This is a genomic window from Cytobacillus sp. BC1816 (genome assembly GCF_051353635.1).
GTDB classification, from domain to species: Bacteria; Bacillota; Bacilli; order Bacillales; family Cytobacillaceae; genus Cytobacillus; species Cytobacillus oceanisediminis_C.
The window spans coordinates 2841850-2957192 of sequence record NZ_CP195611.1 but is presented as its reverse complement, the minus strand read 5'-3'; the positions used below and the strand labels follow the sequence as shown (position 1 = coordinate 2957192).

General features: G+C 41.4%; 111 protein-coding genes, 1 pseudogene and 1 riboswitch (2 of these 113 only partly in view). Of the genes and pseudogenes, 88 read left to right on the top strand and 24 right to left on the bottom strand.

Going from position 1 to position 115343, the window contains the following annotated elements; translation table 11 throughout:
- The 5 genes from ald to ACR42H_RS15100 form a co-directional block, all read right to left on the bottom strand.
- Positions 1–671, bottom strand: partial view of an alanine dehydrogenase gene (gene ald, locus ACR42H_RS15120; protein WP_436371537.1) — the 5' portion only. The gene continues 463 nt to the left of window position 1, outside the view; 671 of the gene's 1134 nt are visible here — the first part of the coding sequence; the start codon lies at positions 669–671; its stop codon lies beyond the left edge, outside the window.
- 14 nt (positions 672–685) lie between these two features.
- A complete protein-coding gene (locus tag ACR42H_RS15115) occupies positions 686–2119 on the bottom strand; it encodes an aldehyde dehydrogenase family protein (RefSeq protein WP_436371535.1) in 1434 nt (477 codons plus the stop codon).
- Between the two features lie 62 nt (positions 2120–2181).
- On the bottom strand, positions 2182–3495 hold the full coding sequence (locus ACR42H_RS15110) for an aminotransferase family protein (protein WP_436371533.1): 1314 nt from the start codon (positions 3493–3495) through the stop codon (positions 2182–2184).
- 230 nt (positions 3496–3725) lie between these two features.
- Positions 3726–4823 carry an agmatine deiminase gene (gene aguA / locus ACR42H_RS15105; protein ID WP_436371531.1) on the bottom strand — a complete coding sequence of 366 codons (1098 nt, stop codon included), beginning with the start codon at positions 4821–4823 and terminating at the stop codon, positions 3726–3728.
- Between the two features lie 256 nt (positions 4824–5079).
- Complete coding sequence (locus ACR42H_RS15100) at positions 5080–6471, bottom strand: sigma-54 interaction domain-containing protein (protein ID WP_113884735.1); 1392 nt, start codon at positions 6469–6471, stop codon at positions 5080–5082.
- Between the two features lie 184 nt (positions 6472–6655).
- On the opposite strand from ACR42H_RS15100, the gene ACR42H_RS15095 reads away from it, so the two are divergent.
- The 24 genes from ACR42H_RS15095 (at position 6656) to ACR42H_RS14980 (ending at position 32541) form a co-directional block, all read left to right on the top strand.
- Positions 6656–7894 carry a M20 family metallo-hydrolase gene (locus tag ACR42H_RS15095; RefSeq protein ID WP_436371529.1) on the top strand — a complete coding sequence of 413 codons (1239 nt, stop codon included), beginning with the start codon at positions 6656–6658 and terminating at the stop codon, positions 7892–7894.
- Between the two features lie 56 nt (positions 7895–7950).
- Positions 7951–9351: an aminotransferase family protein gene (locus tag ACR42H_RS15090; protein WP_436371527.1), complete on the top strand. Its 1401-nt coding sequence runs from the start codon at positions 7951–7953 to the stop codon at positions 9349–9351.
- A gap of 28 nt (positions 9352–9379) precedes the next feature.
- The gene (locus ACR42H_RS15085) at positions 9380–10861 is read left to right on the top strand and encodes an aldehyde dehydrogenase family protein (protein ID WP_436371525.1); all 1482 of its coding nucleotides are present in this window, start codon (positions 9380–9382) and stop codon (positions 10859–10861) included.
- Between the two features lie 137 nt (positions 10862–10998).
- Positions 10999–12336 (top strand): APC family permease, encoded by a 1338-nt coding sequence (locus tag ACR42H_RS15080; protein ID WP_113884739.1) that lies wholly within the window; start codon positions 10999–11001, stop codon positions 12334–12336.
- Between the two features lie 69 nt (positions 12337–12405).
- A complete protein-coding gene (locus tag ACR42H_RS15075; protein ID WP_436371522.1) occupies positions 12406–14217 on the top strand; it encodes an amidohydrolase in 1812 nt (603 codons plus the stop codon).
- Positions 14218–14546: 329 nt separating this feature from the next.
- Positions 14547–14725, top strand: a riboswitch (cobalamin riboswitch).
- Between the two features lie 232 nt (positions 14726–14957).
- The gene (gene cobJ / locus ACR42H_RS15070; RefSeq protein ID WP_436371520.1) at positions 14958–16580 is read left to right on the top strand and encodes a precorrin-3B C(17)-methyltransferase; all 1623 of its coding nucleotides are present in this window, start codon (positions 14958–14960) and stop codon (positions 16578–16580) included.
- Positions 16581–16589: 9 nt separating this feature from the next.
- Complete coding sequence (gene cobK, locus ACR42H_RS15065; protein ID WP_113884742.1) at positions 16590–17360, top strand: precorrin-6A reductase; 771 nt, start codon at positions 16590–16592, stop codon at positions 17358–17360.
- Complete coding sequence (locus tag ACR42H_RS15060; RefSeq protein WP_113884743.1) at positions 17348–18022, top strand: precorrin-8X methylmutase; 675 nt, start codon at positions 17348–17350, stop codon at positions 18020–18022. The genes cobK and ACR42H_RS15060 overlap by 13 nt, the downstream gene beginning before the upstream one ends.
- On the top strand, positions 17997–19133 hold the full coding sequence (locus tag ACR42H_RS15055) for a cobalt-precorrin-5B (C(1))-methyltransferase (RefSeq protein ID WP_436376953.1): 1137 nt from the start codon (positions 17997–17999) through the stop codon (positions 19131–19133). The genes ACR42H_RS15060 and ACR42H_RS15055 overlap by 26 nt, the downstream gene beginning before the upstream one ends.
- Positions 19108–20301, top strand: coding sequence for a precorrin-6y C5,15-methyltransferase (decarboxylating) subunit CbiE (gene cbiE, locus ACR42H_RS15050; RefSeq protein WP_436376951.1), 1194 nt, complete (start codon positions 19108–19110; stop codon positions 20299–20301). Before ACR42H_RS15055 ends, cbiE begins: the two co-directional genes overlap by 26 nt.
- On the top strand, positions 20302–21006 hold the full coding sequence (gene cobI / locus ACR42H_RS15045) for a precorrin-2 C(20)-methyltransferase (protein WP_436371518.1): 705 nt from the start codon (positions 20302–20304) through the stop codon (positions 21004–21006).
- A complete protein-coding gene (cobM, locus tag ACR42H_RS15040; RefSeq protein ID WP_436371516.1) occupies positions 21003–21785 on the top strand; it encodes a precorrin-4 C(11)-methyltransferase in 783 nt (260 codons plus the stop codon). The genes cobI and cobM overlap by 4 nt, the downstream gene beginning before the upstream one ends.
- Positions 21778–22914, top strand: coding sequence for a cobalt-precorrin 5A hydrolase (locus tag ACR42H_RS15035; RefSeq protein WP_436371514.1), 1137 nt, complete (start codon positions 21778–21780; stop codon positions 22912–22914). The genes cobM and ACR42H_RS15035 overlap by 8 nt, the downstream gene beginning before the upstream one ends.
- Positions 22911–24296, top strand: a complete 1386-nt coding sequence (locus ACR42H_RS15030; protein WP_436371512.1) for a cobyrinate a,c-diamide synthase — start codon at positions 22911–22913, stop codon at positions 24294–24296. The genes ACR42H_RS15035 and ACR42H_RS15030 overlap by 4 nt, the downstream gene beginning before the upstream one ends.
- Positions 24265–24894: a precorrin-2 dehydrogenase/sirohydrochlorin ferrochelatase family protein gene (locus ACR42H_RS15025; protein ID WP_436371510.1), complete on the top strand. Its 630-nt coding sequence runs from the start codon at positions 24265–24267 to the stop codon at positions 24892–24894. The genes ACR42H_RS15030 and ACR42H_RS15025 overlap by 32 nt, the downstream gene beginning before the upstream one ends.
- A complete protein-coding gene (cobA, locus tag ACR42H_RS15020; RefSeq protein WP_113884750.1) occupies positions 24891–25652 on the top strand; it encodes a uroporphyrinogen-III C-methyltransferase in 762 nt (253 codons plus the stop codon). Before ACR42H_RS15025 ends, cobA begins: the two co-directional genes overlap by 4 nt.
- A complete protein-coding gene (locus ACR42H_RS15015; protein ID WP_436371508.1) occupies positions 25646–26200 on the top strand; it encodes a nitroreductase family protein in 555 nt (184 codons plus the stop codon). Before cobA ends, ACR42H_RS15015 begins: the two co-directional genes overlap by 7 nt.
- Positions 26201–26213: 13 nt before the next feature.
- Complete coding sequence (locus ACR42H_RS15010) at positions 26214–26753, top strand: cob(I)yrinic acid a,c-diamide adenosyltransferase (protein ID WP_436371506.1); 540 nt, start codon at positions 26214–26216, stop codon at positions 26751–26753.
- A 62-nt stretch (positions 26754–26815) separates the two neighbouring features.
- Positions 26816–27652, top strand: a complete 837-nt coding sequence (locus ACR42H_RS15005) for a class I SAM-dependent methyltransferase (RefSeq protein ID WP_436371504.1) — start codon at positions 26816–26818, stop codon at positions 27650–27652.
- On the top strand, positions 27649–28689 hold the full coding sequence (locus tag ACR42H_RS15000; protein ID WP_113884754.1) for a FecCD family ABC transporter permease: 1041 nt from the start codon (positions 27649–27651) through the stop codon (positions 28687–28689). The genes ACR42H_RS15005 and ACR42H_RS15000 overlap by 4 nt, the downstream gene beginning before the upstream one ends.
- 2 nt (positions 28690–28691) lie before the next feature.
- The gene (locus ACR42H_RS14995) at positions 28692–29456 is read left to right on the top strand and encodes an ABC transporter ATP-binding protein (RefSeq protein WP_436371502.1); all 765 of its coding nucleotides are present in this window, start codon (positions 28692–28694) and stop codon (positions 29454–29456) included.
- A 25-nt stretch (positions 29457–29481) separates the two neighbouring features.
- Positions 29482–30468 carry an ABC transporter substrate-binding protein gene (locus tag ACR42H_RS14990; RefSeq protein ID WP_436371500.1) on the top strand — a complete coding sequence of 329 codons (987 nt, stop codon included), beginning with the start codon at positions 29482–29484 and terminating at the stop codon, positions 30466–30468.
- A gap of 214 nt (positions 30469–30682) precedes the next feature.
- The gene (locus tag ACR42H_RS14985; protein WP_436371498.1) at positions 30683–31888 is read left to right on the top strand and encodes a CbiX/SirB N-terminal domain-containing protein; all 1206 of its coding nucleotides are present in this window, start codon (positions 30683–30685) and stop codon (positions 31886–31888) included.
- A gap of 158 nt (positions 31889–32046) precedes the next feature.
- Entirely contained in the window at positions 32047–32541 is a 495-nt protein-coding gene (locus tag ACR42H_RS14980; protein ID WP_436371496.1) for a CBO0543 family protein, read from the top strand.
- Between the two features lie 186 nt (positions 32542–32727).
- On the opposite strand, the gene ACR42H_RS14975 is transcribed toward ACR42H_RS14980, so the two are convergent.
- Positions 32728–33312: a hypothetical protein gene (locus ACR42H_RS14975; RefSeq protein WP_436371494.1), complete on the bottom strand. Its 585-nt coding sequence runs from the start codon at positions 33310–33312 to the stop codon at positions 32728–32730.
- Between the two features lie 393 nt (positions 33313–33705).
- Between ACR42H_RS14975 and ACR42H_RS14970 the strand changes: the two genes are divergently transcribed.
- Both ACR42H_RS14970 and ACR42H_RS14965 read left to right on the top strand, forming a co-directional pair.
- On the top strand, positions 33706–34104 hold the full coding sequence (locus tag ACR42H_RS14970) for an MOSC domain-containing protein (protein WP_436371492.1): 399 nt from the start codon (positions 33706–33708) through the stop codon (positions 34102–34104).
- 64 nt (positions 34105–34168) lie between these two features.
- A complete protein-coding gene (locus tag ACR42H_RS14965) occupies positions 34169–34849 on the top strand; it encodes a lysoplasmalogenase (protein WP_436371490.1) in 681 nt (226 codons plus the stop codon).
- Between the two features lie 95 nt (positions 34850–34944).
- On the opposite strand, the gene ACR42H_RS14960 is transcribed toward ACR42H_RS14965, so the two are convergent.
- Positions 34945–35514 carry a CBO0543 family protein gene (locus ACR42H_RS14960; RefSeq protein WP_436371488.1) on the bottom strand — a complete coding sequence of 190 codons (570 nt, stop codon included), beginning with the start codon at positions 35512–35514 and terminating at the stop codon, positions 34945–34947.
- Positions 35515–35632: 118 nt separating this feature from the next.
- Here ACR42H_RS14960 and ACR42H_RS14955 point away from each other — a divergent pair, with 118 nt between their 5' ends.
- From ACR42H_RS14955 to ACR42H_RS14925, 7 genes are all read left to right on the top strand, one after another.
- Positions 35633–36187 carry a DUF3231 family protein gene (locus tag ACR42H_RS14955; protein ID WP_436371486.1) on the top strand — a complete coding sequence of 185 codons (555 nt, stop codon included), beginning with the start codon at positions 35633–35635 and terminating at the stop codon, positions 36185–36187.
- A gap of 491 nt (positions 36188–36678) precedes the next feature.
- Positions 36679–38298 carry a GGDEF domain-containing response regulator gene (locus ACR42H_RS14950; RefSeq protein WP_436371484.1) on the top strand — a complete coding sequence of 540 codons (1620 nt, stop codon included), beginning with the start codon at positions 36679–36681 and terminating at the stop codon, positions 38296–38298.
- Positions 38299–39342 carry a HEAT repeat domain-containing protein gene (locus ACR42H_RS14945; protein ID WP_436371482.1) on the top strand — a complete coding sequence of 348 codons (1044 nt, stop codon included), beginning with the start codon at positions 38299–38301 and terminating at the stop codon, positions 39340–39342. It begins immediately after the preceding gene.
- Between the two features lie 2 nt (positions 39343–39344).
- Positions 39345–40754, top strand: a complete 1410-nt coding sequence (locus ACR42H_RS14940; RefSeq protein ID WP_113884764.1) for a glycosyltransferase family 2 protein — start codon at positions 39345–39347, stop codon at positions 40752–40754.
- Entirely contained in the window at positions 40751–44002 is a 3252-nt protein-coding gene (locus ACR42H_RS14935; protein ID WP_436371480.1) for a hypothetical protein, read from the top strand. Before ACR42H_RS14940 ends, ACR42H_RS14935 begins: the two co-directional genes overlap by 4 nt.
- The gene (locus tag ACR42H_RS14930) at positions 44003–44374 is read left to right on the top strand and encodes a response regulator transcription factor (RefSeq protein WP_113884766.1); all 372 of its coding nucleotides are present in this window, start codon (positions 44003–44005) and stop codon (positions 44372–44374) included. It begins immediately after the preceding gene.
- A complete protein-coding gene (locus tag ACR42H_RS14925) occupies positions 44364–47237 on the top strand; it encodes an ATP-binding protein (RefSeq protein ID WP_436371478.1) in 2874 nt (957 codons plus the stop codon). Before ACR42H_RS14930 ends, ACR42H_RS14925 begins: the two co-directional genes overlap by 11 nt.
- A 449-nt stretch (positions 47238–47686) precedes the next feature.
- Here the strand turns inward: ACR42H_RS14925 and ACR42H_RS14920 are convergent, their stop codons facing one another.
- Positions 47687–48532: a DUF7164 domain-containing protein gene (locus ACR42H_RS14920; RefSeq protein ID WP_436371476.1), complete on the bottom strand. Its 846-nt coding sequence runs from the start codon at positions 48530–48532 to the stop codon at positions 47687–47689.
- A 9-nt stretch (positions 48533–48541) separates the two neighbouring features.
- Positions 48542–49423, bottom strand: a complete 882-nt coding sequence (locus tag ACR42H_RS14915) for a glycosyltransferase (RefSeq protein ID WP_436371474.1) — start codon at positions 49421–49423, stop codon at positions 48542–48544.
- Between the two features lie 128 nt (positions 49424–49551).
- Between ACR42H_RS14915 and ACR42H_RS14910 the strand changes: the two genes are divergently transcribed.
- The 6 genes from ACR42H_RS14910 to ACR42H_RS14885 all read left to right on the top strand — a co-directional run bounded on the left by ACR42H_RS14910 (position 49552) and on the right by ACR42H_RS14885 (position 54724).
- A complete protein-coding gene (locus ACR42H_RS14910; RefSeq protein ID WP_436371472.1) occupies positions 49552–50397 on the top strand; it encodes a hypothetical protein in 846 nt (281 codons plus the stop codon).
- A gap of 65 nt (positions 50398–50462) precedes the next feature.
- A complete protein-coding gene (locus tag ACR42H_RS14905; protein ID WP_436376949.1) occupies positions 50463–51977 on the top strand; it encodes a glycosyltransferase family 2 protein in 1515 nt (504 codons plus the stop codon).
- Positions 51978–52013: 36 nt separating this feature from the next.
- Positions 52014–52889: a GT-D fold domain-containing protein gene (locus tag ACR42H_RS14900; RefSeq protein ID WP_134177288.1), complete on the top strand. Its 876-nt coding sequence runs from the start codon at positions 52014–52016 to the stop codon at positions 52887–52889.
- 277 nt (positions 52890–53166) lie between these two features.
- Complete coding sequence (locus tag ACR42H_RS14895; protein ID WP_436371470.1) at positions 53167–53649, top strand: DUF2975 domain-containing protein; 483 nt, start codon at positions 53167–53169, stop codon at positions 53647–53649.
- A 9-nt stretch (positions 53650–53658) separates the two neighbouring features.
- Positions 53659–53874, top strand: coding sequence for a helix-turn-helix domain-containing protein (locus ACR42H_RS14890; protein WP_436371468.1), 216 nt, complete (start codon positions 53659–53661; stop codon positions 53872–53874).
- 58 nt (positions 53875–53932) lie between these two features.
- The gene (locus tag ACR42H_RS14885) at positions 53933–54724 is read left to right on the top strand and encodes a DUF817 domain-containing protein (protein WP_436376947.1); all 792 of its coding nucleotides are present in this window, start codon (positions 53933–53935) and stop codon (positions 54722–54724) included.
- A 27-nt stretch (positions 54725–54751) separates the two neighbouring features.
- Here ACR42H_RS14885 and ACR42H_RS14880 read toward each other — a convergent pair whose 3' ends face one another.
- Positions 54752–55243 carry a CBO0543 family protein gene (locus tag ACR42H_RS14880; RefSeq protein WP_436371466.1) on the bottom strand — a complete coding sequence of 164 codons (492 nt, stop codon included), beginning with the start codon at positions 55241–55243 and terminating at the stop codon, positions 54752–54754.
- Between the two features lie 277 nt (positions 55244–55520).
- Here ACR42H_RS14880 and ACR42H_RS14875 point away from each other — a divergent pair, with 277 nt between their 5' ends.
- A complete protein-coding gene (locus ACR42H_RS14875; protein WP_436371464.1) occupies positions 55521–56540 on the top strand; it encodes a DUF3231 family protein in 1020 nt (339 codons plus the stop codon).
- Positions 56541–56610: 70 nt separating this feature from the next.
- Here ACR42H_RS14875 and ACR42H_RS14870 read toward each other — a convergent pair whose 3' ends face one another.
- The 3 genes from ACR42H_RS14870 to ACR42H_RS14860 form a co-directional block, all read right to left on the bottom strand.
- Positions 56611–57387 (bottom strand): YibE/F family protein, encoded by a 777-nt coding sequence (locus ACR42H_RS14870; RefSeq protein WP_436371462.1) that lies wholly within the window; start codon positions 57385–57387, stop codon positions 56611–56613.
- Entirely contained in the window at positions 57384–58502 is a 1119-nt protein-coding gene (locus ACR42H_RS14865; protein WP_436371460.1) for a YibE/F family protein, read from the bottom strand. Before ACR42H_RS14865 ends, ACR42H_RS14870 begins: the two co-directional genes overlap by 4 nt.
- Before the next feature lie 621 nt (positions 58503–59123).
- Positions 59124–59246, bottom strand: coding sequence for a hypothetical protein (locus ACR42H_RS14860; RefSeq protein ID WP_258549834.1), 123 nt, complete (start codon positions 59244–59246; stop codon positions 59124–59126).
- A gap of 158 nt (positions 59247–59404) precedes the next feature.
- Between ACR42H_RS14860 and ACR42H_RS14855 the strand changes: the two genes are divergently transcribed.
- The 8 genes from ACR42H_RS14855 (at position 59405) to rpmG (ending at position 65200) form a co-directional block, all read left to right on the top strand.
- The gene (locus tag ACR42H_RS14855) at positions 59405–60007 is read left to right on the top strand and encodes a TetR/AcrR family transcriptional regulator (protein ID WP_436371459.1); all 603 of its coding nucleotides are present in this window, start codon (positions 59405–59407) and stop codon (positions 60005–60007) included.
- A 2-nt stretch (positions 60008–60009) separates the two neighbouring features.
- Positions 60010–60912 carry an ABC transporter ATP-binding protein gene (locus ACR42H_RS14850; protein WP_436371457.1) on the top strand — a complete coding sequence of 301 codons (903 nt, stop codon included), beginning with the start codon at positions 60010–60012 and terminating at the stop codon, positions 60910–60912.
- Positions 60912–62513, top strand: a complete 1602-nt coding sequence (locus ACR42H_RS14845) for an ABC transporter permease (protein ID WP_436371455.1) — start codon at positions 60912–60914, stop codon at positions 62511–62513. Before ACR42H_RS14850 ends, ACR42H_RS14845 begins: the two co-directional genes overlap by 1 nt.
- Positions 62514–62686: 173 nt before the next feature.
- On the top strand, positions 62687–62956 hold the full coding sequence (gene rpsN / locus ACR42H_RS14840) for a 30S ribosomal protein S14 (RefSeq protein WP_113884782.1): 270 nt from the start codon (positions 62687–62689) through the stop codon (positions 62954–62956).
- A gap of 193 nt (positions 62957–63149) precedes the next feature.
- A complete protein-coding gene (locus tag ACR42H_RS14835) occupies positions 63150–63401 on the top strand; it encodes a type B 50S ribosomal protein L31 (RefSeq protein WP_113884783.1) in 252 nt (83 codons plus the stop codon).
- Positions 63402–63434: 33 nt separating this feature from the next.
- A complete protein-coding gene (locus ACR42H_RS14830; protein ID WP_436371453.1) occupies positions 63435–63800 on the top strand; it encodes a hypothetical protein in 366 nt (121 codons plus the stop codon).
- A 59-nt stretch (positions 63801–63859) separates the two neighbouring features.
- Positions 63860–65026 (top strand): FAD/NAD(P)-binding protein, encoded by a 1167-nt coding sequence (locus tag ACR42H_RS14825; RefSeq protein ID WP_436371452.1) that lies wholly within the window; start codon positions 63860–63862, stop codon positions 65024–65026.
- 24 nt (positions 65027–65050) lie between these two features.
- On the top strand, positions 65051–65200 hold the full coding sequence (gene rpmG, locus ACR42H_RS14820; RefSeq protein ID WP_095312352.1) for a 50S ribosomal protein L33: 150 nt from the start codon (positions 65051–65053) through the stop codon (positions 65198–65200).
- Between the two features lie 48 nt (positions 65201–65248).
- Here rpmG and ACR42H_RS14815 read toward each other — a convergent pair whose 3' ends face one another.
- Positions 65249–67261: a sigma 54-interacting transcriptional regulator gene (locus ACR42H_RS14815; RefSeq protein WP_436371449.1), complete on the bottom strand. Its 2013-nt coding sequence runs from the start codon at positions 67259–67261 to the stop codon at positions 65249–65251.
- A 159-nt stretch (positions 67262–67420) separates the two neighbouring features.
- On the opposite strand from ACR42H_RS14815, the gene yfcC reads away from it, so the two are divergent.
- The 4 genes from yfcC to ACR42H_RS14795 all read left to right on the top strand — a co-directional run bounded on the left by yfcC (position 67421) and on the right by ACR42H_RS14795 (position 71480).
- The gene (yfcC, locus tag ACR42H_RS14810) at positions 67421–68923 is read left to right on the top strand and encodes a putative basic amino acid antiporter YfcC (RefSeq protein ID WP_436371447.1); all 1503 of its coding nucleotides are present in this window, start codon (positions 67421–67423) and stop codon (positions 68921–68923) included.
- A 36-nt stretch (positions 68924–68959) separates the two neighbouring features.
- Positions 68960–70135 carry a beta-aspartyl-peptidase gene (gene iadA / locus ACR42H_RS14805; RefSeq protein ID WP_113884788.1) on the top strand — a complete coding sequence of 392 codons (1176 nt, stop codon included), beginning with the start codon at positions 68960–68962 and terminating at the stop codon, positions 70133–70135.
- A gap of 247 nt (positions 70136–70382) precedes the next feature.
- On the top strand, positions 70383–71147 hold the full coding sequence (locus ACR42H_RS14800; RefSeq protein ID WP_436371445.1) for an SDR family NAD(P)-dependent oxidoreductase: 765 nt from the start codon (positions 70383–70385) through the stop codon (positions 71145–71147).
- A 27-nt stretch (positions 71148–71174) separates the two neighbouring features.
- On the top strand, positions 71175–71480 hold the full coding sequence (locus ACR42H_RS14795) for an ArsR/SmtB family transcription factor (RefSeq protein ID WP_113884790.1): 306 nt from the start codon (positions 71175–71177) through the stop codon (positions 71478–71480).
- Positions 71481–71574: 94 nt separating this feature from the next.
- Here ACR42H_RS14795 and ACR42H_RS14790 read toward each other — a convergent pair whose 3' ends face one another.
- Positions 71575–71808 (bottom strand): metal ABC transporter solute-binding protein, Zn/Mn family, encoded by a 234-nt coding sequence (locus ACR42H_RS14790; protein ID WP_436376946.1) that lies wholly within the window; start codon positions 71806–71808, stop codon positions 71575–71577.
- Between the two features lie 277 nt (positions 71809–72085).
- On the opposite strand from ACR42H_RS14790, the gene ACR42H_RS14785 reads away from it, so the two are divergent.
- The 8 genes from ACR42H_RS14785 (at position 72086) to ACR42H_RS14750 (ending at position 81083) form a co-directional block, all read left to right on the top strand.
- A complete protein-coding gene (locus ACR42H_RS14785; protein WP_436371442.1) occupies positions 72086–73612 on the top strand; it encodes a spore germination protein in 1527 nt (508 codons plus the stop codon).
- A 36-nt stretch (positions 73613–73648) separates the two neighbouring features.
- Positions 73649–74737, top strand: a complete 1089-nt coding sequence (locus tag ACR42H_RS14780; protein WP_436371440.1) for a GerAB/ArcD/ProY family transporter — start codon at positions 73649–73651, stop codon at positions 74735–74737.
- A complete protein-coding gene (locus ACR42H_RS14775; RefSeq protein WP_436371438.1) occupies positions 74734–75813 on the top strand; it encodes a Ger(x)C family spore germination protein in 1080 nt (359 codons plus the stop codon). The genes ACR42H_RS14780 and ACR42H_RS14775 overlap by 4 nt, the downstream gene beginning before the upstream one ends.
- A 175-nt stretch (positions 75814–75988) precedes the next feature.
- Positions 75989–76852, top strand: coding sequence for a MurR/RpiR family transcriptional regulator (locus tag ACR42H_RS14770; protein WP_436371436.1), 864 nt, complete (start codon positions 75989–75991; stop codon positions 76850–76852).
- Positions 76849–77976 carry a M20 peptidase aminoacylase family protein gene (locus tag ACR42H_RS14765; RefSeq protein ID WP_436371434.1) on the top strand — a complete coding sequence of 376 codons (1128 nt, stop codon included), beginning with the start codon at positions 76849–76851 and terminating at the stop codon, positions 77974–77976. Before ACR42H_RS14770 ends, ACR42H_RS14765 begins: the two co-directional genes overlap by 4 nt.
- 2 nt (positions 77977–77978) lie before the next feature.
- Positions 77979–78797: a GNAT family N-acetyltransferase gene (locus ACR42H_RS14760; protein WP_436371432.1), complete on the top strand. Its 819-nt coding sequence runs from the start codon at positions 77979–77981 to the stop codon at positions 78795–78797.
- 21 nt (positions 78798–78818) lie between these two features.
- A complete protein-coding gene (gene menC / locus ACR42H_RS14755; protein ID WP_113884797.1) occupies positions 78819–79925 on the top strand; it encodes an o-succinylbenzoate synthase in 1107 nt (368 codons plus the stop codon).
- Between the two features lie 72 nt (positions 79926–79997).
- Positions 79998–81083 carry a YkvI family membrane protein gene (locus ACR42H_RS14750; protein ID WP_113884798.1) on the top strand — a complete coding sequence of 362 codons (1086 nt, stop codon included), beginning with the start codon at positions 79998–80000 and terminating at the stop codon, positions 81081–81083.
- Between the two features lie 91 nt (positions 81084–81174).
- On the opposite strand, the gene ACR42H_RS14745 is transcribed toward ACR42H_RS14750, so the two are convergent.
- Both ACR42H_RS14745 and ACR42H_RS14740 read right to left on the bottom strand, forming a co-directional pair.
- Positions 81175–81675, bottom strand: a complete 501-nt coding sequence (locus ACR42H_RS14745) for a hypothetical protein (RefSeq protein WP_436371430.1) — start codon at positions 81673–81675, stop codon at positions 81175–81177.
- Between the two features lie 102 nt (positions 81676–81777).
- Complete coding sequence (locus ACR42H_RS14740; RefSeq protein WP_436371428.1) at positions 81778–83124, bottom strand: PLP-dependent aminotransferase family protein; 1347 nt, start codon at positions 83122–83124, stop codon at positions 81778–81780.
- Between the two features lie 184 nt (positions 83125–83308).
- Here ACR42H_RS14740 and blaOXA point away from each other — a divergent pair, with 184 nt between their 5' ends.
- Positions 83309–84067 carry a class D beta-lactamase gene (gene blaOXA, locus ACR42H_RS14735; RefSeq protein ID WP_436376945.1) on the top strand — a complete coding sequence of 253 codons (759 nt, stop codon included), beginning with the start codon at positions 83309–83311 and terminating at the stop codon, positions 84065–84067.
- Positions 84068–84109: 42 nt separating this feature from the next.
- Here blaOXA and ACR42H_RS14730 read toward each other — a convergent pair whose 3' ends face one another.
- Positions 84110–84469, bottom strand: coding sequence for a hypothetical protein (locus ACR42H_RS14730; protein WP_436371426.1), 360 nt, complete (start codon positions 84467–84469; stop codon positions 84110–84112).
- 216 nt (positions 84470–84685) lie between these two features.
- Here ACR42H_RS14730 and ACR42H_RS14725 point away from each other — a divergent pair, with 216 nt between their 5' ends.
- On the top strand, positions 84686–85093 hold the full coding sequence (locus ACR42H_RS14725) for a RidA family protein (protein ID WP_436371424.1): 408 nt from the start codon (positions 84686–84688) through the stop codon (positions 85091–85093).
- Positions 85094–85353: 260 nt separating this feature from the next.
- On the opposite strand, the gene ACR42H_RS14720 is transcribed toward ACR42H_RS14725, so the two are convergent.
- Positions 85354–86223 carry a putative RNA methyltransferase gene (locus tag ACR42H_RS14720; protein WP_436371422.1) on the bottom strand — a complete coding sequence of 290 codons (870 nt, stop codon included), beginning with the start codon at positions 86221–86223 and terminating at the stop codon, positions 85354–85356.
- A gap of 311 nt (positions 86224–86534) precedes the next feature.
- Positions 86535–86579: an erythromycin resistance leader peptide gene (locus ACR42H_RS14715; RefSeq protein WP_113884847.1), complete on the bottom strand. Its 45-nt coding sequence runs from the start codon at positions 86577–86579 to the stop codon at positions 86535–86537.
- A gap of 158 nt (positions 86580–86737) precedes the next feature.
- Between ACR42H_RS14715 and ACR42H_RS14710 the strand changes: the two genes are divergently transcribed.
- Together ACR42H_RS14710 and ACR42H_RS14705 are read left to right on the top strand one after the other, a co-directional pair.
- Positions 86738–87199 (top strand): hypothetical protein, encoded by a 462-nt coding sequence (locus tag ACR42H_RS14710; RefSeq protein WP_436376943.1) that lies wholly within the window; start codon positions 86738–86740, stop codon positions 87197–87199.
- A gap of 72 nt (positions 87200–87271) precedes the next feature.
- Positions 87272–88123: a GNAT family N-acetyltransferase gene (locus ACR42H_RS14705; protein WP_436371420.1), complete on the top strand. Its 852-nt coding sequence runs from the start codon at positions 87272–87274 to the stop codon at positions 88121–88123.
- Positions 88124–88376: 253 nt separating this feature from the next.
- Here the strand turns inward: ACR42H_RS14705 and ACR42H_RS14700 are convergent, their stop codons facing one another.
- Positions 88377–89246 (bottom strand): EamA family transporter, encoded by an 870-nt coding sequence (locus ACR42H_RS14700; protein WP_436371418.1) that lies wholly within the window; start codon positions 89244–89246, stop codon positions 88377–88379.
- Positions 89247–89400: 154 nt separating this feature from the next.
- Here ACR42H_RS14700 and ACR42H_RS14695 point away from each other — a divergent pair, with 154 nt between their 5' ends.
- Positions 89401–89628, top strand: a complete 228-nt coding sequence (locus tag ACR42H_RS14695) for a hypothetical protein (RefSeq protein WP_113884808.1) — start codon at positions 89401–89403, stop codon at positions 89626–89628.
- Positions 89629–89688: 60 nt separating this feature from the next.
- On the opposite strand, the gene ACR42H_RS14690 is transcribed toward ACR42H_RS14695, so the two are convergent.
- Complete coding sequence (locus ACR42H_RS14690) at positions 89689–90060, bottom strand: VOC family protein (RefSeq protein ID WP_436371415.1); 372 nt, start codon at positions 90058–90060, stop codon at positions 89689–89691.
- A 113-nt stretch (positions 90061–90173) separates the two neighbouring features.
- Positions 90174–90467: a phospholipase gene (locus tag ACR42H_RS14685; RefSeq protein WP_113884810.1), complete on the bottom strand. Its 294-nt coding sequence runs from the start codon at positions 90465–90467 to the stop codon at positions 90174–90176.
- Between the two features lie 173 nt (positions 90468–90640).
- Between ACR42H_RS14685 and ACR42H_RS14680 the strand changes: the two genes are divergently transcribed.
- From ACR42H_RS14680 to ACR42H_RS14665, 4 genes and pseudogenes are all read left to right on the top strand, one after another.
- Positions 90641–90931, top strand: coding sequence for a hypothetical protein (locus ACR42H_RS14680; protein WP_436371413.1), 291 nt, complete (start codon positions 90641–90643; stop codon positions 90929–90931).
- Between the two features lie 94 nt (positions 90932–91025).
- On the top strand, positions 91026–91406 hold the full coding sequence (locus tag ACR42H_RS14675; RefSeq protein ID WP_436371411.1) for a VOC family protein: 381 nt from the start codon (positions 91026–91028) through the stop codon (positions 91404–91406).
- Positions 91407–91440: 34 nt separating this feature from the next.
- Positions 91441–92122: pseudogene (locus tag ACR42H_RS14670) on the top strand (Type 1 glutamine amidotransferase-like domain-containing protein).
- Between the two features lie 259 nt (positions 92123–92381).
- Positions 92382–93497, top strand: coding sequence for a cysteine desulfurase family protein (locus ACR42H_RS14665; RefSeq protein ID WP_436371409.1), 1116 nt, complete (start codon positions 92382–92384; stop codon positions 93495–93497).
- 8 nt (positions 93498–93505) lie between these two features.
- Here ACR42H_RS14665 and ACR42H_RS14660 read toward each other — a convergent pair whose 3' ends face one another.
- The gene (locus tag ACR42H_RS14660) at positions 93506–94048 is read right to left on the bottom strand and encodes a hypothetical protein (protein WP_395858198.1); all 543 of its coding nucleotides are present in this window, start codon (positions 94046–94048) and stop codon (positions 93506–93508) included.
- A 131-nt stretch (positions 94049–94179) separates the two neighbouring features.
- On the opposite strand from ACR42H_RS14660, the gene ACR42H_RS14655 reads away from it, so the two are divergent.
- The 19 genes from ACR42H_RS14655 to ACR42H_RS14565 form a co-directional block, all read left to right on the top strand.
- Complete coding sequence (locus tag ACR42H_RS14655) at positions 94180–95187, top strand: DUF3231 family protein (RefSeq protein WP_113884815.1); 1008 nt, start codon at positions 94180–94182, stop codon at positions 95185–95187.
- A 1598-nt stretch (positions 95188–96785) separates the two neighbouring features.
- Positions 96786–97439 (top strand): DsbA family oxidoreductase, encoded by a 654-nt coding sequence (locus ACR42H_RS14650; protein ID WP_436376942.1) that lies wholly within the window; start codon positions 96786–96788, stop codon positions 97437–97439.
- Between the two features lie 239 nt (positions 97440–97678).
- Positions 97679–98515, top strand: coding sequence for a cupin domain-containing protein (locus ACR42H_RS14645; RefSeq protein WP_436371406.1), 837 nt, complete (start codon positions 97679–97681; stop codon positions 98513–98515).
- A gap of 127 nt (positions 98516–98642) precedes the next feature.
- A complete protein-coding gene (locus ACR42H_RS14640; protein ID WP_436371404.1) occupies positions 98643–99776 on the top strand; it encodes a GerAB/ArcD/ProY family transporter in 1134 nt (377 codons plus the stop codon).
- The gene (locus ACR42H_RS14635) at positions 99736–101187 is read left to right on the top strand and encodes a spore germination protein (protein ID WP_436371402.1); all 1452 of its coding nucleotides are present in this window, start codon (positions 99736–99738) and stop codon (positions 101185–101187) included. Before ACR42H_RS14640 ends, ACR42H_RS14635 begins: the two co-directional genes overlap by 41 nt.
- Complete coding sequence (locus ACR42H_RS14630) at positions 101187–102329, top strand: Ger(x)C family spore germination protein (protein WP_436371400.1); 1143 nt, start codon at positions 101187–101189, stop codon at positions 102327–102329. Before ACR42H_RS14635 ends, ACR42H_RS14630 begins: the two co-directional genes overlap by 1 nt.
- Before the next feature lie 114 nt (positions 102330–102443).
- Positions 102444–102887: a DUF2243 domain-containing protein gene (locus ACR42H_RS14625; protein ID WP_166672545.1), complete on the top strand. Its 444-nt coding sequence runs from the start codon at positions 102444–102446 to the stop codon at positions 102885–102887.
- Positions 102884–103339 carry a hypothetical protein gene (locus ACR42H_RS14620; RefSeq protein WP_436371398.1) on the top strand — a complete coding sequence of 152 codons (456 nt, stop codon included), beginning with the start codon at positions 102884–102886 and terminating at the stop codon, positions 103337–103339. The genes ACR42H_RS14625 and ACR42H_RS14620 overlap by 4 nt, the downstream gene beginning before the upstream one ends.
- 158 nt (positions 103340–103497) lie before the next feature.
- The gene (locus ACR42H_RS14615) at positions 103498–105411 is read left to right on the top strand and encodes a PTS mannitol transporter subunit IICBA (RefSeq protein WP_436371396.1); all 1914 of its coding nucleotides are present in this window, start codon (positions 103498–103500) and stop codon (positions 105409–105411) included.
- Between the two features lie 88 nt (positions 105412–105499).
- On the top strand, positions 105500–107590 hold the full coding sequence (locus tag ACR42H_RS14610) for a BglG family transcription antiterminator (RefSeq protein ID WP_436371394.1): 2091 nt from the start codon (positions 105500–105502) through the stop codon (positions 107588–107590).
- 12 nt (positions 107591–107602) lie between these two features.
- Positions 107603–108739: a mannitol-1-phosphate 5-dehydrogenase gene (locus tag ACR42H_RS14605; RefSeq protein ID WP_436371392.1), complete on the top strand. Its 1137-nt coding sequence runs from the start codon at positions 107603–107605 to the stop codon at positions 108737–108739.
- 190 nt (positions 108740–108929) lie between these two features.
- Positions 108930–109067 carry a hypothetical protein gene (locus tag ACR42H_RS14600; protein WP_436371390.1) on the top strand — a complete coding sequence of 46 codons (138 nt, stop codon included), beginning with the start codon at positions 108930–108932 and terminating at the stop codon, positions 109065–109067.
- Between the two features lie 195 nt (positions 109068–109262).
- Entirely contained in the window at positions 109263–109415 is a 153-nt protein-coding gene (locus ACR42H_RS14595) for a hypothetical protein (protein ID WP_436371388.1), read from the top strand.
- Between the two features lie 911 nt (positions 109416–110326).
- Entirely contained in the window at positions 110327–111046 is a 720-nt protein-coding gene (locus tag ACR42H_RS14590) for a GntR family transcriptional regulator (protein WP_113884826.1), read from the top strand.
- Positions 111047–111248: 202 nt separating this feature from the next.
- Positions 111249–112334 carry an ABC transporter substrate-binding protein gene (locus tag ACR42H_RS14585; RefSeq protein WP_436371386.1) on the top strand — a complete coding sequence of 362 codons (1086 nt, stop codon included), beginning with the start codon at positions 111249–111251 and terminating at the stop codon, positions 112332–112334.
- Positions 112335–112350: 16 nt separating this feature from the next.
- On the top strand, positions 112351–113427 hold the full coding sequence (locus tag ACR42H_RS14580) for an ABC transporter ATP-binding protein (protein WP_113884828.1): 1077 nt from the start codon (positions 112351–112353) through the stop codon (positions 113425–113427).
- A 5-nt stretch (positions 113428–113432) separates the two neighbouring features.
- Positions 113433–114350, top strand: coding sequence for an ABC transporter permease (locus ACR42H_RS14575; protein ID WP_113884829.1), 918 nt, complete (start codon positions 113433–113435; stop codon positions 114348–114350).
- Positions 114347–115147 (top strand): ABC transporter permease, encoded by an 801-nt coding sequence (locus ACR42H_RS14570; RefSeq protein WP_113884830.1) that lies wholly within the window; start codon positions 114347–114349, stop codon positions 115145–115147. The genes ACR42H_RS14575 and ACR42H_RS14570 overlap by 4 nt, the downstream gene beginning before the upstream one ends.
- Before the next feature lie 15 nt (positions 115148–115162).
- Positions 115163–115343: the 5' portion of a (2Fe-2S)-binding protein gene (locus tag ACR42H_RS14565; protein ID WP_113884831.1), read on the top strand. The gene runs 143 nt beyond the window's last position; 181 of the gene's 324 nt are visible here — the first part of the coding sequence; its start codon is at positions 115163–115165; its stop codon lies beyond the right edge, outside the window.

The following is a 115343-nucleotide window of genomic DNA, read 5'->3' as shown; positions in this document are numbered from 1 at the left end:
ATGTTAAAAGGATTAGACATAAGTGTTTGGATTTGGTTGCCGAAAATATCATCGATTTGGCGCAATCGCTCTGGGCTTAAATCGATGATTGTTACTTCAGCACCCAGACCCATTGCAATTTTCGCAGCATTTGTTCCTGCAACTCCACCGCCTATGACAGTAACCTTTCCTCTCTTAACGCCTGGTACACCTGCAAGAAGAATTCCTTTCCCGCCTTTTGTTTTCTCCAGAAGCTGTGCACCAATTTGGGCGGACATTCTTCCAGCTACTTCACTCATTGGAGTAAGCAGGGGCAGCGTATTTCCAGCTTGAACTGTTTCATATGCAATAGCTGTTACTTCATTTTCCACCAGTGCTCTTGTCAGTTCAGGTTCTGCTGCTAAATGCAGGTAAGTAAATAAAATAAGGCCTTTTCGGAAATACATGTATTCACATGAAATGGGCTCCTTGACCTTCATAATCATATCTGCATTTGCCCAAACATTCTCTGCGGCAGATTCAATAGTGGCTCCAACCTCTTGATAGGACTCGTCCCTAAATCCACTCCCAAGTCCCGCTCCAGTCTCGATAACTACCAAATGACCAGCATTAATAAGGCTCATAGCACCGGCTGGGGTTAGAGCTACCCGATTCTCATTATTTTTAATTTCCTTCGGTACTCCAATAATCATTTATAAAACCTCCATTAATCATTATTATTAAAGATTACTAGCTTTAGCTCAGTCATTTCCTGGATGGCATATTTAATCCCTTCACGTCCTATGCCGCTTTCTTTTACACCGCCATACGGCATGTGGTCAACACGGAAGGTGGGTATATCATTAATAAGGACCCCGCCAACATGCATTCTCTTTGATGCCTGTAATGCAGTGTGAATATTATCTGTATAAATGCCAGCCTGCAGCCCATAACGGGAATCATTAACAAAATCAATCGCTTCCTCAATAGAGTTGACTTTGTTTATTAAAACAATTGGAGCGAAAACCTCCTGACATGACACCTTAGATGCTGGATCCACTCCTAATAAAACAGTAGGAAGGAGGATATTGCCTTCACTGGCTCCTCCTGCAGCAACGATTGCTCCATTTTGTTTTGCCTCTGAAATCCATTCAAGAGTTCGTTCCACGTCCTTAGGATTAATTAAAGCAGAAACATCTGTGTCAGGATTTAAAGGATCGCCAGCTTTCAGTTGTTGTGTTGCTTTAACAAATTTTTCAACGAAGTTGGTGTAGCTATCCTTATGGACATAAATTCTCTGAAGGGAAATGCAAACCTGCCCCTGATAACTAAAGGCACCTTCAACACAGCGCTTAATGATTTTGTCGATATCAATATTTTTATCAACAATGAGTGCAGCGTTAGATCCCAGCTCAAGGGTGACATGTTTTAATCCAGCTTTATTCCGGATGCCAATTCCAACCTCTGGGCTGCCGGTAAATGTAATTTTCTTCACTCGCTCATCTGATATCAGTTTTTCACCAATGACCGCACCACTTCCCGTTACCACATTAAAAGCACCTGGCGGCAGCCCGGCTTTTTGCATAAGCTCAGCAAGAAAATAGGCCGAAATGGGCGTCTGCCCTGCTGGCTTTAATACAACTGTATTTCCTGCAGCAATGGCAGGTCCAACCTTATGGGCAACTAGATTCATCGGAAAGTTAAAAGGGGTAATGGCTCCGATAACCCCAAGTGGTTCTTTCACAGTGTATGCTAATCTTCCTTCACCGCCTGGAGCTGCATCCAGCGGGATTGTTTCTCCGCTAATTCTTTTCGCTTCCTCAGCAGCAAATTTGTAAGTTTGAATAGTTCTTGCCACTTCTCCTTTAGCGGTATTTAGCGGCTTCGCCGCCTCTAAAGAAAGAATTTCAGCAGCTTGATCAAAGTTCGCTTCGAATAGGCCAGCGAGGTTTTCAAGGATTGCTGAACGTTGATGGCTTGGCATTTCAGACATAATCGTTCTCGCCTTGTATGCAGATTCTATAGCTGAATTGACTTCTTCCACTGTTGCACTTGGGATTTCTGCGATCTTTTCTCTGCTATAAGGAGAGAATAGGGGAATATACTGTTTTGCTACTGTCCACTCTCCATTGATAAACAAGTGATATTTTTTCATTAGCATATAACCTCCAAATTGAACCAGTTTAAATTCTTTTTAAAAAAAGTCTTGGTTGAAATAAAAGTCTACAATTTTTGCTCTATTTTATAGATGGCATCATGGATAATTTCTATTAAACAATCAATCTCCTGCTTATTAATTGAAAGGGGAGGGGCAAATACAAGTATATCCATCCCATCGAATACAACCGATCGGCAAATGAGTCCCTGTTTGGCTGCCTCATTTACAATCAGAGGGGCGAGAGGTCCTGCTGCTGGTTGTTGGCTATTTATTTCAATAGCTCCCATAAGACCTAAGGCCCTAACATTTGTAACAATCTCTCTCTCTCCCTGGATCCATCTAAAGCCCTTGAGCATTTCTGCACCCATATGTTTGGCGTTCTCAACTAAGTTTTCATTTTCAATGATTTCAATATTCTTCAGGGCTACAGCACATGCCATTGGATGACCGCTATAAGTATAGCCATGCAGGAGTGTGCCAGTTGATAATCGTTTAAAATCTTCATATATCTTTTCCGAGAGGACAACACCGCCAAGCTGTGCATATCCACTAGTGACTCCTTTGGCAAAACACATTAGATCGGGGGCAACACCGTAATGCTCAATTCCAAAGTATTTTCCTGTCCGGCCAAATCCGGTAATGACTTCATCAGTGATAAATAGAATATTGTATTTATCACAAATATCTCTCACATTTATAAAATACTCCCTAGGAGCAATATGAACTCCTCCAGCTCCTTGTATAGGCTCTGCAATAAAGGCAGCAATTGTATCAGGTCCTTCAGATATAATTGCATCTTCAAACGCTTTTGCCGAAAAATTATCCGTATGATAAAAATCCGGTGCTAAGGAATTTGTGAAATCCCTGAAAGGCTTTAGTCCTGTTGCGCTAGTTGCTCCCATTGCAACTCCATGGTAGGACTTTATTCGGGAGATTATTTTCTTCTTCTGAGGCTGCCCTTTTAAAATCCAATAATGCCTTGCTAACTTATAGGCCGTATCATTGGCCTCTGACCCCCCGGAAGTAAAAAAGGTCGTATTTAAATCCCCAGGAGTAATTTCCGCTATTTTAGCAGCTAATCGAATAGCTGGTTCATTGCTAAATGTGGCGAAGCAGGAGCTAAAAGCCAGCTTATTCATTTGTTCCATTGCAGCAAGACCCGGCTCTTTTCGCCCATGGCCAATATTTACATTCCAAAGAGAGGACATTCCGTCAATAACCTTTTTCCCATGAACATCTTCGAGATATACACCGTCTCCTTTTGCAAAAATATAGGCAGGACCATGTTCCTGCTGTTGTTGAATAGGGGATGTCGGATGCATGAAATGCTTTTTGTCCAATTCCGCCAATTCTTGATAAGTAAGTTCATTTGCGTTCATTATCATTCTCACCTCATACTTTAAATTTAAGTTTCAGAAACCTATTTTTAAAAAATACTTTTCATTAATTACAATGCAAGGATTGTGCCAAATATTATATGTAAGCCATTTTTTCGGGGGAACACACAAAAAAAGAGCTGAATAATAATCAGCTCGAGTTTTTTATAATTAAGAGTATAAGTTTTCATGAGTTTTAAAAAATGAGTAGCTCTGGGACGGTTTCGCATTTCTTATGGCCACGGCTGCTGCTGAGTGATACAATGGATATTTCCTCCGCCAACCGACACCTCGCGAGTGTTAACCGTAACAATTTGGCGGTCTGGGAACATTCTTTGAAAAGCGGCAACAGCATGCTCATCCTGGGGATCATTGAACGTTGGCAAGATAACTCCTCCGTTACATAAATAACAATTAATATAAGTAGAAATAAAGGTCACGTGTGTTGATCGTTCGTAACTATGTCTGGAGTAATCAATTTCAAAACTTTCAGCTTCGCTTAATGTTATTTGTTTCGGCATTTGTATTTTGTGTATTTTTAGTTTTCTGCCTTTTGCATCTGTTGTATCCTTTAGCCGTTCGTATGCATTCTGAAGCACTTTAAACTGCGGATGAATGGGGTCATCTGTCCAGCTCATGGCAATTTCACCAGGCTTAACAAAAAATAATATCTCGTCCACATGCCCATCTGTTTCATCTCCGACCAGACCATCCTTTAACCAGATGATCTTTTCTACATTCAGGAATTCAGAAAGTCTTTCTTCTACCTCTTCTTTTGTTAAATTTTTATTTCGGTTTTTATTTAAAACACATTGTTCGGTAGTAATAAGGGTGCCTTCACCATCCACGGTTATGGCACCGCCTTCTAAAACAAATTCTGTTGCATCGTACCGGCTTATATGCTCGATTTCTAATACTTTTCTTTTTACCTGAAGATCTAAATCCCAAGGGAAATATAAACCCTCTTCAATTCCTCCCCAGGCATTAAACCCCCAGTCAATCCCGCGCACCTCACCTTGATCATTTTTCACAAAGGTTGGACCAATATCTCTCATCCAGGCATCATTAGAGGAAATTTCAATTACGCGGATATGTTCAGGTAAAAGGGCACGGGCATTTTCGAATTGTTCCGGTCTTACACACATGGTAACAGGTTCAAATTGTGCAATCGCTTTTGCAACCTCAACATATACCCTTTGAGCCGGCTTGGCACCAGCTCTCCAGGTATCCGTTCTAACTGGCCAAAGCATCCAGGTCCCCTTATGTTTTTCAAATTCGCCCGGCATTCTAAAACCGTCTTTTTTTGGTGTGCCATTCATTGTTAATACCATGTTTTATCCCCCTAAACTCAGTAATTCACTGTAATTATTGACAGAGCTTTTAAATGAAGAAAGCAGCGGTGCTTTAAAAAAACTCCCTCCTTAAACTGTATTTACTAAGTTTCTGTTGCAAGTTCCATGCCAAGAAAAAGAAGAGATTAGTAAATACATATATACAATTTTTTGCGTTTTCTAATCCTTTAGTAAAGCTGCCTTTCAAATAAATGAACCGATATCGAATCAATTCATGTTTCAGCTTCATTAAAACTTATAAATTGTATTTTTGCAGTCTTCTTATCAAGGAGGATTGTGTTATTCCAAGTGCTTTGGCCGCTTTCCTTGTAGAGTTATGTTCTTTTTGGGCATCAATAATTAGCTTCTTTTCAATTTCCTCTATATAACCAGGAAGACTTTGGCCATTTAGTTTGGGAGGAAACTCACTTTCGTTCTTCTGCACCTCTCTTAACACTTTTTCCGATAAGTCACTTTTATCAATTATGTCTGACTTTGCAGTGACAACTAAACGTTCAATCATGTTCTCTAATTCACGAATATTTCCCGGCCAGCTATAATGTTGCAGATAATCAACCAGCTCTTTTCCTAAGACAGTGGACTTTCGATATTTTGTTTTGAATAGTTCAAGGTAATGAAAAACAAGGGGAATAATATCATCCTTTCTTTCTCTTAGCGCCGGGATTTGAATTGAAACAACGTTCAATCTATAATATAAATCCTCCCTAAACCGCTTTTCCTGGACCATTTCCAGAAGACTTTGATGAGTAGCAGTAATAATCCGTACATCTACCTGTTTTAATTCGGTGGAACCAATAGGAAAAAATGACTTTTCCTGAACTAATTGAAGAAGCTTGGGCTGCAGCGTTAAAGGCAGTTCTCCGATTTCGTCAAGAAAAAGGGTACCTCCATTTGCCTTCTCAACTAATCCAATTTTCCCGCTGCTGTTTGCTCCAGTGAATGCTCCTTTTTTGTATCCAAATAATTCTGATTCCAGCAGAGTTTCAGGAATTGCTCCACAATTTATTTGGATAAATGGTTTATCAGTTCGATTGCTCCTTCGATGAATCATTGATGCAATCATGCTTTTCCCGACCCCAGTCTCTCCTGTTAAGAGGATGGTTACATCTAATGATGCAATTCTCCCGATTAAATCCAAAATTTCCTCATGTTTTTTGCTATTGCCAATAATGATTTGATTGTTTTTCTTTTCTGATTCCTTGACCTTCATTTCCTGGAGCTCATCCCAATATTTTTGGAGTAATATTTCAGCTTTTTCTAATTGAAGGGAGGACCTGACAGTATCGGTTATATCCTTTACATTAACCAGGACATACTGGGTCTTATCTTCTTTAATTTCAACAAAATAACCAGTTGCTAAGTATTGTCGCCCTTTAGAGGTTTGAACCTTTGTCACAGTCTCTCTTTTTTCTAACACAATATTTGTAATGGATGGGGTGAATAAGCCATCTTTTTCAAGATCAGATACACTTCTTCCGATAACTTTAGAGCGCGGTGCTCCCATTTGCTTTGAACTTGTGTCATTAATCCATAGGGCAATGCCATTATGGTCGGCAATAAATATCCCATCTTTTAAATAATTGAACATATGATGAAAATGTTTATCTTCAAAAAACTTTTTGCTCATATTATGCCCCCAAAGTATTATTGATTCAGTTTGATTCATTTTCGATTCAAAACGAACCGGAATTGGTTCGAAATAATAACTATATTATAAATTTTCAGATTAATAGTCAAATATATATTGATATTTAGGGTCATTTGCAAGTTGGCATAAAAATTGCATTGAATATAGTTGAGGAGGTAAGTAAATGGAAACTACGAAACTCATGGTTAATAGAAAACGCCTGCTTGATACGATTAATGTAAGTTCTTCCATTGGATCCTTAGAGAATGGAGGATTAAATCGACTAGCTTTAACAGAAGAAGATAAAAAGATGAGAAATATATTTGTTAAATGGCTGCGAGAAGAGAAGCTAGAGGTGCGAGTTGACGACCTTGGAAATATTTACGGAAGGAGAAAAGGAACGTTTAATGATAGTCCAGCTGTTGCAATCGGATCTCATTTAGATACACAGCCCTGCGGCGGACGGTTTGACGGAATCCTGGGTGTTTTAACGGCCTTGGAGGTCGTCCGTACATTAAATGAAAATAATATTGAAACTGATTATCCAATTGAAATTGTTAACTTTACTAATGAAGAAGGTGCCCGTTTTGAGCCTCCGATGCTTGGGTCAGGCGGTGTTGCAGGTGAATTTACAAAAGATTTTATCTATAACACAAAGGATAATGAGAACATTTCATTCCAGGAGGCATTAATAAATATTCAATACATGGGGGACGAAAAGCACAGATTAAGAGATATAAAATACTTTATCGAGCTCCATGTGGAACAAGGTCCCATTCTTGAAAATAATAACAAGTTAATTGGAATTGTCGAAGGAATTCAAGGAATAAGCTGGCTGAATGTAAAGGTAGTAGGAGAGACCAATCACGCCGGGCCTACTCCAATGGAAAACCGAAAAGATGCCTTAGCACCTACCGCCAAAATGGTTACCAAAGTATATGAAATAACAAATGAAATTGAAGGTTTGAAAACGACAGTAGGCAAACTTAATGTCAAACCGAATATTACGAACGTTATACCTGGTGAAGTAGAGTTTATGATTGACGTTCGGCACAAGGATGATGAGATTAGAGCTGTTACAATTGATAGACTAAGAGAGCAGTTAGGTACAATTGCGGTAATGAATAATGTTGAAGTTACGATTTCAACAGATTGGAATTCGGATGCTGTGCTATTTTCCTCCAAAGTTATGGATGCAATTAGTGAAGCTGCAGGCGTATTGGGATATTCAACCTTAAGATTATTTAGCGGTCCAGGACATGATGCTAAATATATTAGTAAAATGGCCGACACCGGGATGATTTTTTTACCCAGTATTAACGGGATAAGCCATAATGAAAAAGAATTGACTTTAGAGGCCGACATTGAGAAGGGCGCAAATGTCCTTCTGAACACTATTCTAAAACTTGCAAGGGCTCAATAACTTCTATTTATTTAATTGGCTTTTCAAAATTATTTTAACTGGAGGCATGTTTGAAAATGAACCAAAATCAAACAATTATGAATGGAAAAAACGAATCGTTGGCAATTGAACTTTCCGCGTTAGATCGCAGGCATCTCCTTCACCCATCCACGAATCCAAAATTACAGGCGGAAACAGGCCCAAAGCTTATTTTTACAGGTGCAGAGGGAATATATCTCCATGACATGAGCGGCCAGAAATATATTGATGGAGTTTCCATGCTTTGGAATGTAAATTTAGGGCATGGAAATAAGGAATTGGCTAAAGCTGCCTATGATCAGATGGTAAATGTTGCGTATGCTTCGTCATTTTATGGCTATGCAAATGAGCCAACTGTTCGCCTGGCCGAAAAAATTGCTTCATTAACACCGGGAGATTTAAATACAGTTTTCTTCACTTCCGGAGGATCGGAGTCAAATGATACTGCATTTAAATTATCCAGGTTTTATTGGCAATTGCAGGGATACACCGAAAAAAGGACGATTATTTCATTAAAGAGAGGGTATCACGGTGTAACAGTTTCTGCACAAAGGGCAACTGGCATAGAGGTTTACCGTGAATTCTCGGGATCTACTGACCCGGATATCGTGAATGCGAAAGCTCATTTAACAGAGTGTGAACTTGGTGACAGAAGCCATCCAGAATATGAGGGATGTATTAGAAGCATCATTGAAAAACTTGGAAAGGATAAGATTGCAGCTGTTATTGTAGAGCCAATCCAAGGAGCTGGCGGTGTTCATATTCCTCCTGAAGGCTATCTTCAGGCTGTTAGAAAATTATGTGATGAGTTTAATATCCACCTTATAGCAGACGAGGTTATCTGTGGTTTTGGACGGACAGGAAAAATGTTCGGGGTAGATCATTGGGATGTTGTTCCGGACTTTATGTCTATCGCAAAGGGGATAACCAGCGGGTATATTCAACTTGGCGGTGTGGTAATGAGAGAAAAAATCAGAGATGCTTTTACATCATATGATGGCATGCTTGCGCATGGATTCACTTATAGCGGGCATCCAGCAGCGTGTGCAGTAGGATTAAAAAATATTGAAATTTTAGAACGGGATGGTCTTATTGAGAAAGCCAGGAAATTGGGAGAACAATTAGAAAAGGGGCTTCTTTATTTAGAAGACAAATATGAATTTGTATCAGGGTCAAGAGTGAAGGGTTTATTGGCTGGTTTTGATTTAATGAAGGATTCGGATAAAAATATTCCTTTTGATGAATCTGTAAAAGCATCAGTTAGTGTTGTAGATGAAGCTTATCAAAGGGGCTTATTGATTAGGCCATTTGATTTTGAACCAGGCATGAACATTGTTGCAATTGCTCCTCCTTTTATCACTGCTGATAATGAGTTGGAACGAATTATTAATATTGTAGATGATTCTTTAGCTGCCTTTTCAAAAAAGGTTATGAATTAAATGTTCGTAAGAAAGGAGGAAGATCTAGATGGTTGGCAATACGGTGGAATTGCACCCGAAAGTGATAGAATTTTTAAAAGAACCCAAAAAATTATTTATAAATGGAGAATGGGTAGAATCCATTGAGGAAGACACAATTCACACGATAAATCCTGCTACAGGAGAAGAGTTAGCTATTGTATATGCTGCATCAGAAAAGGATGTTCATTTAGCTGCCGAAGCTGCTTCAAGGGCATTTGAAGAGGGACCCTGGCCGAATATTTCCTCTGCAGAAAGATCTAAACTCATGCATAAACTGGCTGATTTAATGGAGCGGGACATGCAGGTGCTTGCCGAGCTTGATACATTAGACAATGGCAAGCCTATTAAAGAAATGTTAACAGGCGATCTCCCTAATGCAATCGAACAGCTTAGATATTTTGCAGGCTGGACGACAAAAATGACTGGACAGACCATTCCTATTTCAACAACTCATTTAAACTATACCCACCACGAGCCAGTCGGTGTGGTTGGACAGATTATTCCGTGGAATTTTCCAATTATGATGGCCTTATGGAAAATAGCTCCGGCTCTTGCAACAGGCTGTACGATTATATTAAAACCTGCAGAACAAACACCTTTATCAGCTTTATATTTAGCTAAGCTAATAGAGGAAGCAGGATTCCCCAAAGGGGTTGTCAACATTCTTAATGGCTATGGAAAAATAGCCGGAAATGCGCTTGTTAAACATCCAAAAGTAAATAAAATTGCTTTCACTGGTTCAACACCTGTTGGCCGAGCCATTATGAAAGAAGCTGCAAACACAATGAAACGAGTAACGTTGGAGCTTGGAGGCAAATCACCAAATATTATTTTGCCTGATGCGGATCTGGATAAAGCGATACCAGGTGTATTTTCCGGGATTATGGCAAATCAAGGCCAAGTATGCTGCGCGGGCTCAAGGGTGTTTATACCAGATCATCTTTATAACCAGGTAATTGATAGACTGGTAGATTATGCAGGAAAGGTAAAACTAGGGAATGGTTTGGATGAATCAACAGAAATGGGTCCACTCGTCTCTAAAAGACAGCAGGAAATTGTAGCAGCCTATATAGAAAAGGGGATAAAAGAAGGAGCAAATCTATTAATAGGCGGAAAAAGCTCAGACAAAGGTTATTTTGTTAAACCAGCCGTATTTGCTGATGTAGAAGATGAAATGTCTATAGCCAGAGAAGAGATTTTCGGTCCAGTTGCAGCTGCGATGCCTTATAAGAGTATTGATGAAGTTGTAAAACGTGCCAACTGCAGCCCATACGGATTGGCAGCAGGTTTGTGGACAGAAAATTTAAAAAATGCCCATACTATTTCAAGAAAATTAAAGGCAGGGACTGTGTGGGTTAATTGCTATAATATCACCAACGCAGCTGCTCCTTTTGGAGGATATAAAGAATCCGGATTTGGCCGCGAGATGGGGTCTTATGCATTAAATAGCTACACGGAAGTGAAAAGTGTATGGGTTAACTTAGAGTAATTAGCCTTACTTAATAGCCTTCAATAAATAGAATGGGAAACGAAGGCTGTTAGGTAAAATTCATTTCGAAATGAAAGCGGATTCAATAAGAGAATAATCATTCTCTATATTAATGACTAGAGGAAAAGGGTGTTTATATGGATGATACGAATCAACTTCAGCGAAGGTTGAAATTAAAGCATGTTGTCGCAATTGGAATTGCTTATATGTCTCCTTTTGCTGTATTTGATACTTTTGGAATTGCTTCGGATGTATCCTCAGGGCATGTGCCGGCAGCATATATTATCGTTTTTACAGCAATCCTTTTTACTGCTTTGAGTTATGGAAAGTTAGTTAAGAAGTATCCCGCGGCAGGTTCAGTTTATACTTATACAAAAAATATTTTGAATCCATATTTGGGAATAATCGCTGGCTGGATCACTTTTCTTGCTTATTTAGCTTTGCCAATGATCAATGCCTTATTGGCCAAAATCTATTTATCTGCAGCCTTACCAGAGGTTCCTGATTGGATTTGGATTGTAGGGTTAATTCTTGTCATTAGTATTTTAAATATTTTTGGGGTCAAACTAGCAGCTTCATTAAACATGTTACTGGTTGCTTTCCAATTTATTGTCGGGGTTATCTTTATTTACCTTAATGTACGTTCAATTATAAAAGGCCCTGAATCTTTTATTTCTCTTAGCGAATTATTTCCGTCTGGTATGGGATTTTCCGGTCTTTTTGCGGGTGCTGCACTTTTAGCTTTATCCTTCATCGGATTTGATGCCATTACTACACTTTCGGAGGAGACAATTGAACCGAAAAAGACAATCCCTAGGGCAATCATTTTAGTAGCTTCAATAGGGGGAATCTTTTTCTTTATGGTCACTTTCTTCATGCAGTCCCTTTTTCCTGATGTATCTGTGTTTAATGATATCGAAGGAGCTTCTCCAGAGATCGCCTATACGATTGGAGGAAACCTTTTCTTATCTATTTTCACAGCTGGGGCTCTATTTTCAGTATTTGCTTCCGGCTTAGCAGCTCAAGTAAGTGCATCAAGGCTGTTATATGCTATGGGCAGAGATAACGTATTGCCTAAAGGGTTCTTTGGATATCTTCATCCTAGATTAAATACACCAGTTCCAAATATTCTATTTATTGGGCTTCTGGCGCTTTCCTCCCTTTTTCTGGATTTAACAATGGCAACATCACTTATAAATGTAGGTGCATTTACTGCATTTAGTTTTGTTAATATTTGTGTAATCGCAAATTACCTTAAAACCAAAACAAAACGTACTATTGGATTCACCTTTGGAAATTTGATCTTTCCGCTGGTTGGACTTGGTTTCATTATATACCTATGGAGCAGCCTTGATTTTATGTCCATTATTGCTGGATTAATATGGGCTTTACTAGGTGTCGTTTATTTACTTATATCAACCGGATTCTTTAGTAAAGAGCCCCCAAAGATCGACTTTGAGGAGTTAGAGATGTAGTACGAAAGTTTCTATTTTTAAATATTAGCGTGTCTGGAGCATCCCTAAACAATAAGGAGTGAAATGTCGATGAATAATATATTGCGTAACAAGTTGAGTTTTTTGATTTTCATCCTTATTCCATTCGTACTTATACTAAGTGCCTGTACAGAAAAATCAGATGTAACCGCTAAAAAGGATACAAATTCTACTGATAAAAAGGACGTGGAGGTATCCCATGATCAAGCCACACTTGTACTTAAAAATGGAAAGGTTTACACCATGGAGGAAGATCAGCCGCTTGCTGAAGCAGTTGTTATAAAAGATGGAGAAATCCAGTTTGTAGGAAGCAGTTCTGACGTGGAAAACTATGTGGGGGAGGATACCGAGGTAATTGATCTGGAAGGAAAAATGGTATCTCCTGGTTTTATGGATGGTCATACTCACCCGCCAGGTTTATGGACCTCCAAACTTTTTGAAGTATATCTTGCAGAGCTTGAGAGCCACGAAGAATATGTACAGGCGGTCGCTAATTTTAGGGAGAAAAACCCCAATGCTAAAGTCATTACTGGGGATGGATGGGTGAACGGTCCCTATGAACAGGCGGATGGTACGAACCCAGGCCCTAAGAAAGAGGATTTGGATGCCGTCGTTTCAGATATACCTGTTATGCTTTACTCTATCGATGGACACTCGGTTTGGGTCAATTCAAAAGCGCTGGAGATTGCCGGAATTACCAAGGATACAGCGGTTCCTAAAGGTGGTATGATCGAGCGTAATCCTGACGGTTCTCCCCGTGGTGTATTGCGAGAAGGAGCAATGGATCTGCTCGCAGATGTCCAAGCGCTGTCTAACTTAACGGATGAACAATATAAAGAGGCAATTCTGGAATTTCAAAAAGAAATGCATAGCTTTGGTATGACGGGTGTCATGAATATGTCAGGCGGTGATAGAAGTTTAAAAGTATTGAATGAATTAGAAAAAGAGGGTAAGTTGACCATGCGGGTTGCCAATGCAATTGTATTTGGACCAGAAACTCAACCGGAAGAAGCGGTTGCGAAAATAGAAGAGGCTGGTAAAAAGTATAATTCAGATTGGCTTTCAGTGAACACCGTAAAATTATTTGCTGATGGTGTAACTGAAGGGAAAACAGCTCTCTTTGTTGAACCATATACCAAGAATGCCGGAATGGGATCCCACCACCACGGTGATGCGAATTGGAAAGAGGATACTTTCAATAGGATGGTCTCAAAACTAGATAAGGAAGATATACAAGTACACATTCACGCAATCGGCGATGGAGCAGTTAAAATGGGCCTTGATGCCCTGGAATTGGCAAAGAAAGAAAATGAAGAGCACAATTCCCGCCACACTATTACTCATATCAGTGCTATTCAGGATAGTGACATCTCCCGTATGGCGAATTTAGGTGTTATTGCGAGCCTGCAGCCCTTTTGGTTTTACAAAGATCAGTATTATGACTTAGAGAAGGCAATGATAGGAGAGGAACGTGCATTAGCCATGTATCCAGCAAGAGAAATGTGGGAAGCTGGAGTAACGATTGCCAGCAGCAGCGATTATCCGCCCACCCCTGATTATCGACCATTGAACGCGGTAGAAACTGGAGTTACAAGAAACAGTCCTTATCCAGAAGAGCAGGATTCTGATTTGGTTCGAAATATTGATCAAGCACTTACTTTAAAGGAAATGATACAGTCATACACAAAGAATGTTGCTTATCAAATATATCGTGAAAATGACTTAGGTTCACTTAAAGCCGGGAAGAAAGCGGATATGGTTGTTCTTGGAGAGGATCTTACCAATATTGAACCAAAAAATATATCTGAAACCTCTATTGTTTACACGATTGTTGATGGGAAGATAGTTTTTAAAGGAGAATAAAATCGAGGTTCAAATTTTAATATAGCTGCCAAACCAGGTGGCTTTTTTCTTTTTACTCTTATAACTTATTGAGGTGGTTTGTTGTTATTGTTTTTACAAACCAAAGAAGAGTTGCATCACTGATCTAATCATTATAAATTTATTTTAACTTTATGAAAGACTAATGCACATTTTGTTATATCGCAGCGAAATTAACTCCTGAACAGCAGAAGTAAGCTTTTTACCAAATCCTATATCAAAAGAGCAAAGGCATTATCATAGCATTAGAAAAATTATGAAAAAAATAATATGTCAAATTTGGTCATTATATGTTATATTAGTAAAAAATTAATATATCAATTTGAATAAGTGCTCACTTTTGGTGAGGTAAAAGGGAATCCAGTGAAAATCTGGTACAGCCCCCGCTACTGTAATAGCTGATGAAATTACAATGCCACTGAGAAATCGGGAAGGTGTAAGAGTAAAAAGAAGCTTAAGTCAGGAAACCTGCTTATTTAAACGACACTTGCTTTTCGGAGGGAGAAGTATAGGCGGGACAATTATGATCAATTGTTTTTGAGTTTCAGTATGCTTATTCTTATACTGTCATTTCATATGCCTGTATTCCTTTGAAAAGGAGTGCAGGCATTTTTTATTTGGCAAGAAGCATTGTACTTTGAGAATGGTCTTGCGCAGGGGCCTGCTCGAGCAGCATGGGAGCAGGCAAGGCGCATGTGCTTTTCTTAATTGGAGGTTAGTCTATGAAGAAGGGAAAAATCTTTGTTGTCGGCTTTGGTCCGGGTGATCGTGAGCATATAACCAAACGGGCTGTGGATGCGCTGCAGCAGAGTGATTGCATTATTGGCTACAAAACATACGTAGAGCTGATCATGCCATTCGTAACAGCAAGTTCCATTGTCAGCACAGGGATGACTGAGGAGGTATCCCGTGCGCAGGATGCAGTGAAAAGAGCGGAAGCTGGTCATATTGTTTCCGTAATATCGAGCGGTGACTCGGGCGTATACGGCATGGCCGGCTTAGTGTATGAAGTGCTGATTGAAATGGGATGGACGGAAGAAGAAGGAATCGAAGTGGAAATTGTTCCTGGCATCTCGGCAATAAATTCATGTGCGAGTTTACTGGGTGCACCTGTCATGCATGACTCCTGCACCATCAGTCTGAGTGATCATTTAACACCCTGGACTGTGATCGAGAAGCGCATTGAAGCAGCCGGAATGGCGGATTTTGTCATTGCGTTATATAACCCGAAAAGCGGCAGGAGGACACGGCAGATTGTCGAGGCACAAAGGATTCTATTAAAATATCGTTCTCCTGATACACCAGTGGGGCTTGTGAAAAGTGCTTACCGCGAAAATCAAAATGTCATTCTGACTACACTGGCGGAAATGCTTGAACACGATATAGGTATGCTGACAACAGTTGTGATCGGGAATTCCTCCACTTTCTTTTATGACAACAAGATCATTACGCCTCGCGGATATCAGAGAAAGTATACGCTTGGCGAAGAGAAGCAAAGCTTAAAGCCGCATCAGCGTTTAAAAAAGGAAGCGGAGCCATGGGCATTAAATCAGGAAACCGGGGAAGCGCAAGCCGGCTACGAGCAGATTGAAAGCAAAAAACAAGAAGCCAGCTCACTGGATATGGCTTTTAAGGCTTTATCGATGGTGACGAAATCGGAGGTTGACCAAACACATTTGGTGCAGCAGCCAATCGAGGATATTTTTGAATTTGCGGTTTCGCCTGGTGTTGCCAATAAATTTATTACGCCGGACCAAATGCGCGTATTGGCAGAAGCTGTTGGCGAGAAGGGCACCATGGAATATACACCGGATCACCGATTTTTAATCAAGATTCCAACCGGACGGCCTCAGTCAATTGTGGAAAAACTCGAACAAAACCATCTGACAGTCATGCCAGCAGGCGATGTTCTAAATCTAAAAGCCTGCGATTTTTGCTACGGGGAGAAAGCAGAATCCATTCCATATGCAGAGGAAATTGCAGATGAACTGGGGGGCTTAAAGCTTCCAAAGGAATTACATATTGGCTTTAATGGCTGCGGCATGGCCTGTTATCGGGCCGTATTTGATGATATCGGCATTGTTTACCGCAAGAAGAAGTTTGATTTATTTATCGGGGCAAAGCCGGTTGGCCGTACAGCCCATGCTGCCCAGCCGGTGGCAGAGGGGATTGAGCCCGATCAGCTGGTGCCGTTATTAAAGGAGATTATAGAAGAATACAAAGAAAATGCGCATCCAAATGAACGGCTTTTTAAATATTTTAAGCGCGTGAAAAAAATTCAGTATTTTACCTATCAGGATATGAGCTCTAAGATCGAAGTCGAGCCGGCACCATGCGGGGATTAGGAGGATTTCATGATTTTATTTTTAGCAGGCACAAGTGATGCGAGAGCATTAGCCATTCAATTGAAAAATCAAGGTTATCCCTTATTGGCAACCGTTGTCACAGAATCGGCAGCTGATAGTTTGAAAGCTGAAGGCATTTCTTATAAAGTGGGGCGTCTGTCAGAAAATGACATGATCGAACTAATTCAGATGCAAGAGATGACCACTGTGATTGATGCCAGTCATCCCTATGCGGAAGAAGCTTCAAAAACAGCAATGGCAGCAGCCAAAGCATGCAGCATTCCTTACATACGTTACGAAAGGCCAAATGAACAGTTTACCTCACCGCTCATAACAGAAACAGAAAGTTATGAGGAAGCTGCAAAATTGGCTCAATCGCATAAAGGAACGATCATGCTGACAACCGGCAGCAAAACGCTGGAAATCTTCACAAAATATTTAATGCGAGATGATATCCGGCTTGTATGCAGGATGCTTCCCAACATGGGAAACATGGAAAAATGTCATAAGCTCGGTGTTAAACAAAAGGACATTATTGCGATCCAGGGACCATTTTCTGAATCATTAAATAAAGCTCTTTGTGAGCAATATGAAGTGACTCTGATGATTACTAAAGAAAGCGGCAAAGTGGGATCGGTGGATGAAAAAATGACCGCTGCTCTGGATTTGGGGATTCCTGTTATTTTAATCAAGCGGCCGCCGCTCGTATATGAAAACTTCTGCACTTCTTTCGAAGAAGTGACTCAAAGATTGGGAGGTCTTTACACATGGCAAACATGAACTTTAACACCACATTTGTACCGGTAACGGTAGATCCGGATAAAATTTACGATCACAGCTTCGCGATTATTAAAGAGGAGATGGGTGAACATCCATTTACAGATGAGCAGTGGCTGGTGGTTCGGCGTGTCATCCATGCCTCGGCAGATTTCGAGCTGGGCAGAAGCATGATTTTTACACCTGATGCCATTGAAGCAGGGGTTCAATCCATTCTAGCGGGCCGTCATGTCGTGGCAGATGTACAGATGATTGAAAGCGGGTCAGGGCGCAGGCGATTCCAAAAGCATGGCGGGGACCTGCATTGTTATATTGCGGATGAAGATGTTGCAAAGGAAGCGAAGGCCCAGGGAACGACACGTGCCATTATTTCCATGCAAAAAGCTACGAGTCTGCATGAAGGAGGAATCTACGCCATCGGCAATGCGCCAACCGCGCTGCTGGAATTGATTCGTTTAGTGAAAGATGGGCTCGCAAAACCCGATTTGATTATTGGCATGCCAGTCGGCTTTGTATCAGCGGCAGAGTCTAAAGCCGAGCTGGCCGTGCTTGAAGGAATCCCATTTATTACGAATGCAGGGAGAAAGGGTGGCAGTACAGTGACGGTCGCTGCGCTGAATGCCATTTCCATTATGGCGGATGAACGGGCAAAAGCAGCGAAATAAAAAAGATCCATCCCAAATGCGGCACGGCTATACGACAGGTGCCTGTGCCGCAGCCATGACAAAGGCAGCACTGCAGGCACTTGTGACCGGAGAGGTGCCAAATGAAGTTACAATTTATCTGCCGGTTGGCCAGTATGCCACTTTTAAAGTGACAGCTTTTGATATGTCAGATGGCCGGGTCATGTGCGAAACGATCAAAGATGCAGGGGACGACCCGGATGCCACACATCAGGCACGAATTCAAAGTACGGTTACATATGCCAAAAAAGAAGGCATCCATTTAGATGGCGGGATCGGTGTAGGACGAGTCACGAAAGCAGGGCTTCCAGTAGCGGTAGGGCAAGCAGCGATCAACCCTGTGCCGCGTAAAATGATCCATGGTGTCGTCCAGGAAGCAATGGACAAATATAAAGTAAATCGCGGCATTGAAGTGGTCATTTCGGTTCCGGACGGTGTAGAAATAGCTGAAAAAACATTGAATGGCCGATTAGGCATTATCGGAGGAATCTCGATTTTAGGTACACGGGGAACGGTGGTGCCATTTTCCAGTTCCGCCTATATGGCGAGTATCGCTCAGGCAATCAATGTCGCAAAAGAAGCAGGATGTGAGCATTTAGTCATTACAACAGGCGGACGAAGTGAAAAATTTGCCATGAAGCAGTATCCGCATTTGCCGGAAGAAGCCTTCATCGAAATGGGCGACTTTGTCGGTTTTACTTTAAAGAATATAGCAAGGAAGAAGATTCCCAAAGTTTCTCTTGTTGGGATGATGGGGAAATTCTCAAAGGTTGCACAGGGCGTTATGATGGTGCACTCGAAAAGTGCACCAGTCAGTTTCGAGTTTTTAGCAGGCATGGCCAATAAAGTGGGAGTCAGTGAGGAAATCCAGCAGGACATTTTACAGGCAAATACGGCTTCACAGGTTGGTGAAATCCTTCATGGAAACCAGGAATTCTTTGAAGCCCTTTGCCGAAATTGCTGCTATTATGCACTGAATCATATGAACGCAAACGTCAAAGTATCGACGACTCTGTACGCCATGAAGGGAAGCTGTCTAGGAAAGGCTGAGAATATTGACAAATTGGATGAAGATGATTGGTATCGGGGATAATGGCGCAGATGGATTGCTCTCCCCCTACATAGACTGGATTCATGAATGTGATGTCCTGGTCGGCGGGGAGCGTCATTTGCAATTTTTCCCGGAATTTACTGGAGAGAAAAAAGTAATCAAAGGCGGCTTGTCGGCCTTAACGGCTGACCTGCAGCAGGAAACACGAAATACAGTTATTTTGGTATCAGGTGATCCGCTGTTTTACGGGCTTGGCAGTGTATTGGCGAAAAAACTTCCATTGGAGATTTATCCTTATACAAGCTCTGTTCAGCTCGCTTTTTCGAAAATGCAGGATAGCTGGCAGGATGCGTATATTGTCAGCCTGCACGGCCGTTCTATTAAAGGCTTTGCCCAAAGAATCGACGGGCGGAAAAAGATTGCTATTTTAACAGACCAAATAAATTCTCCGCAGGTCATTGCGACGTATTTAAAGAAGTTTGGCATGACGGAGTATGATGCCTTTGTTGCTGAAAATCTGCAGGGGGAAGATGAGCGATGCCGCTTCTTCAACTTGGACGAAATGGAGCAATCGTCTTTTTTTCCATTGAATGTGGTGATTTTAAGGCAGCGTGTGGCAGTGGAGCGTGCCTCACTGGGAATTCCGGATGACAGGTTCATTCAGAGAAAGCCGGATAAAGGCTTGATAACGAAAAAGGAGATCAGAACTCTTTGTATCCAGGAGCTGGAGCTAAAGGAAAACAGCATTGTCTGGGATATTGGAACCTGCACAGGCTCAGTGGCGATTGAAGCAGCGAAAATAGCCCGGGAAGGTGCTGTGTATGCGATTGAAAAGAATGAGGGCGATCTGGAAAACTGCCTGGAAAATCAATTAAAACATCGGACAGATTTCACGGCAGTCCTTGGAAAGGCGCCTGAAGGGCTGGATGAATTTCCTGATCCGCATGCGATTTTTATTGGTGGCAATGGCGGCAATATGGAGCTTTTATTGCAGTCATGCCTTTCACGGCTGCAGCCAAATGGCCGGCTCGTGATGAATATTGCCACGATCGAAAATCTCGCAGAAGCGATGCAGCATTTGAAAAATTTGGGCTGCGAAGTGTCCGTATTGCAGGCACAAATTTCAAAAAGCAAGCCAATCCTGCATTTAACACGCTTCGAGCCGCTAAATCCTATTTTTATTGTGACTGCAAAGAAAGGAAAGAACTAAATGAGAATCGGTACTTTATATGGATTAGGAGTCGGGCCGGGAGATCCGGAATTAATCACGGTAAAAGCATTCCGCAAATTGCAGGAAAGCCCGGTCATTGCTTATCCCAAAAAATTAAGAGGCAGTAAATCCTACGCCCATCGCATTGTAGACATGTATATAAATCCCGATGAAAAAGAGATGCTTGGTTTGGTTTTTCCTATGACAAAAGATGAAGATACACTAAGGGCTGAGTGGACAAAATCCGCAAAAGCTATTTATGGCTTTCTGTCTCAGGGAAAAGATGTGGCATTCGTGACGGAAGGGGATCCGATGCTGTTCAGCACATTTATCCATTTAATGAAGCTGATGCAGACCATGCATCCAGATGTTCCGATTGAAACGGTAGCTGGCATCTCGTCCTTTAATGGATCTGTTAATCGCTTAGGGATTGCCCTGGCTGATGGCGATGACCATGTCGCGATGATTCCGGCAACCGAGGATATGAAGGAAATGCGGCGGGTGATTGAAACTCATGATGCAATTGTCTTCATTAAAGTAGCGAAAGTAATGGACGATATGCTGAATCTATTGGAGGAAATGGATTTATTGGACAAAACACATGTTGTAACAAAGGTTACATCTGACGAAGAGGTCATATGGAATGTCCATGAGCTCCGGGGAGCTGAATTAAATTACTTGTCATGTATGGTGGTGCGCAAATGAAAAAAATTTGGATTATCGGAGCAGGACCTGGAGATCCCGATTTAATTACGGTAAAAGGCTTAAAGCTATTAAATAAGGCTGATGTTGTCATGTATACCGACTCCCTTGTCAGCGAGACATTAGTGGCGGAAGCAAAAGAGTCGGCAGAGATTATCCGCACAGCCGGGATGCATCTCGAAGAAATGGTGGATTGCATTGCTGATCGAGTTCATGCTGGCAAAACGGTTGTACGTTTACATACAGGCGACCCGGCCATGTACGGGGCAACGATGGAGCAAGTGGCACTATTAAAACAGCACGATATCAGCTGTGAAGTTGTACCAGGCGTCAGTTCTGTTTTTGCTTCCGCAGCCGCAGTAGGGGCAGAGCTGACGATTCCGGATTTAACGCAAACGCTTATATTAACAAGGGCTGAGGGGCGGACACCAGTGCCGGAGCGTGAAAAATTACAGGCATTGGCGAGCCATCACTGTACCATTGCGATGTTTCTAAGTGCAACGTTAACAAAGAAAATCACAAAAGAACTGCAGGCAGCCGGATGGGCAGACAATACACCTGTTGCGGTTGTGCAGCGTGCTTCATGGCCGGACCAGAAAATTGTCCGCACTACACTGACTGAGCTGGACGAGGCAATGCGTGTTAACGGCATCCGCAAGCATGCGATGATTCTGGCAGGCTGGGCATTGGACCCGCATATACATGAAAAAGAATACCGCTCGAAGCTATATGACAAAACGTTCACACATGGCTTCCGCAAAGGCGTGACGGCAAATGATTAGCTTACGCGAAGGTGAAATGCCATTCATTAAAAAGCGCAAACCCTATGCCCTTGTGGCCATTACAAAGCATGGGGTGGCCCATGCAAGAAGCTATGCGGAAAAATTCCCATATGCAGACCTGTATTATATGAAAAAATTCGAGCAGGGCGATGAAGAAGCGCGCCAGATCCAATTATTTGATGGCACGGTCCGCCTATTATTGCCTGCATTGTTCCAGCAGTATAAAGGAATTATCTGCATTATTTCTCTCGGTGCTGTCGTTCGCATGATTGCCCCGCTTTTAATCGATAAAAAGAAAGACCCTGCAGTGTTAGTGGTTGATGACAAAGGCCAGTATGTGATCAGTGTATTATCCGGTCATATTGGCGGTGCTAACGCCTTAACCCATGAATTTGCCCATGCGATTGGGGCGGTGCCCATTGTGACCACCGCATCAGATGTTCAAAAAACAATTCCCGTCGATTTATTTGGAGCCCAATTTGGCTGGATGTGGGATAGCGAAGAAAAATTAACACCTGTCAGTGCATCGGTTGTCAATGAAGAGCTTGTGGCGATCGTGCAGGAAACCGGGGAAAAGAACTGGTGGACGTACGATCGGGAATTGCCGGAAAATCTAAAGATTTATCCATCAATAGAGGAAGCCATCAAGGCAAAGCCGCAAGCTGCACTGCTTATTACAGATCGCATTATGGAACCGCATGAAGAGGCGCTGCTTGAAAACGGGGTCTTGTACCGTCCAAAATCCATTGTACTAGGGATTGGCTGTAATCGCGGAACCTCAATGGCAGAGATTGAGCAGGTCATCGATGAAACATTAGAGGAGCTGCAATTGAGCAAAAAAAGTGTCAAGGGTGTAGCATCTATTAATTTGAAGAAAGACGAGGCAGGCCTGCTGGAGTTAACGTCTAAGTATAACTGGCCGTTTGTTACATACACACCTGAAGAGCTGAATGAGATTCCGATGCAGAATCCGTCGGACACCGTCTTTAAATATACAGGGGCGTATGGGGTCAGTGAACCGGCGGCCATGAGGTATGCAAATGCAAAAGAATTGCTGCTGGAGAAAAAGAAAAGCGGGAATGTGACTATCAGCATTGCACGAGTCCACTTTGAGGAGGGAAGAGGATGAATCGATTTGTTCTGGCCGGAACAGGAAGCGGTGTCGGAAAAACAACCTTCACAATCGGCATTATGCGTGCGCTGATGAAGCGCGGGTTAACCGTACAGGGCTTTAAATGCGGCCCTGATTACATTGACCCAGCGTATCATACAGCTGTCACCACACGCGCTTCCCGAAATATTGATAGCTTCATGATGTCCCATGATACCGTGAAGGCAATTGTCGCAAGGGCGAGCCGCGATACAGACGTATCAGTAATTGAGGGAGTGATGGGCTTTTATGACGGCAAATCACCACTATCCAATGAAGGATCTGCTGCTCATATTAGCGGGATTACAAAAAGTCCTGTCATTTTAATTGTCAATGCGGCAAGTATGGCAAGAAGTGCAGCTGCGATTGTTAAAGGTTTTCAAATGCTTGATGACAGCTCCCATATCGTTGGTGTCCTTGCTAATCAATTAGGAAGCAAAAGCCACTTTGACATTGTCAAATCAGCGATTGAACAAGAATGCGGAATTCCTGTCATTGGATATCTCCCAAAAGGAGCTGTAGCCAGCATGCCAAGCCGTCATTTGGGGCTGGTGCCGGCCATAGAACGCGGTGATTTAGATTCCTATTTTGAAAGTTTGGCAGAAGCGATTGAAAAAACAGTAGATATTGATCAGCTTCTGGAACTAACGAAAGCCCAAGTCCTGGAGGTCACCTCTTCGATTTTTGATGAACAGCCAGAAAGACAGGAAGTACATATTGCGGTTGCCAGAGATGCGGCCTTTAATTTTTACTATGAAGAAAACTTGGAATTGCTGCGTGCCCATGGAGCCATATTGCATTTCTTCTCTCCATTGCAAAATGAAGAGGTTCCCGAAAAAGTGCAAGGGCTCTATATAGGCGGCGGTTTTCCTGAAGAGTTTGCTGAAGCTTTGGCAAAAAATGAAGCAGCGAAGCTTTCCATCACGGCCGCGCTGGAGCGGGGTCTGCCGACATTGGCAGAATGCGGCGGATTTATGTATTTAACAGAAGAAATCGTGGATCGAAAGGGACAGGCTTTCCCGATGATCGGTGTGATTCCGGGCCGGGTGAGGATGCAGGATAAATTGGCTGCGCTCGGGTATCGGGAAATTACAGGTGTTCCGGGCAACTTTCTAATGAATGAAGGAGAGCTGGCAAAAGGGCATGAATTCCATTACTCGGCATATGAAGGGGGTCATCCTTCACCCGCCTATTTCAGCAAGGGCCGTTTCCGCTCTCAGAAGGAAGGCTATTTAACTGATAATCTTGTAGCCGGCTATACACACTTTCATTTTGCATCGAATCCACAGCTCGTGAAAAATTGGCTGGCAGCTTGTTTGGAGGCAGAACATGAATTATTTCCCGTTATTAATGAATCTTGACTATAAAAAGGTGGTCATTGTTGGCGGTGGCCATGTGGCACGCCAGAAGGCAGAAGCACTCCTGCCAACGAAAGCGCAAGTTACTGTGATCAGCCCGGAGGTTACTGGAAAATTACAGCAGTATATCCATGGAGGACTTGTGACTTGGAAAGAAAAATCCTTTGAACCGGCTGATTTAGATGACGCGGCCCTGATTTTTGCCGTAACAAATGACGAAGAAGTAAACAATGCAGTGGAAGAAGCCGCACAGCATTGGCAATTGCTCAGCCGTGCAGATGCAAAGGGCCGTGTTGATTTCATTAATCCCGCAGTTGTCCGCCGCGGTGAATTCGTCTTGACCGTATCTACATCTGGCGCCAGCCCGGGCCTGACACGCAGCGTAAAGTCAGAATTAGCAGAGCAATATGGAGAGCATTACGCGCAGTATGTATCTTTTTTAAAGGAAGCCCGTCAGCGAATCTTAGTGAAGTTCACGGGGAATGAGAAAAAGCAGCTATTGGCAGACCTTTTGGATCCTCAAGTTTTGGAGTGGATGCAGCAAGGCGATAAGCAAAAATGTGAAGCCTGGCTGCTTAAGTGTTTAGGAGAAAACCAATGAGCGGATTTGTCTATATTGTTGGAGCTGGACCAGGTGACCCTAAACTGCTGACGATTCGCGGATTGGAGTGCATTCAGCAGGCTGATGTGATTTTATATGACCGTCTTGTGAATGCGGAAATTTTAACACATGCAAAAGCAGATGCAGAGCTGATATATTGCGGAAAAGAGCCGGGCAGACATGGACTGATTCAGGATGAAATTCATCGGGTGCTGGTGGAACAGGCAAAGCTTGGCTGGAAGGTACTGCGTTTAAAGGGCGGCGATCCTTTTGTCTTTGGACGGGGAGCTGAAGAAGCGGCAATTTTGCGGGAAGCGGGTATTCCCTTTGAAATCGTACCTGGTATAACCGCCGGTATTGCTGCGCCTGCATATGCAGGGATTCCTGTGACACACCGTGATCATGCGGCAAGCTTTGCCATTGTGACAGGCCATGGCCGCGCTGAAAAGGAGCAGGACTTTTTAAAGTGGTCTGCGCTTGCTCAAATTGACACGGTCGCCTTTTATATGAGCATTGGCAATATTGCTCACATTACGAAAAGCTTAATAGCCAATGGCAAAAGCGGAAAAACCCCTGCCGCTGTAATTGAATGGGGCACAACTGCCAATCAGCGGACGATTACAGGGACACTTGAAACGATTGCAGAGGATATCCAGAACCATGGCATCTCAAATCCATCGATGATCTTGGTTGGAGATGTGGTAGGAGTGCGGGATCAAATTGCCTGGTTTATAGAAAAGGAGCATGAATTATGTTAGAAGCCTTGAAAAAACGCCGTGCGATTCGAAACTTTGAATCCCGCGAAGTAGAACGAGACAAAATCGAGACATTATTAGCAGCAGCCACATATGCACCAAATGACCGCATGCGTGAGCCATGGCATTTCTATGTATTGCAGGGAGAAAGCTTAAAACGCTACGAACAGGTGGCACTTGATTACTTGCAAAAACGTTTTCCCACAAAGCCGAATTTAGTGGAGAGTTCCATGAAAGCTATTACGAACACACCCCTGATCATAGTCGTAACATCTGCCATTGTGGAAGGAGATGAAGGGGCGACAAAAGATAATGTCTTTGCCGTAAGCAGTGCCATCATGTCGATGTGGCTGATGGCGGAACAGCTGGGGTTAGGCATGGTATGGCGTACAAGAGGCGTTGGCCTTGTGCATGATACCGCACTGCATGATTTTATCGGTGCATCTGAGCAGGAGCAATTAGTGGGAACACTATGCATCGGCTACCCGGCAGAAGAAATTGCTTCCGAGAAAAAGCGTACACACTTTGCTGAAAAGACAACCTGGCTTTAAGGAGGAATGTTCTATGGCACAAGAAGGGATGCTGTTAGTTTATACAGGCGATGGCAAAGGAAAAACAACCGCTTCGCTTGGTGTCGCATTAAGAGCAATTGGCCGCGGCATGAAGGTGAAATACTTTCAGTTTATTAAATCACCGGAACGTACATATGGTGAACAGCTGGCACTAAGGAAACTTGGTGTTGAAACTGTTCAATTAGGAATCGGGTTTACATGGACAAAAACACCGGAGGAGCATCGCGAAGCACTTGCAATCGCCTGGCAGACGGTAAAAGAAGAATTAAAAGATGAAACAACAGATGTATTAGTGCTGGACGAACTGAATAATGCCCTGGCCATTACACGGTTTTCAATTGACGATGTGCTGCCGTTATCTGAGGTGTTAGAAGCCATTCAAAACCGTCCAAAAAGAATGCATCTGGTTATAACAGGGCGTTCTGCACATCCTGCCATTCTCGATTTAGCCGATTTAGTGTCAACCATCGATGCTACCAAGCATTATTATGCCGAGCAGGATGTTAAAGCCATGAAGGGGCTGGAGTTTTAAGCAGCCGGACAGTATATTTAGGACCTTGTCCAGTTAGGTTTTGGGAATTGAGGAGAAATTCAATGATAAAAGAATCCCCTATGCAATACGACTTTGAGAAGCTCTGGAAGGAAGGCATGCTGGATTGGCATGGCAGGATGCCGGAGCGAATGGTTGATGATGAGCTCGAAGAAGCTTTTTGGATGCAGTCCATGAAGAAAAAAAAATACAAGCAAACAGATGAGTATGCCAAAGCCATCTACGAAAAAATGAAGCCTCATATCCCGGAAGACTCAAGCTGTATTGAATTCGGTCCGGGATGGGGCAACTATACCTTTCCGCTCAGCCAGGATGTCAGAAGTTTAACGCTGGTTGATGGTTCAAAGAGTGTGCTCGCTTATTTAAAGCAGTACTTTGAAGAGGATGCCCCTGTCCAGTTTGTCCACAGCAAATGGGAAGAAGCACACTTGGAGCCGCATGATGTCGTGGTGGGGGTGAACTGCTTTTATCGGATGTATGAAATGAATGAAGCGCTGAAGAAAATGAACAGGCTGGCAGCAAAGCGTGCCATAATCGGCTTAACGACTGGCCCTATTCAGCCGCATTACGTTCTATTGGATGAGCAGTTTGGCTATGACATTAAATACCCGCGCAGGGATTATATCATGATCGTCAATATGCTGTACCAGTTAGGCATTTATGCAGATTGTGAAATGATTAAGCTTGAGCGTGAGCATCGTTTTGATTCATGGCAGCAGTTAGTTGAAGCCCAAAGCAAGAAAATTTTATCTCCCCAATTTGATCAAGCACATGTGGAAGCCGCACTTGAACAATATATTTCCAAAGAGAATGGCCAATATGTATACCGGTATCCTTTCCATGCGGCAATCATCAGCTGGGAGCCTGTGAAGCTTATATGACCAGGCCGCGGTTTGCATTGCTGATGGCTGTTCTGGCCGCGGGGCTGCTTGCATCCATGACTTTTGCGGTGATGGTAGGATCTGTGGACATTACCCCGCGCCTTATTTGGGAAGTGATCTTCTCCAAGCTGGGGATATTCATAGCAACAGATGCTTCTAAGGCACAGACGGTTATTATTTGGGATATACGATTCCCACGTATTCTGCTTGCGGCCATAGCAGGTGCTGCACTGGCCATATGCGGGGCGGCCATTCAAGCATTAGTGAAAAACTCGATAGCAGATCCTTACATTCTCGGAGTATCTTCCGGAGCATCCGTTGGAGCTGCATCTGTCATTTTACTCGGAGCATTCAGCGTTTTAGGGGTCTATGCCATTTCCCTTGCCGCATTCTTAGGGGCCATCTTTGCGGTGATGATCGTGTTTATTTTAGCACGTGTCAATGGCCGCTTATCGGTCATCCGTCTGCTTTTGGCAGGGATTGCAGTTTCGATGGTGTTATCCGCCATTACCAATTTTATGCTGATGATGTCCAAGCAGCAGGGCGGCATTCAAGCGGTCATGCATTGGATGCTCGGCAGTCTCGCAGGCGCGAAATGGTCCAATCTTGGCATCCCATTTTTTTCGCTTCTGCTGGTTTTTATTTTGCTGATCATGAATTATCGGCAGCTTAATGCTTTATTGATTGGAGAGGAAACGGCCGCGACACTTGGCGTTAATCTGGACCTGTTTCGCATTTTTATCATTCTCTTTGTATCCCTTCTGACCGGTGTGGTCGTCGCCGTCAGCGGAAGCATTGGCTTTGTGGGACTGATTATTCCTCACATCGTGCGAATGATGGTGGGGTCTAATTACAAAGTGGTTCTCCCGATAAGCGCCCTGATGGGTGCCATTTTCTTAGTTTGGGCTGATATGGCTGCACGTATAGTAATGGCGCCTGAAGAAATGCCAATCGGGATCATTACCGCTATTTGCGGAAGCCCATTCTTTATCTGGATGCTTAGGCGAAAGCGATATTCTTTTGGGGACGGTGAATAAGGATGATCCAGGTCAAAAATATGTCCTTTTCAGTGTCGGACAAGCAAATCTTAAATAATATCACTTTTTCGGTGGAACAGGGGAAATTCGTTGGCATCATTGGACCGAATGGCAGCGGAAAATCTACGATGCTAAAAATCATTTATCGTCATTTAAAACAAACGAGCGGTTTAGTGACGTTATATGAAAAAGATATTCTCGATATTTCTCAGAAAAAGCTTGCTCAGGAGTTAGCTGTTGTAAGTCAGGAAACACCGGTGCTCTTTGATTTTACGGTAAAAGATTTAGTCATGATGGGGCGAACGCCATACAAAAAATGGCTTGCCGCAGATAACCAGGAGGACTTTGCCATTGTGGAAGAAAGCATGATGCTCGCAAATGTGCTCCACTTGAAAAACCGCACGTTTAGCCAATTATCCGGAGGCGAGAAAAAGAGGGTGATGCTCGCACGCGCCCTTGCACAGCAGGCAAACATATTAATTCTGGATGAACCAACCAATCACCTGGATATTGAACATCAATATCAGTTAATGGATTTAGTGAAGGAGCTGCCGATCACGATTGTGGCAGCCCTCCATGATTTAAACCTGGCAGCCGGGTATTGCGATGAACTCCTTGTCATGAACCATGGAGCTCTATATACGGCGGGGACACCGGAGCAAGTCCTGACAGAAGAGACATTAAGAGAAGTATTCCGTATGCTGGCAGGTGTTTCGAAAAACCCATTTACAAAAAAGCTTCATTTGTTTTTTTACACAAACGATTAAAATCGAATCGAGGGACCAATGGAACATGAAAAATAGCAGAATTTGGGCATTTCTGGTCTTAGCGGCCGCATTAATATTGGCCGCATGCTCAGCAGAAGAGGTAAACACAGCAAAGGTGAAAAGTGAACAAGCGGAGCAAACGGAGAAAGTGGTTATTGAAAATGAAGGGTTTGTGAATGAATACGAAGAAGCGCCAAAGCGTGCTGTATCATTAAATCAGCATGTGACTGAAATCATGCTGGCACTTGGTTTAGAAGATTCAATGGCCGGTACTGCATTTCTGGATAACGAGATTTATGAGCCATTACAGGAGGCATACGACAAAGTGCCAGTATTAGCTGAGCAGTACCCTTCAAAAGAGCAAGTCATATCAGAAGAAGCAGACTTTCTATATGGGGGATGGGAAAGTGCCTTCAATGAGAAAAACATTGGAACACGTGAAGAACTGAAAGAATTAGGCATTAACAGCTACTTACAATCATCATCTGTGAAAGCAGCTCCAACCATAGAAGATATTTATTCAGACATTCGTAATATCGCAAAAATTTTCAGGGTAGAAGAACGCGGTGAAGAACTAATTGGTCAAATGAATCAAGAGATTGAAGCCATTACATCCGAATTACCTGAAGTAAAAGAGCAGCTGGATGTCCTGGTTTACGACAGCGGTGAAACAGATGTATTCACAGCGACACAAAACTTCATGAATACACTTGTAACTATGGCAGGCGGACACAACGTCTTCGGGGATGTAAAAGGAAATTGGGCCACCGTCTCAAAAGAAGATGCAGTAGAACGCCAGCCTGATGTCATTGTAGTGATTGATTATGGTTCAACAACTGCAGAACAAAAAATAGATTTCCTTAAAAAGGATCCGGCTTTAAGCCAGACACCTGCTGTACAAAACGAACGCTTTGTCATCCTGCCTTTATCAGCAGCATCTGAAGGAGTTCGTGTTGGGGAAGCCCTTGAGGTTTTGGCAAAAGGTTTTTATCCGGAGGCTTTTAAAAACTAGGTTGATTTTTTACATTTTGTTGGAGTAGAACCTAAGTTTAACCGCTGAGTTGATTGGAGCGGAGGGCACTTGACTCCTGTGGGAGCAGCGGGACAGGTGAGAGACCCCGCAGGGGAAGCCGAGGAGGCTCACCGCACGCCCCACGGAAAGCAAGTGCCCCGTGCTGAAATCGGGCATCATTTTTAAGCAAAAAATTATTGAAGGAGGGCACCTAATGACAACCTGGAACCTAACCCAAATGCAGCGTCACTTGCTCATCTGCAACGGCGCAACCTGTATGGGTGCAGGCGCAGAAAAAGTCACACAGCAAATTCGGGATGAAATCCGGAAAAACCGTTTAGACGAGCATATTCATACATCCCGTACACGCTGCAACGGCCGCTGCAAAGATAAATGCGTCGTCATTGATTACCCGAAAGGAACCTGGTATTCGGTCCAGCAGGAAGAAACAGCCCGGGACATTGTTCATGAAGCAGTGAAAGATGATTCAATCATTTACTCCATGGAACACGGCGAACGCAAACGCAATGAAAACCGCATTAAAGGAATCGATAAATACAAGAAAGGAAAAGGAACAATGAAAAAAGCTGTCTTATTTGTCGGACATGGCAGCAGGATGGAAGCTGGGAATGAAGAAGTCCGTCAATTCGTCGATCAAATGAGAGACTCCATAGACCCAGCCCTGTTGGTTGAGACCTGTTTCCTGGAATTTGCATCTCCAAATATTGAAGATGGAATTCAGCTTTGTGTTGAAAAAGGTGCAGATGAAATCCATGTCATTCCCATCATCCTATTGCATGCCGGCCACTCCAAACTGCACATTCCAGCAGAAATTGAACATGCCAAAGAGCATTTCCCGGATATTCAGTTTACATACGGCCAGACAATAGGGGTCCATGAGGAGGTCCTTGAAATATTAAAAACAAGACTAGCTGAAACCGGCTTAGATGTGAAAAAACGGCATGATGATACGGCCATTTTATTAATCGGTCGCGGCGGCAGCGATCCATATGCAAATGCTGATTTTTATAAGATCAGCAGATTACTGTGGGAAAAGGTGAATGTATCAGCCGTTGAATGTGCCTTCATGGGTGTCACGACGCCGACTGTGCAGGATGGGATAGAGCGCTGCATCAAACTGGGCGCAAAAAGAATCATCATGCTGCCATATTTCTTGTTTACCGGCATTTTAATGGAGAGAATGAACAAAATGGCCGAACAGTTTAATGAAAACTATCCTCATATCTCCATAGATATTGCTGAATATTTTGGGTATCATCCAAAGTTAAGAACAGTCCTGCTCGAGCGTATGAACCAAGCACTGGACGGCACTTCGACAGGAATGCAGGACTTGGAAAATTTCCGTAAGTATGCGGAAGAACACGGGTATGAACACCATCACCATCACCATCATCATTAATTGTATATTTGGGTCAAGCTGCCAGAGGGCAGCTTTATTTTTTATCATGGATGAGTGAAGAAAACCTTGAGTGAGATTGAAGATGAACAGGTTCAGAGAATAAATATGATCTAAAAGGGTGAATTTAGTATTATCTGCAATAGGAAAGGCTGATCTTAATGGAGAAAAAATTATTGAACCTGCTTCTCGGATTGTGCATTTTTTCGGTTCCATTTTTGTTTAAGGGTAAAAAAATGAGGGAGACATTAGTTATTTTTTTCTCGAAAGGCGTCCTTGCCACTCTGGTTGACGCTTATGTTGTGGGAACGAAAAGAGTTGAATACCCGGTACGCCCCTTTTCAAGAATTTTTAAAACCAACCTGATTTATGATATTTTGTTTTTCCCGCTTTTAAGTGTGATTTGGGTTAAAATGTCTTACCATGACAAATTAAGAAATATATTCCTCAAAAGTTTGATATTCAGTGTCCCAATGAGCATCGCCCAATGGTACTTTGAGAAAAACACCAGACTATTCAAGTGGAGGAAATGGTCCATTTTCCATACCTTTAGCAGTGTTAATTTTACCTTATTCACTATTAGAGGTTTTGTTGGGTTTATCAAAATATTGGATCGACTAAAGAATAATCGGAACTTAAATGAGTTGGAAGGTTAATCAAGTTTTGCAAACTTGCCTTGCTATCTCGCACAATAAAGTCATGCTGCCATTACGGCGGCATGACTTTATTTTTATTGTTGATGTAAATCTGACTCTGTGCCAGTCTCAAAAAGGCAGCGGATATTAGTACACAACTGGAATGTTTTATAAATAAAAGAACACCATGAAATAAATCATCCACATTTAATTTGAATGATTATGGTTATTAAATTTACTCTCTGTCCATAAAAAAACGTTCGTAATCACCTTAGCTAATATAATTACGATTAGGTAACATACAAAAAGAAAAAAATTATTCGTGCGCCCGTATAGCCTGAATAGACCGAGACCTATAAGAAGGGGCTTAAAAACAAATGCTAACACGCCAGCAGTCAGAACAGTATAGACATAGTAATTTTTTTTATGATTTAAAGTCCATTGATAAACAAGCATAAATGTGACAGGAACGAAACTGGAGTCAAGAGATAAACCTGGAACCATTGGAATCATAGGAAAAGGGTAATTCAGCAGCCCGGAATTTTTATTGTACAAGTCGATATAGCCAAATAGCATATGAATGCTATAACCATAAAATCCCATGAAAAATATTTTTCTTTTATCAATTTTGAAAAATAACACAATTAAAGGAATAATAAATAGCATAACCATAAACCAATATTCAAAGGAAGTGTAAATGCTGTATTCCACCCAGTAATGATTTAAAGCTTTTTGTCCCTCTTTACCCATTTTGACAATATGATCGAATTCTTTTATCCGGTTTTCCTCCACGGCAAATGTACCCCTTTTAACTGCGTGTTAGTTATGTCTATGTTTCCTAATTACTTATTTTTATATGTGTGATTTTATAAGTTTTCAGGAAGCATTAATCATTATTTTTAACTTATCGTTTATAAACAATGGTGAACATAATGGACTGGAGTGAAGGACTAATTAATTTTTTATGGAATAAATAAGTAAAAGGAGTCTAAAGAATAGGAAGGCTGTGTGGAATAAATGCAGGATGGAATAGAGAAATATTCACTTGTGGGTACAGTCATAGCGGTAAGCATAAGCAAAAGGCACACTTTCAGTAAAAAAAATCAAAATATCATAAAACTGGTGAAGGGTTTGGGGATTGAAGGGGATGCCCATTTTGGTTGAACGATTAAACACCGGTCAAGGGTGGCACAAAACCCTGACCAGCCGAATCTAAGGCAGGTTCATCTAATCCACAGTGAGTTATTTGAGGAGTTAGCAGAAAGGTTCCATATTGAACCTGGCCAAATGGGTGAAAATATTACAACCGCGGGAATCAATCTTCTTGAACTGCCTGCTGACAGTATTTTATTTATTGGGATATCTGCCGCTATTAAGGTAACTGGATTACGCAATCCTTGTGCTCAGATTGATCATTTTCAGCCTGGTCTTTTAAAGGCTGTTATTGACCAGGATAGAGACGGAAACCTAATAAGGAAAGCTGGAATAATGGGTGTTGTTTTGGAGAGCGGAGAAGTAAAACCAGATGATGAAATACGTGTTCAATTACCGCCAAAACCCCATAGAAAGCTGAAACGGGTTTAGGTGTTTGTAATGACTCCTAATAAAATAAAGTGTTATCTTTGAGAGATAGGGATGTGGATTTATTTTGAAAAATTGGCAGATTTCTATTTTAATAGGACTAATGTCTATTTTGTATATTTTCATTATTCCGCATGAGCCCCTGGAATTGAAGATTGTCTTCAAGCTGATTCCAATGGCACTAATTATTATTTATGCATTCCGTAAGCTCCCTGCCAGCCCTTCGCCGGCATTGCGTTTAGTCATTATGGGCTTATTTTTCTGCATGCTCGGGGATGGATTCATTGCGGTGTCATTTGTTGCCGGACTTGGGGCTTTCCTGGTTGGCCATCTTTTCTATTTGACTGGATTCCTGAAAATGGCGCAAATCACTAAGCTGCGGCTGGCTGCCATAATCCCGATTGGTTTATATTCCTGGCTTGTTGGCCGCCAGCTGATTTCATCCTTGGCTGCTGAGGGAAATGATACGCTGGTGATGCCTGTTATTGCCTACATGCTGGTCATTTCAATAATGGCGTTATCAGCCATCCTGACCGGAAGTAAATGGGCCATTGCCGGGAGCCTTTTGTTTGTTATCTCGGACTCCATTCTGTCTTGGAATATGTTTGTTTCAAGCGTTGTTCATTCAGATGTTTTCATCATGACAACTTACTACGCTGCCCAATTCCTGATTGCCTTCAGCCTTTCTTCAATTGGGAAAAGAGAAGGGATGATCACAGCAAAATCGGAAGTGATACGGCAATTGTAGATTGATTTTACTATAGGCTGTTAAAGGTACACTTTAGATGTAAAAAAGACTTTCCGAAATTAAGAAAGTCTTTTATTTTTTCCATTTTACTCGCCTTACGATTTTATCTTATCCAGTCCCTGTAAACTTTCCATTTTCGTTATCCAATATCCGGCATAGTAAAGTGTGAGGAAAATGACGAAATCATATAAAGTAGACCAGCTTTTTGGATTATAAAAATCGATGGCATTAAAGAAATTCATCCCTCCAAAAGCTGCAATGGCAGAGAAAAGGATTCCTTTTAACAAGCTATTCATTTGAGGCTTTATCTGGAGAGCAAACATTATTCCGACTGGTGCTAAGGAAAAGTGATATGGCAAAAATAGAAATGGTGCCAGAGGAATAATGATCATAGGATAGGACCATAACCCCAAAGATAATGCTGCCAGATCTATTGTAAGGGATAAAATTATACTTAATAAGCCAGCTAAGAGAAGACGCCCAGTGCTGTCCTTTTTCCTGTACTTAAACCATACCATCCAGGGAATGATAAACAAAGCCAGTCCAAACCACCATTGCCATGTTGTAATAAAATCGTTCTTAACGATATCCGCGAATGCAGCGCTTATCTCTGTAAACTGTTCATATGCTTTTTCAGACTTTGCCAGTCCCTCTTCAAACGCCATATAATTCACCCTATCTTTTTCTAATTATTTTCAAATGGAAATTAATATAACCAGTGCATCTAAATCTTTGTATTTTCTTTCTGCCTCTACACAACATATATAATGAGGAGGTAAGAAGATGTCTAACGCGTTGGAAGCAATTTTTAATATGCTCAGAATTTCATTTGATAATACAAATGAACCTAAATCTCTCTTACATGTGATAGAAGTTGGAGACCTATGGAAGTATGTAACTTTAATCGAAGAATTTATCAGGTACGAAGAAATGGGATTGAACACAACAGCGGATGATGAAGTGCGGGAAATGCTGACAGATGTAGTAAAGGTATGTGAGACACAGGTAAAAAGGGTAAGCAATTTTATGAAAAACGAAGGAATTCCTTTGCCTGACGTAACTTCTTCAAAGCCTAATTCAAGCCCGAAAGATGTTCCTTTAGGTGTCAAGTTAACAGATGATGAAATTGCAAATGGGGTCGCATTTAAATTAGTAACCTGTTCACAAGCATGTGCTAAAGGACAGGTAGACTCTATCCGCAGTGATTTAGGCCTCATGTGGACTCAATTTTTTTTAGAATGGACTGCTATAGGAGCAACTGTAAAAACATTGATGAGGAAAAGAGGATGGCTAAAAGTGCCGCCATATTACTATACCCCCGGTTCTCCACAAAGATAAAGAATCCAGCTCAAATGGTTTTAGTTGGATTCTTTATCTTTTATCATGAAGTGTTTTTTTGAGGAGGCAATAGTTAACCTGGGTAAAAGATTTTGACAAAGCATTGTGAGAGGAAAAATGAAGAAAAGAAGGGCCTATTCTGTCCTTGTATTTAGGCTTAAAATCTCTAATCTTATTTACATTCAATAGCTTTATCATCTATAGTAATTGAATCCACTAATGCATTATTTCAGCAGAAATTATATATTTCAACTCCATTTCTGGATGAGGGCTATTCCCTTAGTCTTCTGCAGAAATAGGCAAATATTTTTCAGTACATCCAGGTTTGTATGGATACTATTAATGATTTAGACTAAAATTATGGAAGATATTTGTTATAGAAACATATTTTTTCATTCAATACTAATTAGCAGGTATGGTTTAGGCTCTAAATTGAAAAATATAGATTCACTTTAACCAGAGAACTGCTTTTAAAAAACGAGGTGTAGATAATGGAGCTGGAAAAGTATAAAGTTCTATTATTTGAAAAAATAAAAAGGCAGATTGCATCCTGGTTTGATGGCAATCTATGTGAATCTATCAGTAATGAAGAAGTATACAGGTTCCTCCATTCCATAAAAGGTACTGCTGGTACTATACAGCTTACTGGTCTTCATCAGCTGGCAGACAGATTAATGGCGGATATTGAAAGAAAGGAAATGAAAGAATGGGATAAAAAAGACCTGAGAAATTATTTATTCGATTTAATCGAAAAAATGAGCTATGAATATGAACATTTCCAAACGGTCAAGCAGCAGAACCCCATACGGGTTGAAAACGCCCCTCTAATTCAGCTGATTGATGATGATATCTCCATGCTGATCCTCCTCAAAGATGCTTTGGAAAGAAAGGGCTGGATGGTCATTGCCAGTACCGAGCTGGATGTTGCTAAAGAACAATATTATGACCATCGTCCAGATTGTTTAATAATAGATATAAATCTGGATGGAGAGAGTGGTTTTCAGTTATTAGAAGATATACAAAATCATACTCGAAACAAGTATATTCCGAAGATCATGATCAGTGTAAAAGCAGATCGTGAAACCAGGATAAAGTCATATAAAATGGGTGCGGATGATTTCATATCCAAGCCGATTGACCTTGAGGAATTTCTTGTAAAAATTGAACGGCATATGGACAATAAAAAATTATTTGATCAGTCATCTATGATTGATGAATTAACACGGGTATATAATAGAAGGTTTTTTCATGATAGTTTACTAATATTTATGAATGAGTTATCAAGGAATCAACGCCTGTTCTCTCTGGCTATGCTGGATATTGACTTTTTTAAAAAAGTTAATGATGCATATGGCCATCAAACAGGAGATAAGGTCCTTGTTGAATTTGCAAAGTATTTAAAGGAAAATGTACGCCAAACAGATTATGTATTCCGTTATGGCGGCGAGGAATTTATCATTTTATTCTCTGGTGCCAACGGGAACGAAAGCAAAATAGCCCTTGAAAAGATATTAAAAGGGTTTTCGGAAAAACGATTTGCAGAGGGAGAGAATGCATTCAGCGTTACTTTTTCTGCTGGGGTATTTATGGTTGATGAGCCAGAAATGGAGAGAGACATCATTATTAGAGCAGCAGACCAGGCCCTTTATGAAGCCAAGCAAAAGGGAAGAGCCCGGGTGGAATGCTGTAAACTCGATTCTTTTGCGCAAAATAAGAAAAAGCTTCATGTATCTGTTATTGACGATGATCCGATTATAAGAATGATGTTAACAAAGGTTCTAAGCAATATGGAGCTTAATCATGCAGAACTTGATATAAAGGTTTTTGAAGACGGCCGGAAATTTCTTAATTCCAATCGAATAGAGGAGAAAGGCCCTCATTTTCTTATTCTTGATGGGATTATGCCTGTCATGGATGGTCTTGAGGTGATGCAGGAAGTGAAAAAGTCAAAAAGAGCAAAGGATGTTCATGTCCTTATGCTGACCGGACGAAAAAGTGAGCATGATATCGCCCGTGCATTGAAACTGGGTGCTGAGGATTATGTGACAAAGCCATTTAGCCTGACAGAACTGGAAGCAAGAATTCAGCGCTTAATAAAGAGGTTAACTTAGATGCTGAAGAATGAAATATATCTTCTTGGCGTATCAGCTGCTGTAATTTTAGGATTATTAATGCTTATTCTCCTGTACCTGGTCATAAGAAAATGGATGGAGCATAGAATTCGAAGGAAAATTAATGAGAGCATTCAAATGCTGAGTCCGCAGATATTTGAATATATTTCAGAAGGAAAAATAAGCCGGCATCTCCATTTGGATAGTGATATAAAAAAGAAGGCTGCTGAAGAGCTCCTCTCAAAGTTCGCAGCTTATTTAACAGGAGAAAATGAAACGGAGAAACTTCGGGAGTTTGCTGATAGCCATCTGCGAAATTACTTTCAACGGCAATTAAAAAGCAGAAGATGGAGCATTAGAATGAATGCACTATTCCATATCGAGGATCTCCATCTAACAGAATTGCAGTCTCATGTTCTGGAGACAGCTATGAAAGAGAGAATATCGCACGATGAAAGAGTGCAATCCTTGAGAATACTTGCGGTATTTCAGTATGAAGGGATCTTTGATCTTCTCCTTTCTAATAGTGATAATCTTTCGGATGGTGAATTAAGAAATATTATTCTGCGGCTGAATGATCATAAGTTCTGCGAGTTTATTTTAGGTTTTCATCAGGCAGGAAAACAATTGAAATATGCTGTTGTCGATGCTGCTGGAATCAGAAAAGATTTAAAATATGTAAATTTTATTGAATCGGTTTATGCAAGCTATCATGGAGAGGCACGATTGCGAGCTGTGAAGGCCCTCTCCTCTTTAGGTGTGGTTAAGGACCTATCCCCCTATCTGAAACTGCGTCATTCCGGCGATTGGAAAGAGAGAATGATGGCCGCGAAGCTGTTTGGATCCCTAAAAGAGCCGGAACTGCTGCCATATTTATTGGAACTTCTCCATGATGCATCCTGGTGGGTGCGATCTCAGGCTGGACAGTCCATTATGCTTTTTCCGAACGGAAGGGAAAAACTGCAGCTTGTGCTGGAAACCTCAAATGATGCTTATGCAAAGGATATGGCTTGGGAATGGATGAATAAAGGAGATTTCGTTTAATCATGGCTTTGATTTGGGGAAATATAATAGTAGGGTTCGCAATGTTTATAGCAGCCTATATGGTGCTTGTCATCAGCTTCTATTCAATCATTTTATTAATCTCTGTATTTCAGTTAAGAAAAGAATATATGCTGGACCGGAATCAGACACTTGACGAATATATGAATGAAACCTTCGCAAAGCCGGTTTCCATCATTGTTCCAGCATATAATGAAGAAGCCGGCATTGTTGCCAGTGTCCGTTCCCTTCTGAGTATTGACTATCCTTCATTTGAGATTATTGTGGTTAATGACGGTTCTAAAGATGCTACCATGGACAAGCTGATTGAGAATTATGATATGAGAGAAATTAATCCAGCAGTCAGAAAGATGGTTGAGACAGAAACTGTAAAAAAAATATATCAGTCCGCTTCCCTTCCGCATCTATATTTGATAGATAAAGAGAATGGCGGAAAAGCAGATGCGTTGAATGCGGGGATTAATTTTTCCCATTATCCTTATTTTTGTTCATTGGATGGCGATTCTGTACTGGAAAGAGATGCCTTCTTAAAGGTAATGAAGCCTATCATGGATTCAAATGGGGAAGTCATTGCTTCAAGCGGAAGCATTCGGATTGCAAATGGGTGTGAAATACAGGACGGAAATATCTTAAAGGTCGGCTTAGCCAGTGAGCCTTTGGTGGTTATGCAGATAATTGAATATTTAAGGGCCTTTTTAATGGGAAGGATCGGGTTAAGCCGCCATAATCTACTGCTGATCGTTTCCGGAGCTTTCGGTGTTTTTTCCAAGCAATGGGTCATTGAAGCAGGCGGCTATAAAACCAATACGGTTGGTGAGGATATGGAACTTGTCGTAAGGCTTCACAGGCTTATCAGGGATAAAAAGCAAAAAAAGAAAATTGTCTATGTGCCTGACCCTGTTTGCTGGACAGAAGTTCCTGAAAGCATGACTTATCTTAGAAGGCAAAGGCGCCGATGGCATCGCGGTTTATTTGAAAGTTTGTGGACACACAGAAAGATGACGTTCAACGCAAGATATGGTCTGATAGGCTTTGTTTCATTCCCTTACTTTTGGATTGTAGAATTTATAGGACCGATTGTAGAATTATTGGGGTATTTATATGTTATTGTATCCTTATTCTTAGGAGGCATCTATCTGGAGTTCGCCATCCTGATTTTCCTGCTTTCTTGTTTATACGGCTCACTTTTCTCAATGGCTGCTGTGCTGCTTGAAGAATGGAGCTTACGAAAATTCCCGAAAATCTCCGACTTAATGAAACTGTTTTTCTATTCAATGACGGAAACCTTGTGGTATCGGCCATTAACGGTTTTTTGGAGATGTGAAGGGATTTGGCAGCTGATCAAAGGTGATACAAGCTGGGGAGAAATGAAAAGAAAAGGTGTTTCCGGATGAGAATATTTACCAAAGGGCAAGCTATCGTTTTTTTGATTGTTTTTGGAGTTTTGGCTGTTATTGCAAGTCCTTTCTGGACATGGTGGCTGAAGCAGGATCAAGAGCTCAATGTGTTCATCTTAAATAAGACCGTGCCGGATGACTCATACCGGGAGCATAAGGGGCTCGTATGGATTTTAAATAATGAAAAATATATTAAAGCAAATGGGGACCGATATAGTATTGAAGATGATTACAGCGGCTTTAAGCCAGGCAGGAAAAGTGAGTATTCCATTAAGCCATTCCCTGATAATCTCGAAAAATATCAAGTGCTTTACCTCGCCGATACGTATGGGGTTTATGAGGAAGAGTTTAATGGAAGCAATCCCCTGGGAGAACGGTCTTCAAGTCTTTATGGCGGTCTTCAGGAAGAGGAAGTCATTCAGCTGGAAGATACACTGCTATCATCCAAAGGGAAAACACTGATTGCTGAATTCAATACCTTTGCGAGTCCATCCTCAAATGAGGCACGGCACCGGCTGACGAATTTATTGAACATCAGCTGGAGCGGATGGATAGGCAGATATTTCCCGGATTTATCAAGCAGCGAGGTTCCGGTTTGGATTAAGGATAACTATGATGAGGGCAGCTGGGGTTTTAAAGGCCCCGGCCTGGTGTTTGTGAACTCGCAGGATTATGTGGTGGTGGTTGATGAAAGTGAACTGAATGGTGAAGGGGTTGATTTCACGTTCACTGAAAAGGGAGAGGGTTACTTCGGGAAGAAAGCGCACGCTCCTTATCTGTATTGGTTTGATGTGATCGAGGCAAGAAATCAGGATGAAATATTAGCAGACTATTCATTGCCTCTTACAAAAGCAGGAAAAAGCAAACTGCAGAACGCTGGAATTCCTGACACCTTCCCAGCTGTGATACAGCACAAAAACACAGCTTATTCTTCCTTTTATTTTGCAGGTGATTATGCAGACGAAGCAGAAGTTCCTGGTATTTATCAGACCAGGGGATTGTCGAAGTGGAAGGAATACTTTAGTGCGAACGATTCATTTTACTGGGAAGCTTACGTTCCAATGATGAAAAAAATGCTGCAGGACAAGCCGGGAAGCGCGGATAGTCAGAATGCGCCCGAAACAGCCAGCAACACTGGAATACAAGCGAACAGCAAGACTGGTGAAGAATATATACAAATTCTAAAAGATGGCACCTGGGAGGATCTATTGGTAAAAGGGGTGAATATGGGGATTGCTAAGCCTGGCTCCTTTCCTGGTGAAACAGGAATAACAGAAGCAGAATATTTCCGGTGGTTCAAAACGATTGGAGATATGAATGCCAATGCCATCAGAATATATACATTGCACCCGCCTGCGTTTTATGAGGCCTTTTATAAATACAACCAGATTGCGGAAAAGCCATTATTTTTATTCCATGGTGTCTGGGTTAATGAAGAAACACTGGTTAAAGAGCAAGACGCTTATTCAGATGCTGTTACAGCAGATTTCAAAAATGAAATGAAGCAAATGGTCGATATCATTCATGGTAGTGCTGTTATTGACGAGAAGCCAGGTCATGCTTCAGGTAAATATACTTATGATATCTCGCCTTATGTGCTGGGCTTTATGATTGGAATAGAATGGGATCCAGAGGCGGTCGCAGGCACAAACGAGAAACATAATGGCCTGCAGCAATTTTCAGGAACCTATTTCCAAACGGAAAATGCAAATCCTTTTGAAATCTGGCTTGCTGAAATGATGGAATATGCCGTGAAATATGAAACGGATCACTACCAATGGCAGCACACCATGAGCTTTACAAATTGGGTAACAACAGATCTGCTGACCCATCCATCAGAGCCTTCGATTAAGGAGGATATGGTCTCAGTGAACCCTAATCATATTAAGAAGACGGATAAGCTGCATGCCGGACTGTTCGCATCCTACCATGTGTACCCTTATTATCCTGACTTCCTCAACTATGAAGAAAAGTATGTGAATTTTATCGATTCCGAAGGGGACAAGAATAATTATGCCGGCTATCTTCATGATTTAATAGCTGTCCATGAGATGCCTGTTCTAGTGGCGGAATTCGGCGTTCCTTCTTCAAGGGGCAAGACGCATGAAAACGCTGGAGGAATGAATCAGGGCTTTCATTCCGAAGAAGAGCAAGGAAGAATAAACAGCCGGCTGTTTGAATCGATCGTTTCGGAAGGGTATGCAGGCGGACTGGTGTTTTCCTGGCAGGATGAATGGTTCAAACGCACCTGGAATACGATGGATTATGATAATCCTGACCGGCGGCCATATTGGTCAAACAGGCAAACAAATGAACAGCATTTTGGCCTTTTAAGCTTTGAAACTGGGAAAGATGAAGCCGGTATTTATGCGGATGGCAATACAGGTGATTGGAAAAGGCTGAATGCGAAACCTGTTTACAGCTCTGATGATGAGAATTCTTACTTGAAGGATATGTATGTTGCTTCTGATGAGGAGCATTTGTATATACGAATAGATTATAACCATCCCATTGACTCAAAGAATGAGAAGACTTATTTACTGATCGATACAATTGCAGGACAAGGCCAGACCTCCATTCCCATTAGTCAAACGGACAAGGTCAAAACGGACTTCGGAGTTGACTTTTTGGCGGAAATAGGCGGACAGGATCATTCCAGGCTTTTAATCGACAGCTACTATGATTCTTTTTATTATCATTATGGCCATATGCTGAACATGATACCGAATGAAAGCTATGCAAACAAAAAGGATAATGGAGTTTTTCATCCTATCAGATTAGCACTGAATAAGGAATTAACGATTCCTTCAACTGGGGAAACGAAACCATTCAAGTCTTATGAGACCGGCAAACTACTGTTTGGGAATGCAAACCCCGGATCTGAAAACTTCAATTCTTTAACCGATATTAGTATCAGCAGGAATAAAAAAGTAATGGAGATCAGACTCCCATGGGCATTGCTTAATATGAAGGACCCCAGTCAAAAGGAGATAATGGGGGATTTATGGAGAGCAGGCCTTACCGGCAGCCTGAATATTGAAGGATTATGGATTAGTGCAGTGTCGGCTGACAGCTATGGCATCAAGGATTCTTTTCCAAAGATGCAAAAAGGCGCGATACATGAAAAAGAATCAGCCTTTTATTCCTGGGATGTGTGGGAGCAGCCAGATTACCATGAAAGACTTAAAAAATCTTATTTTATTTTGAAAAAATCATTTGACTCCATACAACCGGGAGAGAAGTAAATGAAAAAGATATTGATAGCTGAAGATGAAGAAATTCTGCGCATGCTTATTTCTGATACTCTGGAAGATGGGGATTTTTCTGTAGATGAAGCTGAAGATGGAGAAGAAGCTTTGCAGCTTATGGAAAAAAAGCAATATGATTTGGTCATCCTGGATTATATGATGCCAGTCCTTACCGGTCTGGATGTCATAAGGAAAGTACGAAGCGGAATGAATCAAAACAAAGATGTGAAAATATTAATGTTATCTGCCAAAAGCCAGCAAAATGAACAGGAAGAGGTTTTAAACGCAGGTGCAGATTATTTCATGGTTAAACCGTTCAGCCCTCTTCAATTATTGGAGAAGGTCGGAGAAATAGCAGATGAAGTTTAATCATTTTATAAAAAAGAGCCTTACCAGACAGATTATCGCCCTTATGGGAGTGTTCACTCTTCTCTTCCTGGCGGGGACTATTATTCTGACTTTGCTGCAGGAGCATGTGAACAGCTCTTATTACAAGGAACGTGAAAAGCTTGTCAAAAAAGAAGAAATTGTTCAGCAAATCGATCATGACTTTAATCTGGTCTTTTTCAATGTCAGAGGCTATTTTGCCTATAACAATTCTGAATTGAAAAACCAGGCTGCTTCCTTAAGGCCCGGGATCAGAAAACTTATAAGTGAATACAACCGTATCGCTGCAACGCCTGAGGACAAGGCATTTGGAAAGGAAATGGATGAATTTGCAGATTTTTATTTCATTGAAAGGCTTCCCGCATCAATAGAATATTTTGAAGCAGGCCGTATGGATGAAGTTATCAAATTGGCAGATTCCGGCGCAACTGCAAGGATAAATTCCTTTCAGGATGATACACACGACTATCTGCAAAACCTCCATAAGGAGCTTAATGACAGAGTTCAGAACCTAATCATCAAACAATCCTACATACAAACAGGGTTTTTTCTCTTTCTTGTTGTCATTCTGGTTATCTTGTTCAGAATGATCCGGATTATGTTCAAGAAAATTGGGCAGCCGCTCACTCAGTTTGCCAATGCCGCTGAGGAAATTGCAAGGGGAGGAAAGGCGGAATTGCATGTAGGACAGGAGCGAATGGATGAATTGGCTGTTTTGTCTACTGCTTTTAGTAAAATGGTGAGAACGCTGCAGGAAAAAGAGCAGGATTTGCTTGCTCAAAATGAGGAACTGCTTGCGCAGCAGGACGAGCTCCAAGCACAGAGAGAAGAATTGGAGGAAGTATTGGGAACTATGCGTTCAAATGAGAGAAAGCTTGAACGCCGGAACGAGTTGATCAATGGAATCTCCAATTCGCTGCAGAAACAGGAAGTGCTGGAGAGTATCGTAAACAATATGTGCTATGTCATTGAGGCAGATTGCGGATTAATTGTCATGCTGCAAAATGGCGAGTCTGCTTCGTTTGGCATTTCAGCTTTGGGTGTTGAGCAGTTTAATAATCATTTGGCAAGTGGCTTTATTGACAGGCTGAAGCAGACAAAGGAAGGATTTACAGTTAAGAGGCAATTGCTTCAGGAAGAAAAAGGATACCATGAAAGAACAGTTTTCGGCTATGACTTGTACCTGCCGATTATCTCTTCAAATCAAGAGGTGACCGCTGTCATGGTCTTCACCAGATTTGGTTTTCCTTTTATACAGACACATATGGATGAATACTCAGCATTATCCAAACAGATTGGATTGTCGCTTGATAAGATCAGCTCATATGAAAACTCTGAAGCTGACCGAAAATTAAACCAGGATATCCTGAACACGGTAAAGGAAGGCATGCAGTATGTCGACAGGGACGGCTGCATATTGCAGGTCAACAAACAGCTTTGCGAAATGTTCCACTGCCAGGATGGCTTTGCAGGGATTGTTGGTCAGACCTGGGATAAGTGGAGTGTTCTTTTAAAGAAGCAGGTAGTGGATGAAGATGGCTTTACCGAATTCATCTGGCGCGCTTTTAATGGTGAAACATCCAGCGGGGAAACGTTTGTATATAAAACCAAGGATAGAGGACATGTATGCCAGATGTACTGTGAAGGTCTTTATCAGAATAATGAGCGAGTAGGAACTGTATTTGTCCACAGGGATATTACAAAGGAATTTAAAGTGGATGAAATGAAATCGGAGTTTGTCAGCACCGTCAGTCATGAATTGAGAACACCGCTTGCCAGCATTTTAGGTTTCTCAGAGCTGCTTTTAAACCGTGAACTCAAGCCGGAGAAGCAGAAGAAGTATTTGATGACAATATTAAATGAGGCCAAGAGGCTTACCTCCCTGATCAATGATTTTCTTGATGTCCAGCGGATGGAATCCGGTAAACAAACGTACGAAAAAAAATATATTGAGCTTCTCCCTATTATTGAGAAGGTAATAGATAACCAGCAGGTGCAGACGGATGTTCACAGGATTATTTTGGAATCATTTGATGGAAATGATCTTATTCTCGGAGATTCCAGCAAGATTGAACAGGTATGTACCAATTTGATTAGCAACGCCATTAAGTATTCTCCATCTGGAGGCCCAGTCTATTTAAGGTTATACGAGGAAAACAGCCTGCTTCATATAGAAGTGGAAGACCATGGACTGGGAATTCCGGAAAATGCAGCTGCGGATATTTTTAACAAGTTTTACAGAGTGGATAATTCAGATCGGCGTCGAATTGGCGGAACTGGGCTTGGGCTGTCCATTGTTCAGGAAATCGTAAGGGCTCATGATGGGTATGTAAGCTTCAAATCAAAATACGGGGAAGGAAGTACCTTCATTGTTTCCATTCCAGGTGTCTATAAGCCTTCCCATGGACTGGATGAGAACATTCATCAAAGCGGCACACGCTATGAAGTGCTGGTCATTGAAGATGATCAAAGCCTGGCAGAACTGATTATTCAGGAGCTTACTGAAAACAATTTGCATGCGAAGCACTTCAATACCGGAAGGGATGCCCTGGCGTACTTGGAAAATCACCTTCCTGATGCGATTGTTTTGGACATCATGCTTGATGAAGGGCTTGATGGATGGAGCATTATGAAGATATTAAAGCGAAATGAAGTTCTAAGTCATATTCCAATTATTATATCAACTGCATTGGATGAAAAAGAGAAAGGCCTGTCATTGGGAGCTCATGATTACTTCATAAAGCCATATCAGACAGGCAGCTTATCTTTGGCCATTTTGCAGACATTGCTTAAAGTTGGAAAGGCAGGCCAAATATTAATTCCAGAGAATTCACCCGGTGATTGATTTGTACATGCACTATATTAGATTTTCCTGGGGAAAGCTTTCTGCATTGAATACAGACCTGGCAGCAGCACCTTGAGCTATAGAGATTCTAAGTTCAGATAAAAGATTCATTTATAACAGGCACACGGTTCTAAAGTCATTAAAATGACTTTAGAACCGTTGCCTCTTTTTGTATATTTAAGCTATTTCCAGTGGGTTTCAAGAAATAATAGGCATTAAAAATAAATACAGTTCTTTTTTATGAATAAGATATGGCTGGTAGCCCTTTAGGAGGGATTCTATGGATTACGGTAGATACCAGGCATATGGCAAGGGACACTGAGATCAATTATGGTTCCTGGCGAGGAACTCTGGATGTCCATTCGGGAAGCTGGCTTCACATTAGGCAGGGAATGAAAAGCGATAGCTGCCAAGGAGACAATGAAAATGATCTTTAATCTCCATATTTATTAGAAAACTCTTTTCATTACGTCCAATTCGATCAATGCCTTAAGGGAAATAAACATACAATAATCTTTGATAATTGAGGGATCTAAATTTTCAAGACTAAGATGATTATAGTTACCATCTGCAAACTGGAATTTTGAAAAAGCCTCATCTGTATGCCAGCAGTGAATATGGGGGTGGCTTTCAATTCGATCATCAGAGGTGCTGTCAAAATCCAGCTTATCTGGTTCAATCAGCAAGTGGTCAATTAAATGGTTTATGGCAATTTCACTGCTGTACATCGAAGTCACGCCTCTATACCATCCTGGCCAGCTTCCTTCAGATTCATAAAATTCTGCAGCAAGTATATACTCTGATATTAGCAGTGAAAGTTCGCAGACCTTTTTTATTTGCTTTGTTTTTCCGTAATGGGAGGTTCCGATATTATGGATACCGCGATGGTTAAGTCCGAAAAGGCGGGAAAGCTCCATGAGTTTGCTTTGGACCTCGGAATCAAAAGCATATTTTCCTATGCCTGCTGTAAAATGTTCTGGGTAAAATGAATTCCAGGCCGGTGTCAAAAAAGTATCTGCATCGGTCCGCAGGATATATTCATAATCTTTCAAAATGGAATCAGACTCACTGCTGGCAATACAGCTAATGGAATTTAGATATGGATAGTCATGGTATGGCGAATCGTACTCTATTTTAATGCAGTCGTCCGGCAATAATTCAAGCGTCTGTTTTGGACCGAAAATAACCAAATCTGTATCCTTGCTTTGAATAGAGCGGTAAGAAGTGTATAAGCAGCCAAACTGTAAAAGTAACTCTCTTTTTCCTTCCAAGTAAACAACAATTGCTCTCTTCATTTTGCACCTCTAAAAATTGATGCCAAAAAGATTCATAAACCAATCGTCGTCATGAACTCTTTTTTGGAAGTAGCGTTCTCGCTGCAACATAACATCACTTTTCAATACTCTGTCGATAACGAAATCTGGGTCAGTAAACTTAATTAGTTTCTTACACTTTTCCACTCTTTTCTCATTAAAATGGCTGTAAGCCATACGCAACAGGTTATAATTAACGTCCTCCCACGTAATAAGAAATGGAGGAGATTCCGTACGGAAGACATGGAAAACAGTGCATTTTGGTTCTGCAAAGCATCTATAACCCATCAGCCATAATTTTAGTGAAATCTCTTCATCTTCTCTTCCCCAAACTTTAAAGCCATTTTCAAATCCATTGATATACTGAAAAACCTCTTTAGATATGGCAAGACATCCCCCAGCTAAAAGAGGAACTTTTGATAATTTCTTTATATCTGTTTTCCACTTAGGCTCCAATTGTTCATTCCAGGTATATCCGTATCCTTTTTTCTCAGGGTTCATAAAATCAGCAATTCCGGGATTCACAGCATCTGCAATGCCATTTTCAATAGGGGCGACTAAGGAATCTATAAAGTAGTCTTTGAAAAACATATGTGCATCACAAAATATGAAATATTTCCCCGAAGCATGCTCTGCTCCTATATTTCTAGCCTTTGCAGCACCTGCACTGTTCGTTTTTATGAGTTTTATTTTTTCTTGTGCCTCTTCTAAAAAATGACAGCATTGGTCCTCAGATCCGTCATCAACCACGATAATTTCATAAGAATGGTTCGTTTTGGTTTTAAGTATGGAGAGAATGGTGTTTTTTATGTGTATTCCTTCATTTTTGACAGGCAGAATAAGGGACGTTTTTACTAATTTTTCAGGTCTCACCTTTCCCCCTCCATGATGAAAAAGTTGAAAAGTCACAAATTAATTCTTTCATCCAGCACACTCTTATAAGACAAGCATATTGTAGCATTATGCTTTGGATGTTTTTTAGAAATGAAAGGATGAAGAAAATGGGCATTCAAACCCAGTTATTAGGAATAGGCAATAATGATGAAATCGTAACTTTGATTGGTCACATTGACATATCCGAAGATGGTAAAATGGCACTTCTCACCTTTGAAAATAAAAGCCCTTTACCTCCTTCCGGCCCGGAATCAAAATTAATTAGTTTAACATTAAACAAGGATTCATTAAAAGAAGGGGAAGCCAGAATTCTCGATGTAGAGCCAGCTGCTTGGAAATTTGCTCCATACGAAACGGCAAAAAGTAAAATGCAAGTGGTTTTACATCCTGAACAGCCAAATTTAGGACTTGCCCAAAATGAGAAATTGGTTATAACACTCCTGAATATGAAGACAAATGGTAAGTTTAAAGAGGAAGACTTCCTTGGGTATGGGTCAGAGAATCAGCTGCAGGTCATCGCTTCCTTTAACAGACAGGATTCAAGTGAACTTGTTACGATTGAAGGATACTTTTTTAAAGCCCCGGATCTAAAACCACAGCATCCTGGTGAAGTGAATAATTTTCACCCAAGTGTAACAACAACATCACTAGCACCTTACGTAACGACAACACCGCCGCCAAATGTAACAACAACTCCACCGTCACCCGAAAGTATGGAACCCTGCAATAATAAACAAGCCAATCCTTATGAAGAGGCACTTTCAATTTTAAGGCTGACTTCGAAAGCAATAATAAAATCGATTCTTAAAAGTCATCCAAATGATCCAGGCTTCAATTTCAAATTTAGTTTGTTTGGGATTGCCAATATAGAAGTATCAAGCAATTTTTCGTTTCAAATCCCAATAATAAACAAGTTATGTGTTGAATTGATAAAAGGTGTCAGCAAGGTATAACGAATGAAAATACTATATAAAGCAAAACTTTCTTTTACCATGCAAAGGAAGGTGCTGTGAGTACCATGCGAAAGGTTTCTGTTATTATCCCCATAAAGAATGAAGAAGAGAAATTAGAAATGATTTTAAACGAAGTTAAGAAGTTGAATCCGCTTGAAATCATTACTGTCATAAACGGATCGATTGATAAATCAGAAGAAATCGCTCAAGCAATGGAATGTAAAGTTATTGTTTATGAGGATGCTTTAGGACATGACATTGGAAGGGCAATTGGGGCTTTTTATGCAAAGGGGGACATCTTACTTTTTTTAGATGGTGATATTCTTATTTCAAATAAAAATCTATATCCGTTTATTGATGCGATAGAGCAAGGCCATGATATTGCCCTAAATAACCTGGAGTTAATTATGAACACCAAGGAGCGGCCGCATTCTGTATCGGTTGTCAAAAAGGCGCTGAACGAACTGTTTGGTTATGATGAATTAACGATTAACTCCATGGTTGCTGTGCCGCATGCAATCAGCAGGCATGCATTGCAGGAAGTTAACTGGCGAAGTCTTGCCAATCCGCCTTTAGCCCAGGCAATAGCCATGAGCAAGAAGCTGTCGATTGTTGCGCCTGAATATGTTGATGTAATAAGCAGAAATAAAATCAGGCCGGATATTCATATTGAAAAATCCAGTGAATCCCCCTATAACTGGATCGAGGATGTAATCTTTGGAGATCATTTGTCAGCAGTACATTACCTTATTACAGAAAAAGGAAAGAGAGGAGGCCACCCTGATAAAAGATACCGAACTATGCTGCAAAATATTAAACGGTTAAATGCTGGCAAAACAGTACTGCGAAGTGCTGTCATCTGTGACGAAGGTAAACTGAGCCTTGAGCAGTTGACTGAAGTGATCAGGACTTTAAAAGAATCGCAAATTGATGAAATCCTGTTTATCTCAAGCAGACAGGAAAAGATAAAAATGGATAGATTACGGGATTTAAATGTAATGGTAATTCCTTTGTTTATTAAAGGCGATATATTTTTAAATAGAGCTATTGGAGCAGTTTTCGCTTCAGGGGAGAGCGTACTTTTCCTCGACGAAAGGAGTATTTTGCCAGCCGAAGATTGGGAAAAGCTGTTCAAAGAAGCAGAAAATGGGGCAGATTTGGTTCTTTTAAATGAAGTCAATTATTTAGATGAAAGTCATCCCCTTGAACTAATAAATAGCATGAAGTATTTTCTTAATTTAGCAGCAAAGAGACCTGATCTCTGGAATAATGGCTTGGCCTTTCAGCCCCATGTTATCAGCAGGAAAGCACTGCAGCTAGTTGGTAATTCATCTATTATGATTCCTCCAGTGGCCTATCTTAAGATAATGGAACATAGTCTGCCTGTTTCAGTTGTCCAGGTCAGCACAAAGCTCCCTTACATGGATGACGCCATAAAGAAAGAGGAACTGATTGGAGATTGCATTGAAGGGCTATCTTATTTTTTTTCGAAAACGAATGAAAGAGGCGGCTTTTCTGATGGAAACAGGAAAAGAAGGATTCTAGATGAATTAAACGAAAACGGCAGAGAAATTTTTTAAGAGATTCAATTTTTTTTAAAATGAATGGAGGACAAAATGATGTCTATGTATTCAGAGAAGGATTGGGATAGATTAAAAAACTTCGGATACTTAGAAGACCTCACATATGAAGCGTACTTCCGCGGCGGAGAACAGCATGTGGAAGAGCTGGTTGGAGCTGACTATATTCTCCCATATTCTGTGGAAGAAATATTGGAAGCAGGGATAGCCAGCTTATCAAATAAATTAATCAAGCTTAAAACACCTCATGAGGTTCAACAGGAAATAAAGCAGGCTATGGGTAATAATAAAGGATACTCCCTGATCAGAATTGGGGATGGGGAGCTTTTGACTCTTGGACATGACATTCTTTTTTCAGCGGAAGAGATAGAAAGCATCCCAAGACTAAATTTCTTATCATATGCCGGTGTAAATTTGCCCGATCACAGCATCAGGGACTTATTAGCAAGAAATATGATGGAAGCCGATATGGTTGGCATTCCATTCCTGAGGAGACCTACCTTTCAGCAATTGTTTAACAAGCTGGCAAAGGTTCACAAATGGCCTATGAAAAGCATGAATTTAACCAGATCCGTAATAAATTATGAACTCCATCTGCAGACAACGCTATTTCAGGACCTTCTGAACAATAAAAGAGTATTATTAATAGGAAATCGGATGATGGAGGGAGAAACCGTTCTGCGTAATGCCGGGTTTAATAACATTGCGGGTTCGATTCCTGTTGAGAATATTAACTCGGTTCCGCATGTGCTTTCCGAGGCGCAAAAATATGACTTCGATGTGGCCCTCGTGTCTGCAGGCATTCCAGCAAATTTAATTTGTGTCGAATTGGCCAAACGCAATAAAATTGCCATTGATTTTGGTCATTTAATTGATGAACTGATTAACAATACGAAGGTGATTGTTAAATAAAAGCTATCATTCAGCAAAACTGTATTCCTGCAAACATTGTTAAGGCACTAGTTATATCAACTATGCATATGACATATTTTACTAAGCAATTAATAATTTAATAGCTTTAAGTTAAATAGAGCATTTCACTGCCATGAGAAATGCTCTATTTCTTTGTTAAAGTATCAAGAATGGGTTTTGATTCAATAAAAATATAATATAAAACGCTAATTATTTATTGCAAAACGATAAATTCTGTATTAAAATCAAACTGAAAATAAGAAGTGAGGTGTTTTTTTTGGAAAAAGTAACAACATTGTTTTTAAAAATAGCTGTTTTTCTTTTGGGTGTCCCTATTTTGGTTCTGTGCATTTTTTTGGTGCCTGAGCTGGGGAAAGCTGCAGGAGAAATGCTGCCGAAGTTTGCTTTCCTTAAATATTTGGTTTACATCGTGTTTTATGCTTCGACGATTCCTTTTTACTTTGCGCTGTATCAGGCTTTCAAGCTTTTGCGCTATATTGACAAAAATAAAGCTTTCTCAGATTTATCGGTCATAGCTTTAAAGAAAATTAAATATTGTGCCATCACTATCGCAGGATTGCATGTGCTGGTACTGCCGGTCTTCTATATTTTTGCAGAAATAGACGATGCCCCTGGTGTCATTTTCGTTGGCTTGCTGGTTCCTTTTGCATCAATGGTTATCGCAGTCTTTGCGGCAGTTCTGCAGAAGCTTTTACAAGAGGCAATTGATATAAAATCAGAAAACGATTTAACGGTCTGAGGTGAGAACATGGCAATTATTATAAATGTTGATGTGATGCTGGCAAAAAGGAAAATGAGTGTAACAGAGCTCTCAGAGAAGGTAGGAATCACAATGGCAAACCTCTCTATTTTGAAAAATGGCAAGGCGAAGGCGATAAGGTTTTCAACCCTGGAGGCCATTTGTAAAGCATTAGACTGCCAGCCTGGGGATATCCTGGAATACCGAAATGATGAGGAAGATTAATGATACAGGTGGGGGATAAAAGATGCATTTGACTATTCGAAAAGAGGAACCGCGATCGATAAGGTCAATTAAGCAGCTCTTTCGTTTTGGCTGGGAGCAGGCTTTGTCCTGTTTGTTTCCTGTTGTTATTTTTGCTTCTTTAGCTTTAACCAAATTCCTGCCGATGCCCATTCTGCCGCGGTATGACTGGATGCTGATCATTTGTCTCCTGATGCAGTGGGTCATGGTGCGCTCGGGGCTTGAAACGAAGGATGAATTGAAGGTTATCACATTATTCCACCTTATTGGCCTTGCACTTGAACTATTCAAGGTCCATATGGGCTCATGGGCTTATCCCGAGGATGGTTATTCCAAAGTGTTTGGGGTTCCTTTGTACAGCGGTTTCATGTATGCCAGTGTAGCAAGTTACCTGTGCCAGGCATGGAGGAGGCTGAAGGTTGACCTGGTTAAGTGGCCGCCATTCCTGGCGGTAGTTCCTCTTGCAGCTGCGATTTATTTGAATTTTTTCACCCACCATTATTGGATTGACGTCCGATGGTGGTTATCTGGAATGGTTATGGTTGTTTTCTGGCAATCATGGGTCACCTACGAGGTTGGCGGGATCCGTTACCGTATGCCGATTGCATTTTCTTTTGTGCTGATTGGATTCTTTATATGGATAGCAGAAAATATCGCAACGTTCTTTGGGGCTTGGGAATATCCCAATCAGGCTGATGCCTGGAGCCTGGTTCATTTAGGGAAGGTGAGTTCCTGGCTCTTATTAGTCATTGTCAGCTTTCTTATAGTGGCTACGCTAAAGCGGGTGAAAGGAAACAGTTCCGCTGGTTCAGCTTCTGGTCAAACTTTATAACTGTAAGGATTAAGTTCAATTGGCTGATTAAAGGTAATCAAACACAAATAAATAAAGGGCTGCAATTGGAACTGATAGAATTAATGCCCGCAGTTTATGGACATAGTGTAAACGGATCATAGGAAACATAATGACGACAAATAAAAAAGACCACCAAATATTCCATCCATTATGATAGCTTATGAAACTAAAACGGGATGCCAGCCATTCAGCTGCCCAAAATAAGACACTCCATTTTGCATAATAGTACATTTGCTTTTTAAATTTGCCGGGAAAATGGGATAAGAACACGAATCCCATTAAAGGATTGATAATGATATTGTGCAGCAGATGAACTCCCATCAGATTCAAAAGGCCTTTTTCAAGTTCCCATAAATGAAAATGGCTGTGTGAAATAAATTCATAAATAAAAGATGCCACGGAGATATAGAGCATGGTAGGATAATAACTTTCCCAATTCTTCCAGTCTCCTCTAAAATAAGCAAAGATAATGACCAGTATAACAAGGATGCAATGCATATATTCACCTCATTTTTCTGGTAATTAGTATTGACGACATCTAAAATTAAATACCAATAAATGTAAAAATGGATAAATTATCCTAATAGTATTAACTGCAAATTAGATTAAGATGCTGATTTCAGGGACTCTTACCTTATTGCCTATTTGACTGTTGTTATAGATGCTTTTTGGGAGTTTAAAGGACGGTAATGAAGAATATTTACTTTATAAAATATAGGTATTTTTTAAACTTTTAGAGATAATAAACCTACAAATACATTGTGGGGGAGTCATTGTGGAATCCAGGAAAAAGAAAGTAAATATTGAACTGTCTTGCACAGAAATTGGAGGCCTTTGGGGTGTTTATTTACAAGAAAGCATGAGTTCCTGTTTTCTCAAGTATTTTTTACACCATCTTCAAGATGAGGAAATCATTCCATTAGCAAAAGAGTCATTGCAAATTTCGCAAGGAAGGTTAGAAAAGATCAAAAAAATTTTCCTCTCAGAAAATTTTCCGGTGCCTGCTGCCTTTTCCGAAGGGGATGTCAATTTGTCAGCCCCTCCATTATTCAATGATGTGTTCACTTTAAGCTATATTTATATGATGAATCGATTGGGCATGATTAACTTCAGCTATACTGCATCAAATAATGTTCGGCTGGATGTCCTGGATTTTTTTACAGAATGTATACATACCTCTACAGAAATGTTTGGTAAAGCAGTAAAGCTGATGCTGGCTAAGGGCATTTATGATCGGCCGCCAAAAATGAACTATCCAAAAGAAATTGAATTTGTCCAGAAAGAATCTTTTCTTTCTGGAATTATAGGCACTAAACGTCCCTTGAATGCAATTGAACTATCGGAAATATTTTTCAACATCGAGCGAAATTACTTTTCAGTTCTCATCATGCTTGCGTTTGCTCAAGTGGTAAAAGACAAAAACCTAAAGAAACATATCTTGAAAGGAAAGACGATCAGCGAAAAACAGATATCTTTTTTCAATAATTTATTAATGGAAGAAGAACTTCTTGGAACCGTTACCGTCGGAATGGAAGTAACAGAAACCATTGTATCACCTTTCTCAGACAAACTTATTTTTTCTATGATCAATGTTTTGAATTCCGTAGACATTAGCTTAATTTCACATGCCATGTCAGTGTCCATGAGAACCGACCTAACAACTCAATACAGTAAAATTATTGCAGAAGTCATGCTTTATGCAAAGGATACCTTTGATATAGTGGTAAAGGAAAAATGGCTTGAACAGCCTCCGCTTGTGACTAATAGGAAGTTGCTGATACATAAAAAGCAATAAGATACAGGCAATAGAAATAAGGATGAATCATTTAGTTGACTGCAGCCTCTCAAAAGGGCTGTAGTCAAAGCTATTCAGTCGTATCGGATGTATTTCCTCTTTTCACTAAATACATGGCGGTAATCCACGACGTGATGGGGATCACCATTGTTACCCCAATTCCTGCACAGAAAATCGTGATCATCTCGCCGCTGAAAATCTTTGAATTGATAATTTCACCTGGTGAATAGGACAGGTCTTTAAACCATATCAGCAGTGCTAAATATCCGCCAAAGAAGGCGAAAAATAATGTGTTGGTGCTTGTTCCGAGAATATCCTTACCGATGCTGATGCCAGCTTGGAACAAGTCTTTTCTGCTAATGTCCGGGTGATGATAATGAATTTCCCTCATTGGGGAAGAAATGGCCATGGCAGCATCGGTTATGGCGCCGATTGTACTCATAATGATGACAGACGCAGCCACTTTAACAAAATCAACCCCAATATAAAGGGAAAATATGCTCAATTCTTCTATTTCCTCTTCACCAAATCCCTGAATCATTGACTTTTCTGCAATAATGACAATGAACACAATGAGAACGACCGTAGTAATGATAGAAGCCAGAAATGCGGTTTTCGTCTTAATGTTCACTTCATTTATAAAAAATAGATTGATACAGCCAATGAATGCACAGGCGAATAATGTAACGATAATTGGATTGATATTAGGATCGTTCATAAAGAAAAGGACGAAAATAATCACTCCGAAGTTGAGGAAGATCGCAAAAAATGATCTGGCTCCTTTTTTTCCGCCTATAAGGGTCATCAGAATAAATAAAATGACTGCCAGCAATAGGATTGCGTTCATCTTTGTGCCCTCTTTCTATTAATGAAGTATATCGTGGTATACAGCCCAATCGGAATCGTGATCACAATCCCAATTCCTCCGGCAAGTGCCCGGGCTAACTCCAGCGAAAGGTTCATGGATAGGCTGAATCCGAGCGGTGAGTCATTTTTTATATACAGAATAAGCATCGGAATCGAACCGCTGATATAGGCGAAAAACAAGATATTCGTCATGGTGCCCATAATGTCTTTGCCCACTTCCATACCAGAGCGTTTAAGAGCCTGCACGGGAATGCTGTTATTTTTTTCATATAAGCTAAACAATGAGGATGACATGGTAATGGCCACATCCATAACCGCACCTAAAGAGCCGATAAATAAACCGGCTAAGAATACCATCTGATAGGGCCTGGTTATAAACTGGAGCTCTTCATATCTTAAGCCCTTCCCGCCAGTTAACCGAATGACTAGATAAGTGATTAATAATGATAAAAAAGTCGCCGCAAGAGTAGCAATAATCGCTGCATATGTTTTTTCATTAAAGCCGTTTACGAGCAGAAGGGAGGTAACGGTAAATAAGATGACTGCCGCACTGCATATCAGCAGCAGGCTTATTTCCGGATTCTTCAGATATACATCCAATGCATAAGAAAGCAGCACGGCATTAACTGCCAGGCTGATGATGGAAAAGAGACCTTGCTTTTTCCCGACAAAAAGCAGTATCAGGATAAAGATCCATCCTGTCAATAGTATGTAATGGTCGCGCTTTAGATCAAGGATATCTCCGCTTAATTCTCCAGCACCTTCTTTTTTCTCCTCTATGGATACGAATAACTTTTGTCCTGTTTGAATTTCATAATCGTATGCTTTGGATTTAGAATACTGATTGGATAACTGGATTTGCTGCCCTTTTTCTTCGCCATTCGTTATTTCTGCCACGATACGCTGTTCATATAGGCGATCTTCATTATCATAAATATCCTTTACTTCTTCAGAATGATGAGTTTGAACCTCTTTAACTTCAGCAATTGTTCGTTCATAGAATGAGTCATTGTTTTGAACAAATAGAGCAGAGGAAGCAATGCAAGATGCCAATATGATATATAAATAGAATTTTTTTAAAGGGATGTTTTTCAAAATGAACCTCCAGAGAATATAAAGACAGTTTTTAGTATAAATAAGCGGTTTTTCCGCTGAAGCCCATAATGATGCCATGCAGCTGCCCGCTTCAACGCAATAAGAATAACAGTAATTTTTTCAGATAGTCAAGCGTATCAAAGTGTGTGTGCAATGTCCAATTGTTTTGGCCTCTAAGCATCATGGGCTGCAGATAAGGTCAAAGAGAAATGCCTGCAAGGTTTAACACCTGGCAGGCATTTGTAATGGCAAAAGTATAAGGAATATCAAGGGATCATTGGTCAGGGAGATCCCTAGATCGAACAATATAACTTGTATGAGAACTGCAAAGGAAGTGATTTTAACATGCTGAAAGGTAAAGAACCGCGGACAGTTGAGGAGTTAGCCGCAAGACACAAAAATTGTCATCTCCAACCTGTATCGTGCTTATTGAATTATCAGATTTTAAATAAACCACATGCTCACTTTGCTTATTTAATATTTGATGAACAGGATTCATGCTTCTCATCCAGCTTGTCCCGTACTATACTCTCATATTTGCCCGCATTCATTTATGGATTCAAATTACTCAAAAAAAAATCATCCAGAAGGATGAAAGAGAATGACTGCTGAGCCATGCTGTTATTTTTTTTTCTGCAAAATGGAGCTTTCAGTTTGCTGTTTCTCTTGTTTCTGTCTTTCTGCGTCCTTCTTGAATGCCTCCATTGCTTTATAGAAAAGCAAAGTCACCTCTATCACCTCCATATAAAATGTATCCCCCCTGAATCATTAGATAAAACTTAGAATACGAATTTTTATAAAAAAACATTGACCAAAGTGGTCATTTTTTGTTATGTTGAAAATGACCATATTGGTCATTTTAGTGAAAGGAGTGCAATATAATTAATACTACTTTTTACAGCTTGAAACCCGAAAAACAGGAACGAATTATCAATGCAGCCATGAAAGAATTTGTGAAGAGCGGTTATGAAAAGGCATCAACAAATGAAATGGTAAAGGATGCACAAATAAGCAAAGGCTCATTGTTCAACTATTTCAGCAATAAAAAGGATTTGTATTTCTTTTTGATTCAGAATGCAGTAAACATCATAGAACAAATCTATGTTGAAATAGACATGAATGAAAGGGACATTTTTGAAAGAATCAGCCAGGTAGGGTTCATTAAATTAAACATTCAAAAGAAGTATCCCCTTGTATTTGATTTCTTAAAATCACTGCTTGAAGAAGATGCTCAGGATGTAAAATCGGATATAAATCTACTGCTGGCAAACATTCAAAAAGATGGCTTCAAAAGAATCTACGAAAACATCGACTGGTCAAAGCTTCGGGAGGATATAGAGCCTGAAAAGGCGATGAATATCCTTAATTGGACCATGACTGGTTTCGCGGAACTGCAAATAGCGAAAATCACGTCATTTGAGGATATCGGTATCGAGCTGTTTAACGAATGGGACAGTTATAAGGAAATTTTAAAGCGCTGTTTTTATAAAAATGGGGAGGAATGAGCATGAGCCTTTTAAAAGTAACCAACCTAACAAAGAAATTCGGCAAGTTTACAGCACTGAATGGGGTAAATCTCGAGTTAAATGCAGGTGAAGTACTGGGGTTCATCGGCCCAAATGGGGCAGGAAAGTCCACCACCATTCGGGTGTTATTGGGGATATTAAAGGCAACAGGCGGAGAAGTAAAGCTTTTTAACAAGGACGCCTGGCAGGATGCTGTCGACATTCATAAGAGGGTGGCATATGTGCCAGGTGACGTGAATCTCTGGCCAAACTTAACAGGGGGGGAGGTTATTGATTTATTTATAAAATTAAATGGCACTGCGAATAAGGCAAAACGTGAGGAGTTAATAGAGAAATTTGATTTGGATCCATCCAAGAAGTGCAGAACCTACTCTAAAGGCAACAGGCAAAAGGTTGCTCTGGTTGCGGCCTTTTCCTCTGATGCTGACTTGTTCATTCTGGATGAGCCGACATCAGGCCTGGATCCATTGATGGAAAAGGTTTTTCAGGAATGTGTGATGGAAGTTAAAAGACAAGGAAAGAGTGTTCTCTTGTCCAGCCATATTTTATCAGAGGTAGAAAAGCTGTGCGACCGGGTAAGCATTATCCGTCAAGGCAAAATTATTGAGTCGGGAACCTTAAATGAGCTGCGCCACCTTACACGGACACAAATGCTCGTTGGCACCAGCATGCCGATTACAGGATTACTTGATATGCCAGGCATTCATGAGGTTCAGGAAAGTGAACATGGGATGTCGTTTCAGGTTGATACGATGCAAATGGATGCAGTCATCAGGCATATAAGTCAATTTGGCATCATCAGGCTGGAAAGTGCCCCGCCAACATTAGAGGATTTATTTATGCGTCATTATGAAGGGGCAAAGGATACTGGAGGTGTCCGCTGATGGCAGGCAACCATTTAGCAAAAACTGCTTTCCTTTCAAAATTTATATTCCGGCTGGACCGTTTGCGGATCCCAATATGGGTGCTGGCACTTACCTTTTTCACGATAATCGTTCCAACAGCCTTTAAGGGATTATATAATTCTCAGCAGGAAAGAGATGCAATGGCACAAACGATGGCAAACCCGGCGATGACTGCCATGACTGGTCCCGCGGATTTAAGCAACTATACGATTGGTGTCATGACGGCCCATCAAATGCTTTTAATGACTGCTGCTGTGACTGGTTTAATGAGCATCCTGCTGGTTACGCGGCATACCAGGGCTGATGAAGAGGATGGACGACTGGAATTGCTCCGTTCGCTGCCTGTAGGGCGTCTATCCTATTTAAATGCATCACTGCTTGTAGTATCGGCAGCATGCATTGTATTGGCCTTAATTAATGGATTCGGCCTTTATGCCCTTGGAATTGAAAGCATGGATCTGGAAGGGTCATTGCTATATGGTGCTGCATTAGGGGCGACGGGTCTATTTTTCGCAGGTGTAACAGCTGTATTTGCTCAAGCTTCAGATAGTTCACGCGGAACAATCGGTTATTCGATAGCCATTCTTCTTATTTCTTACCTTTTTAGAGCAATTACAGACATCAGCAATGAATCATTATCCTGGCTTTCGCCGCTCGCATGGGTAACCAAAGCAGAAGTCTATGATTCTAATAATTGGTGGCCTATTGTCTTAATGATTGCTGCAGCCATGGTTCTTTTTGCCGTCGCGAATTATTTGAATGCAATTCGAGATCTGGATCGCGGATTTTTACCATCCAGACCCGGAAAAAAATATGCATCACGCTTTTTGCAGAGTCCAACCGGCCTTGCGTTAAGATTGCAGCGTACCGGAATCATTTCATGGGCAATAGGCATGTTTGTGCTGGGGGCTTCTTACGGTTCAGTTTTAGGTGATCTGGAATCATTTTTCTCTGATAATGAGGCCATGAAGCAGCTCCTTAAACCAACAGAAGGGGTAACATTGGTGGAACAATTCATTCCCATGCTGATGATTGTCATTTCACTGATGGCAACCATTCCTCCGGTTATGGCCATGAATAAGCTCCGCGGCGAGGAGAAAAAGGAACGAATTGTTCACCTGTTAAGCAGGGCCGTTTCACGGACAAAACTGTTAGGCAGCTATTATGTCATTTCCGTCATTAATGGATTTGTCATGATCTCACTTGCAGCACTCGGCCTTTGGTCTGCCGGAACTGCTGTGGTTGAAGGCGGGTTATCCTTTGGAATGATCTTTGGAGCTGCATTGTCCTATTATCCAGCCATGCTGGTCATGATCAGCCTGGCCGTATTTCTAATTGGCTTCCTGCCAAAATTATCCGGTTTTATTTGGTTCTATGTTTTATATTCTTTTATTGTGCTGTATTTAGGAGGTTTATTCCAATTTTCTGACTGGATCGGCAGTATTTCTCCTTTTGGCCATGTTCCGCAGGCACCGATTGAGGAATTTTCAATTATCCCGCTGCTTCTATTGTGTTTAATTGCTGGGGGACTGGCGTTAGCAGGGTTTATAGGGTTTAATAAGCGGGATATCGAGCAATGAAAATAGAAATTAAGAAACGCAATCTATATGGGGATTGCGTTTTTTATTCATACTAATAACAGTCAAAAGGAAATTCTGAAGTTACATGTGTTGCAATATCAAAGTCTTTGTGATTAAATAACATTATTCAAATCGTAATAATTACGATTTTCACCAGGAAGGAGTGACTTACCTTGGCAAAAAAATCAAAGGTAGCAAAGGAAATCAAACGCCAGGAGCTTGTATTAAAGTATGCAGAAATACGTAAGGAACTAAAAGAAAAAGGGGATTATGAGGCTTTAAGGAAACTGCCAAGAGACTCATCACCAACACGGCTGAAAAACCGCTGCCAGGTGACGGGCAGACCAAGGGGATATCTCCGCAAATTTAAAATGTCCCGAATCGCTTTTCGGGAATATGCGCACAAAGGGCAAGTTCCGGGAGTAAAGAAATCCAGCTGGTAAAAACAAAAGCATCAAGCGCCTTGCTCACCCCCCGACAAGCACAAGTCGAGCCGATCGGAAAGGTGCTCTTTACGTTTCTGGGCGGATTGGCTTGTGACCTCGAGGGGGTAGGCGCTGGAGCTGGACGTGGATAACTTTTTCATAAAATTATAAACAAATGGCGATTTAAAAATAAAATGTGGAGGTAATGAAAATGAAGGAAAGTATTCATCCGGAATATCATAAAGTAGTATTCATGGATATGAACAGCGGCTTTAAATTTTTGACAGGATCAACAAAGACTGCAAATGAAACAATCGAGTGGGAAGATGGAAACACATACCCATTGATTAAAGTTGAAGTAAGCTCAGATACACATCCGTTTTATACTGGAGTTCAGAAGTTCACGGATCGCGGCGGACGTGCTGAACGATTTATGAAGAGATATAACATGAAGAACAAGTAAGGTTTCTTCACTTGGCAAGGTGAGGTGAAAGATATGAATTCACATCTTATGGAAATTTTCTCAAGAGAGATTGTAAAGTCTCTCCCTCCTAAGCAAAAGGAGATTTATGAATATGTCGTTGATCTGGAAGAAGAATTGGCTCAAAAGGCTTCGACTTCAGAAGAATTTATGGCTCTACTTGTGAAGCACTCACCTCATAGGCAGGCGGCAGAACATTTTAACCTTTCATTTGGACAGCTGATGATGATCATGCATGAAATTGAAGACATTATTAGCAGGGAGCTTGAGAATAAATTGAACCAAGTAACATGGGTCGAAATAACAGATAGTGTCCGGGCAAGAAAGAAAGGGAATAAAGTTAAATATTTTTATTTCTCCTTAAATGAAAGTAAACCGTAGAAAAATCCGTTGTTTAAATCGTAATGATTTCGTATTAAACTCTGCACCAGGAGGGTCATATGGTTTATGATTGGATCGTTGTAGGAGGCGGCATTCAGGGCAGTACCATTGCAGCCTTCTTAGTAAAGAATAATAAGGTATCAACTGATAAGCTGCGCATTATTGATCCACATGTAAGGCCATTATTTAAGTGGACTGCAAGTACGGATCGGATTGGCATGAAGTTTCTGCGCTCACCTTTTGTACATCACCTTGATGTCGATCCATTCAGCCTAAGAAGCTACGCAGCAAGGCACCAATGGAAGAAAAGTGAGTTTTATGGGGTCTATAAGAGGCCATCCCTGGAAATGTTTAATGAGCACAGTCAGACTCTTCTCCATGATCTTGGGTTAGGGACCAGCTGGCATCAGGGATATGTAAATGGTCTCGATAGGGAAGACAATTATTGGATTGTAAGCACAGCCCGAGGAGAAAGTCTAAAATCCAAAAAAGTCGTACTGGCATTAAGCATAAACGATCAGCTTCATGTACCGGAATGGGCAGATTCTATTAAGCAAGGCAGTCATCAGCTGTATCACATCTTTGATGAAACTGCAGATTTTTCAAAATTGAGGCCGCCAGTTGCCGTAATTGGAGGAGGCATTACAGCCGCCCATACAGCTATCAAGCTTTCGACATTATATCCAGGTCAAGTCAATTTAATAAAAAGGCATCCCTTTAAAGTTTGTGATTTTGACAGTGATCCGGGATGGCTTGGACCAAAATATCAAAAACACTACCAGCGAATCACGGATTATTCCGAACGCAGAGAAATAATTAAAAAGGCGAGAAACCGGGGATCGCTGCCCTCAGAATTATTCCATAAGCTTAGGAAGCTTGAAAATGATCGAACGATAAAGGTGGAAGACGGAGAGGTTACTTCCGTGAAGGAAGGAGAAAACAAGGAACTGCTTCTTTTCGTGGACACACAGGAAGTCAAGGTACATTCGATTGTTTTTGCAACCGGGTTCAGGCCATCCAGGCCTGGCGGAAGCTGGCTCGAGAAAGCCATTGAAACGTTTGGCCTTCCATGTGCAAAGTGCGGATACCCGATTGTCAGTCAATCTCTTGAATGGTGCCCGCAACTATATGTAACAGGGCCCCTGGCAGAACTGGAAATTGGGCCGATAGCCCGAAATATTTCAGGGGCGCGCCAGGCTGCAGAAAGAATTGTTCAAAGCATTTAAGAAGTTAATAAGGAGGAAATCATTATGAGAGTAAAGATTACATTAGCTTGTACAGAGACAGGGGACAGGAATTATATTACAACCAAAAATAAGCGGAACAATCCTGACCGGATCGAATTAATGAAATATTCTCCTCGTTTAAAGAAGCATACGTTGCACCGTGAAACGAAGTAAGACCTGAAAATTCAGCACGGTATTTGAAAATCGTGCTGAATTTTCATTTTAATTATTCGACAATGCAAACTCCAGTCCCTTTTCTGTCACATTGGTGCCTGATCTCCCCTGGCGGATGATGACAAATCCCAGCTGTTCTAATTCCTTGAGTCTGAGTCTTGCCTGCTGTTCCGTGAGGGGGAAGTTTGTATTCTGGGTAAGAGCTGACAATTTCTTTCGGCTTGCTGGTATTCCTTTCTCATTTAACTCGGCAATAAATGTAAGCAGAATCTTGTGTTCAGCTTTTAAGTTTGTTAGAGTCTTTGGCGTTAATTGGACCCTTGCCGGGGCTAGGTCTGCCGGCAAATCAGAAACTTTCAGAACATTATCATCCGAAACGGCAAGCATGTACTGTACTACATTCTTCAATTCTCTTATATTTCCCTTCCATTCCATCTGGGACAATAATTCTAAAGTATCCTCTGTTATGTCAGCAGCAGGTTTCTGGCTCTGTCTTATGAAGGACTTAATTAAAATTGGAATATCTGTTCTTCTCTGCCTTAGGGAAGGAATGGACAAGGACAGAACCTTTAAACGATGATATAGATCTTCACGGAACCTTCCTTCTTCGATCATGTGCTTTAAGTTCCGATTAGTCGCCGCAATGATCCTGACATTAATAGGAATAATCTTGTTTCCTCCTATTCTGCGGATTTCCCATTCTTCGAGAACGCGTAATAGCCTGGCCTGCAGTTTCATACTGATATCCCCAATCTCATCCAAAAACAAAGTCCCTTGGTCAGCCTGTTCAAAAAGTCCTTTTTTTCCGCCTTTTCTTGCCCCGGTGAATGCCCCATCTTCATATCCGAATAATTCACTTTCAAGCAATTCTTCTGGAAGGGCGTTACAATTTATTCCTAAAAAAGGTGCATTTTTTCTGCTCGATTCCGAATGGATGGCTCCGGTGAACAGTTCTTTTCCAGTGCCGCTTTCCCCCTGAACCAAGATAGGTAGGTCGGATAATGAAAGTTTCTTGGCAATCCGAATGGTTTCCTGAAGGGTCTGACTCTCACCCAAAATGCTTTGGAATGTATATTTAGATACAAAACCCTTTTTCTGAAGCTCCAGTTTTACTCTTCTTTCCATTTCGATCGTTTCATCCATATTTTTAAATGTGGCAACAATCGTGTTATCATTTTTCATTGGAAATCGGTGCACCAACAAGTTTGTTTGTCTTACCGTAAAGGCTTCCTGATCACCAGCTTCATCATTTAACAAGAAATCCAGCAGTTCGTTGTTTCTGAATACCTGGCCGATTTTCTTCTTAAGCGCATACTCAGGTGATATTCCTATCATTCTCTCAAGCTCTTTGTTAAAGACTGAAATCGAACCGGAACTGTCAAATGCCAAAATCCCATCATTTACTCCATCTACGACCCTTTTTAAATATTGATTGAGTTTATCGGCTTCCTGTTTCAAGGATGATAGTTTCTTGCTCAGTTCAATTATTTTTCCGGTGTACTTATCGGTGATGTTTATTCTGAGGGCTTCCGGCAGTTCAAAGTAATCAATAATAGCCATAATCGTGTGAATATCAATAAGCCGGACACCGAGATTAAGTTTTGTTGGGATAGAAGAAGGGATTAATTCCATTTCTCCTGGAGTAACGGCAACCTCAATCGAATCTGGAACTTCTCTGCCAGGTGAATAGGGAATATATCGGAGATGTCTGATTCCGAGTCTGTCCAGAGTTTCAATAGAGTCTATGGTGCTCTGTGGAAAGTCATTTACAAAAAGGACATTTGTGTCATTTGGTATTTCAAATAGGTAATCGATATATTGATAATTTACGGTTCTGTGAGCTGTGATCACTTCACAGGAAGGAGCAATAACATGCTTTACTTCATCATGAATCAGGTAAGAAGAATACACAATTAAGGCATCCTCTATTAAGGGGGGCAGATATTCTTCTGAAGCAAAGCTCTTTATTCGTATATACTGTCCGAGAATTCCTTTTAGCTGTTCTGTGAGTTCTTTACAGGTTTCCCTGGTTCCGGCAAGCAGCACTAATTCATTTTTCATGGTAAACTCCTTTATTGGTTGATTAATGGTTATTATTATACCAGTTAAATAACCCATTAATAAACCAGTTTTCAATCTTTTATCCATTTATTCTGAATTTTCAACTTGGCACACAAATTGCATTAAATATTTACATCTAGAGATAAAGGGGGAAATAGAATGAAAGAAAAAAACAAAGCCTGGAAAGTGCCGCACACGTTTGTCATCGTTTTCTTTGTAGTCCTTCTGGCTGCCATTGTTACGTATTTGGTTCCCGTTGGACAATTCCAGACGGAAGAAGTAACTTATACGCAAAACGGGGAAGAGTCAACCAAGACCGTATTGATTCCCGACAGCTTCGAAATAGTGAAGGATGAAGAAGGAAATCCTGTCCGCCAGGGTACAAGCCTTTTTGAATCTGGGGGAGAAGCTGGGTTTTTAAATTATGTTTTTGAAGGACTCGTATCAGGAGATAAATGGGGATCCGCAGTTGGCGTAGTAGCATTCATATTGATCATTGGCGGAGCATTTGGAATTATAATGAAAACTCGTGCTATTGAAGAAGGCATTTTAAGTGTGATTGACAAGACAAAAGGCAGAGAAATCTTAATCATACCGATTATGTTTTTCCTGTTTTCGCTTGGAGGAGCTGTTTTTGGCATGGGAGAGGAGGCCATTGCGTTTGCGATGATTCTTGTTCCTCTTATGGTTGCACTTGGCTATGATGCGATAACAGGTGTGATGATCACCTATGTTGCAACACAAATTGGGTTTGCCACCTCCTGGATGAACCCTTTCAGTGTGGCCATTGCACAGGGTGTATCGGGAGTTCCCGTTATGTCTGGCGCACCTTTTCGAATAGGCATGTGGGCTGTTTTCACATTAATAGGCATTATCTATACATGGAGATATGCAGCTGGAATTAAAAAGGATCCTTTAAAATCAGTAAGCTATGAATCAGACAGTTATTTCAGGAAAGAAATGAAAACGGGGGAGCTAAAGGTCCGATTTACTCTTGGACACGGCCTTGTTCTGTTAACCATAGCAGCCGGAATTGCCTGGATTGTATGGGGTGTTGTGGAACATGCATACTATATCCCGGAAATAGCTTCGCAATTTTTTACGATCGGATTGGCATCGGGGCTTATTGCCGTCTTCTTTAAGCTTAATAGTATGAAGATAGATGATATTGCTGAAGGATTCATTGAAGGGGCAAAAGATCTTTTGCCGGCAGCATTGGTTGTAGGCATGGCAAAAGGCATTGTCATCATCTTAGGCGGAGACAGTCCGGATGCACCATCTGTATTAAATACAATGCTCTTCGGTGCCGGACAGGTAATTGGGGATTTCCCTGCAGCCCTGTCTGCGTGGTTTATGTATCTTTTTCAATCCGGATTCAATTTCTTTGTTGTTTCAGGATCAGGCCAGGCAGCCCTTACGATGCCGCTGATGGCGCCGCTGGCTGATATTGCCGGAGTATCCAGGCAGGTTGCCGTGCTTGCTTTCCAGCTCGGCGATGGTTTGACAAATATTTTTGTTCCTACTTCTGCAGCCCTTCTGGGAGCTCTTGGAGCAGCAAGACTTGACTGGGGAACATGGGCAAAATTTATCATCAAATTTTTGCTGCTCCTTATGGGGATTTCTTCATTATTTGTGATTGGCGCAGTACTAATCGGTCTTTAACTAGACATCATAAGTTAGACAGAAAGGGGTTTATCCTTGTTAAATCTTATAAAGAACGCAGAAATCTATTCTCCGCAGTATCTTGGGAAAAAGGATTTATTACTTGTTCATAATAAAATAGGCTATATCCGCGATTCGATTGAAATACCTGATCTTTCATTTGCGGATATTGAAGTCATTGATGCCGAAGGGAAAATTGCCGTTCCAGGTTTTATCGATTCGCACGTTCATATTATCGGCGGCGGCGGTGAGGGAAGCTATAAAACGCGGACACCGGAAATCCAGCTGACAGATGCTACACTGTCTGGCATTACTACCCTGGTAGGTGTCATTGGCACAGACGGAACAACACGGACCATGGCTAGTCTTATTGCTAAAGCCCGGGGGCTTGAGGAAGAAGGAATTACCTGTTTTGTCCAGACGGGTTCATATCAAGTGCCAGTAAAAACACTGACTGGAAAAATTGAAGATGATCTCATTCTGATTGACAAGATTATCGGTGTCGGAGAAATTGCGATCGCCGACCACCGCTCTTCTCAGCCGACAGTTGAGGAGATGGCTAAAATCGCTTCAGCCGCACGTGTAGGTGGCATGCTTTCGGGTAAAGCGGGAATTGTAAATGTCCATGTGGGTGATAGTTATGATCATTTAAAACTCTTGGAAGACGTTGTGGAGAAAACGGATATACCAATTAAACAATTTTACCCGACACATATTAATCGTAATCCTCATTTATTTGAAGCTGGCATACGTTATGCCAAAAAAGGCGGCTATGTCGATTTCACGACAAGCTCCATACCAAAGTTTCTCGAAGAAGGGGAAGTAAAGTGCAGCAAGGCTCTGAGATTCATGCTGGACGAAGGGATTCCTGCTGGACAAATTACGTTTACTTCAGACGGCCAGGCCAGCCTGCCTGATTTCAATGAGCAGGGAGAACTGATTGGCCTGCAAATTGGCAAAGTTTCCACACTCTTTTCCGAAGTGCGGGATGCGATCCTTCAAGAAGGGGTCTCTATAGAAAAGGCACTTTCTGTCATTACAGAAAATCCAGCTTCTATCCTCAAGCTTTACCAAAAAGGAAGGATAGAGGAAGGTAAAGATGCAGACCTTGTGCTTTTGAAAAAAGAAACACTGGCAATCGAAACCGTTTTTTCCCTTGGCAGAAAAATGGTTGAAGACGGTAAGGCTGTTGTGAAAGGAACCTTTGAATAATAAATGAGAATGAAACCAGGCAGCTCTTAAAAAATAGGGGCTGCTCTTTTGTTGCCAATCATACCCGAAAATTAAATATACGAACATCCTTAGCATGTTACGGGTAAATCCATGCAGATTTTATTAATAAAAAGGAATTACTTAACTATTGACTGAAATGGACTCTTTAAATTACGATATGTTTAAACGCTTAAACACTTAAACATTAAACTAATTTACTTTGAATGGTATAAGAGGAGGAAATATTATGAGAAAAACGGCACTGATCACAGGGGCAACTAGCGGATTGGGTTATGAATTTGTAAAGCTGTTTGCTGCTGATGGCTATAATTTAGTTCTGGTTGCAAGAAATAAAGAGAAGCTGGAAGAAATAAAAATGGCTTTTGCTGAAACAGAGGTAACGATCATTGCCAAGGATTTAAGTATCCAGGGGGCTCCAAAGGAAGTTTTTGAAGAAACTGCAAAACTTAATATTAATATTGATGTTTTGGTAAACAATGCGGGTTTCGGTTTAATGGGAAAATTTGATGGATTGGATTTGCAAAAACAAAGAAATATGATTCAATTAAATATAACTGCTTTGACAGAGCTAACTTATTATTTTCTTCCTTTTATGAAGGAAAGAAATAATGGGAAGATCTTAAATGTTGCAAGTACGGCTGCTTTTCAGCCTGGTCCGCTTATGGCTGTCTATTATGCATCAAAAGCGTATGTCCTGTCTTTTTCAGAAGCTTTGGCAGAAGAACTGCAGGAGTATTCCATTTCAATCACCACCCTTTGCCCAGGTGCAACGAAAACGAACTTTGGCTCCGCTGCAAGCGTAGAAGGAACCAAAATGTTCAGCCGGGCCATGCTGCCTGATGATGTAGCAAAGAAAGGATATGAAGGGTTGATGAATGGGAAACGCGTCCTCATAACAGGTGGACTTAATAAATTCGGTGCGATTAGTGCAAAATTCTTGCCAAGAAGTTTAGCAGCTAAGATCGCCAAGTATGCAGCTGGAGAAAAATAACAACCCTATGTGGTAAGGGGGAGTCTTATGTCACAGAAAGCCATAGATGTGTTTAGAGCGTGTATTCCATTATTTCATGCATTAAGTGACCCTGCGAGGCAGGATATAATCATTTTGCTGGCAGAAAATGACGCATTAAGTGTAAATGAAATAGCCCAGCAGTCTAATCTTTCCCGGCCTGCTATATCCCATCACTTAAAAGTCATGCGTGACAATGATCTGGTTTTAATTGAACAAAAAGGGACTCAGCGTTTCTATACTCTTTCTATAGAACAGGGAGTAGAACAATTAAAAAAGCTGATTCAAATAGTCGAAAGTGAATGTATTTTATAACTTGGTTAGAATGAAAGGAAAAGAGCGCAGGGATTGCGCTTTTTCTTTTTAGCTGTTTAAGGCTTTATTTATTGTCTCGATATCTTCTTAATAATTAATCGTTTTCCTCAGCATGCTTGGGTTCCTCATCACCATGATCATGATCATGTGTGCCCTCCAGAAGGTTTATCCCTTCATCAGCTTCTTTAATCATTATATTCTCATTATTAAAGGTTTTAACTGGTTTATCAGCGAACCCTCCCACACTGCTCCTAATTAAAATGAACAAATCAGCATCACCTATTTTTGTCAGGGATTTTTTAGTCGGTTCATAAGTTTCTAGGTCAATATTTACCGATTAGATACTTTTTACTCCTGCTTTGATACTCGAGAATTTTTCATTAGAGAATATATCTGTACTCGGTTTTTAATTAGATGAATCATGATTTGAACCAAGTTGATAATAGACTCCTGATATTTGTAGCATGTGAATGATGAAATGCTTATCCATTGATAGCTGCATTTCATAGTTTTCACCAATTGCAAGCATGCATAATAAAAGAATAATTATGATCGCACGGCAGCATACTAAAACTATGATTTGTTAAGTTTTGGAGGAGTGCCCGGTGGGTTTTTTTAAATCGAAATTAAAAAGGTTTAATAGGGACAATAAACAAAAGAAGAATGAAAATAGTGAGCATGAATTGCGGATTGATGAACTCCTTCATCGCTGTAAAGAATCTACAGATTTTGTTTCCTATAGATATTCAGAATCCAGCCCATTTTATATTCATTATTACCAGACAATTGTAGAAATAAATATTTTGCATCAATATGTCCTGCCTTATATCAATGAAAATGAGAGCAATACCCTTTTTGATCTTCAGCAGGCTATTCCTATTGATAATACTGAAATTATAGATAATGTTCATGAAATAAGGGATAAATTGCTGACAGGCTGTATTGTTATTGAAGTAAAAGGTTCTATTCAAGAGGCTTTGGTCATATCTGCTGTTTCGCTTGAGAAGAGACCCGTCAGTATGCCGGAAGTAGAGTACAGTGTTGTGGGGCCAAAGGAAGCTTTTGTCGAATCAATTGATGCTAATATCAATCTGGTCAGGAAGAGACTGCCTATACCTGATCTCATCGTGGAAGAAGTAAAGATTGGAAGCCTGACAAAAACAAGGGTGGCTGTTCTTTATATAAAAGGAGTTACGGACAAAGAAAATGTGAATACGATTCTGCAGCGTCTGAAAGAGATTCATTTTGATCAAATTGTGGACAGCTCCTTTATTAACCAAATCATTTCCGATAACCATAATTCTCCCTTTCCTCATTTAATTGATACGGAAAGGCCTGATAGGGTGGCGAGTGTGCTCTCGGAAGGGAAAATAACGATTATTGTAGATGGCTCACCGCATGCTCTAACTGGTCCTACAACTCTCGTAGAGTTTTTTTCAGCTTTTGAAGATTATTTTCTATCTTGGCATATTGCCTCCATTTTTCGGCTTGTCCGGTTGTTTGCTGTATTCTTTTCCGTTTTGTCGACTTCTCTTTATGTCGCAGTGCTAACCTATCATTACGAAATGATTCCTGAGAACCTGCTTAATCCGCTTATTGCTTCAAGGAGCGGGATCCCGTTCCCGCCGATTCTGGAAGCGATTATTCTGGAATTGACCATTGAGCTATTGCGTGAGGCTGGAGCAAGGCTGCCGACAAAAATCGGACAGACGATTGGTATCGTAGGCGGTATTGTCATCGGGACTGCGGCTGTACAGGCTGGGCTGACCAGTAATGTGCTGCTGATCATCGTGGCGCTTGCTGCCCTGGCGTCCTTTACAACGCCTGTCTATCAAATGGGCAATACGATCCGCTTAATCCGCTTTCCTTTTTTATTCTTTGCCCAGTTATGGGGACTTCTGGGAGTAACCTTTTGTTTCTCATACATTTTGTGCCATTTGCTAAAAATGACTTCTCTGGGACGCCCATATCTGGCACCAGTCTATCCATTAAGGCTGGATGATTTAAGGGACTCCCTTTTCCGACTTCCGTTTTTCATGCAAACGAAGCGGCCGATGCAGGTCAGATCTCCTGTACGGACTCGTTTTAAGCCCAAAAAGCACGAGAAACCGAAAAGAGATATAGAAGATTAATGGGAATAAATCTGTTCTGATAAAGGAGGCTAGTTGATGTTTCCATTGCCTAAAGAAGATAAAATGGTATCTCCCTTTTTTGTATTTTACTTAATACATGCTATGCAAGTAGGTGTAGGAATTCTAGGCTTCGAAAGAGTTATTGTCCAGTCGGCCGGCTATAGCGCCTGGATCGCAATCTTAGCATCCGGCGCCTCCATTATCGGATTGATATGGATTTCCTATCGCATTTTAAACAAGGGAAACAACGACATCGTAGCCATACACGCTAATATTATGGGAAAGTGGATCGGCGGTTTTTTCAGCTTTCTATTTTCGTTATATTTCTTATCTTTTGCTTTGGTGGTTCTCAGGTCTTATGTAGAGGTCATACAGGTTTGGGTATTTCCCGAAGTCTCACAATGGATATTCGTACTCATTATTATTTTTTTAGCCTATTCCTATGTCACAGGAGGTTTTCGGGTTGTCACAGGGGTAAGTTATTTAGGGATTTTATACGGCTTGCCATTATTATTGGTGAAGTTTTATCCTTTGCAGTATGCCGATTATGGCAATCTTCTGCCAATCTTTAATGCCTCTCCTGCAGATTTATTTAAAGCATCAAAAGAAATGACTCTTAATTTTCTAGGGTTTGAGACCTTATTTATGTTTTATCCTTTTATAAAAGATGGGCCGAAATCTGAAAAATGGGCCTATTTCGGTGTGCTGTTCAGCATATTTATTTACCTCCTGACTGCTTTTGTTACGTTTGTCTACTTCAACCAGGAACAGTTGAAAGGCACCATTTGGGCTACACTCACACTATGGAAAATCGTGGACTTAATCATTGTAGAGAGGTTCGAATATATAGGAATTTCCGTATGGTTCTTTACTATTCTGCCGAATATTTGCATCGGCCTCTGGTGTGCAAGCCGGGGAATGAACCGGCTGTTTCCTGTTTCTCAAAGAAATGCATTAAAGATGTTTTGTCTATTGCTGTTTATGATTAGCGTCTTATTGACAGATAGACAGCAAATCGATGTCCTTCAGAAAGTTATTTCCCAAATAGGACTTTATACAATTTACTTTTATTTACCATTCTTGCTGGTTTTACAATATATCATCATGAAGGTGAAAAAAGGATGAAATCAAAAAACTTTTTGTGGTGTATAACACTTCCGTTAATCCTGACAGGGTGTATTCCAAGTCCAAAAGTATTGGAGGATATCCAATTAGTGCAGACAATAGGCTATGATTATGTCAATGATGAGGAATTCGAAGGAACGGCAGGCTCTTCTAATATACCTCCAGGTGAACAGTCAATACCGGTAAATGAGGTTTTTTCTGCAACAGCCAAGACAAGTAAACGGATCAGGCAAAAGATTCAGGCAGAAGCTGCAAGGCCCATAGTTGTTGGCAGGGTAGGATTAGTCATTTTCAACAAGGAACTCGCAGAGCATGGCATTGAAAAACAAATAGACAGTCTGCAGAGAAACCCCAGTATTGGCAGGAAATTGCTGCTTGTTGTATCGAAAGAGAAGGCGAAAGACATCATTGATTCTAATTACTCGCAAAGTGATTCTGTATCACAATATTTAATCGATGTGGTGGAACAGAATCTGGAGCAGACTATTCCTAAGATTAATTTACACCGTTTTCTTGTTCACTATTACAGCAAAGATGCCGACCCTTTTTTACCTTTAATCGAGAAACAGGGTAAGCATTTGAAGGTAAGCGGACTGGGGATTTTTAAAGAAGATAAGCTAGTTGATACAATCAGCTTTGGTGACGCCTATATCTTTAAAATACTTTATGAAAAATTCCGGCGGGGACAATTTGAAGTAGAACTTAGCGGTGGAGAAGATGTTAGTCTCGAAAACCTGTCATCAAAACCTAAAATAGTGGTGGATAAGAGAAATGGGAAATATATAGCCACTTTTAAGGTGAAAGTAAACGGCAGAGCCATGGAAGGGGTTAATTTAGATCTAACAGACAAGAAAACGATTGAGAGAATTGAAAAAGCAGTGGAAAAAGAAATAACTGGGAGAGCAGAGAAAATGATCAAGAGATTTCAGGAACTGGAAACAGACCCTCTTCGGATTGGGGAAAAGGCCAGGCAGCGCTCCGATTTTAATCGAAAGGAATGGAGGGAGCAGTATAGTCAAATGGAAATTAAGATTGAGGCAAAAGTGAATGCTGTTCAATCAGGGATTATAGAATAAATATGTGTATGATAAGAGAAATTGGCATCCGATATGGATGTCATTTTTAATTATAAAATTTTCAGAATTATTATTGTTTTCCAAAGAAATATATGATAGTTTAGTTAAAACGAAGTTAAGACTTCAAAAAAATTAAAAATACAGCTTAAACTTCATAATTTTAAGGTGAGTCTAAATGATATTAAAAGAAGCGATCGAAAAAGAGTTTAAAAACCTCTCCAAAGGGCAGCGGAAGGCCGCTAAATATTTACTGGATCACCCTAAGGAGTTTGCCGTGAAATCAGCGGGTGAGATTGGCAAGAGAATTGGGGTAAGCGAAACGACAGTCATCCGATTCTGCTATTCGATTCAGCTTTCCGGCTATTCGGAACTGCAGAAGATGGTAAGGGAACAGCTATTGAAGGCGAATAGCACGTTGGGGCAGTATTTTTCGAGCAAGGTGGAACTGGCCGAAAAACCGGAGTTCCTGGCAAGTGTGATGGAGAAGGATTGTCACCATATCAGGGAAACGATTCAGAATATAAGTCAGGATGATTTTGATGTTTTAGTGAAACGTTTGATAAAAACAAAAAAAGTCTATGTTACAGGATTGCGGTCTTCCTTTGCGGCAGCAAGCTGGCTTTCTTTTACCCTTGGGGTTGTAAGGGGGAATGCGAAGCTGATCCGGCCGGATACGGATGATCTGCTGCTGACGATCACTGAAATGGATGAAGAAGCGACATTCATTGCCATTTCATTCGACCGATACATGAAAGATACGATTAAAATGGCGGAACTGGCGAAAAAGCAGGGAGCATTTGTAATCGGCATTACGGATTCAGCAATCGCACCGATTAAAGAGCATGCTGACTTGCTCTTTCGAATCCATTCATCGGAAAAATCGACAATTGATGCGGCGCCAGCACTCTTTTCCTTTCTGAATGCGGTGATTGCGGGTGTGTCGATTCAAGATTGTGACCGATTTCAAACAAGGAAAGAGCAATATGAAAAGCTGGAAAGTGAACATTTTTTTATTCAGCCGGGAGGGAAGATGGTTTGAAGGTAATTATTGAAGAGATTAAACCTGTAATGGATACGGTTTTTAATCATTTGCACGAAAACCCGGAAGTGAGCTGGAGGGAATATAAAACCACTGAGTACTTGCAAGAATTCCTGGAATGCCGGGGATTCCAGGTTCAGCTGTTTGGGGATTGCACTGGTTTAGTTGTTGAAGTGGGTGAAGGGAGTCCATGCGTCGCGCTGAGAGCGGATATGGACGCACTTTGGCAGGAAGTGGACGGCAAGTTTCAGGCTAATCATTCGTGCGGACATGATGCCCACATGACAATGGGGGTTGGGGCCATGCTGCTGCTTCAAAAGGCAGGCCACCCTAAAAAAGGAAAACTGAAATTCATCTTCCAGCCGGCTGAAGAAAAGGGCACTGGTGCCTTGAAAATGATTGAGCATGGCGTGCTGGATGATGTGGATTATCTGTACGGTGTACATCTGAGGCCAATCCAGGAAATAAGGGATGGAGAAGCGTCTGCAGCCATATATCATGGAGCAGCAAGATTTGTGACCGGAGAAATTATCGGGGAAGATGCCCATGGCGCCCGCCCGCACCTTGGGCAGAATGCCATCGAGATCGGTGCTTCTTTCATCCATGAAATCAAAAATATTCATTTGGATCCGATGGTCCCGCACACGGCTAAGATGACCAAATTCCATGCCGGCAGTGACTCAGGCAATATCATTCCGGGAAAAGCTTCCTTTAGCCTGGATCTGAGGGCACAAACAAATGAAGTCATAAATGCACTGGGAGAAAAGATTGAAACGATCACAGAGTATTTATCCAAGCTGTATGGAGTCAAGATCAGCCTTGAGACGAAAGCGAATGTGGCAGCAGCTGAAGTGGATGATGAAGCTCAGCACTTTCTGGAGAAGGCTATAGTTGATGTCCTGGGTGCTGGCCGATTAAAGGAGCCAATCGTGACTTCGGGCGGGGAGGACTTCCATTTTTATACTCTCAAGAAGCCGAATATAAAGGCCACAATGCTCGGATTAGGCTGTGATTTAAAGCCTGGACTGCATCATCCGGACATGACGTTCAATCGGGAAGCAATTTACTCGGGAATGGAAATACTGGCCAAAGCCGTCATGGCCACTTTGGAAAAGGAGGAGTGAATATGGCTGCTGTGACAATGGATTTACGCATATTAAAGACAGCATCCGATATGGATCTTATTCAAAAGCTGGAGAAGACAATCTGGAATATGGCTCCCCTGCCGGTTCATCAAACCATCACAGCTGCCCAGAACGGAGGGCTGCTGCTCGGTGCATTTATAGAAGATAATCTTGTGGGATTCAGCTACGGATTTCCCGGTTTTCACAAGGGAAAAGGCTATTTATGCTCCCATATGCTGGGTATTCACCCTGACCACCAGGATAAGGGGATGGGGGCATTATTGAAGCAGAAGCAAAAAGAACTGGCTTCCGGTATGGGCTATGACCTGATCACCTGGACTTTTGATCCGCTTGAAAGCCGGAATGCTTACTTGAATCTTTCCAAGCTGAATGCGATTTGCTCCACTTATGTGGAGAATTGCTACGGAGATATGGATGACAGCCTGAATCATGGGCTGCCTACAGACCGTTTAAAGGCAGAATGGTGGATTACTAGTTCACATGTGGAGGAGCCATTGGGCATTGAAACAGCGACCGCACAGAATCCCTACGATTGGGGAATATCAGAGGACGACTTTCCTGTTTTATTAAATACTGAATGGGATGCTGCTGAAGGTCCAGTGTTTGTTCCGATTCCGGCAAACTTCCAGATGATTAAGAATAAGAATTTCGAGCTTGCGATCGATTGGCGCTTTAAAACAAGAAGGATTTTTCAGGAGTTATTTTCTAAAGGGTACGCTATGGCAGGATTTCAAAAAGGGCTGGATGGCCCTGTGCACTACTATGTATTAGTCCAGAGGAATCAGCTTAAACTCAACTAACAGGAAAAGGCGGGAATGAACATGAAAGTAACAGAAGTCGTATTGCGGCACATGAAGATGAGAATGAAAGCTCCATTTACAACAAGCTTCGGCACGTTTCAGGATAAAGAGTTTCTCTTGCTGGAAGCCAAGGACGAAAATGGTGTGAGCGGCTGGGGAGAATCTGTTGCCTTTCATTCACCATGGTATAACGAAGAAACGCTGAAAACGAACTGGCATATGCTTGAGGATTTCATCATTCCGAATCTATTAAACAAAGAAATGCAGCATCCTGATGAAGTTTCGGAAACTCTTTCCTACATACGGAAAAACAATATGGCGAAATCAGCATTTGAAGGGGCGGTTTGGGAGTTATATGCCAAGCGGAAGGGAATCCCGCTTGCAAAGGCCCTCGGCGGAACAGCGAATGAGATTGAGGTTGGCATCAGCATCGGGATTCAGGATAGTGTTAATGATCTGGTGAACCTTATTAGTGAATATGTAGAGGAAGGCTATAAGCGCATCAAAGTGAAAATCAAGCCAGGCTGGGATGTTGAGGTCATGAGGGAAGTGAGAAATCATTTCCCGAGCATAGCACTTATGGCTGATGCAAATTCAGCATACACCCTTGAAGATATCGAACTATTAAAACAGCTGGATGAATTCGGGTTAATGATGATCGAGCAGCCGCTTGCATCTGATGATATTATCGATCATGCAGTACTTCAGAGAGAACTCAGAACGCCTGTCTGCCTCGATGAAAGCATTCATTCCTATGAAGATGCCCGCAAGGCGATTGAGCTGGGAAGCTGCAAAATTATTAATATCAAAATCGGCCGGGTCGGCGGGCTGACAGAATCCAGGAAAATTCATGATCTCTGCCAGGAACGGGGCATCCCGGTATGGTGCGGAGGCATGCTGGAATCGGGAATCGGAAGGGCACACAATATTGCCTTAACTACACTATCAAACTTCATTATGCCAGGGGACACAGCCGCATCATCCCGATACTGGGAGAAGGATCTGATAGACCCTGAAGTAACTGTTGAAGATGGAATGATCAAGGTTCCTGGAAAACCAGGTCTGGGATATGGACCAAATTATGAAACCCTTAAACAGTTTACTGTTTTTGAAAAAAGCTTTTCTTAAGGGAGAAAGAATTCTCTCTTTCCCTTTTAAGAAAAGTTGTCAAAAAATTCAAATATCTAAAGGGGGATCATAATGAAAAAGAGTATTCAGATTGCTGGTGCTTTTATCGGGGTCATAGTCGGAGCGGGCTTTGCTTCGGGCCAGGAAATTTTGCAGTTTTTTACCGGCTTTGGCTGGATGGGGATAGGCGGTGCCATTCTGGCGACCATTTTCTTTGCTTTTCTGGGGATGAACTTAACACAGCTTGGAAGCCGTCTGCAGACAGATTCCCATAAAGATGTCATTTACCATATTTGCGGCAGATATCTTGGCATGGCGGTTGACTTCATCATTACCTTCTTCCTTTTTGGAGTGGCCGCTGTCATGCTTGCCGGATCGGGATCCATTTTTGAAGAGCAATTCGGGATTCCAAGCATGGCCGGCAATGTCATTATGGCTATATTAACGATCCTGACCGTTTGCCTGAATATCCAGAAAGTGATTTCGATTATCAGCCTGGTCACTCCATTTCTTTTAGTAATGGTAATTATCATTGGCGGTTATGCCCTAAGCACGATGGGGGTGGATTTATCAGAGGTACAGAAACTGGCGGAAAGCCAGACCCCTGCTGCTTCCAACTGGTTCATGGGCGGACTATTATATGTTTCCTACAATATTGCGGCTGGTGCTGCGATGCTGGCTGTCATGGGCGGAACCACTACAGATGAAAAGCAGGCAGGAATGGGAGGCATCCTTGGCGGTGCCGGTTTGGGAATTCTTATCTTAATTATCAATGCAGCTATGCTTGTAAAAATGGATATTGTGGGTGGCTCTGAGATGCCGATTCTTGCACTTGCCAATGAAATTTCACCGGTGTTTGGGTTATTGATGTTCGTTGTACTTCTTGGTATGATCTATAACACCGCTGTTGGTATGCTGTATGCCTTCACGGCCAGGATCGTGAAAAGGGAAAATCCTAAATTCAATCTATTTGCTGTATTATTTGGTGCAGCAGCGTTTGGAGCCAGTTTCGCAGGCTTCATTACGCTGGTAGGAACGGTTTATCCTTTGATGGGCTATTTAGGATTTACGCTTATTGCGGCGATTGTGCTTGCATGGCTGAGGGGGAAGCGGAAGGCTGCTGGGAGTATGGGTAATAGAGTTGCTTTTAAACAGTAGAAACTTTACTGATTCTTTAGAAAGCTCAGTTCTCCTGAGCTTTCTATACATTCTCACCTCATGGTTGTCTTACTGGATGGCATCCTATTCCTTAATAAAGATTGTATTCTCCACTCTCCGGTCCGCTTCCAGCTGAAGGAAAAGATACCCCCATCCCACGCAAAGCTTCTTTAGCTTGTGTCAGGTAATTTTCTGCCTGGTCCTGCCATCTGATGATCAAGCTCATAAACGCCTTATACTCAGGACCTGCATTTTCCTCCATGGTTTTTAGTCCTTCACGCACCTTTTTATCCTGATTTTCCGCATTCACGATGCAAGCTGCCAGTGTAGCGATAATCGTTTGCCTCTGCTCACCGTTCACAAGTCTATGGGCACATCCGACAGTGGTTACGCGGTGATACGAAGCCGGAACGAGGTGATTGTGCATTTCTGCATTTCCTTTTAAATCTTTGGTCTCAGGAATATGAAAAAGCTCAGAACTCATGGAACAAACCATTTCTTCAGCATATAAACTTTGCTGCAGCAGCGTTAAAATATCTCCCCAGCCAGTTGCCCGATAATATGGATAATAATAAGGATTCAATCGAACCATCTCCTTTTATGGATATTGGAACCCCATCATTATAGATATGTTTGTTAAGCGGTTGTCATGTCATCCTGGGAGGTGGCGGCCAGTCCAAATTAAGTTTATCTTTTAGAGATAAGAAGGGGCTAACGCACGAATCCCGTCCCCGATCTTCTTCACTCCAACTGCAATTTTCCGGTCCTCCACCTGAGAGACACTTAATCGAATTCTATTTTCCTTTAGATATTCTGGAAGATACATGGGTGCAGCATCCTGAACGAATACATTTTTCTTTTGGAGATGCTTCACAAGATGCTTTGCTTTCATTCTGCCCGGGAGGACAACTGTCGAATAGAATCCCGAATCCCCGCCAGTAAATGAAGTATTGGGAGGCAAATGCTCCAGGTATGCCTTTTTGAGGATGGTACCTTTCTTTTTGTATTGCCGCCGGAGTTTTTCAATATGGGCTTTAAACATACCGCTGCTCAAGTAAATCTCAAGTGCCCCCTGTGTGAGGACAGGTGTGTGGACATCCGCTGCAAATTTGGCCTGTGTAAAGCTTTTCATTAAGGCTTCTGGAAGAACTGCCAATCCTAATCGCAGGCCTGGCAGCAAAACTTTCGAAAAGCTTTTTGTGTAAATGACTCTTCCGGAAGAATCATAGGCAAACATTGGATGTGCCTTTTTTCTTGTATCAAGATCTCCCATATAGTCATCCTCCACTATGTAGACATCATATTTCTGAGCAAGATCGACCATATCCTTTTTTTCCTGGTTGGAGTAGCTGCAGCCTGTAGGATTTTGAAATCTGGAAACAGTGTAGAAAAACTTGATGTTTCTCACTCTGAATACCTTTTCTAAGTAATTGAGATCAATGCCTTTTTGGGTCACCTCGATGCCAATAGGCTTCAAGCCCCGGGATGTAATGGAATCTATGAAACTGAAGTGGGTTGGCTGTTCAACACAGATCCCGTTTTTATTATTGGGAAAAGGCAGTGAGACCAGGAGATCCAGAGCCTGCTGGGAACCTGATACAACAGCAATTCTTTCAGCTGGAGCAAAAACCTGCAGATCCTGAAGCTGAGCTGAAAGCTGTTGCCGAAGGCTGGGTAAACCAAGGGGATGGGAATACTGAAACATTTCCTCTTTATAAAGCTCAATTGCCTGATTCATACAATGCTGGTAATCACGGTATGGCATTTTGCTTTTATCCGGTCCTGCTGAGACAAAGTCAATGATCATAGGTTTTTGTTTTTTGGGCATATAAGTACCTACCGCAAAATAGCCGCTTTTTGGCACAGAGTAAATGAGGTGTGCCTTTTCCAATTCACTGTAAGCTTTCATTACTGTGTTAATGCTGCAGTTGAACTCTTTGGCAAACCTGCGGATGGAAGGGAGCTTTCCTCCGGCTTTCAAGCGTTTATCATCTAATCTGGATTGGATTTCTACTATGATTTCATTATATTTATTGCCCATGAATACACTCCTCTCGTGGATTTGTATGGGTACAGATGGACAAAACTGTTCTTTTCTGTATCCATCATGCTGTTTATAGTATAAGGGACAAATACAAGAGCTGACATCATGACTGAAATCCTATTTTATGAAGGGGGAAAAGAAGATGAAGTGGATGAGAAGAGCGGGTATTGCGGCCATTTCCATGTTATTGCTGCTGACGGGTACTGGTGCTGAGGCATTAGGCGGAAAGGAAAACACAAGGCATCTGCCCATTGAAGAAGCTTTTGCGGGAACAGAGGGCACTATGGTTCTCAAAAATCTTAAGAATGACAAGGTTTATGTCTACAACAAGGAGAGGAGCAAAGAGAGGATGACGCCTGAATCAACCTTTAAAGTCGCCAATGCCCTAATCGGACTGGAGACTGCCGCTGTAAGAGATGAATATGAAGTGAAAAGATGGGATGGAGTCGAGCGGGAATTCGACAGCTGGAACCGGGACCATTCGCTGGCTTCTGCCATGAGGGAATCAGCTATATGGTTTTACCAGGACCTGGCGAGAACGATTGGTGAAAAGAATATGCAGGAATACGTTTCAAAAATTCAGTACGGAAACCAGGACATATCAGGAGGAATTGATGCCTTTTGGCTGGACAGCAGCCTGAAAATTTCCGCAGAAGAGCAAGCTGATTTTATCGAAAAACTGGTTGAAGAAGACTTGCCTTTTTCACAAAAGAACCAAAAGACAGTCAAACGTATGATGATTCAGGATGAACAGGATCAGTTCATCCTGCATGGCAAAACAGGGACAAGGCTGTCTGACATGGGACTGGGCTGGTACGTTGGCTTTATTGAAACAGAGAAAGGCTCATGGGTGTTTTCGGTTAATATTGATGGAACAGGTACCGAGGCAAAAAATATTGCTGTGGAAGTGCTGAAGGAGAAAAAAATCATGAAAGACTGATGTTAGCGGATCCAGTGAAGGAAGGCATGTTCATTGTTTCCCTCACTGGACTTCAGCTGCAAATGTAAAAGAGGCTTTCCCATTTGGCCATTCTGCTAAGACTTCATAAATATAATTGCCTTTACTTGAAGGTACAGTGATTTGATGATCCTCCAGCTTGATTTCTTTTTCTTTCCCTGTTTCATTCCATAAGTACACTTTAATAACCGGTTCATCTTCAATCTTAATCCTAACTTTTTGGCCTGGTTTTATCATAATAGGTGTTATATGATCTGCCATCTGATTCGGTGATGCGTGATCTGTTGTCACAGTTTCCGTTTCCAGCCCTTTTTTTCTGACCCACTGTTCATTTCCTTTTTCCATTTGATAATCTGTTCCGTCCACTTCGGCAACCGCATTCATCGATGGAGGGAATTCAGCTTCTTCCCCAGCGTTAGTTGAGCATCCAATCATTATTATAAAAAGGGAATAAGTTAAACTCGCTTTTAACAATCGTTTTAAGCCCAAATTGCCACCCGCCTTTTTAGAGAACCTTATTAAAAACAGTTTAACCGAAAGAGGAAAAATTGCATATATGCGGAATTAATATAGGTACTGTCAATAGAAAGGAATCCTGAAATGACCCAAAATATATCCTTAATCCGTTCATCGAAATTACCGTCAGTTGATTATGCTTATGCATCCTATGTTCCTTCCGAAATGGACCTGTTTTTTATGGCGGGAGCATGCCCCCTTGATGCAACTGGCAGAGTGCCTGAGCAAAGCGGATATGAAGAACAGGCCAAGCTTTGTGTCGATAACTTGAAGTCAGCATTAAAGGAATGCGGTGCAGAATTAAAGGATGTGGCTTATACAAGAGTCCTCGTTGCATCCTCAGACCAGTCAGATTTGGTGACAGCCTGGCAGGCAGTTAGAGAAGAATTCGGCTCACATGATGTTCCAAGTACATTGTCCGGTGTAACCGTTTTGGGATATAGCGGTCAAGTAGTTGAGATAGAAGCGGTTGCGGCTTTATCCAAAGAATAAAAAAACTCTATTATGCCGAAAAAAATGCTCTAAGAGCTGTTCTTAGAGCATTTTTTTGGTATAAGTTCTGGAATTGAACATTCTTTAATTATTAGGGTTGTTTCTATTCACAGATTGCGGCTGTTGTTCAAGCCATCTATGCTTAACCTAAATTTTATAGCAAAGGGCACCTGCTTGGAATATTTAGTACCAATCTATCTAAATAAGAAACTTCTATATTTTAATTCAAGCCATCTTTTTCCATTATAAAACCTCACTTCCTATTTGTTTATACCGATCAGAATATCTGCATCTAACGTTACATGACTGCTGTTCCTGCTAATAAAAGAGTGAATGGCAGCCTGATTGGAATCCCAGGAAAGGGGAGACATCCGGGCTAAATACGGAAGTTTGCTTTCGTCCATTTTTCTTTCATCCGTCACATGAATCGTGTCGGTTAGGGTAAAATGCTTTCTAAAAAGGGAAACGATCTCATCATTTTTATATAAATTTTTTTCATTGCTTCCATAAAGGGAATTCCGCATTTCCTTTAAATGCCCTGTGCGCGGAACCGCCTTTATGATGAGCCCTTTTGAGGACAAAATTCTCTTAAATTCCTTGTAATTTGAAGGAGAGAAGAGATTCAGAATCATATTGAAGGACTGATCTGCTAAAGGAGATCTCGCCAGATCCCCTACAAGCCATATTTCATCTTTGTAATTTTTCGCAGCCTGTTCAATCCCGGCTTTCGAAATATCCACACCGACACCTGTCATCGTTCCAACCCTGGAATTCTCTAATATCTTTTTCAGATGCGAACCTTCACCGCATCCTGCATCAAGCATTAAGGATGGGGTGCTGGAATTTGCGAAATAGTCATGAATCACGGTTGAAATTTTATCATGAAGGGGATCAAAAAGTTCACTTTCCATGATAATTTTCTCTCTGGCTTTATATAAGGTTTTGCTGTAGCGGCTCTTGGCAGAATGATTAAGCATGTTCACATATCCATGCTTTGAAATATCATAGGTATGCCTGTTCGAACATAGGAGGCTTTTATATTGAACAAGCTTCAATGATTCTTTACAGAGAGGGCATCTTAGAGAATTACTGAACGTCCTAAACTTTGCAGCGATTGTTTGATTTACCATGTTTTCTCTTCCTTTCAACAAAAAAATCACAGGCATCTGCCTGTGATTCAGAGTAAAGGGAAGAAGCCCCATCCTAATTCGGCTGGGCTAATCAGAGCCGTCAGCTAATAAACCTTCCTGTTTCATGGAAGAGTTTAAGAGATATAAAAAAAGAAAGGCAAAAACCATGCCTTTCTCAATTTGCCAATTTCATTTGGCAGAATATGAAATAACATATTGACGCTATTCCATATAAATTGAAGATTATTAAAAAAGGACAGACTAATCCCATTTACTCTGCATACACAAACAGAGCCTTTGAACGTATTAAATTATTGGTTCAAAGCTGGGAATCGAAGTCTTATTGCGTATGTCATTTTTTAATAATCCTCCTTAAAGATAAAATACAGTTGTATTATAGTTGCTATTCTAAGATAAGTAAAGGTCCTATACAGAATTTTATAAAAGAGGGGAGGGAAGACTTAGCTTGAAATGGAGGAAAACCTATGAAAAAAAACTTTTACTGACGATTTTCATGGCACTTTCTATATCTCAGAGTAATGCATATGCACAATCCCTCTCATATCCCTGCAGCATTGTACTGAAGCCTGTAAATAAAATTCCCAATATTAGCGGCACAGCTTTAATAACAAAGGTAAAGAAACCGTATACGGAACAGCCTGGCAGCCCTGTAAGAGAACGAACCGGTGTTGGTATATACGCTGATTGGATGCCTCAGCCTTCTAACTTTGGAGATTATGATCAATATGAAGGGTTTGCCCAAATCCCAGGTGAAATAAGCTGGAGATTTAAAATGTATCCCGTTAAGGAAGATCAGCCCAGCTGGTTTGGCGGTTCGCCATGGGTGGGGAAATTTGATGAAATCTCAGCAGAACTATCTCCTGAAACGATCGTAAGCTTGAGGCTGTCCAATTCAAGGACCAATCGTCTGGGGCCGGCCGTTTTACAATTCACATTAAAGAGATGTGCAGAGTAAGAAGGATATTGTATAAAGAGTATTTAATACTTAGTGGGGGTGAAAAAACAAAAGACTATGAGGGAGAAGCGAATGATAGCAGAATTAGCAGAATTAAATCAATATGATATTCCCGGTCTAATAGATTTATCGGCATCGGTTGGATGGGATTATGATGAAAATGAAGTTAGAACACTTTTGGAATCGGGGAGAGTTTTCGGTCATAAGAATTCTGCAGGGAGAATTGTTTCTAGTTCAGCAATAATCCCCTATGACACTAAACTGGCGTCGATTGGCATGGTTATTGTCCATGAAGAATTCAGAGGATTAGGGCTGGCAATGGAAGCAGTCCGGAAATGTGCTGGAAGTATTACTGCGGATATGGCGGTAATGCTAATTGCAACGAAGGAAGGAAAGCCCCTTTATGAAAAAATGGGCTTCACAGCAGTGGATTATATAAGCAAATTTCTTTGTGATAAATTCGTCCCTGAAAATTTACAGGATCATGATGGTGTTTACATAGAAGACTTCAAGCAGTCTGATTTAGCCAAACTTGTTGATTTGGACGGGACTGCCGTTGGAGATAAGCGAAGCGTTTTTCTCCGCAATCGAATCAGCCAGTCCAAACAATGTCTTGTTGTTAAAAATAATAATGGAGAAATCATAGGATATGGATTATCCATACAAGGGCCAGTAAATTTAATACTCGGACCCATTGCAGCTCCAGATTCAGAAACAGCTGCTTTAATCGTAGAAAATTTGGCTTTACATCATAAAGGGAAGCTGCGTATTGATGTTCCAAAGGGAAGAACCGATTTTATGTCTTATTTGGATCGGTGCGGTTTTGTTAAAGCAAATACTCCCCCAGTCATGGTGAAAAATTCAGCAGCTATGCCGCAGAGGAACAATTCCTTATATGCTATTGCTTCGCAGGCTTTTGGATAGAGAAATGACGAAATTGGCTATGCGCAAATAAATATTTTTATCCGCAGATAAAATTGGGCTATGTGCAAGTAAAATATTTTATCCGCATGTAAATTTGGTCTATCCGCACGTCAATGTCAATAGCAGGTCAATAATGCTTATATAGTTTCTGAAAAGCGGCTGGGGAAAGCACAGTCTCCATGCAAAATCATAAAAAAACGGCTTAATCTCAGGATTAAAGCCGGTTTTTTATGTATTTATCTTTAATTATCGCCTAGATTATCAGCAGAGCCGTCCCTATAGTAATCAAAATGGCGCCTGCAATTGTATTCATCGCCGGTTTTTCTTTTAATATGATAAAGCTTAAAATCATTGTAAGCACAACACTGAACTTATCAATGGGATTGACAACACTAACCTTGCCGATGGCGAGAGCGCCGAAATAGCACAGCCAGGATAATCCGGTTGCGGCTCCGGAGAGGAAAAGAAATAGATAAGCCTTTTTGGATATTTTTTTTAGTTCCTTAAAGGTCCCTTGAAAAAACACAATTCCCCAGGCGAAAATAATGATGACCACAGTCCGGATGAAAGTAGCCACATTGGAGTCGACGTCTTCAATTCCTAACTTTGCTAAAATATTGGTGGCTGCAGCAAATACTGCAGACAATACCGCCAGGAAAATATACGATTTTGTATTGAATACTTTCCTTTTTGAAGTCTTCTTTCTGTCTTTGCCGATTAACACAAAGGTTCCAATGGAGATAATGACTCCCCCTGAAACAACTAAAGCTGTAGCGGGTTCTCTTAGAATAATAAATGATAACAGGATGGTTAAGACAACGCTCGACTTATCAATGGGCACTACTTTTGACACGTCGCCGATTTGAATGGCTTTAAAGAAACAAATCCATGATAAGCCGGTTGTCAGGCCTGAAAGAATGAGAAATATGTACGATTTAACAGAAATAGTCAAGATGCTTTCCGTTTCTCCCGTAATAACAACCATAAGATAGGCCATGATGACCACCACAATCGTCCGGACTGCAGTAGCTAAGTTGGAATCAACCTTTTCAATGCCAATTTTTGCGAGGATGGCTGTGAAGGATGCAAATACCGCGGCAAGCAGAGCTAAAATGATGCTCATAGACATGATCTCCATTTCTTCAATGGGTTTATTATATTTTATTTTGCTGAAGTGAATATAGAATATTCTCTGATTCCTTTAGTATACATTTAAAAAATTCTGTTTTTTTGCTGAGTATTCTATATTATAGTTTGATTAAGCAAGGAGGCAGGAAATGGATCAAATTGATAAAAGGAATCGCTTGAACGATGAACCATTTAGTTTTCGGCTAAATAAGAATAACACAGTATTTCTTGATTATAATGGAAAACAGGTGAAAATTCTAAAAGGGAAAGAGGCAGAGAAATTTCTAAAAAAAATGAATGATGCTGAAGAAGAAAAGAGCAGGCAATTAATCATGGCGAAGATAACGGGGAACTTTAAACGGGGAAATGAACGGTAATTGTTATGAGCTAAAACAGCAGTGTCAATTGGCACTGCTGTTTCTATTATTACGTAAACTCTACCTATGCTGGTCGAAAAGTATGGCGTTGCCATCCGGATCTTCGAGTGTAAAACTTGCAGGACCAGCGCCTGACTCATCTGCTTCGTTAATGATATGAACCCCTTGTTCCTTCAGCTGCTTTTGAAGATTCCGAATGTCAGTGAATCCCTCTAAATTTTCTGCATTTTGGTTCCAGCCAGGGTTAAATGTAAGAATGTTTTTCTCGAACATCCCTTGGAATAGACCTATTACACAGCTTGCATTCTTTAAGATCAGCCAATTTTGAGAGATATCCCCGCCTAATGCTTCAAAACCAAGTTTTTCGTAAAATTCTTTTGACTTCTTAATGTCTTTAACAGTTAAACTTACTGAAAATGCTCCTAGTTTCATAGTTCCTCCAAGGGTTTAATTTTTATATAATTCAGACAATACAATTTGAGTTTAATCGAAGCCATTTTATAAAGCAATAGAGTTGCCATTAAAAAAGCGGCTGGGACCGCTTTTTAATAAAGTCTTCTTCTCCGAAACCGGCTGCAGGTAAAATCGGTTTGGATTTTCATATAAATATAAATAATCGCCGCAATTGTTCCTTCTTCGCCGTGCCTGTTTGTCTTTGGCTTCAGACATCTCAGGAATTCCCGGTCACAGCTGCATTTCGATCTACCGTTTGCCCAGCATTTATCATGTGCCATGCAGCAGGCATCCACGCCGTTAATAGGGGCATCTGGTCCGCTGCATCCGGGACCGCACCATCTGTAGCCGGGGAACAGGCAAGGAATCTGTTTTTTTCTCCTCAATAGTATCCCCCTTTTTATATCAATTTAATTATAGATATGGCAGAACCCTGCTAGAGGTGTGGTTACTTATCTACTAAATGAAGATTGTTTTCTGATTAAGGGCAGGGGCCCATACCCCATAGGCACCTGACGCATATCCTTAACTGTAGACAAATACAGAGGAGGAGTTCCGTTTGGATTATCAATATCAGCACATGCCAGTGGCACAGGAGTATGTTCCTCACAATGGCATGTATTTCACTGACCAACGAGTTCGGCCCCGATTTGGATTCGGGAGACCAGGATTTGGGTTTGGCCGGCCGGGATTCGGATTTGGAGGACCTGGATTTGGACTGGGGCTTGGATTTTTAGGGGGCCTGGCGACAGGAGCCTTGCTGGCACCTGGGCCAGGATTTGGATATCCTTACTATCCTTACTATCCTTACCCGCCATACCCGTATCCGCCATACCCTTACTATTACTAAAGGAAGAGAGCTTTGTCCTGGGGCAGGGCTCTCTTTTTAATTGATTTAATTTTCAGAATTGTATAATATGAAATAACGATAGGAGTGTGAAAGTATGATTAAACAAGTTGGACAAATAATGCTATACGTAAACAATCAGGATGAAGCAGTGAAATTTTGGACTGAAAAAGCCGGATTTCACGTAAAAGACGAAGAAGATAATGGCCAGGGAATGAGATGGATCGAAGTGGCACCATCGAAGGAGGCGGAAACTAGCATCATACTGCACAACAAGGAATGGGTAGAGAAGATGTCGCCGGGATTAAATCTGGGCACCCCTTCATTGATGTTCTTCACGGAAAATATTGAGCAGCTGTATAGCGACTTTTCAAACAAGAATATTACCGTTGGAGAAATGGTAGACATGCCTTCCGGCCGGGTTTTTAACTTTGCGGATGGAGAAGAAAATTACTATGCTGTGATGGAGAAAAAGTGAGAAAGGGATTGAAAGTAAATTAAGAGGTATATAGTTGAAACAAATTATTGCTCTTGGAGGCGGAGGGTTTTCTATGGAGCCCGCCAATCCATTTTTAGATGAGTATATACTGAGACAGTCTGGCAAACCGAATCCCAGGATCTGTTTTGTTCCTACAGCAAGTGGGGATTCCGACCAATATACAAACAGATTCTATCATTCTTTTGAAAAAATGCCCTGTCAGCCATCCCATTTATCTTTATTTAAACCGGCAAGGCTTTATTCTGAAGAAAGATATTATTTATGCTGGCGGAGGCAGCACGAGAAATCTCGTATCTTTATGGAAGGAATGGGGATTAGATGCTGTGCTTAAGAAAGCATGGAATCAAGGGATTATTCTGGCTGGCATAAGCGCCGGCTCTTTATGCTGGTTTGAAGAAGGCGTTACAAATTCCTTTGGGGATGAAAAGCTGGATCCGTTAAAATGTTTAGGATTTTTAAAAGGCAGTAATTGTCCTTATTATGATGGTGAATTAAATAGAAGGCCTTCCTATCATCGATTATTGTCTGAGAACAATATCAAAGCTGGTATAGCGGCAGATGATGGAGCTGTCATTCACTTCATAGACCAGGATATTCTGAAGATTGTCAGCTAAAGGCCTGATGCAAGGGCATATAGAGTTTATTTTGATGGAGAGGTAAAAGAGGAAGTGCTTGTAGCTGAATTCTTAGGATAACAACTTACGGGAATAGCGTACAAAAAATCGTCAGGACCACTAATCTGAACAGTTTCTCAAGCATTCCGCCAGCTCCTTTCGATTGGTAAGCATAGTTTTATTATACGTGTCCTTTATTAATAGAATATAATTGGCCTGTAAAGTTTTTGTTAAGTGTAATTTAGGGGTGCGCCGGCATCCCTTTTCCTATGTTTCTGAAGCATCTCTATTTCCTCTATTTTCATGGTTTTGATATTCTTAAGGCAAAGGGGGAAGAGGAATGAACAAAGTCTATCTCGATTACAATGCAAGCACACCTTTGGCATCGGAAGTTGTAGATGTCATGAATCCGCTGCTGACGGACTTTTATGGAAATCCTTCCGCTCTGCACTGGGCTGGGCAACCAGTAAAAGAGAAGCTGGTGAATGCAAGAAAACAGGTAGCTGGCTTGTTGTCATGTTTGCCGGAAGAGGTTATTTTTACAAGCGGCGGAAGTGAAGCGAATAATTTGGCATTAAAGGGTTATTATTTCAAGCACCAGCAAAAAGGCAAACATATTATTACGTCTAAAATCGAGCATCCTGCCATCGTGGAGCCCCTGAAATTTCTGGAGCGCCTGGGTGCTGAAATCACCATGGTGGATGTGGATGCATATGGGCTGGTTTCTACTGAGGCTATTGAAGATGCCATTCGGGAAGATACAATCCTGATCACCATGATGCATTCAAACAATGAAGTGGGGACCCTTCAGCCGATCGAAGAAATAGGGGAAATCGCCAGAAGACACAGGATCACTTTTCATACCGATGCGTCTCAATCTATGGGCAAGGTAACTGTTGATGTTAATCAACTGAATGTGGATATGCTCACAATAGCGGGCCATAAATTGTATGCCCCAAAAGGAATTGGCGCCTTATATATCAGAAAAGGCATTGAGCTGGAGCCGCTGATTCATGGGGCTGGGCACGAGTTTGGATTGCGTGCAGGAACAGAGAACACTCTGCTTGCAGCCGGGCTCGGAAAAGCATGTGAGCTGGCTCAGGAACAGGTCTGGGACCGGAAGATTGCAGACTTAACGAATTATTTTTGGGGTCAATTGAAGGAGGCATTTGGTGATGGAGTTGTCCTTAACGGCCATGAAGAAAAACGGCTTCCGAATACTCTGAATGTCAGTTTTATCAATCGGGTTGGACAGGACATTTTATCCGCCATTCCACAGCTTGCTGCCTCTACAGGGTCAGCCTGCCATTCAGGCAAAGTGGAATTGTCCCCTGTTTTAAAAGAAATGAAGATTCCTGAAAAGGTTGGAATGGGTGCTGTCAGATTCAGTCTAGGAAGATATACGGTAAAAGAGGAACTCGATCAGGTGATTTCCTGGCTGAAAGAAAAGATCTAGGCTGCCGTTTATTCCGCTGAAAAGACACCGGCAATTTGCAGAAGATCATCCGAAAAAATGCAATACATATCCGTATCGCCGGCTTCAATGGCCATTTTCCGTACGGCAATCCCATCGTAGCCTTTCTTTACAAGACTTTTGCGAAATTCGGCATTGGCTTCATCTTTATTTAGTAAGATCGCCTTATCTTTCCAGGTAAGGTGTCTTTTTTTTGTGCTTGCATAGTCACAATAGGGGTCCCGCTCATTCATGAAATGCTCATAGGAATCGTAGTCCTTTAAAATCGGTTCATCTATATATACTTTATAAACAAATCCCGGGACTTGTTTGTCATATTCAACCACTTTCGGCAAACCATCTTCCCAAAACTCAGTGTCCGATTTTTCGATAACGGTTTCTGTCCCGAAGGCAAAGGACTTAGCAGATTCAAAATCTGATGAAAGCCAAATGCCAATCGTATCGAACTCTTTCATTGATTTTTGAATAGCGTGCTCTTTATGAAAGTGATCAAATTTCCTAATTGAACCGTGATAAACGATCAAATGAAACACCTCCCATTAATAGGATGTCCGATATTTGATCTGTTATGAATGATGAAACATGAACCCCTGTTTTAATAAAAAATTTCTTTTTTATTTCAGCACTTTGGAAATAATAAAATAAAAAGAGGGACGTGGAGCCAATGAGTGATAATCAAAATACGGAATTAACGGCAGCTGAAATAGCGCAATTATGGTCGGCTTATTTGAACAGCAGCATGTGTAATTGTATTTTCACATACTTTTTAAATGTTATTGAAGACCGGGAACTACAGTCCATGCTTGAGGATAGTATTCAACTGACTGACAAACATTTACAGAGACTGACGGGCTTTTTTGAAAACGAAGGGTTATCCGTGCCCCATGGATTTAAACCTGAAGAGGATATAAGAGAAAATGCTCCACAGTTGTTTTCGGAAAATTTTTCCCTGCATTTCTTTTACAATATTGCCATGTTTGCTGTCAATTTTTATGCGCTGTCCAAAACACTTTCCGTCCGATCTGATATCGAGGAATACTTTAATAATTGTTTGATGGAAATTAATGAATATGAAACAAAGCTAAAAAAAATGCTGTTGAACAGAGGCTTATATATGAGATCCCCTCATGTCATTCCAGTGAAAGAAACCAGCTTTGTTGAAAGCAAAAAATTCATGGGTGGCTTGTTTGGTGATAAAAGGCCGCCGAATGTTATTGAAATTACAAATATTTATATGAATTTAAAAAGGAATGCCATGGGAAAAACGATTATGGTGGGATTTAGCCAGGTCGCCCAATCGAAGGAAGTTGGCCAATTCATGGCAAGGGGCAGGGATATAGCAGCAAAGCATACAAAAGTATTTGCCGGGTTGCTCGAAGAAAGTTATTTGCCTGTTAGTATGTCTTGGGATATGGAAGTAACAGATTCCACTGTCCCACCCTTTTCAGATAAGCTAATGATGTTTATGACGACATCCCTCATTGCTCTTAGTGCAGGGATTTATGCCACAAGTGCAGCTTCAAGTGCACGAAAGGATATTTCGGTTAATTACATTCGCTTGGCCGCTGAAATTGCTAATTTTGCTGAAGATGGAGCAAACATTCTGATCAAAAATGGCTGGTTCGAGGAGCCGCCGCATCCGGCAGATCATGATGAACTGGCAAATATATAATCGCTGAAGGCTGGGGAAGGGACTTAACCTTTTCCAGCCTTTTTTGATTTCTTTAGTAATTGTAATTCCACTTGCTTGAAGATTTAAAAAAGTCTGCAGGGCGGTGAAAACCAGCAATTTGTATTCTGTTTTTTTCTGCTGACAAAAGATAATTTAGCCGGCAGAACTAGTTGCCCTTGGCGTGTTGAATAACATCAATGGAAGGTTTTGCAACACTAAGCTGGCGTTCAACGCACATGCGAATCATCGGAAATTAGTATGTCAGCTGATACCGGTTTGAGATGGATCTCAAGAGTAAAAGGTGAATAAACACGAAAAGGGCAGAGTACCGGAAGAAATGGTAACCTCGTAATGAATAACGACGAAAATAGGAGAGCGCCGTAAGAAAAGGTAGTTAATCGTAATGAATAAAGACGAAAAAGGCAGAGTGCCGTAAGAAATGGTAGTTAATCAGAAGGAATAACGACGAAAAGGGCAGAGCGCCGTAAGAAAAGGTAGTTAATCAGAAGGAATAACGACGAAAAAGGCAGAGCACCGTAAGAAATGGTAGTTAATCAGAAGGAATAACGACGAAAAGGGCAGAGCGCCGTAAGAAATGGTAGTTAATCGTAATGAATAACGACGAAAAAAGCAGAGTGCCGTAAGAAATGGTAGTTAATCAGAAGGAATAACGACGAAAAGAGGAGAGCATCGTAAGAAATGGCAGTTAATCGTAATGAATAACGACGAAAAAGGCAGAGTGCCGTAAGAAATGGTAGTTAATCAGAAGGAATAACGACAAAAAGGGCAGAGCGCCGTAAGAAATGGCAGTTAATCATAAGGAATAACGACGAAAAAGGCAGAGTGCCGTAAGAAATGGTAGTTAATCAGAAGGAATAACGACTAAAAGAGGAGAGCATCGAAAGAAATGGTAGTAAATCATAAGGAATAACAACGAAAACGGCAGAGCACCGTAAGAAATGGCAGTTAATCGTAATGAGTAACGACGAAAAAGGCAGAGTGCCGTAAGAAATGGTAGTTAATCAGAAGGAATAACGACGAAAAAGGCAGAGTGCCGTAAGAAATGGTAGTTAATCAGAAGGAATAACGACGAAAAGAGGAGAGCGCCGTAAGAAATGGTAGTTAATCGTAATGAATAACGACGAAAAAGGCAGAGCGCCGTAAGAAATGGTAGTTAATTGTAATGAACGACAAAAAGGGCAATGCGCCGGAAGAAGTGGTAGTTAATCAGAAGAAATAACGACAAAAAGGGCAGAGCACCGGAAAAAATGGTAGTAAATCGTAAGGAATAACGACGAAAAGGGCAGAATGCCGTAAGAAATGGTAGTTAATCAGAAGAAATAATGACGAAAAGAGGAGAGCGCCGCAACAAATGGTAGTGAATCGCAATAAATTATCACGAAAAGGCAGTTAAACATAATCAACAGCGACCAACAATGTACAATTTAATACGGGTGTTAATCCCACCAAATCGACCCTTAAGCTTTTTCCGTGTAAAATAAAACGCCACCTACTATACTAAAGAGGAATATACTGTATTGGAGGAATATTATATGCATATTGAAATGTGGACTGACTTCGCTTGACCGTTTTGCTATATTGGCAAAAGGCATCTGGAAGATGCCATTAAACAGATTAATCATCCAATTGAAGTCACTTATCGCTGCTTTGAGCTGGACCCGACAGCTGAACGGGATATAAAGGATAATATGTATGAAAAGTTATCCAAGAAATACGGGATGACGATTGAACAGGCGAAAGCCAACACCCAAAACATGGTGCAGATGGCGAGAAATGCCGGGCTTGAATTCAACATTGATACCGTCGTTCTCACTAACACGTTTGATGCTCACCGTCTGACGATGTTTGCCAAAACGAAAGGGCTTATGAAAGAAATGACTGACCGGCTGCTCCAGGCTTATTTTACAGATTCCATTCATATAGGGAATCATGCCGCTTTAGCAGAATTAGCCGAAGAAGTCGGCCTGAACCGTGAGGAAGCTGAAAAAATGCTTGCCGGCAATGAGTTTGCAGATGAAGTCCGTGCAGATGAGCAACTGGCACAGCAATACCGCATCACCGGGGTTCCATTCTTCCTTATTAATAAAAAGTATGCACTTAGCGGAGCGCAGCCAACTGAGATGTTTGTTCAGGCGTTGCAGAAGATTATTGCAGAGGATGAAATTACTGTTTTAAATGATAATGACGGTATGATCTGTGATGATGACGGATGTGAAATTCCTAAGAAATAATTAGATGAATCAAAAAGAACCAGTCTAACAGTCCTTTAAAAAGGACAAGACTGGTTCTTTTTGATTCATCCATAAAGCGTACATAAGCCCAACTTGAGAAATTAACGTACCTTCTTTTTTTATAGGCATATGATGTGTTGATAAATCTGTGAAGGGAATGACATGTATTGTATCATCCTAATGCGTATTCCTATCCATATTACCCTTTTGTAAATGCACCTGTATTTCATACTGACAACATGTTAAGAAGCAATCAGGATCATTTTCAGCAGCTTTGTGAAACGGTCCTTGAAGGAGTCAAAAGGGAAGCTTCGGTACTTGAGCTATATTCTCAGCTCGCAGAACAAGCCCCTAATGAAGAGCATAAACAAAATATTATTCAGGCTATTGAAGGAAAGAAAGTTCATTTAACCCATTTCTGCAACCTTTATTACAATTTAACGGGAACCCAGCCGGAGTATCAGATTGGCGATGTATCCATTCCTCATTATCGTGATGGCTTGCATAGGGCTTATCAATTGGAAATGGAGGGTTTCCAGGAGTATCAGCGAGGGTCCGCACTTTCACAGCTTCCGCAAGTTCAAAATGTGTTTATTTGGGCTATGACAGGGGAACAGGAAAATGCAGCGCGGCTTGTTTCACTGAATGACCGGATTACCGATTATGGCCCACAGCCATTTGTCGTTGATATAGAAGAAGCGACAAAACAGAATAACACATTCCGGACGGCGATATGGACAGGTCAGCATATGCAGCTGACATTGATGAGCATAAATCCAGGAGAGGATATCGGCCTGGAAATTCATCCTGAACTCGATCAATTCATAAGAATTGAAGAGGGGGAAGGAATCGTTCAGATGGGGGACAGCAAGGATCGGTTGGACTTTCAGCGGAAAGTTGCCGATGACTTCGCAATTGTAATCCCTGCAGGTAAATATCATAACGTCATCAATACAGGCAGTAAACCACTCAAGCTATACTCCATTTATGCACCGCCCCAGCATCCATTTGGAACGGTGCATCAAACGAAGGCAGATGCCATGGCAGCTGAGGAAGAGCATCAGCACGGAAATTAAATGAAAAGGGATGAATCAAAAGCGATCATGCGACATTCGCTTTCGTTTCATCCCTCTTTAATTTGCATTACATAAATTACTCTTGTCTGGTAAGGATACTTAATAAAACTAATAGTTGGAGAAAGTTATGCAAAATTTAGTTAAAGTCCTAATACCCAGACAACTGTTTCTATTGCTCATCCTGTCCACAGGCTTGCTTAACCATGTCATTTTGATTCCGAATTTATTGACCGCTGCCGGAAGAGACAGCTGGCTGAGTGTGATTGCCGCTTATCCAATCTCGCTTTTTTTCATGTGGCTTATTTACTACATACTTAAAAACTCATCTGATGAAGGATTCTTTTCCATGCTGAGACAGCGTCTCGGAAGGACGATTTCCGTACTTTTATCGGTTCCCGTTATTGTTTTTTTAATTACGAGCTCTTATATAACTTTCAGAGACTTAATGATTTGGTTAAATGCGTTTTTCCTGGCAGATACCTCTGTATTAATGATTAACATTATGTTAATAATTGTTTGTTTCATAATGACGCTTGCCGGTGTGAAATATATGGCTATATCAAGCGGAGTACTGCTGCCGTTAGTGATGCTTTTCGGAGTATTTATTTCTATTACAAACACCAGATTGAAGGACCCCAGCCTGTTGTTTCCCTTATTTGCTGATGGTATAGAACCTTTCATTAGCGGTATTATCTATACTCTTTCGGGCTTGCTTGAGGTTTATATCATACTCTTACTGCAGCCATATTCACAGAACCCATTTAAATTCAAGCATTTAGTTTTCTTTTTAACGCTTTTGACAGGATTAACGCTGGGGCCGCTTACAGCCTCGATCATGGAATTTGGCCCTGTGGAAGCGACGAAATTTCTTTACCCTGCCCATGAGCAATGGAGGGTCTTAAGCATTGGAGAGTACATCTCTCATCTGGACTTTCTCGCCTTATATCAGTGGCTGAGCGGTGCATTGATCAGAATTGGCTTATTTATGTATTTAATAGGTGCATTTTTTCAAGTCAAAAAGAAACATTATCGATTGAATCCCAAATTGGTCCTTACTTTATACGTAGTTTTGTTTGGAATGATGAGCGTTAAAATCGAAACCCACACTTTTTATCAATTTATCTATAAGTATTATCTTCCTGTAAGTATGGTGTTTTTTCTGTCCTATATCCTTTTGTCTGCCCTGATTGTATTAGTTTTGAAGAAAAGGGATGAGAAACATGGCAAGAACAAGAATTCTAAAGTCCAATCCTCAACCTAAAGTGAAAAAGGCTGAAGAGTTAAAACAGCAATTTTGCAAAAACGGAGATTTTGTGAGCAAAGCTCATGTTACAGAGAAAGATCAGTTTGAAATATTATATTTTGATACCTTGGTGGATACTCAATATTTGGATCAATATATCCTGCCGATGATGGCAGCCGAGAAGGAGGGCCTAACAAAAGATAAGCTCAGGACTTTATTTCAAGCTGACCTTGTAACGGATAAGTCAATTGATGACTTGTCTCAAATGCTTTTTGAGGGGAATTTTCTGTTCCTGGCTGATAAGGACCTATTAAGTATTAGGGCAGTAAATCTTCCAAAAAGGCAGCCTGAAGAATCTGCACTTGAGACTTCCATTAGAGGCCCAAAGGATGGATTTGTAGAAGATCTGCAGACCAATATTTCTTTAATCCGCAGGAGGCTCAATACCAGCTCTTTATGTGTAGAAAAATATACATTCGGAAAAAGAAGCAAAACAAAAGTGGCTCTTATGTATATTGAGGACATTATTGATAAGTGTGTTCTTGAAGAGATTCATAAAAGGCTAGGGAAGGTTGAGCTTGACATCTTGACGAGCATCCATGAACTCGACTCCTTAATCCGGGATCGGCCCTATTCGATTTTTCCCAGTCTTGATTATACCGGGCGTCCGGATTTTATCGTTCAGGCACTGAATCAGGGGCGGTTCGCCATATTGGTGGATGGAAATCCAACTGTAACCTATGCCCCAGTCAATTTATTATTGCAGACTAAATCACCTGAAGACTATTACATGAATTATGCATTTGTCAGTATGGAGAGAATTATTAGAATGATTGGGATAACGGTGTCGGGCTTTCTTCCGGGAGTATGGATCGCTTTTTCCGCCTTCAATATCGAACAGATTCCATACCTGCTGGTTGCCACCATTTCAGTGTCGCGATTTGGCCTGCCATTGAGTGCGCCAATTGAAATGTTCATCATACTCCTTTTGTTTGAGCTTTTTAATGAAGCAGGAATCAGACTGCCGAGAGCCATTGGACAGACAGTGGCCGTATTGGGAGGTTTAATTGTCGGGGATGCCGCTATTAGAGCAGGATTAACCTCTCCAACGATGCTGGTTGTTGCGGCGATTACGTATATTTCATCTTTTACCCTTGTGAGTCAGTCCCTTAGTTCTGCCATAACCATTGTTAGATTCTTCGTCATCATCATGAGTACTTTTTTAGGCTTGTTTGGGGTCATCCTATGCTATATTATCACTGTTTTATATTTTTCGACGCTCTCATCCTTTGGAGTTCCATACCTCTCAGCTGTAGCACCAATCAGCTGGAGAGAAAGCATAAAGGCCTTTCTGATGATGCCTGTACAATTTTATAAAACCCGATCCACGACCACCAGCCCTGATGATCCCACGAGAGGGGAGAAATAATGGCCAGAAGTGTGATTCTGATGATTGCCGTATGCGTTCTAATGCTTTCAGGATGTTCGGGCATCAAGAATATACAGGATTTAACCTATATTGTTTCAATCGGCATGGATTATGATGACGAAAAAGATGAATATACAGTATATCTCCAGGGTTTAAATTTCTTAAATGTTGCTAAGCAGGAAGGCGGAAAATCGGCAGAGCCAGTCCCTATTTTTGTGGCTTCGGCAAAGGGAGAAACGTTAAATTTAGCTGTGCGAAAGCTGTATAAAGTATCTGAACCTCCCTTATATTTTGGCCATGTAAAGACTCTTGTCATCACAAATCGGATTGTACAGCACAAATTTCAGGAAGTAGTGGAGGAGATTGGAAAGAACCGTTCTATTCGCCCTACGCTTCATGTCGTAACAACAGACGAAGGAATTGAGGAGGTTCTAAATACTAATGCCTTGTTTAATTATCCAGCGGTATACACCGTTTTATTTAAAAAGGATGCTTATGAGGTTGCGCAAAATGAAATTAGGCCGGTAGCATTAATGAATTTTCTGCGGGAATATTATGAGCCGATGAATGCAGCGAAACTGCCCTCCGTTAAAATTGATAAAACAAGCTGGAAGGCAGACAAGGACTATCCGGTATTATATTTTGATGGCTATTCAGTTTTTCAAAACAGAAAATATATGAAGGAACTAGCTTTTGAGGATTCCTTATTTCTCAATTGGCTGATGGAAAAGTATATTGCTGTAGATGAAAGAGTAGATGTAGAGGATAAATTGGCTGCTGCAGTAAAGCTGGAAAGCCCGAAGCTTAAAATCAAATATGAAGAAGGTTCCTCCAGCCCTAAATTTTCAATTGATTTATCCATTCGAGCTGATTTACTGGAAAAAGTACAGGACATTTCCATGGACCGATTAACCAGTCTGGTAGAAGAGGAAATAAAAACGAAACTTAGAACACTATATTTGGATGGAGTGAAAAATAAGATTGATTATCTGAATGCCGGTGAGAATTGGTTTAGAATGCATCCCGAGAAATTTGCGGAATTACAAAAAACAGGCCGCTTCTATTTGGAAGAGGACTCCCTTACTGATATCCAGGTAAAGGTTCAGATTTTTAACTTCAACAGCTATAAATATAATCAATGAGGCTGGGAAGAGGCGGAATGTCTCTTCCTATAATTATTGATCATTATTGATAGGAATAATTCCCCTTCATTTTGGGCACTAATCGAAATATGAATGTTTTCGGAGGGTGCCTTTATGAAAAAGAAAAATAAAAACCTATTTATAGCTGGTTTAATCCTTGGGTTAGGTCTTATTGGGGCGATTGATGGCATCGTATTTCATCAGCTGCTTCAATGGCATCATATGATTATGAGCCCAAATATCCAGCTGGAAATTTTTACAGATGGCTTATTCACTTCTCTATTTTCTGCCAAGCTGCTTTGGGGAGGAATGAAAATTTTTCAGGATGCCCGGAATAATGAATTGGGCACAAGCTGGAAGATATTTGTTGGCGGTATTTTTATTGGGGGAGGCATATTTAACCTTGTCGAAGGAATTGTGGACCATCACATTCTCCAGGTTCATCGTGTCAGACCATTAGCCGAAAATCCATTATTCTATGATTTAGCCTTTTTAGCCATTGGATTATTGCTTGTCATCATTGGGCTTATGATCAAGCGGTCGGAGAAGGAAGCATGATGAAAAGAGCAGGAAGCTTTATCAGTTTTTTCATCATCTTTTTAGGTTTCTTTTATTTTTACACAAGTCAGAATCCCCACAGCCAGACGGGGGCAGACCAGCATATGGGTCATGGCTATGTGGAAATCCCAAAAGATCATGAAATTCCCGCTGTCAGTATAAGTGTTGCCCCGGACGGACCAAATACATGGCTTTTAAGGCTGGAGCTGCTTCATTTTTCTTTTGCGCCTGAAAAAGTTGGTGAGACCCATCCAAGCTATAATGAGGGCCATGCACATTTATACATAAATGGAGAGAAAATCAGCCGTTTATACGGAGAGTATTACCATATAGGCAAACTGAAGGAGGGAAAAAATGAAATTACCGTGTCACTTAATTCGAACAATCACGGAGCTTTAATGTCCCGCGGCAAACCCGTGAAGGCCAGTATAACTATAGATGTGGACCGGTAAGCGAAGAGGGTGGAACCAAGAACAGTCAGCTGCTAAATAAGAAACCGCAGTTTTGTCATCCGCGGCGCGACAAAGTTAGGTTTCTCCTTTGTTGAGTATAGCCCGTTTGTACATTACCATTAATAATAAAGTACTATATTTTGAAAGGATGAGTGTACATGGCTCAATCTAATCTAAAAGTAGCTGTACAGAAGTTCGGTAATTTTCTGAGCTCAATGGTTATGCCGAATATCTCTGCTTTTATAGCATGGGGTCTTATTACAGCTTTATTTATACCTACTGGCTTCTTCCCAAATGAAAGCCTTGCCAAAATGGTCGATCCAATGGTTAAATACTTGCTTCCTCTTCTTATTGGTTATACAGGAGGTAAGCTTGTACATGATCAGCGCGGTGCCGTTGTTGGCGCCATCGCGACTATGGGGGTCATCGCAGGCGCGGAAATTCCTATGTTCCTTGGCGCCATGGTTATTGGTCCTCTGGGCGGCTATGTGATTAAGAAATTTGACCAAATGATTGAAGGCAGAGTCCGTGCAGGATTCGAAATGCTCGTGAACAATTTCTCAGCAGGAATTCTTGGTGCGTTCATTGCAATCCTAGCGTTCAAGGGAGTTGGTCCGGCAGTTGATGTCTTCACCGGGTGGCTTGTAGCCGGTGTTGACTGGCTGATTGGCACAGGGCTGCTTCCGCTTACAAGTATACTGATTGAACCGGCAAAAGTATTATTCCTGAACAATGCCATCAACCATGGTGTTCTTTCGCCAATCGGCGTTGAACAGGTAAAAGAAACAGGACAGTCCATTCTGTTCCTGCTTGAAGCAAACCCTGGACCTGGTATCGGTGTCCTGCTTGCTTACATGTTCTTTGGAAAAGGCAATGCAAAGAAATCCGCACCAGGTGCCGGAATCATTCACTTCTTCGGCGGGATTCATGAAATTTATTTCCCGTATATCTTAATGCGTCCGATGCTTATTATTGCTGTCATCCTTGGCGGTATGAGCGGCGTGTTCACACTGGTTCTTTTAGGCGGCGGATTATTCGCTCCGTCATCACCGGGCAGCATTATCGCCATTACGGCTGTAACGCCTCATCATGCAAGTGCGTATATTGCAAACTTCGCAGGTGTGCTTGTGGCTGCTGCTGTTTCATTCATCGTGTCTGCATTTATAATGAAAACAGGCAAGCAGGGTGAAGAAGATATTGAAGAAGCTGCGAAAAAGATGCAGGAAATGAAGGGCAAGAAAAGCTCTGTATCCAACGTGTTTGAAGGCGGTCAGGCTGCAATGCCTGATAATGTATCCAAAATCTATTTTGCCTGTGATGCAGGAATGGGCTCAAGTGCCATGGGTGCATCACTTCTCCGCAAAAAGGTAAAGGAAACGGGCATGGACATTGCTGTTACGAATACAGCAATCTCTAATTTGCCAGCAGATGCCGAAATCGTCATTACCCAGGAAGAACTGACGCCAAGGGCACGCCAAAAAGTGCCGAATGCATTCCATGTATCGGTTGATAACTTCCTATCAAGCCCGGAGTATGATAAGCTGATCAGCGCACTTCAGTTCCCGGCTAACTCAGAACTTCACGAAATCGTTGAAGATGCTGAAGATAATGTTCCTGATATCCAGGACGAAGAGATGGCTCATGATGACGATTTATTGCGTCCGGAAAATATATTCCTGAACAAAGAGTTTGCTGATAAGGATGAAGCGATCCGCTTTGCAGGAAGAGTGCTTGTGGATGCAGGCTATGTGGAAGAAAGCTATATTGAAGCGATGATTGAACGTGATAATATCACTTCCACTTATATGGGGAATGACGTTGCGATCCCGCACGGAACCGAAGAAGCCAAAAAGGCTGTGATCAAATCCGGCTTTACCGTTATCCAGGTGCCAAATGGTGTTGATTTCGATGGCCAAAAGGTCCGTCTGATCTTCGGAATTGCAGGCAAAGACGGTACACATCTTGAAATACTATCAGGGATCGCGGTAACATGTTCTGACATGGATAATATCGAAAAATTGGCTGCGGCTGAATCTGTACAGACCATTATGGATATTATCGGCAAAAAATAATACTAAAGCTATTTCCGAATAGAAAAGCGTCATTCTGCGCTTTTCTATTCAGTGTTTTTGTCACTAATTTTAGAAATGAGCTGATCTCATGTATATTACATCGAGGGAAAAAGCCATTATTGAATTGATTATAAAAACATCGGGTAAACACACGGCATTGTCGATTGCATCTTCGTTAAATGTCAGTGCGAGAACGATTCAGAGGGATTTAAAGGCAGTTGAGAAAATTGTCAGTGAGTTCGAATTGAAGTTAACCCGGAATTTAAATCAGGGCCTTGCTATTGAAGGGAAAAATGAGCAGATTTTCCGGCTGATCCAGCATTTGACCAGCAGTGAACCGATCGACCAGCCTCCTCAGGAAAAGAAACTGCGCCTTCTAATAGCTATTCTGGAAGAAGACTTATACAAGACTCAGGTTCTGGCAAGCTACCTCGGCATCAGTACGGCTACCCTGTCAGCCTATCTGGATGAACTTGGTGAATGGCTATCCGTTTTCCAGGTCCAGCCTACGAGAAAACGGGGAGTCGGTGTAGAGCTTCACGGATCAGAAGCAAATAAACGAAGAGCACTAGCACATTTTTTCCTTCAATATTTTCATGAAGAATTAATTGAGAAACTATTTTTGCTGGAAAAAAGGAAGCTTGGTGAAGAAAGGGTCCTTCATTACTTTGAACCGGATTATCTTTTTCAGGTGAACAGTATTGTACAGACTGTTTTTTCTGGTGCACCTGCCCGGTTTGCTGATAGTGGTTATCTGGAGGTTGTGCTGCATGTATGCATTTCACTGCAGAGGACTCAAAAACAGCTTTTTGTGGATCAGAATGATACCCTTCCTGAAAAGGAAGTTATAGTGGAATACGGATTGATGCAGCAGATAACAAGCAAGCTGGAACGAAAATTTAACTGCATTTTTTCAGAAGGGGATGTCCTATACCTCGCACGAATACTTAAAGGGACCAAATTGAGCGGAGCCGAGGCTTTTCCATATGACAGCCTTGTGCTCGCCCAAATGATCAAGAATGTGATTAAATCTGTTTCGGAACAGCTGCATGTGGATTTAACCAAGGATTTTTCTTTATTTCAGGGACTGCTGGCCCACATGGAGCCATCCATATTCCGCATAAAACAGAATATGGAATCTTATAACCCGCTAAAAGAAGAAATTATGCGCAAATATCCGGTTCTGTTCATGGCTGTGAAAAATAGTCTTGTAGAGGAATTTACTGATATTGATCAATTTTCCGATGACGAGATCGCCTTCATCGTTCTTCACTTTGGCTCAGCCCTGGTCATGCAGGAAGAGAATCTTTCCATTAAGGCGCTTGTGATTTGTCCGACAGGCATCGGCACATCCAAGATGCTAAAGAGCAGGCTGAAAAAAGAAGCAGCTGAAATTGATGTGATCGAAATCAAGTCGATGAAGGAAATTTCAGAGGGTGTTGATCTAAAAGATTATGATTTAATCCTTTCTACAGTCAGACTTCCTTTTATAAATGCTGAGTACATATTGGTGAATCCGCTCTTAAGCGATGAAAATATTCTTACCATAAAAAGCTACTTGCAGAACAATATTGAAAGCCTGACAAAGGGAAAAGAATATCAGCCGGGGGATGGGTTCAAACAGGCTGAACAGAAGAACCTTTCTTTATCCGCAATGCTTGAGGAAGTAAGAGAAATCCAGGAGAGCATCGAGTCTCTTATTCATAACTTCCGTTTTTACCGGATGGATGGAGGAGAAAGCCAGGAGCAGATTCTTAGGAAAATGCTTGTGAATGCCGAAGGAGATAATTTGCTGACGAATGCTGAAGATGTCCTGCAGTCATTAAGGGAGCGGGAACAAAAAGGCGGGCTTGGCATACCTGAAACCAATATGGCTCTCTTTCATGCCCGCAGTAAAAATGTCCGTGAACTTATTTTTCAGATTGCCCACCTGCCTGAGCCATGCATGGTAAAGGGGATGGACGGGAGAGATGTTATTCTGAAAAACCTTCTGCTCATGCTGGCACCGTTCGATCTAAGCAGTAGAGAGCAGGAGATATTAAGCTTAATCAGCACAAATATCATTGAGACAGAGGAAGCGATTCTAATTTTTTCTTCAGCCAATGAAGACATGATTTACAAGAAGCTAGAATCAATTTTTACAGAATACCTGCAGTCTCATTTTAAAATAAATCAGTAAAGGAATGATTCGATGAAACAAGCAGTCCATTTTGGAGCAGGGAACATAGGAAGAGGATTTATTGGAGCCCTATTTTCACAGTCAGGCTACCATGTAACTTTTGTTGATATTGCCGACGAAATCATTAATCAGCTGAACGAAGAAAAACAATACCAAGTGCTGCTGGCTGCAGATATACAGGAATCCATGACAATTGAAAATGTTTCAGGATTGAATAATATGAAACAGGAGAATGAAGTGATAGAGGCCATTAAGCAGGCAGACTTCTTAACAACAGCGATTGGCCCTAACATCCTTCCGCGGATTGCCCCATTAATTGCAAAAGGCCTGGCTGCAAGAGCAGAGGCAGGAATTAAACAGAAGCTTTATGTCATTGCATGTGAAAATCAGATTTCTGCGACTGATCTTTTAAAAGGCTATATTATGGAGCATCTTGACAGCGATGTAAATCTGACGGGTGTATCCTTCCTAAACTCCGCAGTAGACCGAATTGTCCCAATCCAGAACAACCAGGGATCACTGGATGTTCTTGTTGAACCGTACCATGAATGGGTTGTGGAAACGACTGAGGACATTCCGCATATCGAAGGAATGAAAATTGTTCCGGAGCTTGCGCCATTTATCGAAAGAAAGCTGTTCACGGTTAACACAGGACATGCCGTTATTGCTTATTTCGGATACCTGGGAGGAAAAGAAACCATCGACCAGACACTTGCGGATGAAGAAATTTATAATCAGGTTCAGGCAACACTCCGTGAAACAGGTGCCTATTTGATTAATCGATATGATCTGAATCCGAGCGAGCATCAGAAATATATTGATAAAATTATCGGCCGTTTCCAAAATGCCCACTTAAATGATGGTGTAACAAGAGTCGGACGTTCGCCGATAAGGAAGCTTGGCCCTGAAGACAGACTGGTTCGCCCGGCACTCCAGGCACAAAAAGCAGGCTTATCATACACAAACCTGGCTAAAGCCATTGCTGCGGCACTAATGTTTGATAACAGGGAAGACGAAGAAGCAGTAAAGCTCCAGGACATGATTCAAGAAAACGGAGTAGCTTACGTGCTGAAGGAAGTATGCGGACTTGAAGAATCAAGCGAGCTTGCTAAAGAAATACTGAAACAGTATGAAGCATTGGAAAAATAAAAAGGATCTAAGGCTGCTGAAATGTTCGGCAGTCTTATTTTTTGGGGGTTTTTCGGTGGGTGGAAAATAGAACTTATGGAGGGCTTATGAAGCTAAAAAAGGTGGAGATCCGTGGAAATGGTCGTCATGGACGGCCCATGAGGCCCAAAATAGGTGGAGAGCCGGGGGGGATGGCCGCCATGGAGAGCTCATGAAGCATAAAAAGGATGAGGTGCCGAAAAATGGTCGCTATGGAGGAGTCATGAAACCCAAAATGGTTGGAGAGGTAGGAAATGGTCGCCATGGAGGGCTCATGAAGTCCAAAATAGATGGAGATCCGAAGAAATAGTCGGCACGGAGGGTTCATGAGGCCAAAATAGGAGGAGAGAAGATGAAATAGTCGCCATGAAGGGCTCATGAGGCCCAAAATTCATAAAAGCTATAAATTTCTTCTTCATAAGGGGGCAAGGGAGAATTGATCTCTGGTAATTAATTCGAAGTCCCAGAGCCAGCCAACAAAATGGGAGTTAATCAAAGGGTAACGATGAAAACTCGGACCCGGCAGTCAAACTGGGGGTTAATCAAAGGGAATAACGACGAAAACTCGGAGCCGGCAGTCAAACTGGGGTTAATCAAAGGGAATAACGACGAAAACTCGGAGCCAGTCAAGAAAATGGGAGTTAATCAAAGAGAATAACGACGAAATCCCAGAGCCAACCGACAAAACGGGAGTTAATCAAAGGGTATAACGACGAAAACTCGGACCCGGCAGTCAAGATGGGGGTTAATCAAAGGGAATAACGACGAAAACGCAGACCCGGCTGTCAAACTGGGAGTTAATCAAAGGGAATAACGACGAAAACGCAGACCCGGCTGTCAAACTGGGGGTTAATCAAAGGGAATAACGACGAAAACTCGGACCCGGCAGTCAAAATGGGGGTTAATCAAAGGGATTAACGACGAAAACTCGGAGCCAGCAGTCAAAATGGGGGTTAATCAAAGGGAATAACGACGAAAACTCGGAGCCGGCAGTCAAAATGGGGGTTAATCAAAGGGAATAACGACGAAAACTCGGGCCCGGCAGTCAAACTGGGGGTTAATCAAAGGGAATAACGACGAAATCCCAGAGCCAACCGACAAAACGGGAGTTAATCAAAGGGAATAACGACGAAAACTCGGGCCCGGCTGTCAAACTGGGAGTTAATCAAAGGGAATAACGACGAAAACTCGGAGCCAGCAGTCAAAATGGAGGTTAATCAAAGGGAATTACGATGAAATCCCAAAGCGAGGCAACAAACTGGGAGTTAATCAAAGAGAATAACGACGAAATCCCAGATCCAACCGACAAGATGGGAGTTAATCAAAAGGCGTAAAGAGGAAATCCCGAAGCCAGCCATCAGAAGGGGCCTTAAACAGGAGCAGCAGCCTAGAAAGGAGAAACTGGTGTTTAGTCAGTTCCGATGGTAATGCGCATAACAATGCTGTTTAAATGAAGTACTCATGCTAAATATTAAATTTTCAAAAAATATTGACAACTATTCAAAAAACAGATAAATTATAAAATAATATAAAGTTATAACATTATATTCTTTCAAGGGAGATACATAAATGCAGATAGATAAGAGTTTACATATACCTCTTTATAGACAAGTAGAGCAGATTTTGGAAGATAAAATCATTTCAGGCCAATGGGAGGTGGGGAGTCAGCTGCCGACTGAGCAGGAGCTGTCCGATCGATTCGATGTAAGTACCATTACTGTTAAAAGAGCTGTGATTGAGCTTGTGAATAAAGGTTATCTCTTCAGACAGCGAGGCAAGGGAACCTTTGTATCTGGAGCTGCAAAAGAGCAGGACCTCAATTCCATTATTTCGCTTTCCACCGGTGCGGAACAGGAACATCCGCATGAAATGATCAGCTTTAAATATGAGACAGCAGGTTCTGAAATTGCCCAGAAGTTAAGGATTGATCCTGAGGATGAGGTGATCAAAATTGAGAGATTAAAAGTGGAAAATAATGATCCTCTCGCATTGGAATATACCTATCTTCCGGCAGATAAATGTCAGGGGCTTACACCTGAAATGATCAATAACGACTTAATTTTTAACATCCTAAAAAATAGATTCCATATAGCACTAAAACGAGCCAGGGTATTTATCCGGCCATATATTCTTCCTGATCATCAGGCTAAGCTGCTTCATGTGGAACCGGGAACCCCGGTGTTTGAGTGGGAGCGTACTACATACACAAAGCAGGAAGACATCATTGAGTTCTCTAAATTCTATATCCGCAGTGATAAAGAGGTTTATTATACAGAGGTTCAATTGTAAAAAAAAAGCTGAAATATCAAAGGGCGTTTTATAAATACAAAAGATATAAAGTTATAATATTATATCTTTATATTTTATATATAAATCAATCTCTTTAAATAGATTGATCCAAATTATAAAGGGGGTATCGCTTTTATCAAGTCTTCATCTTAGAACAGCTCCTTAAGTTCACAAAAGCAAAAATAAACGAGGGGGAAATGAGTTGAAAAAGAAAGCTTATTTAATTGTATTGCTTTGTTTATTGCTTGTCACAGCTGCAGGATGCAGCGGCCAAACAGGAAGCTCTGCAGATGAAGGATCAGGAAAAAGTGATGAAAAGACACTTGTTTTAGCGGCATATGGAGGAAGCTATGAGCAAAAGATGAAGGAGAAGTTGATCCCAAAGTTTGAGAAAGAGCATGGCGTAAAGGTGAAATATATTACTGGAAGCTCTGTTGATACCTTATCCAAGCTTCAGGCTCAAAAGGATAATCCTCAAATTGATGTAGCTTTCCTTGATGATGGTCCGCAGGCACAGGCAAAGGCGTTTGGATTGCTGGCGCCAATGGATGAGAGTGTTGTTACGAATCTGGCAAATGTCTATGATATTGCAAAAGATAAAGATAATGTCGGCGTTGGATTCGGAATCATCTCAACCGGCTTGGCTTATAACAAGGATGTCTTTGAACAGAATGGCTGGGAACCGCCGACATCCTGGAATGATTTGGCCGATCCGAAGTTTAAAGGAAAACTCGTACTCCCTTCCATTGCCAATACGTATGGAGTTCATTTTCTGCTCATGACTGCGATTGCCAATGGCGGAGATGAAGAAAACATTGAACCAGGCTTTGAAAAAATGAAGGAAATTGCCAAAAACGCGATCACTTTTGATAAAACAGCTGACGTATCAAACTACTTCCTGCAAGGGCAGACAGTTGCAAGTGCATGGGGAAGCAGCCGGGTATTTACCCTTCAGGATAGCGGATTCCCGATTGAGTATGTCATTCCCGAAGAAGGGGCTCCAGCGCTGATGGCAACTGTCAGTGTGGTGAAGGACGCTCCAAATGGGGATCTTGCACAGGAATTTGTCAATTTTGTTCTGGATGAAGAAGCTCAGCTTCTATTTGCCAACTCCTTGTTTGACGGTCCGGTTAATATGAATGTGAAGCTTGAAGGAGACATCGTCGATAAAGTGGCATATGGGGAAGAGGAGATTGCCAAATTGATCAAAGTCGACTGGGAAGCTGTAAATGCAAAACGAGCAGAGTGGACAGAACGGGCCAATAAAGAAATCGAAGTAGCCCATTAAAAGAGAGGGGAAACGAATGAGTTACTTAAGCCTGGAAAACGTGGTCAAGACCTTTAATAAAACAGAGGTAGTTAAAAAGCTCAGCCTTGACATCCAAAAAGGGGAACTGGTCTCCTTTTTGGGGCCTTCGGGCTGCGGAAAAACGACAACACTGAATATGATAGCAGGATTTCTGGAGGTGGATGGCGGGAAGATTGAGGTGGACGGCAAACCCGTTCACCTGCTTCCTCCCAATAAAAGAGAAATGGGCATGGTGTTCCAAAATTATGCTTTATTTCCTCACATGACGGTTTTTGATAATGTCGCCTATGGACTTAAGCTGCGTAAAGTGCCAAAAAATGAAATAAACAAAAGGGTTCTGGAAGCATTGGAAATGGTACGTTTAGCTGGCTATGAAAAACGCTATCCAAAGGAACTATCCGGGGGACAGCAGCAGCGTGTTTCACTGGCGAGGGCATTGGTCATTAAACCGAAGGTGCTTCTCCTTGATGAACCACTGAGCAATCTTGATGCAAAGCTGCGCCAGGAAATGCGCGAAGAAATTGTCGATATTCAAAAGCAAGTGGGGATTACAACGATATTTGTCACACATGACCAGGAGGAAGCATTGGCCATTTCGGACCGGATCGCGGTCATGTACGAGGGTCGGATTGAACAGGTAGATGATCCGGCATCCATATATAACCATCCAAAGACTGATTTCGTATCTCAGTTCATAGGGGAAGTCAACCACATTCAGGGGAAAGTTCTGGAAACCTATGAAAATAAGAAATGCAAACTGCACTTTTTTGGGAATGAACAGATCGTTTCAGTTCCATCCGTGAAGAATTCCGAAGTTCACTTTTTCATAAGGCCGGAAAAAATCCAGATCGCCTTAGCCGAATCGAATGAAAGAAATGAGGCTTTTCAAACCAAGGTGGAAAGGAAAATGTTTCTTGGAGCCAAGACAAGATACATTTTGAAGGTACATGACCGGCATCTTATTGCAGATATTTCCAATACCGTATTAAATCCCACCGAAATTAAAGAAGGAAACAGTGTCTACACTTATTGGAACCCTGAAGACCTGCTGCCTTCCAGAATGGCGAGGTGACTCACATGCAAGCCGGAATCGGAACGGAACATGACTTATTGCTTCAGCAAAAGAAAAAGAATTTGAATAAAAAACGGCTTGATACGTGGCTGCTTTTACTTCCGACGCTGGGGATCTTCATTTTCTTCTTTCTTCTGCCATTGTTTTTCTTATTTATTACAAGCTTTAAAAATTTTGATGCCAGCACGGGAGTGGGAAATGAGTGGACACTCCAGAACTACATCAAATTCATGTCAGATCCTTTTTATCTTGGGGTAGTCTGGCGCACTGTGAAAATTGCTCTTCTAACAACATTGATTACCATCATGATTTCTTATCCCGTAGCTTTTCAGATTTCCAGATCAAAAGGAAGAACCAGGAATTATTTAACCCTTCTGGTCCTTTCCCCGCTACTGATCAGCATGGTTATACGCTGTTACGGCTGGGTGATTCTTTTATCCAACAATGGTGTTGTCAACAATACACTATTAAAGCTGGGCTGGATTGATCAGCCTTTAACCCTCTTATACACCGAATTGAGTGTGGTCATCGGGATGGTGCATGTTCTTTTCCCGTACATGGTGCTGAGCATCATGGGCTCACTCGAAAAAATAGACCCTTCTGTCATCAGAGCCTCGCAGAATCTTGGGGCCAGCTCCTTCAGAACTTTCTTTTCCATTTTGCTACCGTTAACCTTGCCAGGTGTTTTCGCCGGATCGGTTATGGTGTTCAGCTTAAGCGTCAGCTCATTTGTTACACCGGCCATTCTTGGCGGTCCGCAGGTGAAGGTTATGTCCTATTTAACGTATGAACAGGTAGCTGTCATGCTGAATTGGCCGTATGGAGGCGCAATTGGCTTCCTCCTTATCCTGATTGCCACCATTACAATCATCGCATACAGCAAAATCCTTGCTAGATCTGAGAAGGGAGTGGCCATACAATGAGCAGGAAGCTGTCCAAGTATTTCTTTAACTTTGTCTGTTTACTGGTTTATATTTTCCTGCTGGCGCCAATCGTGGTTATATTGCTTTCTTCCTTAACAACTACCGAATACATTGTATTCCCGCCAGAAGGCCTTACCCTCAGATGGTACACAGAATTAATTGAACATCCGGAATTTATGCAGTCCTTTACACTGAGCATTATTGTGGCGTTCGGAACCGCCATTATTTCCACTGCCATTGGCACATTGGCTTCACTTGCGGTCGTCCGGCGCCAATTTAAAGGGAAGACAGCGATTGTTCAATTAGTAGGTTCGCCTCTGTTGATTCCATCTGTTGTATTTGGTGTCGCTCTCTTGCAGTTTTACTCCTGGATTGGCTTAGCTGCGAGCCCGCTTGCATTGATTTTGGGTCACATCATCTTAACGGTTCCATTTGTGATGCGTCTAGTTGTTGCCAGCTTAGTAGGTTTTGACCGTTCCATCGAACAAGCTGCCCTGAACCTTGGTGCAGGACCGATGAAAGTTTTCTTTCAAATTACTCTGCCTATTATTAAATCAGGCGTGATAGCAGGCGCCATTTTCGCCTTTATTACTTCATTTGATGATTTAACAGTTGCCTTATTCATTGTCAGTACCGACGTTGTGACACTCCCAGTGCGAATTTACACATACATGCAATACCAATATGATCCGATTATTACATCCGTATCAAGCATCATGATTCTTTTCACTGTTGTATTAATGCTTGTAATTGAAAGAGTGCTTGGTGTAGGAAAAGTGTTTTCCTCGAAAAATTAGATAGGAGAGGTCTTTATGCACATTGAGAAACATCCCGTTCTAGGCAGGCAGCTTCTCAAGCCTGTAACCATTTATTTCAATGATCAGCCATATCAGGCCTATTCGCAGCAATCAGTCGCTGCCGCCTTAATGGCAAATGGAATTAAGAAATTGGGTGTCAGCCGAAAGCTGGTCCAATCCAGAGGATTATTCTGCT

What these genes read in the sequence shown, in the direction of transcription:
- ACR42H_RS15115 (WP_436371535.1), bottom strand. Translation starts at nt 2,119, where the DNA reads ATGCTAATGAAAAAATATCACTTGTTTATCAATGGAGAGTGGACAGTA.
- ACR42H_RS15110 (WP_436371533.1), bottom strand. Translation starts at nt 3,495, where the DNA reads ATGAACGCAAATGAACTTACTTATCAAGAATTGGCGGAATTGGACAAA.
- aguA (WP_436371531.1), bottom strand. Translation starts at nt 4,823, where the DNA reads ATGGTATTAACAATGAATGGCACACCAAAAAAAGACGGTTTTAGAATG.
- ACR42H_RS15100 (WP_113884735.1), bottom strand. Translation starts at nt 6,471, where the DNA reads ATGAGCAAAAAGTTTTTTGAAGATAAACATTTTCATCATATGTTCAAT.
- ACR42H_RS15095 (WP_436371529.1), top strand. Translation starts at nt 6,656, where the DNA reads ATGGAAACTACGAAACTCATGGTTAATAGAAAACGCCTGCTTGATACG.
- ACR42H_RS15090 (WP_436371527.1), top strand. Translation starts at nt 7,951, where the DNA reads ATGAACCAAAATCAAACAATTATGAATGGAAAAAACGAATCGTTGGCA.
- ACR42H_RS15085 (WP_436371525.1), top strand. Translation starts at nt 9,380, where the DNA reads ATGGTTGGCAATACGGTGGAATTGCACCCGAAAGTGATAGAATTTTTA.
- ACR42H_RS15080 (WP_113884739.1), top strand. Translation starts at nt 10,999, where the DNA reads ATGGATGATACGAATCAACTTCAGCGAAGGTTGAAATTAAAGCATGTT.
- ACR42H_RS15075 (WP_436371522.1), top strand. Translation starts at nt 12,406, where the DNA reads ATGAATAATATATTGCGTAACAAGTTGAGTTTTTTGATTTTCATCCTT.
- cobJ (WP_436371520.1), top strand. Translation starts at nt 14,958, where the DNA reads ATGAAGAAGGGAAAAATCTTTGTTGTCGGCTTTGGTCCGGGTGATCGT.
- cobK (WP_113884742.1), top strand. Translation starts at nt 16,590, where the DNA reads ATGATTTTATTTTTAGCAGGCACAAGTGATGCGAGAGCATTAGCCATT.
- ACR42H_RS15060 (WP_113884743.1), top strand. Translation starts at nt 17,348, where the DNA reads ATGGCAAACATGAACTTTAACACCACATTTGTACCGGTAACGGTAGAT.
- ACR42H_RS15055 (WP_436376953.1), top strand. Translation starts at nt 17,997, where the DNA reads ATGAACGGGCAAAAGCAGCGAAATAAAAAAGATCCATCCCAAATGCGG.
- cbiE (WP_436376951.1), top strand. Translation starts at nt 19,108, where the DNA reads ATGAAGATGATTGGTATCGGGGATAATGGCGCAGATGGATTGCTCTCC.
- cobI (WP_436371518.1), top strand. Translation starts at nt 20,302, where the DNA reads ATGAGAATCGGTACTTTATATGGATTAGGAGTCGGGCCGGGAGATCCG.
- cobM (WP_436371516.1), top strand. Translation starts at nt 21,003, where the DNA reads ATGAAAAAAATTTGGATTATCGGAGCAGGACCTGGAGATCCCGATTTA.
- ACR42H_RS15035 (WP_436371514.1), top strand. Translation starts at nt 21,778, where the DNA reads ATGATTAGCTTACGCGAAGGTGAAATGCCATTCATTAAAAAGCGCAAA.
- ACR42H_RS15030 (WP_436371512.1), top strand. Translation starts at nt 22,911, where the DNA reads ATGAATCGATTTGTTCTGGCCGGAACAGGAAGCGGTGTCGGAAAAACA.
- ACR42H_RS15025 (WP_436371510.1), top strand. Translation starts at nt 24,265, where the DNA reads ATGAATTATTTCCCGTTATTAATGAATCTTGACTATAAAAAGGTGGTC.
- cobA (WP_113884750.1), top strand. Translation starts at nt 24,891, where the DNA reads ATGAGCGGATTTGTCTATATTGTTGGAGCTGGACCAGGTGACCCTAAA.
- ACR42H_RS15015 (WP_436371508.1), top strand. Translation starts at nt 25,646, where the DNA reads ATGTTAGAAGCCTTGAAAAAACGCCGTGCGATTCGAAACTTTGAATCC.
- ACR42H_RS15010 (WP_436371506.1), top strand. Translation starts at nt 26,214, where the DNA reads ATGGCACAAGAAGGGATGCTGTTAGTTTATACAGGCGATGGCAAAGGA.
- ACR42H_RS15005 (WP_436371504.1), top strand. Translation starts at nt 26,816, where the DNA reads ATGATAAAAGAATCCCCTATGCAATACGACTTTGAGAAGCTCTGGAAG.
- ACR42H_RS15000 (WP_113884754.1), top strand. Translation starts at nt 27,649, where the DNA reads ATGACCAGGCCGCGGTTTGCATTGCTGATGGCTGTTCTGGCCGCGGGG.
- ACR42H_RS14995 (WP_436371502.1), top strand. Translation starts at nt 28,692, where the DNA reads ATGATCCAGGTCAAAAATATGTCCTTTTCAGTGTCGGACAAGCAAATC.
- ACR42H_RS14990 (WP_436371500.1), top strand. Translation starts at nt 29,482, where the DNA reads ATGAAAAATAGCAGAATTTGGGCATTTCTGGTCTTAGCGGCCGCATTA.
- ACR42H_RS14985 (WP_436371498.1), top strand. Translation starts at nt 30,683, where the DNA reads ATGACAACCTGGAACCTAACCCAAATGCAGCGTCACTTGCTCATCTGC.
- ACR42H_RS14980 (WP_436371496.1), top strand. Translation starts at nt 32,047, where the DNA reads ATGGAGAAAAAATTATTGAACCTGCTTCTCGGATTGTGCATTTTTTCG.
- ACR42H_RS14960 (WP_436371488.1), bottom strand. Translation starts at nt 35,514, where the DNA reads ATGGCGTTTGAAGAGGGACTGGCAAAGTCTGAAAAAGCATATGAACAG.
- ACR42H_RS14955 (WP_436371486.1), top strand. Translation starts at nt 35,633, where the DNA reads ATGTCTAACGCGTTGGAAGCAATTTTTAATATGCTCAGAATTTCATTT.
- ACR42H_RS14950 (WP_436371484.1), top strand. Translation starts at nt 36,679, where the DNA reads ATGGAGCTGGAAAAGTATAAAGTTCTATTATTTGAAAAAATAAAAAGG.
- ACR42H_RS14945 (WP_436371482.1), top strand. Translation starts at nt 38,299, where the DNA reads ATGCTGAAGAATGAAATATATCTTCTTGGCGTATCAGCTGCTGTAATT.
- ACR42H_RS14940 (WP_113884764.1), top strand. Translation starts at nt 39,345, where the DNA reads ATGGCTTTGATTTGGGGAAATATAATAGTAGGGTTCGCAATGTTTATA.
- ACR42H_RS14935 (WP_436371480.1), top strand. Translation starts at nt 40,751, where the DNA reads ATGAGAATATTTACCAAAGGGCAAGCTATCGTTTTTTTGATTGTTTTT.
- ACR42H_RS14930 (WP_113884766.1), top strand. Translation starts at nt 44,003, where the DNA reads ATGAAAAAGATATTGATAGCTGAAGATGAAGAAATTCTGCGCATGCTT.
- ACR42H_RS14925 (WP_436371478.1), top strand. Translation starts at nt 44,364, where the DNA reads ATGAAGTTTAATCATTTTATAAAAAAGAGCCTTACCAGACAGATTATC.
- ACR42H_RS14920 (WP_436371476.1), bottom strand. Translation starts at nt 48,532, where the DNA reads ATGAAGAGAGCAATTGTTGTTTACTTGGAAGGAAAAAGAGAGTTACTT.
- ACR42H_RS14910 (WP_436371472.1), top strand. Translation starts at nt 49,552, where the DNA reads ATGGGCATTCAAACCCAGTTATTAGGAATAGGCAATAATGATGAAATC.
- ACR42H_RS14905 (WP_436376949.1), top strand. Translation starts at nt 50,463, where the DNA reads ATGCGAAAGGTTTCTGTTATTATCCCCATAAAGAATGAAGAAGAGAAA.
- ACR42H_RS14900 (WP_134177288.1), top strand. Translation starts at nt 52,014, where the DNA reads ATGATGTCTATGTATTCAGAGAAGGATTGGGATAGATTAAAAAACTTC.
- ACR42H_RS14890 (WP_436371468.1), top strand. Translation starts at nt 53,659, where the DNA reads ATGGCAATTATTATAAATGTTGATGTGATGCTGGCAAAAAGGAAAATG.
- ACR42H_RS14880 (WP_436371466.1), bottom strand. Translation starts at nt 55,243, where the DNA reads ATGCATTGCATCCTTGTTATACTGGTCATTATCTTTGCTTATTTTAGA.
- ACR42H_RS14870 (WP_436371462.1), bottom strand. Translation starts at nt 57,387, where the DNA reads ATGAACGCAATCCTATTGCTGGCAGTCATTTTATTTATTCTGATGACC.
- ACR42H_RS14860 (WP_258549834.1), bottom strand. Translation starts at nt 59,246, where the DNA reads ATGGAGGTGATAGAGGTGACTTTGCTTTTCTATAAAGCAATGGAGGCA.
- ACR42H_RS14850 (WP_436371457.1), top strand. Translation starts at nt 60,010, where the DNA reads ATGAGCCTTTTAAAAGTAACCAACCTAACAAAGAAATTCGGCAAGTTT.
- ACR42H_RS14845 (WP_436371455.1), top strand. Translation starts at nt 60,912, where the DNA reads ATGGCAGGCAACCATTTAGCAAAAACTGCTTTCCTTTCAAAATTTATA.
- ACR42H_RS14835 (WP_113884783.1), top strand. Translation starts at nt 63,150, where the DNA reads ATGAAGGAAAGTATTCATCCGGAATATCATAAAGTAGTATTCATGGAT.
- ACR42H_RS14830 (WP_436371453.1), top strand. Translation starts at nt 63,435, where the DNA reads ATGAATTCACATCTTATGGAAATTTTCTCAAGAGAGATTGTAAAGTCT.
- ACR42H_RS14825 (WP_436371452.1), top strand. Translation starts at nt 63,860, where the DNA reads ATGGTTTATGATTGGATCGTTGTAGGAGGCGGCATTCAGGGCAGTACC.
- rpmG (WP_095312352.1), top strand. Translation starts at nt 65,051, where the DNA reads ATGAGAGTAAAGATTACATTAGCTTGTACAGAGACAGGGGACAGGAAT.
- ACR42H_RS14815 (WP_436371449.1), bottom strand. Translation starts at nt 67,261, where the DNA reads ATGAAAAATGAATTAGTGCTGCTTGCCGGAACCAGGGAAACCTGTAAA.
- yfcC (WP_436371447.1), top strand. Translation starts at nt 67,421, where the DNA reads ATGAAAGAAAAAAACAAAGCCTGGAAAGTGCCGCACACGTTTGTCATC.
- ACR42H_RS14800 (WP_436371445.1), top strand. Translation starts at nt 70,383, where the DNA reads ATGAGAAAAACGGCACTGATCACAGGGGCAACTAGCGGATTGGGTTAT.
- ACR42H_RS14795 (WP_113884790.1), top strand. Translation starts at nt 71,175, where the DNA reads ATGTCACAGAAAGCCATAGATGTGTTTAGAGCGTGTATTCCATTATTT.
- ACR42H_RS14780 (WP_436371440.1), top strand. Translation starts at nt 73,649, where the DNA reads ATGTTTCCATTGCCTAAAGAAGATAAAATGGTATCTCCCTTTTTTGTA.
- ACR42H_RS14775 (WP_436371438.1), top strand. Translation starts at nt 74,734, where the DNA reads ATGAAATCAAAAAACTTTTTGTGGTGTATAACACTTCCGTTAATCCTG.
- ACR42H_RS14770 (WP_436371436.1), top strand. Translation starts at nt 75,989, where the DNA reads ATGATATTAAAAGAAGCGATCGAAAAAGAGTTTAAAAACCTCTCCAAA.
- ACR42H_RS14760 (WP_436371432.1), top strand. Translation starts at nt 77,979, where the DNA reads ATGGCTGCTGTGACAATGGATTTACGCATATTAAAGACAGCATCCGAT.
- menC (WP_113884797.1), top strand. Translation starts at nt 78,819, where the DNA reads ATGAAAGTAACAGAAGTCGTATTGCGGCACATGAAGATGAGAATGAAA.
- ACR42H_RS14750 (WP_113884798.1), top strand. Translation starts at nt 79,998, where the DNA reads ATGAAAAAGAGTATTCAGATTGCTGGTGCTTTTATCGGGGTCATAGTC.
- ACR42H_RS14745 (WP_436371430.1), bottom strand. Translation starts at nt 81,675, where the DNA reads ATGGTTCGATTGAATCCTTATTATTATCCATATTATCGGGCAACTGGC.
- ACR42H_RS14740 (WP_436371428.1), bottom strand. Translation starts at nt 83,124, where the DNA reads ATGGGCAATAAATATAATGAAATCATAGTAGAAATCCAATCCAGATTA.
- blaOXA (WP_436376945.1), top strand. Translation starts at nt 83,309, where the DNA reads ATGTTATTGCTGCTGACGGGTACTGGTGCTGAGGCATTAGGCGGAAAG.
- ACR42H_RS14730 (WP_436371426.1), bottom strand. Translation starts at nt 84,469, where the DNA reads ATGAATGCGGTTGCCGAAGTGGACGGAACAGATTATCAAATGGAAAAA.
- ACR42H_RS14725 (WP_436371424.1), top strand. Translation starts at nt 84,686, where the DNA reads ATGACCCAAAATATATCCTTAATCCGTTCATCGAAATTACCGTCAGTT.
- ACR42H_RS14720 (WP_436371422.1), bottom strand. Translation starts at nt 86,223, where the DNA reads ATGGTAAATCAAACAATCGCTGCAAAGTTTAGGACGTTCAGTAATTCT.
- ACR42H_RS14710 (WP_436376943.1), top strand. Translation starts at nt 86,738, where the DNA reads ATGGCACTTTCTATATCTCAGAGTAATGCATATGCACAATCCCTCTCA.
- ACR42H_RS14705 (WP_436371420.1), top strand. Translation starts at nt 87,272, where the DNA reads ATGATAGCAGAATTAGCAGAATTAAATCAATATGATATTCCCGGTCTA.
- ACR42H_RS14700 (WP_436371418.1), bottom strand. Translation starts at nt 89,246, where the DNA reads ATGAGCATCATTTTAGCTCTGCTTGCCGCGGTATTTGCATCCTTCACA.
- ACR42H_RS14695 (WP_113884808.1), top strand. Translation starts at nt 89,401, where the DNA reads ATGGATCAAATTGATAAAAGGAATCGCTTGAACGATGAACCATTTAGT.
- ACR42H_RS14690 (WP_436371415.1), bottom strand. Translation starts at nt 90,060, where the DNA reads ATGAAACTAGGAGCATTTTCAGTAAGTTTAACTGTTAAAGACATTAAG.
- ACR42H_RS14675 (WP_436371411.1), top strand. Translation starts at nt 91,026, where the DNA reads ATGATTAAACAAGTTGGACAAATAATGCTATACGTAAACAATCAGGAT.
- ACR42H_RS14665 (WP_436371409.1), top strand. Translation starts at nt 92,382, where the DNA reads ATGAACAAAGTCTATCTCGATTACAATGCAAGCACACCTTTGGCATCG.
- ACR42H_RS14655 (WP_113884815.1), top strand. Translation starts at nt 94,180, where the DNA reads ATGAGTGATAATCAAAATACGGAATTAACGGCAGCTGAAATAGCGCAA.
- ACR42H_RS14645 (WP_436371406.1), top strand. Translation starts at nt 97,679, where the DNA reads ATGTTAAGAAGCAATCAGGATCATTTTCAGCAGCTTTGTGAAACGGTC.
- ACR42H_RS14640 (WP_436371404.1), top strand. Translation starts at nt 98,643, where the DNA reads ATGCAAAATTTAGTTAAAGTCCTAATACCCAGACAACTGTTTCTATTG.
- ACR42H_RS14635 (WP_436371402.1), top strand. Translation starts at nt 99,736, where the DNA reads ATGGCAAGAACAAGAATTCTAAAGTCCAATCCTCAACCTAAAGTGAAA.
- ACR42H_RS14630 (WP_436371400.1), top strand. Translation starts at nt 101,187, where the DNA reads ATGGCCAGAAGTGTGATTCTGATGATTGCCGTATGCGTTCTAATGCTT.
- ACR42H_RS14625 (WP_166672545.1), top strand. Translation starts at nt 102,444, where the DNA reads ATGAAAAAGAAAAATAAAAACCTATTTATAGCTGGTTTAATCCTTGGG.
- ACR42H_RS14620 (WP_436371398.1), top strand. Translation starts at nt 102,884, where the DNA reads ATGATGAAAAGAGCAGGAAGCTTTATCAGTTTTTTCATCATCTTTTTA.
- ACR42H_RS14615 (WP_436371396.1), top strand. Translation starts at nt 103,498, where the DNA reads ATGGCTCAATCTAATCTAAAAGTAGCTGTACAGAAGTTCGGTAATTTT.
- ACR42H_RS14610 (WP_436371394.1), top strand. Translation starts at nt 105,500, where the DNA reads ATGTATATTACATCGAGGGAAAAAGCCATTATTGAATTGATTATAAAA.
- ACR42H_RS14605 (WP_436371392.1), top strand. Translation starts at nt 107,603, where the DNA reads ATGAAACAAGCAGTCCATTTTGGAGCAGGGAACATAGGAAGAGGATTT.
- ACR42H_RS14600 (WP_436371390.1), top strand. Translation starts at nt 108,930, where the DNA reads ATGAAGCATAAAAAGGATGAGGTGCCGAAAAATGGTCGCTATGGAGGA.
- ACR42H_RS14595 (WP_436371388.1), top strand. Translation starts at nt 109,263, where the DNA reads ATGAAAACTCGGACCCGGCAGTCAAACTGGGGGTTAATCAAAGGGAAT.
- ACR42H_RS14590 (WP_113884826.1), top strand. Translation starts at nt 110,327, where the DNA reads ATGCAGATAGATAAGAGTTTACATATACCTCTTTATAGACAAGTAGAG.
- ACR42H_RS14580 (WP_113884828.1), top strand. Translation starts at nt 112,351, where the DNA reads ATGAGTTACTTAAGCCTGGAAAACGTGGTCAAGACCTTTAATAAAACA.
- ACR42H_RS14575 (WP_113884829.1), top strand. Translation starts at nt 113,433, where the DNA reads ATGCAAGCCGGAATCGGAACGGAACATGACTTATTGCTTCAGCAAAAG.
- ACR42H_RS14570 (WP_113884830.1), top strand. Translation starts at nt 114,347, where the DNA reads ATGAGCAGGAAGCTGTCCAAGTATTTCTTTAACTTTGTCTGTTTACTG.